Here is a 115,343-nt window from a genome sequence, read left to right as displayed (position 1 = left end):
CTGTAAGCGGATTTACCTTTTCAACTATGGTTTATGGAACGCGGACTTCAGCGCCATCCACAAGGAAGGCGCTACCCCCGGTAATTACCTGATCGACACTATCCAGTCCGCCGGTCAGCAACACCTTATCCTGGTCGAGATACCCGATTTTCACCGGTATTTTCCTGGCTTTGCCGGATCTGGCCACAAAAACGAAACCTTGCTGCCCGTGCCCTTCCAGCAGGGCTTCCACCGGAATCACGCTGTATTCCCGGCGCTGTGAAGGCCATAGCGCAATTTTTGCAAAGAGGCCCGACGCCAACCTGGGCGGCAGGCCCGTCAGTTTTACCTCAACTTCGTAGAGATGCGTCATGGGATCGGCCATCTGGGACAAAAAAGTGACCGTCCCTGGGAAAACCTCTCCCGGATAGGCATCCAACTCCACTTCTGCTTTATCGCCCGGCTTTAACCTTGCCCAATCCCGGTCCGAAACCCCTGCTTTGACCACCCAGTCGCTTTTCCGGCCGGAAACCAGCACCAAAACCGGCGTCCCCGGCCCGGCTACTTCACCTGCGTTCATCAACTTCTTTACAACCGTACCGGACACCGGGCTGGATATCTTTGCAAAATCACGGTTAAAGCGGGCAATGCTAACATTTTGCTGCGCTATATCCAGTGCCGTCCCTGCATTTTGAAACTGTTCAAGCGTGGCCGCAGTATCGCGAAGCATATTTTTCACCCTTTCAAAATCGCGCCCGGACTTTTGAAATGCGAGCTCGGCCTGCCCGACCTGGGCATCAATCTCGGTGGTATTGAGCGTTGCGAGCAACTGCCCGGCCCGGACACTCTCTCCCTCCCTTACATACACCTTTTCTATCACACCACCGATTTTAAAAGCCAGCCTGGCTTCCGAAAGTGAGGCAACGGTACCCGCTGTTTTTACGGGATCGGCGCGCACCGCCTTTTCTATCCGGGCCAGACTGACAGGTAGCGCTGAGCCGGTTTGCTCTTCGACCTGTTTTCTATTTCCCGAGCAATTGCTCAGGCCCCAACCGGCAACGAGTACGAGAAAAAAAATACAATACTTCATATGAATAAAAGTTGAGATGTGAGGTATGAGGTGTGAGGTGTGAGGTTTGGGCTGGAAAGCGTCATCGGCCGGCTTTGCTCACCTTGTAACTCACTAGTGCATTTACTGTTATGGATACCGGTACGATAAGTCTCCCGTCACGCGGCGTAAATGAGCCTGGCGTGTCAGCAGCTGATATACGGTCAGCGACTTCTGTATGGCGGCCGACTCCCAGTCATTCCTTGCTTTCAGCAGCTCTACCATCAGCACATTCTGGTTGCGGTACCGGCTTTCTACAACCGCATAGTAGGCGCGCGCTTTTTCCAACGCTGCATTCGCTACCCTCATACCCTGAACCGCCGCCTGGTAGTTCTGATAGGATTCGGTAACTTCCAACGCAATTTTCCTGCCGGTTTCGGTCTGTTTTATTTGAAGCAAATCTTTCTGGATTCTTGCTTTTTCAATTTTAGCCCGCCTCTCGAAACCTTTAAAGAGGTCCCACTTCAGACCGGCCTGGGTTAGCAGGTACTGTTGCCCGGCAAACCGGTAGCCAAACCCCTGGAAACCGGCGTTTCCCCCGATAAAAACCTGGGGAAGCAGGGCCGATTTCTCCTGAAGCTTCTGCGCATAACCCGCGGCAAGCAGGGTCTGATCGAGCTGCTTCACTTCTGATCGCCCGGAAACGGCCTGCGAGACAAGATTCTGAAGGTCCAAATCGCCGGGAGCCGTAGAAAAATTACCGGTCAACAAAGTATCCACAACAATCTCATGTCCGAAGTCACGATTCAGAAGAAAATTAAAATAGGCCTTGGCTATTCCTGTGTTGCGGGTAGCCTCAACCCGCTGCTGGTCCAGAACGGCCATCTCGTACTCTGTCGAGAGAACGGCATCGCGGGTAAGCACATTGTTGGCAACAAGCCGGTTATTCAAGCGGAGCAATTCCGCCAGGGTTTTATGCGAAACCGCCAGCACTTCATTGGCTTGCAGGGTTTGCAGGTAACGGAAATAAGCTTCGGAAATGGCGAAGACAAGCTCCGAAGTCACCAGTTCCAACCGCGCCTCTTCGGCATGCAGCAAGCTGTTCTGGATCAAGTGATTGTACCTTATTTCCGGGTTATAAACAGCGTATTGGAAAGACACTTTGGTGTCGTGAAAGTTGTGCGGAGCGAGCTGCTCGTTGACATTGGGTATATCGGTGGGGAACCGGTCCGAGCCGGTCAGCTGGTTCAGCGCGGCATATGCGGGGTTTAGCAGGTCTCCGACCGGAAACTGCAGTTTCCGCCCGCCATAGGCCAGAGAGTACGTCGGCGCCAGGCTGAATTGCGGATAAAAAAGTGCCCGCGCTTCCCGCAGCGTCTGAACGGCCTTCGCCACCTCCAGCTGCTGCTGTCGAAGTCCCAGGTTTCCACTCAGCCCCTCTCTTATATAATCCTCCAGAACAACGGACTGAGGCGAAGACGCTACCTGCGCGGTCGAAAACCTCGCAGAAACCGCAAAAACCAGGAGTATCGACAAAAATTTAAATCTGATGTTCATTATATAAACAGTGTTCAAATTGGGAACAAAAAAAGGAAGTCGGAAATCGGAAATCGGAAGTCAGAAATCGGAAGTCGGAAAACCGCAGTCGGGGATCGGAGGTCGGAAACCGGATCGGATAGGTCAGACCACACAAACCGGACCGGTTAAACAGGGCCGATTTCTGATTTCCGACCGCCGATTTCCCTACAAACCATGCTGTACCATTTTGATAAACAATGAATAAGATGCTTTAATACGTTCAATATCGCGGTCGTCGTCGAACAATTTCATCCGGCCGCGGAGGAATATTGTTACCAGGCCATGGATATAGCTCCACACCGTGAGCGCTGCCGATTCCGGATCGTGTTGTTTAAAATATCCGGCGGCCATACAGCCTTCAATGATATGCATGAGAAGTCCGAATGAGTTTTTCCCATGCTCCCAACTTTCATCACGGCAGGCCAGGGCTTCCATCGGCGACTCCATCAGGAAGCAAAGTTCATACAGGCCGGGATTCTCTACAGCCCATTGGATATACAGATGCCCGAGTTCCACGAGTTGAGCAAAAGGATCTTTTATCAGGGAAACCGGCCTGAAATGTTCTGCCAGCGTAAGGAATGCCAGCTCATGCAGTGCATAAAAAATCTCGTTCTTATCCTTAAAATACAGGTAAATCGTTGCCGGACTGTACTCTATGGCATCAGCAATTGCCCTGATGCTGGTTTTCTCCACACCATTTTCCAGAAATAACTTGCGCGCCGCATTTAAAATAAGCCGCTGCATGTCCTCCCGCTCCCTTTCTTTTCTCTCCGAAATACCCATTGAAATACACTTACTATAATTCCGACGTAAATATAATAAACAGTGTTTAGTTTGCAAAAAAAAGAAATCGGAAATCGGAAGTCGGAAATCAGACCCTGGGCCGATTTCCGACTTCCGATTTCCGATTTCTACCCTTCAGCCTTCAGAATATCCTTCAGGAATTCACGGAACGGGGCTGCAAACTCTTTTCGCTTGAGCGCAAACTCGACCGTCGTTTTCAGAAAATCGAGCTTATTCCCGATATCATGACGCTTGCCTTCGATCAGGTGCGCGAAGAAATTTTCACGCTTCAGGAGCAACAACATCGAATCCGTCAGTTGTATCTCGTTATTCTTCCCTTTGGGCGTGTTTTCAATAGCATCGAAAATCTCAGGAGAAAGGATATACCTTCCGGCTATAGCAAGGTCGGAAGGTGCGTTTTCGGGAGCCGGCTTTTCGATCAGCGTATCCAATTGCAGAATGGTATCGCTCAATGCTTTGCCGCCCACAATTCCGTACCGGTTCACTTTATCGTGAGGAACGGTCTCAACGCCTATCACCGACCCGCCGTATTGCTCATAAGTATCCACCAGCTGGCGGGTTACCGGTATTACCGAATCCATGATCGTATCGCCGAGCAGCACTGCAAACGGCTCATCACCCACATGGTGCCGGGCATAATAGATGGCATCTCCCAACCCGTTCGCCTCCTTCTGCCTTACAAAATGCACGTTGGCCATATCTGAAAGCCGGCGCATTTCATTGAACCAGGCCTGGTCCTCTTTCTCCTCGAGCCGGGCTTCCAGCTCAAAATTCCGGTCAAAATGGTCTTCAATAGCTCTCTTGCCCTTGCCCGAAATAATAAGGATATCATCAATACCGGAGTCAACCGCCTCCTGGACCACATACTGGATAGTAGGAATGTCAATTATCGGTAGCATCTCTTTCGGCATACTCTTGGTTGCCGGTAGAAACCTGGTACCAAGACCGGCCGCCGGAATTACTGCTTTACGAATCATATAATGTGATGGTTATTCGAATAAAATACTTGTCGGGAATTGGTGGCTATTTAATCGTACCTTTTACTTCAAACGAGGTTTTTTCCCCCAGCAGCCATTGCTGAAACCCCTTTAGCTCATAGGATAGCAGGCGATTTTTTGCAGAATTGCCGTCCAGCCGGAGGGTAAGCTCCTTATAACTGTCAAACAGCTTGTTTTCTACTTTCATTTCAGCAAATACTTCCGTTGCCGCACCCGCGTTGTAGTGCACTTTCAGACGACGGACCGGCAGCGTGTGCCCTGGTTTCAACCAGTAATCTTCAACCTGTGGAGTAGACCGGTCCACCTCGTAGCTGTCCTGGTAAGAAGCTTTATTAATATCAGCCAGCCTGAAGAGAGCCAATTCATCGTCCCAGTCGACTTCACCCAATACCAATCGCTCGGCCTTTCCATTGAGCCGGAGTTCTTTTTCTACTTCCGGCTGAATGGACGCCAGATATTTCGTCTGCTCGCTTACCAGCTGATCGAGGTCAAAAAAAACTCCGCTATCATCCGATGCACCCTTCTCCGAAAGCGAGGTACAGGCGCCGAATACAATGGTCAGAACCAGGAAAGCGAGGCCTGGGAACAGCCGGAGCAAAAAAAGGCGCAGGCAGGCGCCTGGATTACAAAAGACTTTCCTCATTCATTTCAGCGGGCTTTTCAATGCCCATAAGTTTCAGGATGGTCGGCGCGATATTCGCCAGCCTGCCCGGTTTAACCGCTCCCCTGTAGTCCGAGTCAACCACAATGAGCGGCACGGGGTTCAGCGAATGCTGGGTATTCGGGCTGCCGTCATCGTTGATCATATAGTCCGAATTACCATGATCAGCCAAAATCAACGCGGTGTAGCCGTGTTCGAGCGCGGTATCGACTATGGCATGTACGCAGCTGTCTACTGCTTCGGCCGCCTTCACCGCTGCCTCAAAGACACCGGTATGACCGACCATATCGGTATTGGCGAAATTCAGGCAAATAAAGTCAGCCGTCTCGTGCGCCAGTTCATAAACAATTTTATCCCGGATTTCGAAGGCCGACATTTCCGGTTTCAGATCGTAGGTTGCAACCTTGGGCGAAGGACAAAGCAACCTCGACTCGCCGTCAAAAGGCTCTTCTCTACCACCTGAAAAGAAAAAGGTAACGTGCGGGTATTTTTCAGTCTCCGCAATCCGGATCTGTTTTTTTCCCGCCTTCGAAACGACTTCGCCCAAAGTATTCGCCAGGTTGTCCTTATCAAAAATAACCTTGACGTTCTGATAGGTGTCGTCGTAGTTGGTCAGGGTGACATAATAGAGGTTCAGCCGCGTCATGTTGTAATCCGGGAAGTCACGCTGCGTAAGCACCTCCGTAATTTCGCGACCGCGGTCGGTCCTGAAGTTAAAGCAAACCACCACATCTCCGGCTTCAATCAACGCCACCGGCTGTCCGTCTTCTTTGGTCACAACGATCGGCTTGATAAACTCGTCCGTAACGTCGTTCCGGTAGGATTCCAGGATAGCTGCGCCCAGGTTGTCCTGGTAAACTTTCGTACCCTCGCCGAGTACCATTGCGTCATATGCCAGCTTCACCCGTTCCCACCGCCGGTCACGGTCCATCGCATAATAGCGACCGGTTACCGAGGCGATGCGGCCCGTAGTGGCGGCCATATGGCGGCTGAGATCATCCAGGAAACCGGCGCCGCTTTTTGGATCACAGTCGCGGCCATCGGTAAAAGCATGTACGAAAACATCAGTCAGACCCTTATGGTGGGCAATTGAAATTAACCCTTTCAGGTGATCAATATGGGAATGCACACCGCCGTCAGAGACCAGGCCAATGAAGTGTACCCGTTTGCGATTGGCAAGGGCATAGTTCATTGCGTCGACCAGCACCGGCTCCTGCGCAAGCGTCCCTTCTTCAACGGCTTTATTGATTTTAACCAGGTCCTGGTAAACGATACGCCCGGCACCAAGGTTGGTGTGTCCGACTTCGGAGTTCCCCATTTGCCCCGCGGGCAGGCCCACATCGAGGCCGGAAGTCAACAGGGTAGTATGGGGGTATCTTTCAAGCAGGCTGTCGATATAAGGCGTTTGCGCAGCCACGATGGCGGAACGGCTCTCTTCTCCCGCCTTCGCGATACCCCAGCCATCAAGAATCATCAAAATAACTTTCTTATTCATTTCAGAAATATAGTTGCAAGCTGTCACTAAAAACAAAACGCCCGGCCGGGGCCAGAACGTTCTTAATAACTTTTATTCATCGGCCTCCAGGGAGGCATCGTTTTCATCGACAATGATATAAACATCCTCGTCCGGACGGCTCATCCGATATTTTTCTCTCGCCCATTTTTCGAGCATTTTATCATTTCCGAAGACCTCCTCCCGGTCTTTTTTTGCCTCCGAAATTTTATGATGGAAATAAAGCGTATCGCGCTCCAGCCTAACCCGCTTCCGGTAGCTGTTGATACCGTTCACGATGCTGTTGTTATCAAAGAAGCTGACCCAGATAATCCAGACGAAGAACGTCCCTTTGTAGAAATTACTAAAGATCCCTTTCAACCAACCTAAAATATCCATATCCTGTCAATAAGCGCGTATTAGTTCCTCCTTGCCCGCTTTACCGGAGCGCCATGGTAATATAACAAAACCCTTTTTGCCACCAAAACAAAGGGTGCCTAAAAAAGTAGACACCCCTTATTATAACCTTCCGACCTTTGCCGGCCCGGCAAATCAGAATTTCAACCCCGGGAAATAAGCGCTATCACCCAGTTCCTCTTCGATACGGAGAAGCTGGTTGTATTTCGCCATACGATCCGAACGGGAAGCCGATCCCGTTTTGATCTGGCCGGTATTCAGCGCAACGGCAAGATCGGCAATGGTAGCATCCTCTGTCTCACCCGAACGGTGCGACATGATGTTTTTGTAGCTGTTCCGTTTTGCCAGGTTGACGGTGTCAATGGTCTCGGTCAGTGAACCGATCTGGTTCACTTTCACCAATACCGCGTTGGCGACACCTGCGTCAATACCCTGCTGAAGACGCTTCACATTGGTTACAAAAAGGTCGTCACCCACGAGCTGTACTTTCTTACCGATTGCGTCCGTAATGAGTTTCCAGCCTTCCCAGTCATCTTCACCAAACCCGTCTTCAATTGAGATAATGGGGTACTTATTCACCCATTCCGTCCAGTATCCGGCCAGTTCGGCTGAAGAAAGCTTCTTACCGTCAGATTTTTTGAAATGATATACACCGTTTTCGTAAAACTCGGAGCTGGCGGCATCAAGTGCGATAAAGATCTCCTCTCCAGGCTTGTAACCTGCTTTTTCAATCGCCTGAAGCACCACTTCAATGGCCTCTTCGTTTGACTTGATATTGGGCGCAAAACCACCTTCGTCACCCACGTTGGTAGAATACCCCTTGCTTTTCAATACTTTTTTCAGCGTATGGAATACCTCCACGCCCATTCTCAAAGACTCAGAGAAGGTATCGGCCTTTGCAGGAACGATCATGAACTCCTGGAAATCAATAGAGTTGTCAGCGTGACTTCCTCCGTTCAGAATGTTCATCAGGGGAACGGGAAGCGTATTTGCGTTAGTACCCCCTACGTAACGGTAAAGCGGCAAACCGGCTTCATAGGCAGCAGCTTTCGCCACAGCCAGGGAAACCCCCAAAATAGCGTTGGCGCCCAGCTTGCTTTTATTCGGAGTTCCGTCGAGCTCCAGAAGAATCCTGTCAATCTCATTTTGTTCGAAAGCCGAGATACCGATAAGCTCGGGATAAATGATGTCATTTACATTCTCAACCGCTTTCAACACACCCTTGCCTACATAGACTTTTGGATCGTCATCGCGAAGCTCAACCGCCTCGTGAACGCCCGTAGAAGCCCCAGACGGTACGGCAGCCCGACCTACAAAACCGTTCTCGGTTCTGACGTCCACCTCTACTGTGGGATTCCCCCTTGAATCCAAAATTTGTCTTGCATATACTGACTGTATGGTACTCATTTGCAGGATATATTGTTAATTATGAATATGATTGGAAGATATTTCCGAGGGACAAAATAAGTCAAAAAAAAGGTATGTAACCAGGCTTGTTTGTGATAATTAGCCTAAATTTACCTGTTCCAGTAACCAAACATTCAAAACATGAAATCCTTTCTTGGAATTGCCACTGTTTTTACCCTTCTCCAGACAATTGCTTTCTCCCAGGTTAAATTAAACGGAAACGATTTCCAGGCCCGTCTCGACTCCGGCGCGAACGTCCAGCTTGTTGATGTGAGAACTGCCGAAGAGTACAAACAGGGACACCTGGTGAATGCCAAAAACATCGACTTCAGGAAAGAGGATTTCCTTAAGCAGACCGAAAGCCTGGACAAGAGCAAACCTGTAATGGTCTATTGCCTGGCCGGTTCCAGGAGCGCAGGCGCCGCCAAATTGCTGAGCGAAAACGGTTTCACCGAAATTTACGACCTGGAAGGCGGCTATATGAAGTGGAACGTAGAAAAGAAGCCGGTTGAAGGAGTGGTAAAATCAGAAGAGGCCGTTGTCGGCATGCCGGTAAGCGAATACAACAACATGCTCAACTCCGAGCAGCCTGTTCTTGTCGATTTCACCGCAAAATGGTGTGCTCCCTGTAAAGCCATGTACCCGACCATTAAGAAAATCGAATCGGAGTTTGCCGGCAAGGCGACTGTGAAAGTCATTGATATAGATGCAAACAAAACCGTCACGGAACATTTGGGCATCAAATACCTGCCCCTGATTTATCTCTACAAAGGCGGGCAAATTGTTTGGCAAACGACAGGTGCTGTGAGCGAAAAGACCCTTCGCGACGTGATTACGAAGAATTTGTAAGACAGGACCAAAATTCCCGTCCTCTATTTTAAACCCCCGGGTCCTGTTTCGATCCAAGTAGCAGATTTCACAATCAAAATCGAAACAGCCATGAAAGCATTCAAATATATCGGGATTATAGTGGTGGCGGCACTGCTTGGCCTGGGCGTACCGACAGCTTCCAAAGTGGCGGCGCAGCCGGGTATTTCCATGTCCTTTCAGGTATTTTTCAATTCCCTTTCGCCATTTGGCCGATGGTCGAACCACCCGCAATACGGTTCCATCTGGATCCCTGCGGTCGACCGCAACTTTCATCCCTACTATACCGACGGCCGCTGGGTGATGACCGAATATGGAAACACCTGGGTTTCGGATTATGACTGGGGCTGGGCTCCCTTTCACTATGGGCGTTGGTTTTATGACGACTACATGGGGTGGGCCTGGGTTCCCGATTACACCTGGGGACCAGGGTGGGTAAACTGGCGTACCGGCGGCGGTTACTACGGCTGGGCGCCGCTTATGCCCGGGCTGGATGTCCGGTTCTCGGTTAACCTGCCGGTGAATTTCTGGATATTTGTGCCTCATAACCGGTTTATGAGCAACCGCTGGCATCACTACAGAGTACCCCGGGGCCGGGTAACCAATATTTACAACCAGACCACCATCATCAATAACTATTATACTTACCAAAACCGTGAGTATGCCTACGGCCCGAGATCCTCTGAGATCCAACGCTATACCAAAAACACGGTTCCGGTATATGAGTATTCGAACCGCGGCAACAATGGCCGGTACAAAGAATCAGTTTCGCGGTCTACCAATGTCCGCACCGCGGTAGATGCCCGTGAAAGAAGCTTTGACAATGGTCGCGCCGGAGTCGCCACAGGCTCACCCCGTCGTGCCGAAACAGCCGCACCGGAAAGCAGAGGCAGATCAGCAGCCAGAACCAGCGAAGGTGCAGCGACACCGCGGAGTGAAAACCCGGTGGCTACGCCTAACGGAAGAGGAAACGCTCGCGAAACACCAGCATACCGCGGACGCGACAGCTATGAAGGGACACGGTCATCCCGGCAAGCGGCTGAAGTAGAGCCGGGCCGTTCATCTTCGGAAAGGATTAACAATAGCCGGTCCCGCGAAGCTGTGCCGAACAGCGGACGCAGCGACGCCGGCGAAAGCCCGCAACGAAGCGCCCGCGAACGATCAACGCCCGCTTATTCACGGCCCTCCGGCCCGGAACGGGAATCCCGGACCGCATCTCCGGCTACCCGGGAACGCGCCTCAAGCCCTTCGCAAAGAAGCGCAAACCCCGGCCGGTCTGAAAATCGCGGAAACTCAGAAGGCAGGGGCGGCGGCGGACGCAGCGCTTCACCGGAACGCGGCGGCAGATAATAAGAACATCGCGTAAAACAGGGAACCCGTTCCAGTCCAGGCTGGAACGGGTTCCCTGTTTTACATTATTAACGGTAGCAATGGCTACAGTCCCAAAGCGGTGGCGCCATCATTTAAAAGCGCTTCTCCATTCTGCTTTTTATGTCGAAACATCCAGTTATAAATGTCATACTGGTGAAAAATGCGTTCCACCGAACCATGTGTACCGCCATCGATCAAAGTGAGTGTAAGATTGGCGGAGGTATTGCAGGCGCGAATGGCCCCGGCAATCTTTTTTGACTCCGAAGCGGGGACGATCCGATCGCTGGTGCCGTGCTGCAGCCAAATGGGGATTTTGCTCAGTCCACAGGCATATTGTGCGGCACCGCCACCACAGATCGCTACTGCAGCCGCTATCCTGTCCGGATACTTTCCGGCCAGGTCAAGTGTCCCGTAACCGCCCATGCTCATTCCGCAAACATAGACGCGTTCCGGGTCGGCACAGTAATTCTCTACCACATAGTCGATTACTTCCAACAATTTGTCGGGGTTCCAGCCGCCCTGGCTGTGCGGCGCTACCACTACGGCCGGGAGCGAAACCTTTCCGAGGTCCATGCTGTACATCAGCCCATAACGCTGCACCCGTTCGAGTTTTCCGCCGGAAAGGCTCCGGCCATGCAGGAACAAGACGACCGGCGGTTTGTTATCCAGCACTTCTGCCGCCGGCAGGTCTACCAGAAAAGGATAATAGGTTTGTTTGGAGATGGCAATCCGCTGGGCAGGAAGCCGGATGGCGGCGAGGAGCCCTGCCAGAAACAACACGCAAAAAAATACTTTCCTATACATTTGTAAATATACCCGCCCGGTAAGGATCAGGCGAATGACCGCGGCTCAGGCCTCTGTCATTATTTTTGATTCAGTATTCTTATTACCTTCAGTCAAAATTAACACAAATATCCGAATGAGTTCAGAAGCAAGCAAAATCGTTACAGTAGGTCCAAATCCTAAAATGCTTGAATACAACGGCACATATGGAGCCTATGGCGGAGCCTACGTCCCCCCGGTCCTTGAACCTCAATTGGCCCGACTCGCCGACTTTTTTGACAAATTTTCAAAAGAAGAAGCATTTAACCGGGAGTTCATTTCGATTCTCACGGATTATGTAGGGCGTCCTTCTCCCCTTTACTACGCCAAAAACCTCAGTCAGCATGTGGGTTCAAAAATTTACCTGAAGCGTGAAGATCTGAACCATACCGGCTCGCACAAGATCAACAACACCATCGGCCAGATCCTGCTTGCCAAGCAAATGGGCGCAGAGGAGGTCATCGCCGAAACCGGGGCCGGTCAACACGGTGTGGCTACGGCAACGGCGGCAGCCATTCTGAATATCCCCTGCAAGATTTTCATGGGGAAAGTCGATGCGGAGCGCCAGGCCCTGAATGTAAGGCGTATCAAACAACTGGGCGCAGAGCTGATCACCACCGAAATGGGAACAGCCACCCTTAAAGATGCGGTAGACGCAGCACTCGGCTACTACATAGAGAACCCCGCATCGTTTTACCTGCTGGGTTCGCACGTCGGCCCCCATCCCTACCCCAAAATGGTAGGCTACTTCCAGAGTGTAATCGGCAGCGAAGCACGCCAGCAGATCCTTCTTAAGGAAGGCCGGCTCCCCGATCAGATTTTCGCTGCCGTGGGCGGAGGCTCCAATGCAATTGGCCTGTTTTCCGGTTTCCTCGACGATGCCTCGGTACAAATAGCGGGCGCAGAAGGCGGCGGCAGTGGTCAAATGCCGGAAACAGCCGCTACGCTTACGTTCGGCAAACCGACCGTATTCCAGGGCACGCTGTCCTATTGCCTTGTCGATGAAGCAGGTAACCCGATGCCTTCAAAAAGCATAGCGGCCGGACTGGACTACCCGGGAATTTCGCCGCAGCACGCCAACCTGAAAGACACCGGCAGGGCTTCTTACTTCCCTGTAACCGACTCGGAAGCTGTGGAAGCGTACAAGCTTCTTTCGCGGCTGGAAGGCATTACGCCGGCGATCGAATCCTCGCATGCGGTTGCCCTCGCCAAAAAACTGCTGAAAGATAAAAACGCCCTCGCGGTGGTGAACTTATCAGGAAGGGGAGACAAAGACGTGGAAAGAGAAATGTAGCGGCCCGATCCGCGCAACGGGTACTCCGGCTGACTTCGACTACCGGGGTACCCATTGCCGCACGAAATCAACTTCTTACCTAATTGTTCTTTGGAAAACCATCCGGCACTTATGCATCAACGAACATCTGAAATCACTCCGCACCCCGAATACTTTGACCGTTATATCCTGTTGGTTGATGACTTTACCCTGGGAGAGGCCCTGCTCCGGACCGCCGGAACGTTCAGCGCCATGGCAGAAGAGCTGAAGCGCATCGGCGACCGGGTGTACGCTCCCGGTAAATGGACGGCCAGAGAAGTTTTGCAACACTGTGTGGATACAGAAAGAATTCTGGCCTACCGCGCGTTGCGTTTCTCCCGGAACGACCGGACACCCCTTGCAGGTTTTGATGAGAACCTTTTTGGCCGGAACACCACTGCGGGATCGAGAACAGTAGACAGCCTGCTGCAGGAATTCAGCCTGGTACGCCAATCCACCATCATACTGTTTGAAAGTTTTGACAACAACATGATGGCACGGACCGGGGTTTGTGACCACAAAACGCTGTCTGTTCTCGCCCTCGGATTTGCCATTGCCGGACATGCCGTTCACCACTCCGCCATTTTACGGGAAAAGTATGTTTTGAACCAGGACGGCTACTTAGCCACCCCGCATTTCCCCGTGGGAAACACCATTCCTCCAGAATCAAATTAATTATATTTGTTCCGGGATAATAACTAAATTACCAATCACTATCCGGAGCGGCATGAATACAAAAGACCTTACTGACCATGAATTGACAGAGCTCATGCGGGATGGGGAGGATGCCGCTTTTACAGAAATTTACAATCGATACTGGAAAAGACTATTCACCATCGCCATCAACAAAACCGGTGACAATGTTGAGGAAGCCGAGGAAATCGTACAGGATATTTTTGTTTCGCTTTGGAGCCGGCGCCGACAGCTCAAACTTACATTCAGCCTGGAGCACTACCTGGCCGCATCCGTTAAGTACCGGGTTATCAAATCGTTTGCAAAAAAAGACCTTCACCGCCGTTATACAGCCCATAATCAGTCAGCCGTTAGCCTGTCGGACAACTCGACCCAGGACTGGCTGGATTTTGAGGAACTGCAGTTGCGCCTGGAAGAACTGGTGACAGGTTTGCCCGAAAAGTGCCAGCTGGTATACCGGATGAGCCGCGAAGACGGCTATTCCCAAAAAGAAATTGCCGGAGAGCTGAGCATTTCCGAAAAAACCGTGGAAGCACACCTCGGGAAAGCACTCAAACTGCTTCGGAACGGCTTGTATTCCCTGAAGTTTCTATTCCGTCGTTGGGCACTTTCCTGATCGGTTGAGGTACCGGCTACACAAAAATTCATTCGTTGCTGTTAAATTTTTTCCCAACCGGCTAAGGGATTGCGTTCGTTCGGGGTACTTCAATATAAACAGTACTCTTTATGACATCATCCGACAGACAGCGGCTGGAAGCTCTGGCGAATAAATGGCTGAAAGGTAATATTACCCTGGAAGAGGAGGAAGAATTCTCGGCCTGGTACAACCGGGACCAGGACCTACCGGTCTTTGTTCCGCCGCACGCTGCCGGATCCGAAGAGGAGCACCGCGAAAAAATCCTGACAGAAATAAGGCGCAGAAAGCAACGCATACCGTATACCGGTTGGTGGGGGCGCGGCGCGGCGGCGGCACTTCTCCTGCTGGCACTGGCCTGCGGTGGTTTTCTTTTTACCTACGGGTACAAAAACCGGGCCGGTAGAGTGGAGAGCGCTATCTCCGGCGATGTGGTACCGGGCGGAGAAAAAGCTACGCTTATTTTTGACAACGGCCATTCGGTCAGGCTGGACGAACAGCAAAACGGGGTTTTAATAGATGATCACGGGGTGAGGGTCAGGAAGGAAGACGGCATGGTGGTTTATGAGGCAACTGGTCCCGGACAGGCAAAGACCGGTTACAACATCATTACTACGCCCCGGGGCGGGCAATATTCGCTGCGCCTGCCTGACGGAAGTACGGTTTGGCTCAATGCCGCCTCGTCGCTTCGCTACCCGACACGCTTTACCGGCGGTAACCGGACTGTAGAACTGAAAGGTGAAGCTTTTTTCGATATTGTCCCGTATGAAACTCCGGGCAAGGGGGGGGCCGGCAAAATCCCTTTTGTGGTGAATGTGCACGGAAAGCAGACTGTAACCGTACTCGGCACCCGGTTTAACATCAACGGATACGATGACGAGCTGTCGGTAAAAACCACGCTGGTCGAGGGAAGTATCGAGGTCCTGGCCGGGAAAGGAGAATCAACACGACTGAAGCCCAATCAACAATCGACTCTGGCCAGCAATGGCAGGCTCACCGTCACGGAACGCCCGGATATGGAAGAGGCCATCGCCTGGAAAAACGGTCAGATACTATTCAAAGACACTGATATAAAAGACATTATGCGCCAGATTGAGCGTTGGTACGACGTCGATGTAGTCTACCGCGACGAAATACCGACCAGGCTTTATAACGGCGGAATTTCCAGAAATTCAAAACTGTCAAGCCTGCTGGAGATACTTGAAACCAGCGGGATCCGCTTCAAGGTCGAAGGAAAGCAGATCATTGTTACCCGTTAGGAAACGGTGGGAAACTGCGCGACTTTCCGCAGGGAGGAAAATTGAACTTATTTACTTTTGCAGCTGTCAGGCCACCGGAAAGAGAAGAAAAAACAAATACAATCAACTGGTTTTAAACAAAATAGCATATCGCATGATAAGAACCGTTACCTGACCCCATGCCCATAAAAATGCCGGAAGCGCTTCCAACACTTCCGGCCGTCAGGGCAAATTCCACAAAGCTCTAATTTGTTACATTTTACCTAACTCATACAAAACTATGATTTTTTGTATTAGCAGCGGTTCTTTTTCCCGGGAATTGAACCGCTTCAGCCTCTTTATGAGGATAGTAGGCCGGGCGCATTTCACCAGAGCTGTCCATCGGAAAATCATCATGCAAATTAAGCTCGCCTCCTTCTTAATTTTGCTGGCCTGTGTTCACGTGTTCGGGGAAAGCTATTCTCAAAAAGTCTCGCTTTCAGAGAAAAACGCCTCGCTGGAAAAAGTTTTCAAAGAAATCAGGAAGCAGAGCGGGGTAATTTTCTGGTATGAAAGCGGTCTGCTAAACAATGCCGGGAAAGTAAACATACGCATTAAGAACGCATCGCTGCACGACGTACTGAGCCACGTATTTGAAAATCAGCCTTACAGCTTCAGCATCGTTGAAAACACGGTAGTTATCAAGCCCAAAAAAATCCGGGACGGCATGTCCCAGGCAGGCCCTTCGCACCTCCCGGCCATGCCGGCGCGTGAAACCATCGCTACCGGCCAGGCATGGCAGCGCATTGCTGCCGCATCAAAAATAAAGATGCCCGATGCGCAAGCCATACCGATCCGCGGCAGGGTTACCGACGAAAAAGGGGAAGGCCTTCCGGGCGTAAACATCCTGGTAAAGGGCACGCCCCAGGGCACGGTCACGGACGGGACCGGGGCCTTTGTCCTGGACGTCCCGGGGGAAGATGCGGTGCTGGTTTTTTCGTTCGTGGGGTATCTTCCGGAGGAGCGGACAGTCGGCAGGCAGACATTACTCGACGTTTCAATGAAGGTGGACCAAAAGGCACTGGAGGAGATCGTAGTGGTAGGCTACGGGGAGCAAAAAAAGGTAAATGTAATCGGTTCCGTAGCCCAGATCGGGTCGGAGGCCCTGGAAAACCGGCCTGTCACCCAACTCGCGCACGCCATTACGGGGCAGATGCCGGGTGTTACGGTGACCGTTCGGTCGGGGCGGCCAGGGGCTAACCCCGGCACAGTAAGAGTCCGCGGGGTTGGTTCATTCGGCGCAACTCCCGACGCTCTTATCCTGATCGACGGTATCCCGGGTAATATGAACGATATAAACCCGGAAGACATCCAGAATATCTCAGTTTTGAAAGATGCATCGGCAGCAGCTATATACGGCGCCCGCTCAGCAAACGGAGTCGTTTTGATCACGACCAAAACCGGGACTTCCGGGAAGGTCGCCATTTCCTACAACGGCTACGCCGGCTTCAACCAGGCTACGGAACTACCTGATTTTGTAAATTCCTGGGAGTACGCCGAGATGTATAACATCGCCTCCGGCACCAACAGTTTTACAGCCGATGATATCGAAAAATACCGGAACCAATCGGACCCTGATAATTTTCCGAACACCCGATTCCTGGATCAGCTTTTCTCCCGGAAAGGGATACAGACCGGGCATACCGTCAACCTCAATGGCGGAAATGAAAAAACAAAGTACTTTCTCTCGGCAGGCTATCTTAACCAGAAGGGAATTATCCCCAAAAACTCCTATGAGCGCTATAACTTCAGGCTGAACCTCGAAAACGACCTAGGCAGGAATTTCTATTTCACTACCCGGCTGAGCGGTTCATTTGATGAGCGGAACGAGCCGCAGGCCACTGCCAACAAGGGCGGGGAACTTACCGATCAGCTTATACAGAATGCCATCAGGTATCCCGCCATATTTCTCGGGCAAGGCTCCGGCGGCGACTACGGCATCGGCCCCGAAAGTGGCGGTACGCCCGTATCATGGCTTGCGTCGGCTTCCTATCTGAAAAGTCCGAGAACCAGAATAGGCACCAATTTCAAGCTCGACTGGAAACCTGTCAAAGAACTTGTTTTCTCTGCTATAGGGGGTTACAATTTCGACTTCCTGGAAGAAGTGTCCTACCGGTCGTCACAAAAGCTCAACGACCAGATTAACATCAGGCAGTCTAACCTGAACCAGTTCCGCAACAAGGAAATATTCAGGACGGCCCAGCTGCTGGGAAAATATTCCAAAGACATAGGGCGAGCGAGAGTCGACCTACTTGCAGGATATTCTTTTGAAAATCAAATAATTAACAGAATGTCGGGCTATCGCCAGGACTTCCCCAGCAACGACTACACCTATCCGTCAATGGGAGGCGCCGACAACCAGCAATTTAACGGGATGGCGGAAGAATGGGCGATACAATCCCTGTTTTCAAGGTTAAAGCTGAATATTTCCGACCGGTATCTTTTCGAAGGGACGGTGCGCTATGACGGTTCGTCGAGGTTTCCCGACAACAACAAGTATGCCGTGTTCCCGGCATTTGCCGCAGGGTGGCGCATTTCCGAAGAAAGCTTCCTGAAAAACCTTTACTGGCTCTCCAATTTGAAATTGAAGGCTTCGTGGGGAATACTGGGTAACCAGAATATAGGCAACTACCCCTACCAGACCGTATTGGATTCGGACCGGAATTATCCTTTCGGAAGCGCTATTTCCACAGGTGCGGCCTATTTTACCTACAAAGACGCCAATATCAGATGGGAGTCGACCGAAACAACGGATGTTGGAATCGAAGCCGGCTTTTTTAAGAACAGCCTCGGGGTGAATGTTACGTATTTCAGCAGGAACACAACGGACATCCTGTTCAAACCTTCATCCAGCGTATCGTCTGTACTGGGCGTAGGAATCAGCGAAACCAACACCGGTCAGGCTACCAACAAAGGCTGGGAATTCGATGCCTCTTACAGGAACAGCTACCGTAAGCTGCAGTACTCCGTGAGGGGTAACTTTTCGGTTATCAACAACAAAGTAGTCACGCTCGGCCTGGGCAATGTAACGCAACCCAATGGCCTGGTAGGGAACGGGTCCGATCTGTTCGTAGGATACCCTATGGAAATGTACTACGGTTATCTTTCTGACGGCGTTTTCCTTGATCAGGACGATATCAGCACGTGGCCCAACCAGACGGCCATTACGCCGAGGCCCCAGTCAGGAGACCTCAGGTACCGGGACGTGAGTGGTCCCGATGGCGTGCCCGACGGGAAAGTCGACCCTATCTATGACAGGGTGTTCCTGGGCAGCCGGATCCCGAAGTATACCTACGGTTTTAATCTCGATGTCAAATACCGGGGATTCGACCTGGGTGTATTCCTGCAGGGGGTTGCAGGTGTACAGGGACAGCTGACCGGCTATGCAGACGTTGCTTTTTTCAACCTCGGGAATATCCAGCGGTGGCAGATGGAAGGAAGATTTAATCCCGATCAACCGGTAAGGCACCCGGCATATCCGCGTCTTGAAGTCGTAAGCAACAGCGGTACGCCCAATACCGTGACTTCGGATTTCTGGGTGCTGAATGCTTCCTACCTGCGGCTGAAAAATATTCAACTGGGCTATACGCTGCCGGCCGGGGTGACCAACAAACTTAAAATCAACCATGTCAGGATCTATTCCAGCGTTGAAAACCCGGTTACCTGGAGTAACTACCGGCCCGGCTGGGATCCCGAAATCAATACCGGCGGAGCCTACTATCCCATTCTCTCTACTTATACGTTCGGTCTTAACGTGAGGTTTTAGGGGTGAAGAATGAGGTTCCAAATTGACAAAACCAGTGATAAACAAAAGCCATGAGCCGTGAGGTTTAAGCCCTGAGCGGCACAAAAAAGATGATGAATAAAGCAGCCGGCATCCGCTCACTCTCACAGCTCACAGCGCCCGTCGCTGCGGCTCAAACCTTTCAAACAAATGAAACTCAGGATTAAAAAATACATGATGTCGGGTGTCCTGGCCCTGTCGCTCGCTTCCTGCGACGACCAGCTCAGACAGTTCCCGACAAATTCCTTTGCGAAAGACAATTTCTGGACATCGGAATCTAACGCCCTGATCGCGCTGACAGGTATGTACCGCGGCGGAATTACCTATCCCACCAATACGGTCCCCAATGACTGGTGGTCTTATTTCGGGAGTGTTTTCCTGGAATTCGCTACCGACAACGCCTATGACCGCCGCGGAGACAATTCCACCTTCAACCGCCTGACCAATGGTACCCTGCTCGCCAATAACAACGTAACAGGCGGGTATTGGTCGGGATCCTACAAGCGGATCGCCATTTGCAACGACTTCCTGGAAAACATCGAAAAAGTGGCGATGGATGATTCCAAAATCAAACGTATGGCCGCCGAAGCCAGGTTTATACGCGCCACACAGTACTTCTATCTCTCCCAGTACTGGGGCAGTGTGCCGCTGGTAACCAGCACGCTGACGCCCGACGAAGCCAACAATGTAGACAAAGCCACCAAAGCCGCGGTCGTGGCATTCGTTGTGGAGGAACTTAAGCTCGCCGCCGCCGACCTTCCCCGCTTCAGTGCTTTAAGTGCAGGCGAACACGGAAGGGCCAGCAAACAGGCCGCGCTGGCTTTTTTGGGCAGGATCATGCTGAGTGAGAAAAAATTTGCAGAAGCAGCAGATGCTTTCAAAACAATTATCGACCTGGGCGATAACGCGATAGCTCCCAATTACAAGACTCTTTTCATTCCTTCCGGAGAGGCGAGCAGCGAAAATATCTTTACGCTCAAGTATCTCGGTGGACAGGCCGGAAATGCGCTGCCTCAACACGCTTATCCCGCCATGTCGGGCGGCTGGCATATTTTCAACCCGCTGGGAAGCCTGGCAGACGAATATGGCTTCAGCGACGGAACGGCATTCTCCTACGACAGCCCGAAATTCAACTACAAGGACATGGGAGCCAACCGCGACCCGAGGTTCAGAGATACGTTCCTCTGGGACGGGTGCGCATTTGCCGGGCAGAAGTATGTCTGTCACCCGGATTCCGTGAATTCGCTTGACCAGCTGACCTATTCCAAGCAGGCAACACGAACCGGCTACGGGCTACGTAAATTCTTTGACGAATCGTTTACGGGCGGTCTGATTGCCGACTACGGCGGAGACATACCGGTGGTTCGCTATGCTGAAGTTCTATTAAGCTACCTGGAAGCAAAGCTCGAAGACGGAGCCCCTATTACACGGGAGCTACTCGACGAGACCATCAACCAGGTACGGGGCAGAGCATCGGTCGGTCTGCCGCCGGTGACTGCTACCGATCCCACGGCACTGAGAACAATACTGCGCCGCGAAAGAAGAATCGAGCTGGCTTTCGAAGGCCACAGGCTGTGGGACCTGCTAAGATGGGGAATTGCCGACCAGGCACTGTCGGGAGATTTCTGGGGCGCCGCTTTCCCGGACTCCAAACGTTACCCTACTGCTTCCAAGAAAACCGACCCGCACTTTCGTTGGTTCGTAACGTCGAAAAATTTCAGAAAAGGACAGGATGAAACCTGGCCGATTCCCGAATCCGAAGTGAATGTCAATCCGAAGCTGGGGAAATAAGGCTGTAAAAAACATCTGTCCGTCACCATTTAACGTCTGTTGATTTTGGAAAAAAAACGATTTTATCAATGGGTATTGGGAAGTATTTTGCTGGTATCGGCAGGCTACACCGGTTCGATTATTCCCAGGGTCTTCCAGAATGATGTACCGATTGTGCAACAGGAATACCTGAAAGCTTACGGGAAGCGCGAACCGGTAAAGCCAGGTAAAACGCCGCAGCCCAACATCCTGTTCATCACAAGCGACCAGCATTACTGGATGCGGATGGGTTACAATGATCCTGCAATCAGCACGCCCAACCTCGACCGGCTTGCTAAATCCGGCCTGATTTTCGACAGGGCCTATACCTGCAACCCGGTGTGCACGCCCACGCGGGCCTCGATGATTACCGGCCTTTACCCTTCCCAGCACGGGGCGTACGCGCTGGGGACCAAGCTCCCCGAGACGGTGCCCACTATCGGCAACTACCTCCAGGAACTGGGATACAAGTCCGCAATTATCGGGAAAGCCCATTTCATGCCCCTGGAGGGAAGCGCGGAATACCCGTCCCTGGAAGCTTATCCTGTTCTCCAGGACCTGGATTTCTGGAGAAAATACCACGGCCCTTTTTACGGGTTTGAACGAGCCGAACTGGCCCGGCCCCACGGGGATGAATCGCACGTAGGCCAGCATTATGCCATCTGGATGGAAGAAAAGCTAAAAAAAGAGGGGCGCTCGCCGGTAGAGTGGAAGCAGTGGTTCAGGAAACCCGATCAGTCGAAATTTGCAAATTCGAATCCGGCCATGCGGAAGGCTATGAACGCCAATGCCGCCACGGGTGAAGCGCAATACGGCGCCTGGAACATTCCGGAAGACTACCATCTCAACTCCTGGATCGCCTCCAGGACCATCGCCAACCTCGATATGGCGAAAAAAGAAGGGAAGCCTTTTTTCATCTGGGCAAGCTTTTTTGACCCGCACCCCCCCTACCTGGTATCAGAACCCTGGGCTTCCATGTACAAGCCAGAAAACATGAAACTGCCTGATGTGCCCGAAGGCGATATGGAAGACATGCCCTACCACTACCGCATGACCCAGAAAAACGGAAAGCGCGGCTGGGGGTCGCAGTATTTCGAAGACGGCCAGGGAGTTCATGGCTTCAACATCCAGGCAACCGATAAGGAAAAAGCCCGGAAAGACATGGCAATCTACTACGGCATGATATCCATGATGGACAAATACATCGGCCTTATCATCGATCATCTCGACAGAACCGGGCTAAGGGAAAATACAATTATCGTGTTTACTACCGACCACGGGCATCACATAGGCACCCATAATTTATACGCAAAAGGTGGATTTGCGTTTGAAGAAGACCTGCGGATCCCTTTTATCGTGTCGTGGAAAAATCATGTTCCCGCCAACAAAAGGACAGATGCGCTGGTCTCTGTAGTCGACCTGGCGCCTACTTTTCTTACCCTGGCCGGAAGGGAAAAGCCTATGACAATGGCCGGGCTGGATGTTTCACCGTTATGGCTCGGAAAAACCGAACACATACGGGACTGGGTAATCGCGGAAAATCATTTTCAGCGCACAAAATTTTACCAGAAGAGCTATATTGAAGCCCGGTACAAGGTTACCTGGTACATGCAAAGTGATGAAGGCGAGCTTTTTGACCTGGAAAAAGACCCCGGGGAATTCAATAATTTATGGAATCAAAAAGAATACCAGGAACTCAAGCTACAACTTTTGCAACGGGCTATGAAAGCCGACATGGCGAAAGAAACCTGCTGGATGCCCAGGATCGGCCCGGCCTAACGATTGTCTTAGACCGGCCATTGTTCTCATCTAAAATATTCTCATCAATTTTTACCGACGAAATAGCCATGAGCTTTGAGGTATTAGCTACAAGCGGCACACAAACGGCTGATGAATAAATAGCTCACCCCTCACTGCTCACCGCGGTCCGCCGCTGCGGCTCAAACCTTTTTATACAAATGAAAGCTATCATTAACCTTTCCATGCTGGCATGCCTGGTGGCCTGCCAGGCCAGTCCTAAAGAAAAGGAGGACGCACCGGAAAAGCCCAATATCATTGTTATCAACCTCGACGATCTAGGGTATGGAGATGTGGGTGCCTATGGGGCCACTGCCTTGAAAACTCCCAATTTCGACCGTCTTGCCCGCGGCGGCCTCCGCCTCACAAGCGGCCACGCAACATCGTCGACCTGCACACCCAGCCGGTTTGCCCTGATTACCGGTTCTTATCCATGGCGAAACAGCGAAGCTAAGATTCTCCCCGGAACGGCGCCACTGATCATCGATACCACGCAGGCGACTATCGCCTCGGTATTGAAAGACGCGGGCTATCGAACCGGCGTGGTAGGCAAATGGCACCTGGGATTGGGCAACGGGCATGTCGACTGGAACAAGCCTATCTCACCGGGGCCCAACCAGTTGGGCTTTGACTATGCTTACATTATGGCCGCGACGCAGGATCGTGTACCCACCGTGTATATCGAAAATGGCCTCGTTGCGGGTCTGGAGCCCAACGACCCCATCGAAGTAAGCTACGAAAAAAATTTTGACGGCGAACCGACAGCCCTCACCAATCCTGAAATGCTTACTATGAAATGGCACCACGGCCACAATCAGAGCGTTGTAAACGGTGTACCGAGGATCGGCTATATGAAGGGCGGGAAAAAGGCGCTTTGGAAGGATACAGACATGGCGGACCATTTTTTGACAAAAGCCCGGAATTTTGTGTTGAGCAATAAAAATCAGCCGTTCTTTCTTTACTATGCCATGCAGCAGCCGCATGTACCCCGCACACCGCACCCCCGTTTTGCGGGCACTACCGGCATGGGACCACGGGGCGATGCCATTGCGGAAGCCGACTGGTGTGTAGGGGAATTGCTGAAAACCCTCGAAGAACAAAAGCTGCTTGAAAAAACGCTCATCATCTTCACAAGTGACAACGGACCGGTTGTGAATGACGGGTACTATGACGACGCCGTGGAAAAGCTGGGCAAGCACACCCCTTCCGGGCCGCTGAGAGGAGGAAAGTACAGCCTCTACGAAGCCGGGACCCGCGTTCCCTTTATTACCTACTGGAAAGGTACCATCCAGCCGGGCGTATCGGACGCTCTCGTCTCTCAAGTCGATCTGCCGGCGTCACTGGCCGCACTTGCCGGCACCCGGTTTGAGGGAAAAGACAGCCGTGACCTCCTGGATGTCTTCCTGGGAAAAAGCGACAAAGGCCGGGAAAACCTGGTACTGGAAGCCTCGGGCCGCACAGCGCTGCGCCAGGGGAACTGGGTGTTGATCCCGCCGTATAAAGGTCAGGCACTGAACAGGCACGTGAACATCGAGCTCGGAAACGCACCTGAATACCAACTATTTAACCTGGACGACGATATCGGGCAACGGCAAAACCTGGCTAAAGAAAACCCGGAAAAGGTAAACGAAATGGTTAAGACACTCGAAAGTATACAGGGAAAGCGGGCAGGTGATCTCCCGGAGCTGGAATTAAAATAAGCCGCAGTGCCCGGACTGAATCGGCTCAATCCTTACCCGTTACAACCTTTACATCGCTAAACATAAACGCATTGTCGCTGACCCGAAGCGGCTTGCCGCTTGCTGTCGTCACGTTGTTCAACACGACTTCCTGTGTTTTCATGTAGGGGAATTTTTCCTCGTAACTGCTATCGGTCATAGCCGGATTAAAGTTGGCGAAGATGGTCGGCCCCTGGTAGTTTTCGGGGTGGTTGGTGTCGTCAATACGCAGATTCTCAAAGACAATCCGGCGGGGCATATAGCATTGGTAACCAAAATCATGTTTGCCGGTATAGGTCCCGCCGATCAGGCTGGCCGCCACGGGCCTTCCGCCTGCAGGCACAAAAACACAGTTACGGATTATAAAGTCGCCTTGCCAGGTACTTCCATAGTCCGAACGGAGGTTCACCATCGTTCTTCCCCGAATGGTGCTATTCTCCACAATGAGTGTACCGGTGCCGATGGCGTTGATCCCCATGTGGCCCAGTGTAGAATTTCGGATCGTTGCGTTGGCGACACCCTGATGGGCGTCAAAACGCGAAAATATACATTTGTCATAAAGAATGTTCTTGCAGAAGTTGGAGCTCATGACGCCCCAGTAACGGCTGTCATTGATGTCATTGGTCTGACTGCAATTGATAACTGATACGTTTAGCGCACGGTTCATGGACAAGTCATAGCTTCCCATAGACACCGGCTTGCCGGCAGCCCCGATGGTAGAATACATGCGATGCCCGGTTAGCACTGTGTTCTGTACGGTGACATAAGCACATTCGCCGACCGTGATAAAACCGCCATACGGAGCACCGTGTTCACCTTCCCCGGTAATGCGGTGCTCTAAGCCGTCGACCAGCACGTTGGAACGGCGGACCGCAATATTCCGGGCATAATAGGTATATTTTGATTCCGCCTGGTTGGCAATAGTTGTGAAGCGCCCACCTGTAATTTTCAGGGGTTTTTCGTCGATCGGGAGGACACTTGCATCCGTAATCTGGTCAAAGTCCCAGATAATCGGGGCATCCATGTCCACATTCCCGTCTTTATCAACTACGAAAATATCGGTCTGCGCAGAACCGTTGTTCTGGTTCAAACCGAAGCGGATATAATGCTTGACATTGGAATTGGTAACCGTAACCAGGCTCGGGCCTGAAAGCGGGATATCCACGCGTTTCTGGTTTTTTTTCAGCGTAGACAATGTTTTCACTTTGTAGGACTTCAGGTTGGAGTTTACCTTAAAAACCGGAGCATTGCGGTCTTCAACCCCTGTGTCGTCAATAATAAACGCGGCATTGCCAAAATCTGTATCGGTGCGTACAATTGCGGTCCGGCTTTTTCCCCCGATATAATAGGTAGCGCCCGCCCCGGCTTTTACGGGCAGAGCATTTTCGTTGGCGAAGGCATGGGCCGCGGCGATTGCATCAATATCGTCCGCTTTACCGTCGCCTTTTGCCCCGAAGTCGCGGTAACTGACATAACCGGCTGCCTTTATCCGGGAGAAGTCCTTCGACGAGACCTCGAGGCGCAACGTGTCGCTATCGCCCGAACTTACCTTAGTTTTTTTACTTCCGGTGGTGATAACCACTTCTTCCCGCACTCCCTTTTGCTGGCCGAACAACGCAGCGCAAACTCCCGACAGAAAAAAAACAAGAAAAAAACGCTTCATAAATTTCAGTATTCGATTTAGGAAAAACTTGGTGAATCCGGGGACCATCTCCGTACAAACTGCAAAAATTAATCAGAAAACACAAATCCGGCTTTCAGGGTCTAACCTTGTAATCAGGTGACGATGCGGTCTTTTCTCCTGACAAGGCTGTAAACTTCCAGGTCAACATATTGGCCGTCAGCGAGCAACTCTCCGTCCCGTTCTATCCCCTCCAGAAAAAACCCGGTTTTCCTGGGAATGTTACTGCTCGCTACATTTTCAACCGCGCATTTGATCTGGATGCGGTTCATATCAAGGTCCTCGAAAGCGTAGTCAACCAACGCCCTCACCGCCGCCGTCATCACTCCCCTCCCCCTGAACTTTTCCGACAGCCAATAGCCAATTTCACACCTGTGATTGGAATGATCTATGCCTTTCAAACCGATTAACCCGGCGAACCGGGATTGGCAGTTAATTACAAACACGATTTCCCGTGACCCTTTTTCATAGAGCGACCTTACAAAATCCTCCGAGTCACTTATCCCCCTGGTATAATCTACAAATGGGAGCCATTTGCGGAGCGATCTTCGTTCCCGATCGATCGTCGCGAAAAGTTCGGTCGCGTCAGAAAGCAGGATCTGCTTCAAAAACACCGTCTCGTTAACCTCAATCGTCACCATAAATTGATCGAACAGGCACCTCTTCAGAATGCCATTTGTTATAGGTAGTCAATATCAAACAGCTCCGACATTTGCATCCGGAAAAGGCCGGGCGGGGAAAGGCGCATCATAAAATTCCGCAAGTTGATTGCCGTCCTGTTTTCAAGGTGCGAGATTTTCCCCATAATCCTGCTTCTTTCAACAATTGCATTGACGCGCCTCCTCCTTACTTTCTCGTACCGGGAGAAGGCATCGGCGGGATTCAACCCCCCGGCGAGCAGCTTTCCTAGGGCATAGGCGTCTTCAATGGCCTGGCACGCCCCCTGCCCCAGGTTCGGTGTCATGGCGTGGGCGGCATCGCCGAGCAGGCACACCTGTTGCTTTTGCCATTTCGGGATTGGCTTCAGCTGCTGTATGCTGCTGTAATGCAGCGTCTCCGGCGGTGTCATGCGGATAAGCTGCGCTGTATCCGGGTGAAACTCGGAATAAAGCGTTTCGAGATTCGTCTCCGGCGCGTGCGGAATACCGGCGTTAATTACCGCGTACCAATATACTTTTTGTGTGTCGATGCTCACAAAACCAAACCGCTTGCCTGCGCCCCAGGCCTCCATAGCCTGGTTCAGATACCTGTTGCCGAAAGGATTGTCACATACCCCGCGCCAGCAACGCTGACCGGCATCCAGAACAGGCGCGCTTTCGAAGCATGCCGACCTTACCACCGAATGAATGCCGTCGGCCCCGATTAGTAGGTCTGCATAAACCCGGTCGCCATCTTCAAAAAACAGCTCCCATCCTTTGCCCCTGCCTCGTGTCACCCCGGCCAATTTCCTGGCCAAAACCAGTTCTTCCGTCACCTCGGCCGCCAATAATTCCTGGAGGGCCGCGCGGTGAATAGCAATATTCGAAACCCCGTATCGCTTCTCGAAAGAGGTGAGATCGACCCCGGAAATTTCACGGAACGTATGGTCGGAAATCACCATCCTGGAAATCCGGTGGCCTGCATGGGTAATCTTTCCCGCCAATCCTATACTTTCGTATACCTGCATGGCATTGTTGGCAATGGCGATGCCGGCGCCGACCGGCCTGATTTCGGGAGCACTTTCGTAAATCCGGACCCGGTAACCCAGCCCTTTGAGGATGATTCCCGCAGTAAGGCCGCCAATACCGGCACCAATGATCACAATCGACATCTTTTCCAATATTACTGCTATTTTACAAGACGTTATCCCGTTCTAAATTGTAATTTACACTAATTTTAGCGACTACTAACCATGGAAAAGGCAAAATACACGACTGTAGATGACTATATCGGGAGCTTTCCCGAACAGACCCGGGAGCTGCTGAACCAAATACGGGCTACCATACAGGCAACAGCGCCGGAGGCTACCGAAAGCATTAGCTATGGTATGCCGGCTTACAAGCTGAATGGAAAGCCGCTGGTCTATTTTGGAGGCTATGAACACCATATCGGCTTCTACGCCACACCTACCGGGCACCATGCATTCAAAGAAGCGCTTTCACGGTATAAGCAGGGTAAAGGATCTGTTCAGTTTCCGCTTTCGGAACCTATGCCCCTGCAGCTCATCGCCGACATCGTAAAATTCCGTCTGGCGGAAAAAAAGCCGTAGCGGGAAACTTAATTTTCCTCACGTCTGCCGGTACCCCGGTGTGAAATCAGCCGGTATTTTCTTCACACACCTGCTAACCTAAGGAAAAACACTTATACAGGTATAAGCAGACTCATCCCTGTTCTGCTCGTTCTTGCATTCTGAATGAAGCAAGCAAAACGACGTAGGGATATTGATGCTTACATCACTGCGAAAGTCAAGAAACTTCGTGAAGAAAAAGGAATTTCACAGGAGAAACTGGCTTTCCATATTGGTGTAAGCAATAGCTACGTTGCGCAAATTGAAAGCCCGAAATACAGAGCCAAATACAACTTGTACCATCTGATCGATATCATCGGGCTCCTCGAATGCTCCCCTTCGGAAATCCTTCCGCTGGAACCGCATTAGCCCGTCCCGGCATTACATCCTTCTCCCGTCATGTATTGCCCCCGGGATATTTTTTTCCCGAAAACCCATGAGGCGGTAGCCGCTCCCGAAAAGGCGTTGGTTTTAATCAGACATCTCTTTATTTTGCCGGAATCAGTTATAAAATGCTGCCCGGACTCAACATGCCAGCCACACTTTCACTACGGAACGTACAGAAAAGCTTCGGCGACCACAAGGTACTCCATATTCCTGACTGGCATATCGGCGATGGTATCTATTGGATTCAAGGAGAAAACGGCGCCGGAAAATCCACCTTGTTCCGGGTGATCGCGGGTATGCTCCCCTTTCATGGCGAAATTGTGCTGGACGGTTACTCCGATCTTCGCAAGGCCCCGGTCGAATACCGCCTGCGGGTATGCCTGGGAGAAGCAGAGCCGCTATACCCCGCTTTCCTGACCCCGGCAGACCTGGTCGGCTTTACCGCCTCCGCCAGAAAGAGCCCGCCCGGACAGGCCACGGCCCTGATGGAAAAACTGGGTATCACAGCCTACAAAAACCAGCCGGTAGGGGCCTGTTCAAGCGGCATGTTAAAGAAACTATCGATCGCCCTGGCTTTTTTGGGGAGCCCCCGGCTGATTATCCTGGATGAGCCGCTGATCACGATTGACCGGGAAGCAAGAGATAATTTGTTTGACCTCATCAGAGACTACCGCGAACAGTCCGTCACATTCCTGATATCATCGCACCAGCTCTTCGAGACGGGTAATATAGCGCTTACCGAACGATACCGGCTTCAAAACACAAACCTGGTCAGGGTAGGTAACGAAAAATGAAAACGCTTTACCGATCAACCGTCAGCGAATTTTACAGGCAGCACGCCGGTTTTTTTCTGGCCGTAATCCTGCTCGCGTTCGGCTTTCTGTCCGGGGGAGAACACAAAGCGCTGGCCATGTTTTTTGTCACCGATAAAACCGGTCCGCCGTACCTGGCGGCAATATGGGCTGCTTATTGGGTCCTGGTCAGGGTATTCTGGAGCTCACTCTGGGCCTCACCTCCCTATGTTTTCATTTACCAAACCAGGCTACTGCCTCCGGCCATCCGGTTTTACAGACTGGCAGTACTGGCCGCCGGACTCCTGCTCCCCGCTATTGCCTACGGTATCTGGATCATCGGCAATGCCGCACAAGCGGGTCTTCTCCCGGGTGCTGTAAAGGTTACGGGCATCCTGCTGATCTATTGGGCTTGCCTGGTTTTCAGCGCGGACTGGCAACTCAAACATCAGAATATTGCGGCTAACCGGAAAAGTCTCCCGGTCAGGTTCTGGTTTCGGCGCCCTGCTTCGTGGATATTCTGGACTGCGGAATGGCTTATCAGGGAAAAAGGACTGACACTGCTTCTCTGCAAACTCGGGGTCACACTTTTTACCATATGCACCCTACTTTACTTCGGTACTGACGACTATGACATACGCCTGCCTGCCATCGGCCTGTCAATCGCCACGCTGGCCAACATCGGTATTTCCTACGAAATATGGCATTGGGAAAACGATATCTGGCGCTGGCGCCGTTCTCTTCCAATCCCCCTCCTGACGCGGGCATTTCTGCTCATCGGTATTCATTTGCTTATCCTGGTGCCCGACTTTCTTTTGTCGATCCGCTACGCGAACGGGCTTCTTACTTTCCCGGAGCTCGCGCAGCTTTTCCTTCTGCAACTTGCCATTCTGCTGGCCTATCACGGTCTCCTATATAAAAAAGACGCGCCGCTGGACGAGTCCCTGGGCGCTGTCTTTAAATGGGCTATCGTTTTAACGCTTCTGATACTCTACCGTGTGCCACTACCTGCATTAGCTGCTTCGCTATTGCTCTCCGGCGGCTGGAATTATTACAAATGGGCGCCATAAGAACAACGCTTCAAATCATTCCAAATATCTTACGAAACCTGAGCAATGCTTTTCCAGCCCAGCGTCGCGATGTGTAGTAAGCGGCATAAACAGCGGATTGCAGCCGCACCGACAGACCGAATTTCAAAGGATAATAGTGCTGCTCAAAATAGGCTTTCGCATCCCGCTCCGTTAAATCGTAAAGTTCCCGGTCTGAGTAGGAACTCACACCACTACCGGTGTAATTAAAGGGCGAATGCGTGCCGTGGTCTTCCAGGATTACCTGCTTGAAAGCATACCCTTTGTTGACCATTTGATAGAACCAGACCGTACCTAGATCGGCCCCGTCCCAGACCGCACCGAAACAAACGCTATCGCCTTCGGGGAGACATTCTTTCCGGTAAATCGCCGTATTGATAAGCGCCGCATGTTCATTCATGCGGCACTCAGGCAACGGAAAAACGCGGCCATTTTCCACCAACCTGCGCCCTATATCAAGCCTTCTCAGGTCCGGGTAACGGTTGGCCAGTTCATAATAGGTCTCCGCTGTAACTTTGTGTTCCTGGAAAGTATAGCCGTTGCAGCCCTGTCCATGATGAAGCGGGCAGTTCCAACACTGGCCCAGTGACCCGATGCCCGCATAGGTGTGACCGGTATCATTCATATAGGCCATCCGGCTCCCCACCACATCTCCATGAAAAAGAACGTCGTTATGAAGCACAAGCAAATACTTCTTATCGGTATGCTCCAACGCATACTGAAACGGCAGACTCCACCGATAAGCATCGTCATTTTTTGCCCGCTCGTAGTCAACACCGCCCAGCCCGTAGAAGTACGCGGGTTTGTATACCACTTTCTTATAGTCTCTGAAAACGTCAAGCACCTTAAAAAAGCCGCTTACGTCGTTGTGAGGCTGCATTTTCTCATGAATCAGGTATATCGTGTCGATATACTGACCGGAGTAGTGAAGCAGGCTTTTGATTGTAACAATTGTGTTGTAGGCTTTCCCATAGAACAAGACGCAAACATCCACCTTCTTCTCAGAAGTATTATTCATGACGATATGTGTACGTGTGTGAATACTAACAACCATCAAGGCAGTGCGCAGACTCCGGCCGCGTACTACCCCATCAGATGCTTCCAGATCACCTGGTAAACATCAACCGCTTCCAACTCAGGTTTATCCGGTTGCTGGTCGGTAATACAGATCGGATAATACATTTTGGGCACGAATGCCGAACCGTGGGACCCTTTCACCAGGTTTGCATCAAAGGGAATCACGTCCATCAGGTACCTGAATCCCAGTTTTTTTCTCAGGAGCTTATACCCCGCTCTCAGTTTGATCAGGGGGTTATGGGGGTCCATAAACATCTCTACGGGGTCATAGCCCGGTTTTCTGTGGATGTCCACCAATTTCGCATAGTCCGGCGCCTTCGCATCGTCGGTCCAATAGTAGTAGGTAAACCAGCTATCGGGATCCGCTACCAAAACCAGGTCTCCCGCCCGTTCGTGGTCAATATGGTAATCTTTCTGCTCCTCGCGGTCAAGCACCCGGGCCACACCCGGCACTTTCGATAACAGGGCTTTTACCCCGGGCAGGTCGGCAGAGTTGCGGACATACACGTGAGCGACCTGGTGATCTGCCACCGCGAAGGCGTCGGAGGCGCCGGCGTCCAGCAGTTCATACCAGCGCTCGTTCCGTACCTTGATCCAACCATTCTCCCTGAGAATACGGTTGATATGCACCGGCCTAGAAACAGGATTAATGCCATATTCCGACAGCAGGATAATTTTTGCGCCCGTACTCTCAAAATAACCGATCAGCTCCTTAAGCAACTGATCGATTTCAGATAACTCCTTACTGATTTTTGGCAAATCAGGGCCAAATTTCTGAAGGCAGTAATCAAGATGTGGCAGGTAAATCAAGGTCAGTGTCGCATTGTACTTCCTGTCTACACTGACAGAAGCATCAGCGATCCACTGCGATGACTTAATATTGGCATTGGGTCCCCAGAAATTAAAAAGGGGGAACTGGCCCAGCTCCTGCTGGAGCTCATCTCTCAGGCTGGCAGGATACGCATAACAATCGGGGGCTTTGACGCCGTCTGCGTGGTATTGCGGCCGCGGCGTGACAGAATAGTCCACTGCAGCATACATGTTGTACCACCAAAACATTTTTGAACATGTAAATGACGGATCCGTCTTCCGGGCAGCTTCCCATATTTTTTCAGCACGTACCAAATGGTTGGACTGTTTCCAGAATTTCACCTCCGCATCTTCCCGGTCATACCAGCCATTTCCGACAATGCCGTGCTCTGCCGGCCATTTCCCGGTCACATAGCAGCTTTGGGAACTGGTGGTTAAGGCAGGAAGCACCGGCTTTATGGGTGTTACTGCTTTTTTGGATACATATTCCTTCAAAAAAGGGGTATGCTCACCAATCAGGTTCGCGCTCAGCCCTACAACATCAATTACTACTGTTTTCCGCATTATCAATTCTTTTCCAATTGTTGCTTCACCCATTTCATTTCCCTGATAATGGAATCGGCAATTGGCATTTGTAACTCCCGGGGCAATACTCCCCAGGTATAAGTTTCTATCTCCAGGCAGTTGGTTACCGGATTGGCCTGATGCAACTCAAGCACCTGGTTAATATCCGGCCTTGTTGAACGGAGCAGCCCATAGGCATCCATAAACAGGGGTACGTGAAAATGCACCCGCCATTCTGCATGATCTGCTGAATCGGCCGCCAGCGCCAGGTCCAGGTCCGGATAACGCACCAGTTCGCCGGATTGGGTCCGGGCAACTACCTGGTGCAGATATATGGGCTCCAGAAACGCCCGGAGCGTGTTCAGCTTTTCTTCCCGCTTCTCCCCGAGGTCAACGCGCAGCGCTGAACTCACCTGTATCCGGCCGACCCTGATTCCGCTCGCTGCCAGATGGGCAAAGACTGTCGCGGGATCTTCATAACTGACGGCAAAATGACAAACATCATAACAAAGGCGCAAGTGGGCATATATAGCCTCCCGGGCTTCGTCAGCCGAAAAACCGCGTTCTTCCTGCAGGTACCTGACGCCCATAGGAAGGAGTTTTTGACTGTACCACTCGAAGAAGTCACCGCCGTTATCAAGAATCCCGTCTGGTTCGGGTTCAATATCTATATGTACGAGTTTACCGGTTTCTCGCCTGAGATCGATCAGGAAACCGATCATCTTCAAGAGATTACGCGTTGCCTGGTCCGCAGTGTCGGGTAGGGAGCTTCCCCACCAGTGCCGGTACGAAAGCGGTGGCGTTGAAACCCCGCCCTCCTCCATACCGTCGGGCAGAAGCCGGGCCAGGATATTACAAAGGCGTTTTGTATAGTCCAGCCGTTCCGCTGTAGTCCAGTCCGGCCGGTGCACCCTGTCTTTGACCACCTCCTGGTGGAAATCGGCATAAGGGAAGCCATTGATCGAGATCACGTACAAATGGTTTTCACGTAGCCACTGCCTGAAAACATCAAGCTCTTCCGTCAAAACAAGGGATGCTTCATTTGAACACCGCAGACCGAGGGCCATGGGCGCGTTTCCGGCAACAGCTTGCCGGACGAGGGGAACATTCGTTCTGAGCTCATTGAAATGATGCTCCCAGCTCAGGCCGGGATGAATATTGCTACAATAAGTCAGATGACCGTAACCGGTTTGCATAAGGTCTTCAAAAATTCCGGTAGCCGGCGGTTGCCGGACAGCGGGTTAAACAGATGGGGACAACCTCAGCGAGGTTTCATAGGTTTTTAAATAATTCGCGGCCTTTTCGATCAGGTTTTCGTCCATTTCGTGCACCTCAATGCCCTTTCCGAGCGCTTCCAGGAGCGTGATGGTGAGCCTGCCACCCAAATGCTCCCTGAATTCTGCCAGGCCTGCTTTCAGATGCCGGCTATCATCCTCCCACAGTTTTTCATGTGAAAGCCCGAACCCGAGTACGGTAAAAAGATTCAGAACCCGCAGCACATCGGTTTCGGAAATGAATCCTTTAAGAAAGGAATAGACCGTATCCAGTGCAATTCCTATGGCAACGGCTTCACCGTGCCTGAGTTCAAAATTGGTAAGGTACTCAAGCTTATGTGCAGCCCAGTGGCCGAAGTCAAGCGGTCGGGCCGACCCGAACTCAAAGGGGTCTCCTCCCCGGATATGCTGCAAATGCAGGTCCGCACATTTGATAATGAGATGGGCCATCGGTTCGGCAGCCCGGTTCGCCAGCGCGTCCTTTTGGTTGTCCAGCCATTCAAAGAATGCAATATCTTTGATGAGCGCAACTTTAACGGCTTCAGAAATTCCCGAACGCCAATCACGGTCCTCGAGCGTCTGCAGGAAAGCACTGTCATTGATGACCGCTACCGGAGGCACGAAGGTCCCGAGAAAATTCTTCTTTCCCTTGTAATTAACGCTGTTCTTCACCCCGATTCCGGAGTCATTCTGCGAAAGGACCGTGGTCGGGATCCGGATGTGCCGGACACCACGGTGAGAAATAGCGGCCGCATAACCGGCCATATCCAGGACTGCTCCCCCACCGATTGCAACCAGGTAAGAATGACGGTCGATCCCGTATTCATTGACGGCGTCAACGATCCTTTCAACCTGAAGCCGGTCGTTCTTTACGGCTTCACCACCCGGGACACGGATTATTTCAGGCGCCAATACCACCAGGTCTTTCAGCGTATCAAAGTAGCGGGAAATCTGCTCTCCCAGCACCGGGTGGGCTGTCCATACGCCTTCGTCCACAACAAACAAAGCCCGGGCTACATAGCCCGGCTCAACCAATGACCGAAATACCTGTGCAAGCAACGCGTTCTCAGCGTCAAACAAATGCTCCGTAAAATATACCTGGTATTGATAAGAAACCTTAAAAGACTGCTCTAAAACAAACATGACGTTTATACATTCGCTCCGCCCTTGCGCCGCGATATTAGATTAACGATTAAAACGGGGAAACCTTTTCTTTCCGGTACTTACAAAAATCGGACATTTGGAAGAGAGATTCAAGTGAGGGGGGAAATCGGAAGTCAGAAATCGGAAATCGGAAAAGCGCCGATCTCCGACTTCCGATTTCTCCTCACGTTACCGCAAACTTCTTTCCCAGGAACATCGAAAGCGGCAGGAGAATAAGCACAAAAATACCCAACCCAAAATATCCGAACGCGACGCACCAGGCGGCGTTCATCACGATAAGCGACAGTACACCGGCTTTTACTGCTTTTCCAATCAGGGGGCCGACCGGGGTAACCATGGCTTTGTAAAGCGGCAGCCCGATCAGGAGGGCATGCAGGGCCACGAAAAGACAAGCGTAAAACAAGTTGCCCTCCAGGGAACTGACATATAATTGCACGGTATGTACGGTGACATAAAACGCTGCAGCCAGAAAAAGGTATCCCCTTTTTCCACCGTGGACTTCATCCTGGCTGATCATGGTGATGGCGGCGATATACACCACCGGCACCAGGGCTATCGGCCACCAATGCCAGAGCGCCGGGGTAACCGAACTGATACCTAAAAGCAAATTTCCGCCTCTGCACGATCCCATGACCAAAGGTCCGAAAAAGCGGCTGTGCTTGGCAAACCGGTTGTAAACAAGGGTCAGCAGCGCGACGATCAAACTAATCAGGCCGCTTTCTGCGGAGTACGCAAAACCCGACAAAACCCCGATCAGCAGCAGCGAACCTCCCATGAAGGCGGCCTGTCGCAGCGGGACTTTCCCGCTGGGTATAGGTCTTTCGGGTCGCTCGACGGCATCAAGCGGCGCATCAAAAACGTCGTTCAACACTATTCCGCCACCATACAAACCCAGCGTAGCCAAAATCAGCCAACCGAGCTCCCACGAGGCGAACGGATAGCCGGCGATGGCAATACCCGCCAGGATATCGGCTACAGCGGTAACAAGGTTAGCCGGCCGTGTAAGCTGCAGATAAGGTTTCAGCGACATGAACTTACGGCTACGCTCAGGAGATAAAAATGGAATTTCGGGCTACGCGTGGCTGCTGTCCCCCGCGTAAAATGCTGTTCCCGAAAAATTTCTGGTTTTGATCAATGTCTTTCCCCTGTTCAAAATCAGCCACGTCAATTTGTCCGCTCAAGGCAAAAGCATCGATGGCATTCTGATAGGTCACTTTCCTGATCGCTTCATCAGAGATCCCCCTGGCTTTCATCAGCGCCGCAGTTTTCGGTACGGCAAGCGGATCGGAAATCCCCCAGTCCGCGGCGGAGTTAATCATAATACGCTCGCTACCATATTGTTCCACCACCTTTACCATACGCTCATTTCCCATTTTGGTAAAGGGGTAAATCGTGAATGCCGCCCAAAAACCCTGATCCAGCACACTCTTTACGGTCTCTTCATTGTTGTGGTCTATCACCACCCAACCCGGGTCCACACCATGTTCAAGCGCAATGGACATACTGCGCTCTGTTCCGCGCTTCTTGTCACGGTGCGGCGTATGTACCTGTACCGGGAGACGTGCGCTTTTCGCCAATTCCAGCTGTGCCCGGTAATATTTCTCCTCAAGCGCGGTCTGGTCGTCAAACCCGATTTCACCAATACCCACAACTCCCTCCTTATAGGCATACAGGGGCAATATTTCCATTACCTGTTCGGCCAGCACTTCATTATTGGCTTCCCGGGAATTGAGCCCGATGGTACAATAATGGCGAATTCCGAACTGGCTTGACCGAAATCGTTCCCACCCGATGAGGCTATTGTAATAATCTTTAAAGGTAGACAGGCCGGTCCGGGGCTGCCCTACCCAGAACGAAGGTTCGATCAATGCAACGATTCCAGCGTCATACATGGCCTGGTAATCGTCGGTAGTGCGCGAGACCATATGCACATGCGGATCAAAAAAACGCATCCCGCTGATGGACGAACGATAGTCGTTCCATTGCAGGTCCTGGTGGGTGACTTCCAAAGCCGGGTCTCCGGCCCCCTCAAAATGCGAAGGATTGAGATGAGGGTTTTGCTGACAACTACGACACATAAGTATTCATTTCATCAAATTCCAGATTTTTCCACCGCAATTTCCCTTCCCGCGCCATTTCCGTCAGGTCCGGGTACTGCTCCAGCAACTCCATGGCAGGCGGGTAGTCCGATTGCAGACAAACCAATGCTGCCGCCTGCCTTTCCTCGGGTTTCCCCGAATCCATCAGGAATTTCAGATCCGCCAGCGTGCTGTCTTTTACAAAGCCGGAAATCAACCGCCAAACCTGTGGCGCAACCTGACGGCCCGCGGCCCGGCGTTCGTGTGCGAAATCCAACAGGATCCGGGCCAGGTCGGCATTCGCCCTTTTTTCGAGGCCATATACCCGGTGAATAGGCTTATCATTAAAAATGACTTTCATGATCAGCTGGTTCCACGCGCCTTCGGGAAAATGCAGGGCCGGATAAGGATTTTGCAACGCGATAGCATCCAATACCAAACCGATATTTGACCTGACGGCATCGGTAGCAAGCCCCAGCCACTGATTGGGATAACCCAGGAGCGGCAATGCCGAATAGAGCGCCACCAGCTCGTTCATTTCTGCTGTATCAAAAAGCGTCCGGATGTGGCGCACATATTCTTCCCGGTCATTCTGATCGAGCAGCGTCAGTAACCAAACCCGGCTTAGCCGCGTCAGCGACCACCCGTTTACTGAAAAGCCTTCCGAAAGGCTGCTTAATCCAGCCGCCGCGGGTTCGGGCGTAAACACCTGCAGTTTTGAAACCTGCCGCGGCACCGCCACAAACGCCGTCATAATTTCCATCGGCCTGCGCTGCGCCAGCGGTTTAAGCCATTGCAGCACCTCTTCCTTTTCATTTGCTGCGATTATTTCCCACAGCGCGGATGCTATTTCATTCATGCCATTTCCTATGATGCATTCATTAAATCTTCAATTTCTTCCCGCTCAATAGGAATCCCGCCCATGAGGTCCAGATTCCCGGTTTCCGTAATCAATATATTGTTCTCCAGCCTAATTCCTAATCCCTCTTCTCTTATATAGATACCCGGTTCGCAGGTAAAAACCATTCCCGGTTCAAACCGGCGGTATTTATTACCCACATCATGAACGTCAAGCCCGAGAAAATGAGAGGTACCATGCGGGAAATATTTCTTATAAGCCGGCCAGTCAGGGTTCTGGTTCCTGATATCCTCCAGGGAAAGCAGGCCCAACCCGACCAGTTCCTTTTCCATCACCTCGTTCACACGGGCATGATACTCATCCCAGATATTCCCGGTAACGAGCATATCTTTTGCCGCCCTGAAAACACGAAGCACTGCATCATATACCTCTGCCTGTCTCTTTGTAAAACGGCCGCTCACCGGTATGGAGCGCGTCAGATCGGCATTATAATTGGCATATTCCGCTGCACAATCCAGGAGCAGGACTTCCCCCTCCTTACAAACCTGATCATTCTGAATATAGTGCAGTACGCAGGCATTTTTTCCGGAAGCAATAATCGGGGAATAAGCAAAACCCCTCGAACCGCTCCTCACATACTCATGAAGCATCTCGGCCTCTATTTCGAACTCGGTCACACCCGGCTTTACAAATTTCAGAAGGCGTTCAAAACCGGCCTGTGTGATGTCGCACGCTTTTTGCATCAGCCGGACCTCTTCCGGATGTTTTACCGCGCGTAGCTGATGCATCAGCGGCGCCAGCCTTTCAAGCTGATGAAGCGGGTAGCGCTCCCTGAAGAAGCGGATAAAACGGTCATCCCGCGTTTGCACCAGCGAATCGTTACGGGTATGCTCATTGGAATTCAGGTAGATACGCTCTGCTTCGAAAACAATATTCCTGAAAACCGTGTCGAACTGGTTGGTCCAGTAAATGGTGGCAATACCGCTCAGTTCGCGTGCTTTTTCTTTGGTTAACTTTTCCCCTTCCCAAACGGCAATATGTTCATTGGTTTCACGCAGGAACAATACCTCCCGCAACTTGGGATCAGGATGCCCGGGGAACAAAACCAGAACAGTTTCTTCCTGGTCGATGCCGGTCAGGTAAAACAGATCGGCATTTTGCCGGAACCCCATGGTACCGTCCGCGTTGGTCGGCATCAAGTCGTTGGCATTCAGTATGGCCAGCGATTTAGGCAGGAGAAGCTGTCCCAGCCGGCGACGGTTGGAAACAAACAAAGAAGAATCAATTGAACTGTAACGCATGAGTATCGCGGCTTTGAATTTTAGATGTCGACCGTTGATGACTTCGCAAAATTACACCTATCTTTCGTATTGTTATCCATTTCACAATGGCGGGATGTTGTGTTGCGAATTGCATTCAAAATTACGATCTTTGGCAGCATCGGCGCTTCAGAGCTCCGGGCGCCATAAAAAAATAGCAGACAGTAAAATATGTATCCGTTGTGAAAATCATCTTTCAGATTTCAATCGTTTAAATATCCACGCGCACCACCTTAACAAAAAGCCATGAACCATAGCGTGCCAGGTTTCAGTTGTGACGTTCACTCCTTATGGCGCTCGCACCTTTAGAATACACATGAAATCATTTTTGCTTCTCTGCCTGACGCTATCCTGCGCCCTTGCGGCCAATGCCTCAGGAAAATATTGGATATACCTGAAGGACAAGGACCTGTCCACCCAGCCGGCGGTTTCGGCCCAGACGCTTAAAAACCGCGAGCTACAGGGCCTGCCTCTTTTCGATGTAACGGACCTCCCGGTTAAAACGGATTATGTTTCTATCCTGGCCAACGAAGCGTCGGTACGGGTTATACAGCGGTCCAAATGGCTGAATGCCGTTTCGGCGGAACTTAACCCGGAAGCACTGAGCAAAGTAAAGGACCTGCCCTTCGTCAAGGAAGTGATCAGGATGGACTCCGATTTTTTCATTGCGCGTGCTTCCCAATCGCCGTCTCCGGCCATGCTCGCACCGGTCATGGAGCAGGTGCAATCGGAAGTTTTTACCGACCAGAAGCTGACCGGGAAAGGCGTAACCATCGGGGTAATCGACGCAGGCTTCTATGGCGCCGACTCTTCAGACCTGCTGACGCATTTGTTCAGCAAGAATAAAATCCTTGATATCAGGGATTACGTAAAGCCCCAGATGAAGGGTGAATCGCTCTATTCCATCGCCGAATCCTATTCGGACATGCATGGAACGGAAGTGCTTTCTGCCATTGCCGGTTTAGACAAACGGGAGCGCACCCAATACGGTATGGCGCTCAATTCGAAATTTTACCTGGCAAGGACCGATCACTCACTGCGCGAATGGCGCGGAGAGGAAGACAACTGGATTGCTGCACTGGAATGGATGGATAGCCTCGGGGTCAGGCTGATCAACACCTCGCTGGGCTACGCCAGGGGTTTTACCGACCCGACAGAGAATTATTCGCCCATTCAAATGGACGGCAAGTCTACCGCCATTACCCAGGCGGCCCAGCTTGCTTCGGAAAAAAAAGGTATTCTGCTGGTGATTTCTGCCGGCAATGAGGGAGAAGACAAATCGTGGCGTATCATTACCGCCCCGGCCGATGCGAAAGGAGTTTTGTCAGTGGGCGCCACTAACCAGCAGCAATGGACGCGTATCGGCTACAGCAGCATGGGCCCGGAGTCGATTGATTACCTGAAGCCCAACGTTTCCTGCTATTCCCTATACGGCACGTCGCTTTCAGCGCCGGTAATAACCGGCTTTGCCGCCTGCCTGATGGAGCAAAACCCCAACCTGAACAATAAGCAACTGATCGAAATTATCGAGAAATCAGCCCACCTGTATCCTTTCGGCAACAACTACATCGGTTACGGAGTCCCGCTGGCTTCCCGGGCGGTAGAACTGGCAAAAAGACCTTACCTGCCCAGCCGGAATATCAGAATTGTAGCAAAAGGGAGAAGCATTGACCTGCCTGTAAATACCACCGAGCGACAGCTGCCTATTTACAGGAAAAAGAACCCGAAGGACGTGATCATCCAGCAAACCACCAGTGTAGTAAACGGGAAGATCAGCCTGAGGCGCCAGACCCACGAAAAATATACGACGGTCGACCTGAAAAACTACGCGGTTGAGATCGCGTGGGAGTAATCACTCCAATTTCTTTAGCAAATCGACGCCGCCCAGGTTTCTCATCTGGCGCTCGATCCATAAAGCTCGTTTCTGGACATAAGGCCCGGGCTTGTCGGCGCGGTACACTTTGGGATTAGGTAATATGGCCGCAATCCTGGCCGCCTGCGCGCGGCTTAAACGGGATGCCGGTACCCGGAAATAGCGTTGGGCTGCCGCTTCTACCCCGAAGGTCAGCCTGCCGGTCTCGGCAACGTTCAGGTATACCTCAAGAATTCGTTCTTTGCTCCACAAAAGTTCAATAAGCACCGTAAACCAAACTTCGAGGCCTTTGCGGAGGTAACTTCTTCCGTGCCAGAGAAATACATTTTTAGCCACTTGCTGTGAAATTGTGCTCGCACCGCGTTTTTTCTTCTTCTTGGCGTCCAGCGCCTTTTGCAGCTGGACAAAATCAAAACCCGAGTGATTGAGAAAATTCTGGTCTTCGGAAGCAATTACCGCAAGCGGCATCTGGCGGGAAATATCTTCAAACGGTACCCATTTCTTTTTGAATGACAGATCCGGCGCTCCGCCGACGGACCGGATTCTTTCGGCGACTATGTAGGGTGTCACCCATACCGGTACAAAGCGAAATACCAGGACTCCCAACAAAGAAAATCCAACAAAGAAAAGTACACCCCGTTTCAGCAGCCTGAAAATCGTTTTTCCCATTCGGTTGTCTATCAAAAACAGCAAAATAATCACGTAAAAGCCGCCCCGGCAAAACGCGTGACGAAAATAGAAACTACCGCCCGATTAGAAAAATAAACCGGCGCCGGCTTTAATTTTGAAACAATTATTTAACTGAGTATCCGCCTTCCGAAAGCAGGATACTAACATAAGACCCCGAACCCCCCAAGCTTTGAGGGTGATTAAAAAAATAACAAAAAAACAATACTGAAGAGCTCCTTGATACGGCACCCAGGGTGCATAATGGTATGAACAAGAGGGTTTTGACATCGGATTTACAGACCCTGTGGGCGAACCTGAAGCGGGACGACAGCCATGCGCTGAAAGTTCTGATGGAAGCTACCTATGCGACCATGTTTGGCTACGGCATGAAGTTTTCCGACCGCAAAGAATTTGTTCAGGATTGCATTCAGGATGTTTTTATTGCCATCTGGCAGCACCGGCATACCCTTGTTGTACCCGACTCTCCGAAAGGATACCTGCTCACTTCGCTTCGGCGTAAGATGATCAATAATGGAGTCAGGGGAACCTGGATTTCGCTGGATGCGCTGCACGAATATGACCTTGAACACGACCTGCCTCTTGAAAAAATTGTATTTGGACATGAAGAGCTCGCCTACCAGATGAGCCTTGTTCAGAAGTTATTGGCAAGCCTCCCGGACCGCCAGCGCGAAGCGGTTTACCTGCGATATTTCCAGAACCTGGACCGGCGGGAGATTGCCTTGATTATGAACATTTCGGAACAATCCGTCTCCAATGTCTTGCAAAAAGCGCTCCACTCGCTCAGGAAATCACTCCCTGTCGGAACAGCTCTGCTCCTTTTCCTTACAGCCTATCCCTTTTAATCTGCCACTACACTAACCCTGATTATCGTAATAATTCGCAATGACCAACCAATTATAAACTATTCTAATTTTTTACAATGAAGAAAAATACGCTTTCAGGAAAACGAATAGCGCTTCTGGTTAAAGCCGGATGCCTTTCGCTGAGCCTGTCTTTTCTTTTTATGCCGGACGCATATGCCCGCCCGGAGCTACCGGCTGCCGGTACCAAAGCTTCGACAGGCAACCAGAATGCAGACCGTAGCATAAAAGGCGTGGTCGTGGATGAGAAGGGCGGCGGACTGCCCGGTGTAAACGTGCTCGTTAAAGGCACACAGAGAGGTGTCATTACCGATGTAAACGGAAATTTCGATTTAAATGTAGAGGAGGGCGCCATACTGGTGTTCAGCTTTGTGGGTTATGTCACGCAGGAGGTAACGATCAACAATCAGACTTCCCTGCAAATTGCGATGGCCCCTAACGAGGAGGCCCTGAGTGAAGTGGTTGTAATTGGTTACGGTACCCGTAAAAAGACTTCCGTAACGTCATCGGTTACCAAACTCGAAAACAAAAACCTTGAGCAGGTTCCGTCAGGTAGGATTGAGAACGTACTTGCCGGACGTCTGGCGGGGGTTAACATATCAAATTCGCGGAGCAGACCCGGTGAGGCACCCAGCATCCGTGTGCGGGGCTGGGGTTCGATCAGCGCCGGAAACAACCCGCTGATCGTTATTGACGGCTTTCCGGGTGGTGACCTCTCAACGCTTAACATGAACGACGTGGAGTCCGTAGAAGTGTTGAAAGATGCTTCTTCAACTGCGATCTACGGTTCTCGTGGCGCCAGCGGGGTTATTCTTGTAACCACTAAAAGAGGTACTTCGGGCAAAACAACGCTCAACGTAAACTCTTATTTCGGTATTTCGAAAGCCATGCTTTTCGACGACTGGCTGACCGGAAAAGAGTGGTATGACTATCTGGTGCGGTACCAAAACCGGGAATTTGTCTGGGCAGGCGGAGATCCGACGCTTCCCATGAATGACGACAACGGTAAAACGCCAAGACCGCTTTCCTACCAGGTAAATTCCAAAACCTACACGCTTCCGCAAACTGTCTGGCAAGACGAAGTAATGCAAACCGCGCCGATCCAGAGCTATAACATCTCGGCATCAGGGGGCAGCGAGAAGTCTAAGTACTACGTATCGGCACTTTACCTGGACGAAGGCGGTACACTCAAGACTTCCTGGTACAAGAAATTCGGTGTACGGGCCAATGTTGATATGAAAATCAACAAGTTTATCAACCTGAGTCTCGAATTGAGCCCAACCTATTCCAAAAGAAGACTGGCCGGCTCAAACATGCTGAACCTCTCCAAATACCCGCCATTTGTGGGAACAGAAAGGTTGAACGGGCGATATCCGCGTACTGCTGATTATATCCCGTCAGGGCACTCCGGACAGGCAAGCCCCTACACCTTCCTTTATGGTACTGAAAGTTTTAACAACTATTTCTCCAATATCGGACGCGCCGCACTTGACATCAATATAGCGAACGGTCTTACCTTTAAGACGTCTATCGGGAACACCATCGGCTTCAGCCAGAACAACAACTGGAGCGGAGGGATTGGCGACAATGGCGTAAATAGTAATGGAAGCCTTGGCGACACCAGGACGATTAATTCAGTGAATGAAAATATCCTGAACTATACAAAAACGTTCAACAACGATCATGATTTCGGTGCTTTGCTGGGTAGTTCTTATCAGCGCACGCTTTTACGCTCGTTGTCCATGGCGGCAGTTGCCAATTCGTTCAACAACGACAAGGTAAAAACGCTTAACAACGCGCTCATCAATGCATCGGCCACAACGGCTTCCAACACCGAATGGGGGCTGATCTCGTACTTTGCGCGGGTGAACTATGGCTACAAAGGCAAATATCTGGTGGAAGCGTCCTTCCGTCGCGACGGTAGCTCCCGCTTCGGTCCTGATAACAAATGGGGTAACTTTCCTTCTGTTTCGGCCGCATGGCGCGTTTCTGAAGAAAGCTTCCTGAAGGATATCCCGGCCATCTCGGAATTAAAACTGAAAGCCAGCTACGGGATCACCGGTAACTTTAACATCGGGGATTTCCAATACCTCGGAACCGTCGCCAACTCTCTGTACTCGCCTGGCAACATCACGGTGAACGGAATCGCGCAAACCAGTATGGCCAACAATCAGCTCTCCTGGGAAAAAACCAAGGGAATCAACCTCGGGTTCGAACTCAGCCTGATTCAGAACCGCATTAACCTGGCTGTCGATTTCTACAGAAACCGTACCAATGACATGCTTTACAATGTCAACACACCGGCCATCACGGGTTTTACCAGCACCATCAGCAACATGGGTGAAATCGAAAACAAAGGGATCGATATTGAGCTGAATACCCGGAATATTGCCAGGGGCGATTTCCGCTGGAACACCGCCTTTAACTTCTCGCACAACAAAAACCAGGTACTGGACCTGGGAGGGGTTGACGAGCGTGTTAATGAATACTGGTCAATGGGCTTCCTGTTGAGAAAAGGCGTTCCGATGTTCTCTTATTACGGTTACAAACTGATCGGGGTATTCCAGAACCAGAATGAAATAGATTCCAAGCCGCATCTGGCAGGTACGAAACCAGGCAACCCGATTGTGCTGGACGCAAATAACGACGGCAAAATCGACCCCGCCGACCGTGTAGTCCTCGGAAGCTTCATGCCGAAATCGCTGCTCGGTATGACCAATGATTTTTCCTACAAAAACTTCGACGTGAGCATTTTTATGCAGGCTTCCCTCGGATCGAAAATGTTTAACGTGGAAAGCCAGTCCTACGAAGGAAACACACTGGGCGCTATGAGAAGATCACGTGTTGAAAACCAATGGTGGTCAGAGGCCGAGCCTGGCGACGGTAAGACGCCGGCACTCGCGCTCAGCCAACTATTCCAGTACAATACCAACACAGACTATTACCTTGAGAACGCTTCTTTCCTGAGTGTGAGGACCGTCAACATCGGGTATACGATGCCGAAAGTTGCTCAGAAACTGAAGATGAGCAACTTCAAAATCTACGCTTCACTCAACAACCTGCTGCTGATCAAATCCAAACTGAACGCGTCCTACAACCCCGAAGGTACCACCTTGGGTGAGGTGTCAGGAATCAACAGTACACCCGGGGTGAATATGGGTTCCGAGCCAATTAACCGTACGTACGTGCTGGGCATCAATTTCGGGTTTTGATCGGGGTTAAAAAATTGATTTAAAAACATGAAAAGAAAAAGTTATATCCATATTGCCGGGGCGCTCGCACTGACCCTCTCGCTCACATCCTGCGAGGATCTGCTGCTCAATCCGATCCCGGAATCTGTTCTTACGACGACCAATGCGTTTTCCAACGCACGCGACATTGAACTGGGGGTGTTTGGGGTCTACAGCAGGCTGCAATCACGTGTTCCGACCGACTTCGAACTAATGGAAGTGCCCTCAGACAATATGTTCGGCGAATACTTTGCCGTTTCGCCGGGAATGGACGCGATCAACACACTTGACGTAACGCCGACCAACCAGAAGATCAACTCCTTCTGGCAGGCTACCTACAATGGTATTTTCCGCGCCAACCTGATCCTGTCGAAAATTGACGTGCCGACCGACTATACGGGCAGCAAGAAAGACAATTACATGGGCGAGCTTAAATTCCTGAGGGCGTACCAGTATTTTGACCTCGTACGTATCTTCGGCGGTGTGCCCAAAGTAACCGAGGTGCTCGGCATCACCGATGCGCAGAACATAGGTCGTGCGAGCGAGCAGGAAATCTATGATTTCATTGTTCAGGATCTGACAGAAGCCATCGACCAGCTTCCGGAAACAACTGTACAGGGGCGTGCCAGCAAAGGCGCCGCCATTGCGCTTCTCGCGAAAGTACAGGTGTACCGCGAAAACTGGGCTGCCGCGCGTACCCTCCTGGAAAGGCTAATCGCTATGAACAAATACGAGCTGCTGCCGAACTACAGGGACCTTTTCCAACTGGCAACCGAGACCAACAAGGAAGCTATTTTCTCACTGGCTTACGTAGGTGGCACCAACGGCCATGCACTCAGCCAGTTGCTGCTGCCTAACGGGGGAGTGAAAGGGTATTCCAACGTGGGTAGCCGCGTAGGACGCCCCACCTGGGATCTGCACAAGGCTTTCGAAAAAGGCGATACGCGTTTCGATCAGACCATTACAGACTACGCCCTTATCTGGACCGCTACCTCCGACGCCGACGCTTTCTGGTGGCCATATTTCAGCAAATGGAGAGTACCTGCCGAAGTATCAACTTCATCAGGAATTGATATCCCCTTGCTGCGCTACGCCGATATGCTCCTTCTTTATTCGGAAGTCCTTTTCAAACTAGGCGAAAAAGACAAGGCACTTGTTGAACTGAACAAAGTACGTGCGCGGGCGTTCAAATCAGCTGACAAAAACTACGTAGCGGCCGACGTAGCAACCGACAAAGCGTTCATGGACAAGCTGCTTCTCGAAAGAAGACTCGAACTCGCTGTCGAGAACAACCGTTGGTTCGACCTCGTTCGGACAGGTCGTTTCGTAGAGGTTCTGCAAACCATTGAAGGCGAATACAATCCTTCAACCGGAAAAGCGGTCCCTGTAGTCAGAAATGCACAGCCTTTCATGAAATACTTCCCGATACCGTGGGAACAAATTCAATTGGCTAATAAAAATGTTTTGACGCAAAACGAAGGTTATTGATTTCAGTAGCCGTAGGGCGGGCCCCTTTCCCGGGTCAGACCCTACGGTTCAACCCGAGACAGCAGGAGTTTCAAACTCCTGCTGTTTTTTTTTGAATATATAGGGTATGCCCGGCAATTTTCACATTCTCCTCAATACAACCCTTAATTAACTATGTCAGAAAAGTACCTGCACTTTACTGCCAGTGATTTCGCCCGGGAAGCATATTTCCGGGAGTGGATTCTCGGGAACAACGCGGAAGCGCGTGATTTCTGGATGAGATGGACCGCCGAAAACCCGAGTAAAAAACAGGAAATACTGCAAGGCATTGCATTGCTTGAAGTGATGCGGTCGCAGGAAGCCACCCTTACACAGAAGGAAATCGATAATGCCATACAAAAAACGATCAGCCAGGTACGCGGGGTGACCGAGTCTCAGGATCCGCATATCACCAGGGGTTGGATCAGGTGGATCCGGTATGCAGCCGCCCTGGCAATTCTCCTCTTAAGCTGGTGGGCGACCGAAAAATTTGCAGAAAAACGACCCGTTGAACCGCAGACCGCCGATGCCGGCAACAGCAATTGGTTCAAGGTGGAAAACCGGCAAGCCAACCTCAAAAATGCAGTTCTTCCCGACGGAAGCAAAGTAGTGCTCGACCCGGGCGCTTCTGTATTTTTCCGCTACGCCGAAAAAGGGGAAAGGATGGTTAGGCTATCAGGAAGCGCCTTTTTCGATGTGGTGAAAAACCCCGCACAACCCTTCCGCGTTTCAACGGGGGAGCTATTGACGACCGTTCTGGGTACCAGCTTTAAAATAAGCACGGAAGCCGCCACCCGGAAAACAAAAGTGCGCGTTATGACGGGACGCGTGGAGGTTTCTACCGTTGCTCAGCAAAACAAGGACAATACGGTGCTGTACCCCAACCAGCAGGTAACCTATTCAAAAGAAGACAACCTGCTCACAAAATCACTTGTTGAACAGCCGGTGGAAGTCCGGCAGCCGAAGAAAAGCGAGTATGTCTACGAAAACGTGCCTATCGGCGTCATTTTTGAAGAACTGGAACAGGCCTACGGCGTCACCATCGTCTATGATAAAAAACAACTCGCTAACTGCGAGATCAATGCCTCTTTTGGCGCCGAATCCTTTTGGGATAAGCTTAGGCTCATTTGTCGCCCGGTAAGAGCCACTATCGAAGAAAAAGACGGGATCATTATTGTCTCGAGCCCGGGTTGTAATTTTTAATACCCATCGGGCATATTCCTGCCCGGTACCGAAGTATGTCAACGCAATGTTGAAAAATGTCCGGCCGTGCGGCCACACTGCCGGACGATCATCCTCCCCTTTTCGGGAATCGATCCTTTCGGATGGACAGGATGGTTTTTGCCTGTTAAGTCGAACAACCAAAAACTAACAATGATAATGAAAAAACGGGAATTCCCTCGAAAGAACCTGAGTCTCTTTATGAAAATTGGACTTTTTCCACTTTTTTTAGCCGTTATCCTTATCGGCGTCGTAAAGGCTGAATCCCTGTCAGGTCAGAACCTATTGTCACAGCGTATCACCATTAACCAGGAGAACAGTGATTTGGGAGAAATCCTGAGGGCCATCGAAAAGCAATCCGGAGTCAGGTTCGTTTACAGCCCGCAGGTTATCCCCGTCCGCCATATCATGTCCATCACGATGAAGCATGCCACCTTGTCCGAAGTACTCGACAAGCTCCTGAAGCCTGTTGAGGTAACCTACGAGGTTTCTGGCGGTCACATTGTGCTTGATAAAATAGCCAGGCCCGCTGAAGATCCGGATCCCGGCCAGGCCGTTCCTTTGCCTGAAAGAGTAATAAAAGGAACAGTCAAAGACGAAAAAGGCGAGCCGCTGCCGGGGGTAAACATCATGCTGAAAGGTACACAGCGCGGCGCCGTCTCCGACGTCAGCGGGAATTTTGAGCTGGAAATACCTGACAGCGGCGGCAACCTGGTGTTTTCGTTCGTGGGCTACCTGAACCAGGAGCTGGCGATCGGCAACCAGGCTCAGCTGGATATCAGAATGGAGGTAGATCAAAAAGCCCTTGAAGAGGTAGTCGTGATCGGTTACGGCACCCAGAAGAAGGTAAACCTCACGGGCTCGGTAGATGTCATCAGCGGTGACCGCCTGGCAAACCGCCCGGCAAACAACGTCGCCGACCTGATAAAAGGAGCTTCCCCCAACCTCAATATCACCATGGGCATGCGCGGCGGCGAACCCGGCGCTACCGCTACCTGGAATATACGGGGCGCCGGGTCACTGCACGGCAGCGGCTCACCCCTGGTTTTGGTAGACGGTGTTGAGATGAACATCAACAACGTAGATCCGGAATCAATTGAAAGTATTTCGGTCCTGAAAGACGCATCTGCATCGGCTATCTACGGTTCAAGAGCGCCCTTCGGCGTAATATTGATCACTACAAAAAAGGGCGCCCGCGGCGATAAGGTCAACATTCAATATACAACCAACCTCGCACTTTCCTCACCCGTACGGGTACCGAGCCAGGTCAACTCGCTTACCTGGGCAACCGCCTTCAACCAGGCCAATGCCAATGCGGGCCTAGCACCGGTGTATGGCGACGCCCAGATGGACCGGATCAGAGGCTACCTGGACGGATCATATAAAACCGAATACGACCCCAATAACCCGCCCAATACCATCTGGGCCGGCCGCCAGCAAGGAAACGCCAACAACAACTGGCCGCAACTGCTCATGAAAGATTTTGCTTTTAACCAGAAGCACAATATCAATGTGTCGGGCGGTAACGACAAAACCCAATACTACGTTTCCGGCGGTTTCATTGACCAGGATGGCGTGTACGCATACGGTTACGACTACTACAAACGGTACAATTTCCTGACGAATTTTAATACGACGATTACCAAGTGGTTAAAATTCAACTCCAGCGTCAAGTACGCTACCGGGAAAACCGACTACCCCGTGGGGCAAACTACGGTTACCCGCGACAATTTTTTCGTCGCTGCCCTGCAGTTTGCGCCGGTGATGCCCTTGTACAACGTTAATGGCACCATTCAGCACCCGATCGTACGCTGGTCGCAAGGTACCGGGAGAGACAAAACCGAGGTAAACGATTTTTTCATCACGCTCGGCTCCGAGATTGAGCCTGTAAAAGGCTGGAAAACAAACCTGACCTACAATTACAACGGCATCGGCAGCAGCAATACCGCAAATCCGAAACCGGTGTGGGTGGAGGTCGGAACGGGCGCACAGGGCAACATCGGCAAGCCATCGACCGGTTACAATACCTCATTCAGCAAAAACACCTACCGGCTGATCAATGCCGTTACTTCGTATGAAAAAATCGTAGGCGGCCATTATTTCAAGCCTATGGTCGGGTTTGAACAGGAAGAACGGTACTTTTCGGGGGTGTCTGCTACCGGCGTCAACCTGATTACGGAAGAAGTTCCGTCACTCCGGACGTCGCTGGGAGAAAAAACAGTCAACGACGAAATATACCACTGGGCTACCCGCGGTGTTTTCGGCCGTCTTAACTATAACTATCGCGAAAAGTATCTCCTCGAATTCAGCGCGCGTTACAACGGTTCTTCCCGGTTTGCGAAAGAATCCAGGTGGGGCTTCTTTCCTTCCGCATCAGCCGGATATAATATTTCCCAGGAAGATTTCTGGCAGCCCCTGGAGCGCTACGTAAAAATGCTCAAGCTGAGGGCTTCCTATGGTGCTCTCGGTAACCAGAACGTAAACAACTACCTGTATTTATCGACGATCCCGGTCTACAACGAACTTTCGTGGATCATTGACCAGGAACGCCCGGCCTACGCGACCGCCCCGGCACTAATCAGCGACAACCTCACCTGGGAAACCATTACGACCCTGAACCTGGGTTTTGACGCAGGATTTCTCAACAACCGGCTCACACTTTCATTTGACTGGTTCCGGAGAAAGACGACCAACATGCTCGGACCATCCGTGACGCTGCCCTATCAGCTCGGCGCCGCTACTCCGCAAACCAATAATGCCGAGCTGCTCACCAAAGGCTTTGAACTGCTCGTCGGTTGGGAAGACCGGCTGTCATCTTCCTTTTCTTACGATGTCAAAATCGGCCTGGGAGATAATACGTCGACAATCCTGAAATACAAAAACGATAAAGGATTGATTGACACCTGGTATGCAGGCAAAAAATATGGTGAGATCTGGGGGTATGAAACCGGCGGCCTCATCCAGACTGAAGGCGAACCCATGGCCGACCAGTCGCGCTTTCACCCGAAATGGGGGCCGGGAGATATGAAATATATAGACCTGGACGGCGACAATAAAATCACCGACGGTACCCGCACACTGGACGACCACGGTGACCTCAAAGTGGTAGGCAACTATATGCCCCGTTACAACATTGGGGTCAATGCGGGATTGAGGTGGAAAAACCTTGATTTCAGTATGTTCTGGCAGGGGATCGGTCGTCGCGATTACTCTCCCGACAACAATTCGATGCTGTTCTGGGGCCTGACCGGCGCCTGGGGTAGCTCAGCCGTGTTCGAAGATTCGGAGTCGCTCAATTACTGGCGGCCTGCGGGCGAAACCAACCTTCTCGGGCCCAATACCGATGCCTACTTCGCCAAGCCCTACTTTACCGCAGAAACGCTCAAAAACAGGCAGGTGCAATCGAAATATATCATGAATGCTGCCTATTTACGGCTCAAAAACCTCCAGATCGGTTATTCGGTCCCGGCCAACCTGCTCAAAAAACTGCTGATACAGCAGACAAGGGTATACCTGTCGGGTGAAAACCTGCTGTTAATTTCCGGTATGCCGAAAGTATTCGATCCGGAAACTGCTTTTGCTTCAGACCCCAAATACGGCGGCTACTCCAGCAGCGGGGTAATTTACCCGCTCTTCCGTTCATTGTCTGTCGGCCTTAACCTTACTTTTTAGAACGAAGCACTCATGAAAACGATATATAAACTCCTGCTTTTACTACCGCTCTGTACTTTGCTGGCCTGCAATGACGATTTCCTGCAGCGCCCGCCGCTGGACGAGGTGACGTCGCTGCATTATTTCAAAACACCGAACGATCTGAAAGCCTACGTCAACCAGTTTTACACCAATGCGAATTTCCCGAAATTCAATGATCACGGAAACGATTTCAACAGCGACAACCAGGTAGCGCTCGACCCGGATACCAGGCTCCAGGGAACCCGCACCATTGTGACGTCGGGTACTATCGCTTTCGGGGCTGTCCGGAGCATCAACTATTTTTTCGACCACTATAAAGCCGTTCAGCAGAATTATGCCCTCGACGATTACAAACAATACCTCGGCGAAGCCCACTTTTTCAAAGCGCTTATTTACTTCGACCTTGTAAAAACCTATGGCGATATCCAGTGGCTCTCCACGGAGTTGGGAACCAGCTCACCGGAATTGTACAACCCGCGGGATCCCCGGGAAGTGGTTGCCGACAAAATCCTCGCTTCGCTTGATACCGCCGCCATGTATCTTACGGCGGACAAAACCCGGGGCTCCGGCCGCATCAATAAATGGATGGCCCTGCTGGTGCAAAGCAGGGTGGCGCTATTCGAAGGAACCTGGCAAAAATACCACGCCGGAACTCCTTTCGCCGCCGCAAATCCCCAGCCTGAGAAATATTTCAACATCGCGGCAAAGGCTGCTTCCGACATCATGGCATCCGGCCTCTACAATATTTACACTACCGGGAAGCCCGAAAGCGATTACAAAGACCTTTTCAAATTGAGGACATACGCCAATAATCCGGAAGTAATGTTCTGGCGCGAATACAACAATGACCTTTCCAGGGGTGAGTCTTCGTTTACCAATACCCGGAACTACTACATGATCGCGCCTTATGGGAAAACCATCACCAAATCACTTGCAGACAGCTATTTATGTGCCGATGGCAAGCCCGTTTCGGTAAGCCCGCTTTTTAAGGGTTACCAGGACCTGGAAGCGGAAAAATCCAATCGTGACCCGCGGTTCTCGCAGACCATTGCGACACCCGCAGAGCTATGGACCCTGCAGCCAACCGGCCAGACGCAGCTGTACCGCGATCTGTACGCCATGCTCAACACTTCGGCAAGAGACAATGCGCCAAGCGGTTATGTAATACTGAAAGGTTACAATCCCGACCTGAAATACCACGTTTCACAATATGAAGAAACTCCGTCCATCTTGTTCCGATATGCCGAAGTTTTGCTAAATTATGCCGAAGCCAAGGCAGAATTAGGACAGCTTACGCAAGCCGATATTGACATGTCCGTCAAAAAACTGCGTGACCGCGCCGGCATGCCGAACCTGGTACTCTCCGGTATTACGAAAGACCCTAACTGGGATTTCCCGGCGCTCCCGGACTATATCAATGAAATACGCCGGGAGCGCCGCGTAGAGTTGTCGCTGGAAGGCTTCCGTTGGGACGACATCGCGCGATGGGCTGCCGCCGATGAACTCATCGTCGGAAAAAGGCCCAGGGGATTCAAAGCGGCGCAAGTAAAAATAAACCCGTTCCCAGTAGATGCCAACGGCTTTCTGGATCCTTATAAAAATGCCATGCCGGATGGATACGGGTTCAAGCCCGGGCGTGATTACCTGAATTCGATACCGGTGTCGGAGCTGGTCCTTAATCCCAGCTTAAAACAAAATCCGGGGTGGGAATAAGACCGTTTTTCAGAGCAGTTGAACCATGTACATAAAATTGCTTTTGTGGTTGACAGGATGCTTGCTGGCAATGGGCTTTTTGCCCATTGCTTCAGAGAAAAGCTATGATCTTTTGTCCTACAAGGATTCCGCTGGCAAAAACCACCGGATAAAAAGCAAAAAAGAATGGCTGGCCCGTCGCAAGCAGATACTGGAGAACCTTCAGCTGGGCATGGGAAGCCTCCCTGTGTCAAAGCGGAACGAACCGGTTGAAGCTGTATTCCGGGATAGCCTGGTAACGGACCGGTATACCCGCTATACATTGCAGCTCGCGGTAGCGGAAAATGAAAATGTTCCTGCCTACTACTACGTTCCCAAAGCGGCAGAAAAGCCTTTCGCTGCAATGCTTGCGCTCCACCCGACCGGCGAATTGGGGAAGGACATTACCGACGGGAAGAGCCCCAGGGCCAACCGCGCCTACGCCAAAGAACTGGCTGAGCGCGGATACGCGGTGCTGGCTCCCGATTTCCCGGGGTACGGCGCGCTCCGGGACTATGATTTCGCGTCCGACCGCTACGAGTCGGGAGCTGTAAAAGGTGTTTTCAACCACATCCGGTGCGTTGACTTCCTGCAAAGCCGGAGCGAAATCAACCCCGATGCCATCGGCGTGATCGGTCATTCCCTGGGCGGCTACAATGCGATTTTTCTGGGTGCGTTTGACACCCGTTTAAAAATCGTGGTCGCCAGTTCCGGCTGGACGCTATTCGACTTCTATAAGCCCTGGTCGGAAGAGGCAGTAAAAAGGCATGGCGGGCGCCTGGGTCCCTGGGCACAGGAAGTAAACATGCCGCCTCTTCGTCATCGCTATCACCTCGACGGCAGTCTGTTTCCATTTGATTTCCATGAGGCCGTTGCCGCCATTGCTCCCAGAACTTTTTTCTCCAATTCACCGCTTGAAGATTATTTTTCAGCCGAGGGGGTAAAAACAGGGATGAAACCCATTCAGGAAGTATACAGGCTTATGGGCGCTGTCAACAACGTACACGCCGAATATCCGTCGGGCGGGCATGATTTCCCGACCGCACAAAGAAAGGCGGCATATCATCTGATAGATACCCGGCTCAACCATCAACCCCTCGATCACATGATCGAATAACCCATCACAATTAATCGAAAGCATCATGCAAAATCAGGATTTCAGCAGAAGAAAATTCATCAAAGCAGCAGCCATTACCACCGCCGCCGCAGGACTGGGTGTCACTCCGGGAATGTCTGGCGCAAAGGAGACGCTTGCCGTTTTGGGTGGAAGCGCAGTCAGACAGGGGCGAATCGGACCGTCCTGGCCGTACATCGATGATAAAGTCATTGAATCCGTATTAAAAACGGTAAAAAGCGGGGTATGGAGCCGTATCCAGTCCGCTACGGGTACCGTTCCCACCTTTGAACAACATTTTGCCAAGCTCGTAGGCGCGCCTTACTGTGTCGGAACCGGATCAGGCACCCAGGCCCTGAGCACCTGCGTGGAAGCCATGAACCTAGGGCCGGGTGATGAAGTCATAACCTCTCCCTACACCGACTTCGGAACAATTTCTGCCATTCTGACCAGCCGTGCGCTTCCCGTTTTGGTAGACGTCGACCCGTTGTCCTTCCAGCTTGACCCCGGCGAAGTAGAGAAGCATATCAACGCCAACACCCGCGCCATTATGCCGGTGCACATCATGGGGCTGCCCGCCAACATGGAAAGAATTATGGCGATTGCCAAAAAACATAACCTCAAGGTAATTGAAGATGCCTGCCAGGCGCCATTTTCCAGGTACCAGGGAAAAGCCGTGGGCCTCATCGGCGATCTCGGCACCTTCAGCTTCCAGGCCAGCAAGGCCATTGCCTGCGGCGAAGGAGGAGCAGTAGTAGGCAGCGACGAAAAATTAATGAACGAGTGTTTCACGGTACAGAACCGCGGGGCCTCCAAACAAGGCAAGAACGAACGTATCGGCCCGAAGTACCGCATGAATGAATTCGAAGGGGCGGTGCTGCTCGGCCAGCTTGACGGTGCAAAAGAACGTTTCGAAATCAGGAATGCGAACGCCAACTACCTGGCGTCGAAACTCAAAGATTTCCCGGGGTTAAAACCGCAAAAACAATACGAAGGCACCGAAAGCGGCGCCTACTATAACTTCGCCATGTCGTATGACAAAGAGTTTTTCAACGGGGCCGACCGGGCGAAGTTTTTAAAAGCGATTAACGCAGAAGGAGTACCGTTTACTTCCTACATCAAAAACGGCCTTCATCGCGAGCCCTGGGTTGACAACATCATCCGGTTGAAGGCCTATACGAAGTTCTTTTCCCCGCAGAGACTGAAAAGCTACAAAGAGGGTATGCAGTTGAAAAACACTGACCTGATTACCGATCAGACCATGGTAGTAATGTGGGGCTCGGGAACTTTACTGGCCGAAAGAAGCGAGCTGGATAAAATTGTGGATGCCATTCACAAAGTGCACGAAAACCGGGACAAGCTCAAAACCATTTGAGCTACCCCGGAATAAAATACCGGACTGCGGCCCGAACCTGCGGGCCGCAGCCGCAAAACAGCCTTAACCTGACCCAAACCATGAAAAAAACTGCTTTTATTGTCTGTCTGGCACTTTTCTGCGTAACACATGTGTTTGCTGAAAAACAAATAAAAGTATCTACGATAGGTGCTGCGATCCCCGGTTATTCCAACCGGACCGACATGGAAAACATCGTGAAGGAAATTATCGGCTTTTGGGATCAGCAAATCAAGCAGGTATTACCCGACCAGCCTGACCTTATTTTGCTCCCCGAGTTTTTTGACATGCCAAGCGGGTTTTCCACCCGGGTCCAGGAAGAGTTTATTAAAATAAGAGGCAGTAAAATACAGGATTTCATTGCCGCAACGGCCACCCAAAACAAATGTTACATCGCTTTCGGGACTTTGCTCACCGACGAAGCAGGCAACCTGAGAAATGCTGCGGTATTGGTGGACAGGAAAGGCAAGCAGGCAGGAATCTATTACAAAAACTTCCCGACCATAGGCGAAATCGAAAGCGGCATTGTGTCCGGAACTGAAAGCCCCGTTTTCGAATGCGATTTCGGCAGGGTGGGGATGGCGATCTGCTTTGACCTGAATTTCGAAGAGCTACGCGACAGCTTCGCAGAAAAAAAACCTGACGTGCTCCTGTTTATGTCCATGTACCATGGCGGGCACATGCAGAAGAACTGGGCTTATGCCTGCCGCTCCTATTTTGTGGGAGCGATCAGCGGCCGCGGGACACCTTCTGAAGTGCGCGACCCGCTGGGTGAAGTCGTAGCGAGCACCAGCAACTACAACAACTACGCCACTGCTACCATTAACCTCAACTCAAGGCTTGTGCACCTGGGCTACAATTTTGAAAAGCTTAGCTTACTGAAAGCGCGCTACGGCTCGAATGTGCACATCAAAGACCCCGGGTGCCTGGGCCCTGTTCTGGTCACCGGTCTCGACGAGAAAATACCCATTGACCGGATGCTGAAAGAATTTGAAATTGAAAATATGCATGACTACTACAACCGTTCGCGGGCGGTGAGAGCGAAGCAATTGAAAATTCAATAATAAAAGGCAATTCAGCTCAGTCAAAAGAGTATTCGTTCTTCAAAAACGGATATTCCTTAGCACAAGCAACCTGCTAAATGAACGATCTACCGGACAAGCTTTCGCGGCGGACTTTCGCCACCGGACTACTTTCAACAGCCGTCCTAACCGCATTTGGGAAAAACGAACAAAAAGCGGGATTCGATCTCATGAAAGAAGTTCGCAAGTTCAGAAAACTGGACGCCTACGCAACTTCTGTTTTTACCCGGGAAAGCATAGAGCAGCACCTCGATTTCGCCGACCGGTACGGCATTTCGAAATTGTTTGTAGCCAATCCCATGACACAGATTGAGCTCACTCCCGCCCAGTTCCGCGAGCACAACAACAAAGTGATACAAGCGGTAAAAGCACATCCTGAAAAGCTGAGGGGACATTTCACCGTGAACCCTCGTTTCAAAAAAGAATCTCTCGACGAGGTCGACCGTTGCCTGGACGCCGGGCTGGTCGGAACCCGTCTCTACCAGCAGGTAAAAATCAATGACCCGATATATGCCCCTGTAATCGAAAAGCTTGCATCGCGCAATATCCTTATTTTCATGCATGGTGAATGCCAGATGGGTGTGGGTGGCTATAAAATGAAGTACGACGCCAGGAAAGTCCCCACCATTTCAACCCCTGGAGATTTTGCCGAAGTCGCTGCCAGGTACCCCGAAGCGATGTTCCAGTTTGCACACATGGGCGGCGGAAGCGATTGGGAATGTATGTGCAGGACCTTCGAACCTTATCCCAATATTTTTATCGATACGGGCGGCAGCAACAACGAAGAAAATATGATAGATTTTGCCCTGCAGCACCTGGGGGAAGATCGCTTGTTTTTTGGGTCCGACGCAAGTTTTTATCAGAGCATCGGGAAAATTTTTGCCTCCCGGCTTACCGATTCACAGAAGGAAAAACTGTTCTTCTCCAACTATCAGAAAGTATTAAAAAAAGGAGGTTTCCATGTGGATTGACATCAATGCCTATATCGGCCACTGGCCCTACAAACAACTGCACGACAGTACACTCACAGGATTGATCGCCCGGATGGACCGGTTCGGAATCGACAAAGCCGTGGTAGCCCATCTTGACGGAGTGCATTTCAAAAATTCACAGTCCGCCAATGAAGCGCTTTTTGCACAGCTCAAATCGGAAAAAAGCCTGCAAAAACGCATTATCCCTTTCGCTGTCATTAACCCGGCCTATCCCGGTTGGGAGGCAGATCTCAAAAAATGCATTTCGAATGGGATCGCCGGCGTCCGGTTGTACCCCCAATACCACGACTACCTCCCGGAGGACCCTGCCTGCGTAGCGCTTGTCAGAAAATGCCGGGATGCCAACCTGGTGGTCGGCCTTACTACCCGGATGGTGGACAGCCGGCAACGCTCCTGGCTCGACCTGCCGAACGTAGCAGGGACCGAGATCGGCGAATGGAGCCTCCGTCAGTTCATGCCGCTTGTACGGGAAGTACCCGGGGCCACTTACTTCTTTCTGAACGTTGCAAACGGCCTTGCGGTAGCAAAGGAAGATGCCGCTTTGCTGAAAAGTGATAAAATTATATTTGATACATCGGGCCGGTCGCTGGGATTCATGCCTGACCTGGTCCAACAATATGGCGCCGGGAAATTTGCCTTCGGTTCACATTCTCCCCTGCTGGACTACGTAACCGGCATGCTCCGGATTGAGTCTTTACGTGATTCGGAAGCCACCCGGGCCCAAAAAGATCAAATGCGTTCCGGAAATGCCATACGGCTCCTGGGTACGCATATACGTTAAAAAAATAAAGCGCTTTTCAAAATTCAATAGCATTCTGACATGGCAAAAATAAACCGGAGAGATTTCTGCACTGCGGCAATCGGCTCTGCCTTCGTAGCCGGTGCAGGCCGGCTCAGTGCCTCACCCCTGCCCGCAACGCCGGACAACGAAGCCCAAAAGGCGCCTTTTATCATCGACACCAACGTAAGCCTGGGTCAATGGCCCTTCCGGCATTTAAAGTACCAGGGCGCCGGAGCGCTCGGCGATAAGCTAAAAAAACACCGGATCAAACAGGCATGGGCCGGAAGTTTCGACGCGTTGTTTCACAAGAACATTGACGCCGTCAACGCCGCCCTGACAAAAGAATGCGCCGCCTATGGACGCAACTTTTTCCTCCCGTTCGGGACTATCAACCTGGCCTGGCCGGATTGGGAGGAAGACTTGAGAAGGTGCCATGAGGTATACAAAATGAAAGGCATCAGGATTTACCCATCCTACCAGACCTTTGACCTCACTCACCCGGATTTCGGCAAGTTTTTTGAGCAGGTAGCAAAGAGAAAACTCGTGCTCCAGATTGTAGGTGATATGGATGATTCCAGGAACCACCACCCGATCGTGCTGGCACGTGATTTCAGCTACGCCCCTTTAACCGAACTGGTCGCAAAGACACCGGAAGCCAGAGTTCAGTTGCTGTACTGGAACCACCGCGTCAGCGCGAAACAGATGGACCTCTTCGTCGGAACTCCGAATATTGTTTTTGATACTGCCCGGATCGAAACCGCAGGGGGTATCGATGCCATGCTCGACGGTAACCAGCATCACAAAGACCGCGTCTTTACTTTTGGCGGGATAGAGCGTACCCTGAGCGAGATTCCGTGGGGTAGAAATTCAAAACCGGTACCCGCCGAACGCATTCTTTTCGGATCTCATGCCCCTTACTTCCCGGTAGAAGCCAGTCTTTTCAAGCTGTTTGAATCGGATCTGACACTGGAACAATCCAAATCCATTATGGAGGGCAATGCGGCCGGGCTTCTTCAGGGATGAGCTGCCTTTTTTGTGAGCCGTAAAACACCGCCCACACCTCATCGCTCACCCCTCAAACCTTAAAAAAATGAAAAATATTTTTGTACTCGATCCCAAACTGTATGGGCTTCCTTCACGGGAGGAAATGATTGGTTTCCGAATCTGGGACAGCCACTATCACGGCTTCTTTGCCACGCCGGTTCCTATCAAACAGCATGAAGCCATGCTGCACTATGTGGAGCGAATGGGTGTTGAAAGAATAATCTCGGTAGATATCGGCGGGACGCTTGCCGATCCGCTGACGGTCATGGCACATGATCCCGCACAGCTCGAAATCCTGAAAAAATACCAGTCACGTGTGTCGGGCATTATCCCCATCGATCCGGGCTTTCCCGAAGAAAGCGTGAAGAAGATGGACAAATGGATCAAAGACGGTCCCTGCATTGGCATCAAATACGTGGGCGGGAACAAACTGGGCGTTGTCTGTAGCGAACCGCAAAACGACCTTATCATCAGCCATGCCAAAAAACTGAACGCCGTTATCTATATCCATACCTGGATCAAGGTGGGAGGCGATCCGCGGCGCCCGGGCGGCGCGAACCTTCCGGGTGAATCAGCGCCGTGGCATGTAGTCGAACTGGCGAAACGCTTCCCGGATGTAAAGCTGATCTGCGGCCACGCAGGCGGCGACTGGGAACTCGCGGTCCGTACAGTAAGGCCTTATGAAAACATCATGTTCGAATTCAGCGGTGCCGATCCGCATTCAGGTTCGGTAGACCTGGCAGTAAATGAATTGGGCGCCGACCGGATCGTATGGGGCGGACATGGCCCTTCAAGATCCTTTTCTACTGAATTCTCGAAAGTGCTGGATGCCAGCATCAGCCACGAAGACCGGATGAAAATTTTCGGGCGCAATTACCGGAAACTGTGCAAAGCCATGTTTGACCAAAAAGGCTGGTCCTTAAAAATATGAAGGCATCGTCCGCCCCGTCCCTCAGGCTGTTCATCTGCAGCATGCTCCTGGCAGCCTGTCTTTTGCCCGCTTTTTCTCCGGCTGCGTACGGACAGGAACCCATTGCAATAACCACTTTGCCCGGACTTCAGTTTGACAAGGTACAGGTAGCTGTCAAGCCTGGCGCACGCATAACGCTTACCTTCACCAACCAGGATGATATGAGCCATAACCTGGTGATTACCAAACCCGGCAAACGGACCGCCGTAGTGGAGGCGGCGATGGCCCTGGCGGAAAAGGGGCCGGAGATGCAATACATACCGCGCTCGGACGATGTGCTGTGGCATGTCCCGGTAACGTCACCCGGTGAAAAAAAGAGCATTACGTTCAATGCACCGACCCTCACCGGCGCCTATCCTTTTGTATGTACCTACCCCGGGCACGGGTTTGTGATGTACGGCGTCATACACGTTTCTGCCGATCTGAGCATGCCACCCGCGGCAAAAGATCCCGATGTGCCCGAGTCTCGTAAAAGCAGTGAGCAGGCGCATACACATCACCAGCAGGCGCCTCAACATCCGTTTGAGCAGACTCCACCCTTTCTTTACCGAGCGTTCATGGAAGAGTCCGGGCTTGCCAGTATAGCGGTTCGTTTACCGGGGGAGCTGGCCTTCTGCTGGGACGCTGAAGCCTGCAAGCTCCGATACGCCTGGTCCGGGGAATTCCTGGACATGAAGGATTTTTGGCATGGGCACAAAAACGCGTACGCTAAGGTGCTCGGAACCATATTTTACCGTGACAAAGCCACCCATCCCCTTCGTTTGGGAAACCGGGAAGTAGAGCCGACGGTAAAATTTAAAGGATACCGGCTTGTTCGCCAATACCCCGAATTCCACTACCAGGTAAACGGCACCGACGTCTACGAGCTTATCCGCGAGAAACCGGACGGTTCGGGCCTGGAACGCAGCATCAGGATACCGGACGGTATAGAACCGGTCTGGTTCATTTCCGGTGAAAATGACGGCGTGAATTACAAATTTTCTGCCGGTACCAAAGAACCCGACGGCAGCCTAAAGCTCAGTCCCACACAAGCAAAGGAGTTTACCATTACAATGACACGTTAGGTGTGAGATGTGAGGTATGAGATATGAGGTAAATCCCCTCACCCCCTCAAACCTCACCCCTCATACCTCATACCTACAACCAGATGAAATCAGCTTTTCTTTCGGGACTTTTCCTCTTGTTTGGCGGATGGTCTGCCGCGCAGGAAACTGCCCAAACTTCATACCGTGTAGAAAACATCGAAATGCCGGCCGGGCTTGACGCGGAAACGGGCGGAATGGCTTTTTTCCCGAATGGCCGGTTGGCGGCCTGTTTTACGCGGGGAGAGGTAATGGTATATGACTTCCCGTCAAAACAGTGGTCGGTTTTTGCCTCGGGCTTGCACGAGCCATTGGGGTTACTGGTTGAAAGCCCCTCTCAAATTGTCGTTCTCCAACGCCCGGAGCTTACCCGGATCAGCGATACCGACGGCGACGGGAAAGCAGACCATTACGAGACCATCACCGACGACTTCGGGCTTTCCGGCAACTACCACGAATTCAATTACGGGCCGGTCAGGGACAAAGCCGGTAACCTGTACATCGCCTTAAACACGGCTTCATCCGGAGCGGGCTATCGCAAAAACCCACGTGGTCCCGTCAACCTGGCAGGCAGGGACAGCACTACCGGGCGCAAGCAAATGTACAGCATCGTACCCTACCGCGGTTGGGTACTCCAGGTAAAGCCCAATGGAAAAACCGTACCTTTCGCGTCGGGCTTTCGTTCGCCCAACGGCATTGGCTTCGACACCAAAGGCAATCTTTTTGTAGCGGATAACCAAAGCGACTGGGTAGAGACCAGCAAGCTTTTCCATGTGGAAAAAGGCAAATTTTACGGTCATCCGGCGAGCCTGATCTGGGGGGATGACTGGGACGGCAGGAATCCCTTCCGGATGCCGGTTAAAGAGTTAAATAAAATGCGCACAGAGGCTGCCGTTTTCTTCCCGCATGGCATAATGGCCAACTCTCCCTCCGAGCCGGTAGGTATTCCCGCCGGGACGCAGTTTCCCCAGTTTGAAGGCCAGCTGTTGGTCGGAGAGATGAACCACGACCGGATCATGCGCGTCATGCTGGAAAAAGTTGACGGCATTTTCCAGGGCGCCTGCGTGCCCTTCCTGGACGGAAACGGCCTCAGGATGGGGAACAACAGGATGGTATTCGCCCCGGACGGAAGTCTCCTTACCGGGCAGATTACACACGGGTGGGCAGGTTCAAAGGGAATTCAGCGCATCAGCGCGGGTGAAAAGCCCGCGCTCGACATACAGAATATGCAGGTCATCAACGGAGGGTTTCGCCTTACGTTTACGCAAACACTCGACAAAAAGGCCGCCACCGAGCTGTCCGGATATCATATCAGGCACTATGCCTACCAATACCAGAAGAAACCCATTTCCGAGCCGATCGACCAATCCAACCAATCGGATATCCGGGACGTAAAACCTGCGCGGGTAACACTTTCGGCCGACAAAAAATCGGTCACCGTCTTACTCCCGGAATTAAAGAAAGGTTATGTTTACGAATTTAAGCTGGAGAACATTAAGAGCGAAAGCGGTACACCACTGGTCAACCGGCTGATCTGCTACTCGCTTAACCGCCTCCCGGTAAAGAAAAACTAGCCAAAACCGCTTACACTTACCTCAATTTCAACACTTTCCACGGATAAAGTTTTGTATTTACCGGTTGTCCTTTAATTTTAAGGAACTATCAGTGCTATACATACTACATCCGATGAACGAAGACTTTCTAGCCTATTTGTGGCAACATCAGTATTTTGACCGTATTGCTTTACAGACGGTTTCCGGCAGTAGCCTGACGCCGCTACGGCCAGGGCACCGAAACTCAGATGCCGGCCCCGACTTCCTTGAAGCCAGGATTGAGATAGACGGCATACTCTGGGCCGGAACTGTTGAAATACACGTCCGGACTTCTGATTGGAATCTCCACAAGCATCACAACGACCGGTCATACGGGAGCGTGATCCTCCATGTGGTATGGGAAAATGACCTGGCCCCGGACCATTACCCCAACAACCATGTCCCGGTTCTTTCTTTAAAAGATCGGGTTAGCCCCGATATGCTCGCGCTCTACACCACCATGCTGCAAAATCTGCAGGACATTCCCTGCGAAAGCCAGTTTGAAGGGGTATCAATGCTGCAAAAATATAACATGATCGACAAGACGCTCATTGCCAGGCTGCAACGGAAATCAGTTGCGATTTCGGAAATGCTGACCCGCAACAAGGGTGATTGGGATGAAACAGCCTGGCAACTGATAGCCCGCTACTTCGGCGCACGGATTAATGCAGACGCTTTCCAAAAACTTGCCGAACGGGTTCCGCTCCGGCTTATGCTGCGCCACAGAGCCGATCTGCTCCAGCTTGAGGCGCTCCTGTTCGGAACGGCCCATCTCATTCCCGGGGAAAGCACGGCCGGTTATGTAGCAGACCTGAAGCGGCAGTATTTATTCCTGTCGGGGAAATACGGCCTCCGCGACCGCCTTGACCCCATTGAATGGAAGCTCCTCAGGCTTCGCCCGGCGGGGTTTCCGACTGTGAGAATTGCCCAACTGGCGGCTCTCATCCACAGGAACGGAAACTTGTTTTCCCTGTTAACGTCATTCGGCAGCTTCGGGGAAATTGCCCGCGCCCTGAAAAGTGTACAGTCGCCGTACTGGCATACGCACTACCACTTCGGTAAACCGGCAAAGGGACTGGTTCCGCCTATGGGCGCGGAAGCCGTCTACCTGATCCTTATCAATGCAGCGGCACCCATCCTGGCCGCCTATGGATTCAAAACCGACACCCCTCAATATCTCGACAAAGCGATAGGCCTGCTGGAGGAAACACCGGCAGAAAATAACAAAATTACCCGTAAATGGCGGAAATTAGGGATACGTCTCAATACGTCCGCCGCCTCACAGGGTGCCACCGAGTGGTATCAACAGTACTGCAGTGCAAGGCGTTGTCTGTATTGCAGCGTCGGCAATGCCCTCTTAAGCCGAAACCCAGCTAAGAATTGCTGATCAGGCTCACCCCGGGGATCATAAACAACGCCCCGACTACAAAAGGGACCAAGGTCTCCCATTTGGTGATTTCAAGCCCGAAAACCGGCTTATCAGACAGAAAAGCTACACAGGCAAACAATACGAGCAGAATTCCTATTACCGTGAGAAGTGCACCAAAAAAACGTTTAAACCTGGTATTTTCCATTTCCCTGTCAGATGAATGCGTAGCAGAATCTTTTTCGAGCCACAAATATACGAATACCGTTCACAGAGCGTGCAGACCGGTTACAAGCATCTCTTTTCAGATGTCTAAAGCAAGGCCCAGCGGACAGTGGTCGGAATGAATCGCGTCATTGAAATGCCTGCAATTGATTAACTTGGAAGCCAGTGCTTCCGAAACTGAAAAATAATCAATACGCCACCCCTTGTTGTTGGTACGCGCATTGGCACGGTAAGTCCACCAACTGTACTCGACCAGGTCGGGATGCCTCGTCCTGAACGCATCCGAAAAGCCGGAATTGAACCAGCCGGTCATCCAGGCCCGCTCTTCGGGCAAGAAGCCGGAGCTTTTCTTATTACCGACAGGATCATGAATATCCGTCGGGGTATGTGCAATGTTATAGTCGCCGCAAATAATCAGCTTCGGACGTAACGTCCTGAGTTCAAGAGCAAACTTATAGAAATCGTCCAGGAATTGCATTTTTACAGTTTGCCGCACCTCACCGCTGGTACCTGAAGGGAAATAACAGTTAAGAAGTGTTAGCTCACCGAAATCGGTTCGTAAGACCCGGCCTTCACCGTCAAAAAACGGTACTCCAAACCCTTGCACCATCAGGTCGGGAGATACCCTGGCGAAAGTGGCAACTCCACTATAGCCCTTTTTTTCAGCGGCAAACCAACCCACCAGTTGATATCCCAGTTGTTCGAGGGGGGCAAGGTCGACTTGCTCCTGCAGGGCTTTTACCTCCTGAAAACACAGGACATCAAAGGGTTGCCCTTCAAAAATGGCAGCCTTCAGCCAGTCGGCCAACCCGTTTTTGAGCGCTGCCCGTATTCCGTTAACATTATAAGAGAGAATCCTCATTGTCCGGGAACGGCGGCACTGCCGCTCTTTTTATCTCTGAAGAAAAGAAGGAAAAGAATCAAAACAACAAAAGAAATACCTGCCGGAACCAGCCAGATAGAAGTCCAGTCCTTACTTCCGTCGGCCAGCGTGTAGGTATCGGCGACTATCCCGGAAACCCAGGAACCGATCCCCATTCCGATACCGTAGGTAGCGAGGTAAATAAGCCCTTGCGCCGCCGATTTTACTTTTTCACCTGCCCGGTTATCGGTGTAAATCTGCCCGGTAACGAAGAAGAAATCGTAACATACCCCGTGCAGGATAATAGCGAGATACAGGAGCCATTCGCTGGTATTGGCGTCACCGTAACCAAACCCTACAAACCTAACGATCCAGGCCAGAAGTGCGGAAATTAACATCCACTTCACACCAAACCTGGCGTAGATAAACGGGATCAGCAGCATAAAAATAATCTCGGATGCCTGTCCAAGCGACATCTTGTTTTCAACATTGGTCATGCCCGAATCGGTGAGCGAAGGATTCGCCCAGGCGTAATAGAACGAAAGCGGGATACAGATCAGGATTGAAGAAACAACGAATATGAGGAAGGAACGGTCTTTTAAGAGACGGAAAGCGTCCAGGCCGAGAATCGCTGCAACAGAGGCATTTTTATTGGCTTTGGGCGGCGTATCCGGTAGAAAAAAAGCATAAATGCCCAGAACCAGTGACATCACCATGGAAATCTGGAAAATGGTCACTTTGTCGCCAAACCCGTACAGGCCAATGAAATTCGTCACCACAATCCAGGCCACGGTCCCCATTACGCGAATAGCAGGAAATTCTTTTTCGGAGCTTACCATCTGCTGCATCGCGATAGAGTTGCCCAGGGCAAGCGTAGGCGCGTAGGTAATGCAGTAAAGCAGGATCATCCAGAAGAATGCATCGGGGTCCTTCGTTTGAATCAAAAAGTACAATACCAGTGCGCCCACCAGGTTCAAAACACCCAATACTTTCTGAGCCGCAAAAAAGCGGTCAGCTACCAGTCCGATAAAAAAAGGAGCAATAATCATAGCGATCGAAAAAGCCGCGTATGCGTTTCCAACCTGTATTCCGGTGGCCCCCAGCTGGGTAACCATATACTTGCTCATTTGTCCATACCAGGATCCCCAAATCACAAATTGGAGAAACATCATCAACATTAATTGTATTCTAACGGTAGCTTTCATTTCGGGTTATTCAACTGTTACATGACCAGTCCGGTCACTCAGGAAATTATTTTTTTTAGTTCGTTCAGTTTAAGCAATGCTTCAATGGGTGACATCGTGTTTACATCGAGCGACTCCAGCCTGGATTTCAGTTCTTCGAGCCTCGGGTCGGCGGCTTCAAAAAGGCTTAACTGGAAGTTATTTTTAGGTATTTCCCGGATCCGCTTCTTATGCTGGTCCGCCACATGGTCTTTTTCAAGATGGCGCATGATTTCGTCCGCTCGCAACACAACCGGCTGGGGCATCCCGGCTATTTGCGCTACGTGAATCCCGAAGCTATGTGCGCTGCCGCCCGGTTTCAGCTTGCGGAGAAAAATAACCTTTCCGTCGACCTCTTTTACCGAAACATTAAAATTCCGGATGCGTGGAAAATCCTCCGCCAACTGGTTCAGCTCGTGGTAATGCGTTGCAAAAAGCGTCCTTGCCCGGCACTGTTCGTGCCGGTGCAGATACTCCGTTATCGACCAGGCAATAGCAACTCCGTCATACGTGCTGGTCCCTCTTCCGATCTCATCCAGCAGCACAAGGCTCCGGTCACTGAGATTGTTCAGGATACTTGCTGTTTCGGTCATTTCAACCATAAAGGTACTTTCTCCCCGGCTGAGGTTATCACTGGCCCCTACCCTGGTAAAAACCTTATCTACCAAACCTACCACGGCAGATTTGGCCGGGACAAAGCTGCCCATCTGGGCCATCAGCACAATGAGGGCTGTTTGTCTCAGCAGTGCCGATTTACCCGCCATATTAGGCCCGGTAATGATAATAATCTGTTGGTTCTCTCCGTCGAGATACACGTCATTCGGCACATAAGCCTCGCCAAGAGGTAATTGGTGCTCAATGACCGGGTGCCTTCCGCCTTTAATATCGAGTACGTTTTCCACGGCTATTTCCGGCCTGACATATTTATTCTTCAAGGCGGAAGTAGCAAACGAAAGCAGGGCATCGAGCTCGGAAAGCATGCGGGCATTTTGCTGAATAGCACCTATATATTCGGTTGCGAATGCGGCCAGCTCCTGGAAGAGATTGTGCTCAATGGCGAAAATCCGGTCTTCGGCGTTCAGAATTTTCTCCTCGTAGGTTTTGAGCTCCATGGTAATATACCGCTCGGCATTTACCAGCGTTTGCTTCCGGATCCACTCTGCGGGCACCTTATCCTTGTGGGCATTGCTTACCTCCAGGTAATACCCGAATACCTTGTTATAGGCGATTTTGAGCGAAGGAATCCGGGTAGCCTCGCTTTCCCTGTTCTGCAGTTGCAGCAAATAATCTTTACCCGCGTAGGCAATGGTGTGAAGTTCATCGAGCTCCGCGTCGATCCCGGTGCGGATCATTCCCCCCTGGTTGGTCACCACCGGCACGTCTTCCCTGAGTTCCGCTTCGATCCGGTTCAGCAGCGCTTCACAGGCATTTAACTGGTCCAAAAAGCGCTGGAAAGAACGCTGGGCTGAAGTTTCCTGCTGGTCCCCGGTTTCGATAGCTTTACGTAGCCGTTCTTTAATGGGGCCAATCTGGAGCAGCGCTTTTTTTAGCTGAACCATCTCGCGCGGATTAATCCGCCGTACGGCTACCTTGGAAATCAGCCGCTCCAGGTCGCCGATCGGTTTGAGCAACTGGACCAGTGCTTCGTGCAGCGACTTGTTGCCGACAAAAAGCTCCACGGTTTTGAGGCGCTCCTCGATAGCACTTTTCTCCTTCAGCGGCAGAACCATCCAACGGCGCAGGATTCTCGCCCCCATCGGCGTGACGGTATGGTCCAGCACGTCAATGAGCGGTACTCCGCCCTCCTGCTGGGCATATACCAGCTCGAGGTTGCGGATGGTAAACCGATCCAGCCAAACATGCTGATCTTCTTCCAGCCGCATGATGCGGTTAATATGCGAAATCTCCCGGTGCTCCGTTTCCAGGAGATAGTGTACGATCACCCCGGCCGCAACAATTCCGAGGGGCAGATTTTCTATTCCGAACCCTTTGAGCGTACTGGTCTGAAAATGAGTAGTCAGCTTCTCCTGCGCAAATTCGAAACCGAAACACCACTCATCGAGTTGAAAAGTATGAAACCGTTCCCCGAAACTCTGGAAAAACCGTTCTTTCTCTTTCTTTGAAAAAAGGACCTCGGATGGCGCCAGGCTTTGCAAAAGCTTGTCAATATAAGCCGTATTCCCCTGGGCGGTCATAAACTCACCAGTGGATATATCCAGGAAGGCAATACCGTGCCGATCATCCTTCCCGAAATGGATACTGGCCAGATAGTTGTTCCTTCTTGTGTCCAGAACATTGTCGTTGAGCGACACGCCCGGTGTAACCAGTTCGGTCACTCCCCGTTTAACAATTCCTTTGGCCGTAGCCGGGTCTTCCAGCTGATCACAAATAGCTACCCGCTCACCGGCTCTTACCAGTTTGGGAAGGTAGTTATCGAGTGAATGATGAGGAAAACCTGCAAGCTCCTCGTGCGCTCCCCCGTTGTTCCGCCGCGTCAGGACGATCCCCAAAATCTTGGACGCCTTGACCGCATCTTCCCCGAAGGTCTCGTAAAAATCCCCGACCCGGAACAGTAAGAGTGCTCCCGGGTACCTGGACTTAATCTGGTTGTATTGTTTACTTAAAGGTGTCTCCTTTGGGGCAGAAGGTTTTGCCAAGGCTTATTTTGTTAAATGGTTGGCCAGCGGAATTACTACAGCTGCTATTTACAAAAATAAGCGGTTATTGTCTAAAATAATCGCAATTGCCCGCCTTTTATGAAGCGTGTGGTATCCAGTTGAGGTGCAGTCCGTCCCGCCAGAAACCGGTTACAGGCCAGTTGATGCATCTGTTGAATGGTCTGTGCCAGAACGCCTTCTCCCCGCATTCGCTGATAAAACCGGGAGTCATTCAGACTACCGTTATGACAGGCCCTGATCTGGTTCAATATTTTATCCGCCCGGTCCGGGTAGTGCCTCCGCACCCATTCCGTAAAGATCCCGCCGATGGCGCCATTTAGCCTGACAATGGTGAATCCAGCCCAACAGGCTCCCCTTTCTGATGCAGCTTTGATAATGGCCGGAACTTCATGGTCATTCAGCCCGGGTATCAGCGGTGCGGTCATCACGCCTACGGGGATTCCGGCCCGGTGGAGCTCTCCGAGCGTGTCCAGTCTTTTTTGACCGGTTGCGGTGCGAGGCTCCAACGCTCTCCTGGTGGTTTCGTTGAGCGTCGTGACCGACAACGCCACTGAAGCCAGGTTCATTTGCGCCAATTCCTGAAGAATATCCAAATCCCTGCGCACCAGTGCATTCTTTGTCAGGATAGCCACTGGGTTCCGGTACCGCAGGCACACCTCCAGCAACCTTCGCGTCAAACCAAATTTCTTCTCGGCAGGCTGGTAACAATCCGTATTACCGGAAAGGTGAATCACACGGGGCCGCCATTTTTTTGAATTGAAAGCCTGCTCCAGCAAATCCGGGGCGTTCATTTTGACAATGATCCTGGTCTCGAAGTCCAGGCCGGCCGAAAAGCCCCAATATTCATGCGAATTTCTCGCAAAGCAATAGATACAGCCATGCTCGCACCCCCGATAAGGGTTGACCGAGGTAAAACCCTCCAGGTCGGGACTTTCGGCGTCGGATACGATCGACTTCGGATATTCCGTGATAAATTGAGTAACGGGGTCCGACAGCTCGTCATCCCGATGATCTGCCCATTCCTCATCCTGTTCCACCCTTAACTTCGAAAACCGATTGGGCGTATTGATCCCGGCCCCACGTCCTTTTGGTGCAGTGCTCATAAAGCCAATAAATAGGTAATTATTAAAACAAAGGAAGCTGATTTCCATACCCGGGAGCCGGCGGTGGTTTCGGGTATCCTTCAAACCTGAAATCCCGTAAAAATTTCTTTCCCCGCCCTGATTCCCTCAATAACCGTAACCCTTCCACGGGAAATGCCATTTCAAAATGCTGGCCTTCCCATGCTTTCCTCACTACTCCGCACTGTGCTTGTGTCAACCCCTTTGCAATTGTCACATGAAGGTTCTCTGTGAACTCAACACCCCGTACGCCTCCTACCATTTTAAAATCCCTCCGCCATTTTCCTTTGTCATCGATCACACGGTCAAAACACTGCTTACCTTGCGCTACCATAAAACAAAAGGCCCCGCCATTCAGATCGTCGAACCCCGTTAACTTTACGTTCAGCGGCTTCACTACCCTGCACCTGGCTTCCAGTAAATCAAAAAGCCTCCTCTCACAATGAGGACTCATGGACCAGTTGGAAAAGCTGAGGTGGGGCAGCTTGACCGTCGCATTCCTGAAACCAAACATCTTCACAAACCTGCGTTGCCACTCAGCCACGCAATCAATTACTCCATGAGGCATAATCAGGTAGCTATAGTAGTGAAGCCGATTGAATGCAATACACTGATCCGTCATTTCCCTTTGTTCATTATGGTTTCTTGACAAATATAATATAACAATATTATATAATACAAATAAACCATATATCAATTTTTTCAATGAGTCGCAGCGATATTCCGTAACGTAGAAATGATGGTCCACCGGAAATTTGTTCATAGGTTTGTGCGTTCTCAACCACCTGACACCACATGCAGCCAGACCCCACCTTATTAAGCGATCTGATCAGCTACCAAATGCCTTTCGGCAAACACAAGGGGAAATCGCTTACGGAACTGCCTGTCGCGTACCTCGAATGGATGGCCCGCGAAGGCTTTCCAAAAGGTCGTCTCGGCCAGCTTCTGGCGACACTTTATGAAATCAAAATCAATGGTTTAGAATACCTGCTCGAAGATATCAGGAAAGGGCAACGTTAATGAAGCGCCTTTTTTAATGCTTCAACAGCTGTAGCAGGCGGAACATTTTCATAAATCACCTGGTATACCATTTCGGAAATGGGCATTGGAACGCCATGCCTGAGGTTAATGCGATGGATGCTCCTGGCAGCATAATATCCCTCGGCAATCATTTTCATTTCCAGCTGGGCAGCCGCCACGCTGTAACCCCGCCCGATCATATTCCCGAAAAGGCGGTTCCTGCTGAACTGCGAGTACGCGGTTACCAGCAGGTCCCCGAGATAGGCGGAAGCGCTCAGTTGCCTCGGGCGCGGGTCCACCGCATTGAGAAAGTGCTCTATTTCCGACATGGCATTTGACACCAGCACCGCCTGAAAATTGTCACCGTACCCCAGTCCGTGCGTAATTCCGCAGGCCATGGCGATAATATTTTTCATAACGGCGGCATATTCGACGCCGTACAGATCGTCGGAGGCGCCGGCTGAAACAAACCGGCAGGTCAGTATGGACGCTACCTTCGCGGCAGATTCAAGGGAGTGCGAGGCAATAGTCAGGTAGGACTGCTTTCCCAATGCTACTTCCTCGGCATGGCATGGCCCCCCGATGGCGCTCAGGTTTTCCTTCGAAACCGAAAAATCGCGGGCCAACCAATCGGTAACCAGCAAATGGTCGTCCGGCAACAATCCTTTTACGGCGGAGATCACCTGTTTCTTTTCGAATATTTTGCCGGAAATTCCTGAGAAGGGATCCTTTACAAATGCTGCCGGAATTGCGAGGACCACATACTCCGTTCCTTTAAGCGCACTGGTGAGGCTTTCATAGGGTGTTACACGCTTGGGGTTAATATATACGTCACTAAGGTAGGAAGGGTTATAGTGGTGTCGTTTGATATGTTCAACGTCTTTCTTATCTCTTAACCACCAATTCACCTTGGTCCCTGGGTTTTCCGCCAGGATCTTCACCAGGGCTGTGGCCCAGCTTCCGCCTCCTATGACCGTTACTTTTCTGCTACTGGATAACATCACCGAAATTTGTACCGTCTGATTCTTATTAATTTGTTGCTAAAAATCGTTACTTTTTCACAAATAGAAAGTACTATATAATGATTAGTTTCCGGTCTCCGGTACCTTTTAATTTCTTTGCTCGATTTGTTTCATTCTTTTAACATAACTAATACCGTACCTTATGAGCAAGTTTGATGATGCAATAGCCACCTATATGGGAGAGGCGAAAAAACAAGGATTATCTGTAGATCAGGACCTTCTGGTAAAAATCACCAAAGGCCTGGGCCCTTCTATTTACAACGCCGATTCCTCCAAGGTCTCCTCCAGCGACCCACAGGAGCTTGAAAGAGTGAAGAAAAACTTCCTGATAAAAAAACTAGGTCTCGCGGACGGCCCGCAGCTGGACACGCTCATACAGGGCGCCGTTAAGCAGATCGGTTCATCCAACACCAACAAATACAGAGCTTTGTTCTATTACCTTCTGGTAAAAGACGCCGGAAAAGAATCTGCCTATTAAGCAGTTATCGTAAACAAACAGGCCTGGATGAGACGTCTCATCCAGGCCTGTTTGTTTTTCAAAGCTTTCTACTTTTTCGGTTTGGCATTCTTTTCGCCCTTTTTGGCCTCTCCTTTGGCGACTACCGCTTTGCCTGCCTGCAATTTCTTCGACACCGCAATATATGGTCCCGAGATTACCTCCTCGCCTTCCTGTAGTCCCGAGAGGATCTCGATACGTTCAAAGTCACTGATACCGGTTTTAACTTCTTTGATCGCCGCCTTGCCTCCCTCATTAACAAATACGATCTCTTTTACCACTTTTTTTCTTTCCTGGTTGTCCTGATCGCCGCTTTCGGAAGATTCATCGCCTGTAATGACCGTATCCCTGGTTGTGACCGCCGATACCGGTACCGACAATGCACGATTTTTCTTATCGGTAATAATCTCAACCGAAGCTGTCATACCGGGCTTGAACGGGTAGCGCACATTTCCGCGGTTGTTCAGTACGGCGGCATAAGACGCGTTTAGTATTTTTACGCGGACTTCAAACTCAGTCACTGCGTCAAGCGAAGTAGTGGTGGTAGTAGTCGTATTGATAAGGCCGTTTGCCGTATTGGCTATTTCACGAACCACGCCCATAAACTTCTTGCCCGTGCTGAGATAGGCGTCCACTTCGATTTCCACTGTATCGCCAAGGGCTACCCGGACAATATCGTTTTCGTTTACGTTTACCCGCACCTCCATGTTGTCCATATTGGCAATCCGCATCATTTCGGTACCGGCCATCTGGCTGGTGCCCACCACCCTTTCTCCCACTTCAACCTTAAGCAATGAGATGATACCGCTTACGGGTGCAAAAATGGTAGTTTTCCGAAGGTTTTCGGCAGCGTCCCGAAGGTTGGCTTCCGCGCCTTTGATATTGAACCTGGCGGCCTGGATGTTCGCCTTCGCCGCTTCAATATCGCGCTGGGCAACCAGGTAATCGGAGCTGGCCTGCTCAAATTCGGAAGCGGGTATTACCTTGTCTTCATACAATTTTTTGCTCCGGTCATAATTCGCTTTCAGCCGGATAAGCCGGGCTTCGTTCTGGGCAAGCGCCGCATTGGCCTGCTCCATACTGGCCTTGTTGGCATCGACGGTAGCCCGGGCGCGGGCCATCTGCGACTCATAATTATCGGGGCGAATTTTCAGCAGGATCTGCCCTTTTTCCACAGAATCTCCTTCAGCGACATACAATTCTGTAATTTCCCCGGATACGTCAGGGCTGAGCTTTACTTCGACTTCCGGCTGTATCTTCCCCGAGGCACTCACCTTTTCTACGATGCCGGCCCTCGACACTTTTGATATTTCGACCTCTTCCGGTTTTTCCTTGCCGATCCATCCAGCCTGCTTGGCTACGAACAAGCCTCCGATCAACAGAACCAGGCTGCCGCCGAGTATCCACCAGATATTGTTAGAAGATTTACGTGCCATATTATTTTGTAGGAATTAAATACATAAAAAAGCTTGTTTTTCGCCAGGACTATTGGTCCAGGTTCAGGGGTTTTGCCATGTAGAAATCAAGGACTTTCACTCTGAAAATATAATCGTATTTGGTTTGAACCAGGTTGGCTTTGCCCCGGTCGAGGTTGGCTTTTGCTATGTTAAACTCCGCCGAACTGAGCGCCCCGGCATTAAACCGGCTCTCTGCCGCGCGGAATGCCTCGGTAAACGCGTCTACCTGGTTCACGGTGGCACTGTACCGCTTGGCCGCGTTGGTCATGTTGACGTAGGCCTGCTCAATATTCTGGCGTACCGTATTGGTAGCCAGTTGCTGATCATATTCGGCACTCAGCTTCTGCAGCTTTGCATTGGCAACTCCATATTTCGCCTGGAAATTATTGAAAATAGGCACTCTCAGATTGAGGCTTACAGAGGAGTTGCGGTTAAAATCCAGTATCCCGAAATAATTATATTGTTTGTACGCGCCCCCCGGGATAGTGACGATGTCTGTAATGTATTGCCTGCTCCCGTCGATGTCGATAAACTGTGTTTTTGAAAGTACTTCTGCCTTTGTAGCCGGGGTTCCGTTGGCAATAAACAACTGTTTGGGCGCATTGCTGGAATAGGCCGTACTCAGCCCCGCCGACATGGTCAGAGTAGGAAGGAATTTCCCCCTGGCCACGCTGATACCCCGTTCGGCGGCTTCAATTTTGAACCTGGCGGCCTCAAACTGCGGGAGATGGCTCAGCGCAGCTTCAAATACCTCGTTAACCGTGGCATCGTAGGCCAGTAATTCCGGATCTTTAAGCGGTACCGACTTGACCTCAAGCACAAACGCTCCCGGAATATTCATGAGCTGTTTCAGCGAGAGCCTGGATGTTTCAAGGTTATTCTGGGCATTCAGCAAGTTAAGCTCCTCATTTGCCAGCTGCGCCTTGAGGTCGAGCAGCTTGGATTGCGCTTCGGCGCCGGCATCAACCAGTTTTTCCATACGGACTACCTGTTGGCGGGTCGCTTCCATCTGGCGGTCGGCAACCGTTACCAGCTCCTGGTTATTCAGAATCTGGAGATACCCCAAAGCGACGTTAAGCATCAGGTCATTCCGGGCCGCCTCATAATCCTTTTGACTGGCTTTTGCAGAGAGTTCGTTACGTGCTATCGTATGATGCTGCTGCCCACCGTTATAGAGCGTAACGCCGGCGCCCAGCTGGTAGTTGTTGTAGCTGATATTCTGCTGTACGAACTGGTTGGTAAACGGGTCGATATTCCGTCCGAAACTGAATCCCTGGGAAGCATTGAAGTTCAGGCTCGGCCAGCGCATCCATTTCGATTGTTCCAGGCTCACGATGCTTCCTTCCACCTGCAACCCCGCCTGGTTCAGCTGGGGGTTGTTCCGAAGCGCTATTCCGATCGCTTCTTCCATATCCACCGGCCCCGTCGGGGTAACCGGGCCTGTTACCTTCTGACCAAAACCGGAAAGTGACAGTAATTGAAAAAAAAACAGGCAAATGAGGGCGTAAGTCCTATTCGAAAACCGCATGAGAATTGACTTTTAGCTTGTACTATGACGCAACAATATTACGTTTTCTCTCAAAATCCGCTCCTTTTTTTGGGACAGGCGGTTGAGGAACAATTTAAAAGGGCAATATAGGCCTACGGTTATTTCGGGCTGACACCAACCCCCTAAACGGGGATCAGCGCTTGTAATCTGCCATCTTAACCAGAGACTTACAAAACGTATATTCTTCCGGCTGGTTGGATCCCACCACGACCAATTGGCCTGTATCCATCAGACGGAGCACATTTTCCTGGTACCACCGGATGCCGTTATGATCCAGGTTGGAGGTAGGTTCGTCCAGAAAAACGAGCGGCACATCGGTTTGAAACGCTACGGCAAGCTTCAGTCGCTGCTTCATTCCGGATGAAAAATGCCGGATAAGCTTCCCGGCAGCGTGTGAAAGCTGGGCGAAATCAATAAACTCCTCCACTGAAAGCGCGCCTTTGAACGGCTTGAACCGGCTTTGAAATGCAACAAATTCCAATAGTGTAAACTCTTCGATCAACTCCAGGTAGGGTGCTGCCATGACCAGGTAGCGGTGCCAGTCGTCTACGTGAATGAGAGCCGCGTCCCGTCGATAGGTAATAAGTCCTTCATTAACGGGCAATTGGCCCATAATCAGCTTAATCAGCGTAGACTTCCCGCTCCCGTTAGCCCCCACAAAAGCGTAGCCGTTTCCCGTCGTCAGGCGTAAATCCACCCTCCGCAGGATCCATTCCGTGCTAAACTTCTTGCCAGCGTTTTCGAGTATAATTTCCAAACTTCAAATGCCGATTTCCAAACATGGGAATTCTGCCTCATACACGAACCAGCGGACCACTATTCGGACTCGTTGCCCTCCTGGCTCGATGTCTGTAACGGGCTCTTAATAATTCCCCGCTCGGAGGTACGGATAAAATTGACAATTTCATCCCGCTCCTTCGAAGCCGGCAATTCTATTTCTATGAGGCTGAGCGCGTCCGCATTGTTCAATCCTTTCACAAAGACATACCGGTATACATTCTGTATTTCGGCAATCTGCTCGTTGGTATAGCCACGGCGCCGCAGCCCCACTGAATTGATTCCGGCATAGGATATTGGCTCGCGGGCGGCTTTGGTAAAGGGCGGAACATCCTTCCTTACCAGCGACGCACCCGAGATAAAGGCATGAATACCGATTCTTGTAAACTGGTGTACAGCGCTTAATGCGCTCACGATAGACCAGTCGCCGACGTGTACGTGTCCGGCCATCTGTACATTATTACCAATAATGCAATTGTCACCTACACGGCAATCGTGCGCAATATGCGCATAGGCCATGATCAGGCAACCCTTGCCGACTTCGGTCTTCCAGTGTTCCTCCGTACCTCTGCTGATGGTCGCATATTCCCTGACGGTAGTATTATCGCCGATATAGGTAAGCGTATATTCTCCGTGGTATTTTAAATCCTGCGGAATCGAGGAAATCACCGCACCGGAAAAGATCCGGCAGTTTTTTCCTATTCTGGCGCCCTCATTAATTACAACATGAGAACCGATCCAGGTGCCTTCAGCGATTTCCACGTCTTTATGGATCATCGCAAACGGCTCTATCACAACGTTGTGGGCAATTTTCGCCTCGGGGTGTATGTAGGCTAGTGGCTGTATCATTTTTTTCTAACTAAGCTGGCAATCATGTCTGCTTCGCACACCAGTTGATCGTTCACATACCCTCTTCCCGTCATCTTAACGATTCCCCGTTTCATAGGTGAAATAAACACGCACTTGAATATTACGGTATCTCCGGGGAAAACGTTCTTCCTGAAACGGCAGTTTTCGATACCGATCAGGTAAGGCCAGTAGTTCTCCGGGTCCGGAACAGAGCTGAGGACAAGGATACCGCCGGTCTGCGCCATTGCCTCAAGCTGTAACACACCGGGCATGACGGGATTACCGTCAAAATGGCCGACAAAGAATTCCTCGTTGATGGTGACATTCTTGATTCCCACCACACTGTTTTCATCCAGAGCGATAATTTTATCGATCATTCTGAAAGGATAGCCGTGCGGCAGCAACTGGGCAATCTGGTTAATATCGAAAATCGGCGGTTTGCTCGGGTTGTAGCTTGGAACGTCGCCTTTCTTTTGTTTGATGAGTTTCTTGATTTTTTTTGCAAAGGCAATATTGGCGGCATGTCCGGGTCTGGCGGCCAGGATCTGCGCCTTTAGCGGACGACCCACCAACGCCAGGTCTCCGATCAGGTCAAGCAGCTTGTGCCTGGCCATTTCGTTTGGATAATGCAGTTCTATATTATTCAGGATCCCCTTTGCCTTATCGATACTGATTTTGGGTTTTTTCAAGAGATCGGCAAGGTGGTCCAGCTCTCCTTCTCCTACCTCACGGTCCGCAATTACGATCGCATTGGCAAGGTCTCCCCCTTTAATCAGGTTCTGTTTGAACAACATTTCCAGTTCATGCAGGAACACGAACGTACGGCAACTTGCGATTTGCGTGGAAAACTGGGCGATATCATTAAGAAAAGCGTGCTGGCTGTTGATAACGGAAGAATTATAATCCACCATTACCGTAAGGCGGTAGTCGGGAAGCGGAAGGGCTGCTATCTCGATGTCCTTTTCCTCATTTTTGTAGTGTACATACTCCGGAATTTCGAAATAATCCCGGTAAGCGTTTTGCTCTACAAAACCCACACTCTCCAGGGCTTCCACAAATTTAATGGAGCTGCCGTCCATAATGGGCGGTTCCGGACCATCCAACTGGATCAGCACATTGTCCAGCTGAAGTCCGACGAGCGCAGCCAGGGTATGTTCTACGGTATGTACGCGCGCACCATTTTCCTCAATCGTCGTACCCCGAGACAGGTCCACGACATTATCGACATCGGCCGTAACCGTGGGTTGCCCGGGTAAATCGACCCGCTGAAATTTGTAGCCATGGTTGGCCGGGGCGGGAACAAAAGTCATGTTCACCGCTACTCCTGTATGAAGCCCTACGCCGGAAACTGATACCGACGCCTTAATGGTCTGTTGCTTCTCGTTCATTTTGTTTTTTTAGCTGAAGAAAGGACCCGGTTAAACCACCCCACCTCCAGAACCACTTCAATACTATTTTCCCTCGTGAGATTTTATTCCCGCACTAACTTCTACATTTTCAAGTCGCTGAACAATTTCGGGCAACCTCCTTACCAGAGATTGGGCCCGCAAATGCGCTTTCAACTCGGTAGCAGGTGATCCAGACAGAGACAGGTTTTCCTTTTTTACCGATTTGGAAACCCCCGACTGTGCACCCACCTTGGTACCGTTGGCCAGCGTAATATGCCCTACCAACCCTACCTGACCTGCTATTACGCACTGGGCCCCCACTCTTGTTGAGCCCGAGATTCCCGACTGGGCCGCTATTACGGTATTTTCTCCGATCTCCACATTATGGCCCACCTGGATCAGATTATCCAGTTTGACCCCCTTCCGTATAATAGTAGACCCCATCGTAGCGCGGTCAATGGTTGTATTGGACCCGATGCTGACGTTGTCTTCTATCACCACATTGCCCAGTTGCGGGATACGGCGATAAGATCCGTCTGCCTCGGGAGCAAAGCCGAACCCGTCACCGCCAATCACTGCGTTGGCAAATATAGAACAATTGTTTCCAATCACTGTTTTGTCATAAATCTTTACGCCGGGATGAATTACGGCGTTGTCACCGATTATGACATTTTCCCCCACGTAGGCCCCTGAAAAAAGCTGCAGATTTTTACCGATCCTGCTGTTTTTCCCTATATAGGTAAAGGGGCCGATATATTCGTTTTCTCCTATGACGACATTTTCACTAATAAAGTACGGCTGCTCTCTCCCGGCCGAACGCTGCTCGGTAATCTTCTGGTACTCCTCCAGCAATTGTGTGAAAGCGAGGTACGGATTGGCTACGCGAATAAGTGCGGCGGTATAGGGTTGTGATGGTTTAAAGGACTGATCAACAATAACCGCGGAAGCGCGCGTTGTATACAGGAACTGTTCATATTTGGTATTGGCGAGAAACGAAATATCGCCATCCGACCCTTCTTCTATTTTGGATGCGGAACGGATAATACCTGTTGAATCCCCCTCTACTGTCCCATTTAGTAACTGGGCTATTTGGCTTATTGTGAACTCCATAAAAACTTTTGGGAGTTGTATTAAATGCGGTTAATAATTAAAGCGTCGTCCACAGATGATTCATTCCAGCCTTTTCTTCAAGACTTGGGCCTCAAAGATACGTTTTTAGCCCAAGAAACGAAGTGTTTGCTGACAATCTTACTCAACGCGCGAATGGCCGGCAATTCCGACGCTTCCGATATGTCAATTACGCCTCCATTTTTCATTTTCACCTTAATCTGTTCGCTTTCTGTAAGATAGGCGGCGTTCGATATCTTCCCTTCCACCGCGAAGTAATGCAGGTATTCGGCGGGCACGCCGTTGGCCGATAACGAAATTCTGGCTTTTTCAAACGTTTCCCCACTTTGTTCGGGCGTAACAAACTGTAATTTAAACAGGCTGCGGCTTAACAACATTCTGCACAGGGTCGACAAAACGAAGTCGTCGTGCAGCATCCAGACTTTGATCGATGCCCACAGATCGGTATCGTCCAGGTTGGTAAAAAGGGCGGAGAACCCCGGTTCGAAAAGTGCTTTCGGTTCCTGGAAACGTGATCTCAAAAAAGCGCTCAGCACAGGTGTGGCAAAGACGTCGGTTCCCTGACCGGCGAGCTCACGGGCCCGGCCGACAATCTGTGAAAGCATGGTTTCCGCGCACAACGAGGTTTTATGAAGGTAAACCTGCCAGTACATGGTCCGCCGGGCGTTCAGAAAATGCTCGATACTAAGCAATCCCTTCTCCTCCACCACCAGCTGGTCGTCTACGATATCGAGCATTTTGATGATGCGGTCCGTACCGATTGACCCCTCGATGACGCCTGTATAGTAGCAATCGCGGTTGAGGTAGTCGAGCCGGTCCATGTCCAGCTGGCTGGAAATGAGCTGGTGAAAAAACTTCCGTTTATAGACGCCTTCGAACATCTCGATCGCCAGGTCAAGCCGGCCATGAAACTGCACGTTAAGTTCTTTCATGAGCAGCAACGAAATCTGCTCGTGCGGGATATGGGGAAGCAGCGTATTTTCGAGCACATGGGAAAAGGGACCGTGCCCGAGGTCGTGGAGCAGGATGGCGGCCTGGGCGGCCGTAGCCTCCTCTTCGGAAATGGCATGTCCTTTCCCTTTAAGGGTCTGCAGGGCCTGGTCCATCAGGTACATGGCCCCTATCGCGTGGTGAAACCGGGTATGCAGCGCACCGGGATATACCAATTCGGTCAACCCCAGCTGCCGGATTCTCCGCAGGCGCTGAAACCAGGGATGCTCGATCAGGTCGAACAAAAAATCCGACGGGATGCTGATAAACCCGTAAACCGGGTCGTTGATAATTTTACGTTTATTCAATAGGTCTGACTTTTCACAAAAATAACAATCGCAATAAATCTCGAACTATTCTGGCGTACATATTTGCTTAAAAGAAATCAGTAAGTATTTTTGCACTCCCAATCGCAATGCGCGTGGGAGACGGAGCGAAAAATCCGTAAATTAGCGCATCGGGCCTATAGCTCAGTCGGTTAGAGCACCTGACTCATAATCAGGTGGTCCCAGGTTCGAGCCCTGGTGGGCCCACTTCAGAATCAAGCACTTAGCAACAAAAGCTAAGTGCTTTTTTGTTGAAAGAGGCTATTTTCACAGTAGTTTTTGGATATAATCATTCAATTTAGTCTGTTGACTTTTTTGCGGGAAAGGCCTGCTTTATCACATAAGTATAATAGGTATAGTAAAACACCTGGCCGCCGTTTGGAAACCAGGTGCTTTACTACGCATACCATATTTTAGGTTGAAGTCACAGATTATCTCAGGGTTAAACAATAGGCACCAATAAAGGATTCTACAAGGGAAAAGGTTTTTAATGGCGAAAAGCTCCAACCAGACCTTTTCGAATATTTTAACAAAAAATCGACTTTACAGCATCCAAATTATCAAATACTAGGATTAATCAAGAACGGCATATAGTCTCCATCCCAGAAATTGTAAGATGATGGGATATTTGCCGGGAAATTCATCTTAGCAGTAACCGATCCCTCAATACACGATCCTGAGATTCCATGCGGGCTCCTTGCGGTAAAAACGAATGTTGCAGTTGTACCTATCGGACTTGAATTCATGGTACTAACAGGAATTTTCCATTCATACCCCTTATACTCATAGTAAAATCCACTATGGTGTTCACCCCATGTCTTGTATGTGGCTGTTCCCATGGAAGCTGAAACCGAGGACAGTATTATGCAGGAGTGCAATGGTTCATAGACATGGAATTTAAGAGAATCTGGAGTTGTCGCAGATGTTTTCGTAACTTTTAGTGTAATAGTCCTGGTGTACGACTGCGAACCTTTCAAATAATATTGACGGGATGTACCCGTGTCGTTATATTCAGCAGGGACATTGTGATTTGTCGTTTCCAATTCCCAAGAAAATCCGGGTCCCATCCGTGCCTCTCTATTTTTTTTGTTGGTAAGTTTATCCCCCTCAACTGAGGCTTTGGGAGATTCCAATTGATCTTTTTCGCAACCGAGAAACATCAATGAAGTTGAGAGAAGCAGAAGTACTAGAATGTGTTTCATGATATAAAGTTAGATATTGAGAAATAATACAGTATGCGTAATCGTTCAAATGTAGGATCCTTAATTATAATCTCAAAAAAATATTTATGAAATGTTACTAACCGGTAGTCAACTACTTCGATAGGAAAGTCAAAATACTATTAACATTTAGATAATCAAGATGAAGATAATTTACCAAATATCAACACTTATTGTGCTTTTCTTTTTCTCTTGTAAAGATGATCCTGTGGAGCCAATAAGTATTTCAGATCGTCGAAAAGCACTGGCTGCGATTGGATATAACGTCATTACACCTAGTTACGTTGACTTTCAAAATTCAGTCAACGGCCTCATTGCTGAAACCGCCGCGTTTGCCGATAATACCACTGATCATCGCAAGCTCAATAGGCTAAAAGAAGTGTGGCTTCAGTGCGCAATCTCCTGGAAAAGAATATCGTTGTTCGAGTCAAATCCCGCCAATTCTCAATTCATTTTCGACGGAATATACGGGACACCCGATACGCTAGAGGTAAAAAAAATCTTAAACAATATCGAGCAAAATATAGATAGCAGCTATATACAGGGCTTAAATCCAAATTGCAAGGGGATTCAGACATATGAATATCTCCTGTTTGGACAGTCAAAGGGCGACAATGCCACAATACTAGAGTTATTTGCCGATGAAATACATGGGAGGAGAAGGAGCGATTATCTTCTATCACTATCCAAGTCTCTGAAATATTATGCTGATAGAGGTATTTATAAATGGAGTGCTGGTGGTGAAGATTATGTAAATAAATTTATCCAAGCAGATGGGGCGGGCAGCGATGGGTCTATCAGTGTGCTCGTAAATCAGATGGAAAGACACATTTCGTTAATTAAGTCGGAAAGGGTCGGAAGACCTCTTGGAATTAACAATGGCGGCCAGCCGCAAGTAAATGCATTGGACGGTAAATGGAGCAACAAGTGTGCCGAACTTTTGCTCGGAGAGATGGATGCAATCCTTGCTGTGTATTTGGGGCATAAGGTCGGCTCAGTAAATTATACCGGCTTAAATTTATTAGTAAATATCGTAAGCGCGAATTCAAACAACCCTTCGTTATCTTCGGAAATAGAAAATCACATTGATAGCGTTTACTCAAAAACCCTATCGATTTCCACTCCTTTTGATCGGGCTTTATTTTCTGATCGTGAATCGGTGAATGAGCTTTATCAAGAACTAGAAACCCTGGAAGGCTTGATAAAGAATGATATGAAACAAGCGCTTGGGCTTTAATTTACTTATTCCCGGGTGACCCGACCTGTTCAATATTAAGCCAACAGTCATACCGAGCACAGCGTTGATGCACTTATTAAAATCCGGTCCAAACTCTGCCTGGAGCATAAGGAGGTTGGGACATGAACTTGATAACCTATCAAGCCCCAAAGAGATCGACAAGCAAACACTAGGTGTTTCTACAAAAGGAAATCTAAATTGTCTTTGAAATATGAGAACTTAAAAAGTGAGCCAAATGAGAAAGAGAAACCTGTATATATTTTTCTTCGTATTGTTCATTATATTCTCGAATACTACAGCAGTCGGTAACGTTTTTAAGATCTTTTTCGGAGGCATGTTTCCACCGACGTATGTGTTTGCAACCCAAGACTATAAGTTTTGTACTATGCAGTCGTCAATAGAATATGTAGTTCGTTCCGATGAATATAAATTTTTTAAGTTTAACAATTCGGATGCTAGTCACAAGCTCTATAGGTTATATCCAAAAAGAAACGTCTTACGATTTTGGATGTGGGGAGATTATTTATTCGACAGAAATTGGAGAACACCCTCGATAAAAGAACCGGAAAGACCGTACAAATGTGGTTCGGAAACCATTAAACAATAAATAATGAAGGCACACGGTAGCATATTACACCTGTGCTTTCATCTTTGTTTTGATAATAATCTCAGAGAGCCCCAAAAATCCCTTATACGAAAAAACGCTACCCTCTCCCCCTCCTCGTGGCCTACGCGCTACTCTCCGCTACCATGGTGCCGGCACAAAACGAAAAGCCCTTGAAGAGATCGAAAAAAGACCTGGAATTCATGCAACACATGGAAGGGGTTAGCGATAACGATCTATGGGTAATGCGGAAACGGATCAGTGAGAAGCGATAATCTCAGCTTGATACCGGATCCATATTTATTGGAGTGGGACTCTCTTCAGCGGTTGTTGGACTACTTTGAGACCTTGCAATACAATGAAGTAAAGCAGTTGCCGATAACTAACAAAAATACCTAACTACCTTATTACCAGGAATCTTTATATTCCACTACTCAAATCGGCTATGAATCCAATCACTCTGCTCTTGCTCCTTGTTGGCTTAGGAAAAAATACCGAATTGATTCCGCCTAAAGCCCCTGATCCGTATCCATGCGTCAAATTAGTAAAAGACATTAATCCGAACGGCGACGGTCTGCACTTCACGACAAGCTTCGGTACGGATTTCGATCTGCCGTTTCGATCGACCATAGAATTCAATGGGTCCATGTATTTTGGTGCCGCGAATGGATTGACCTCGGGTGTGCAACTTTGGAAAACCGATGGCACTGAAGCGGGAACCGTTAAAGTAAAAACACTTTACCCGCCCGCCAAACCCGGTCTCCCAGGCAGAGACGCCAATCAAAACGGGTTTCTTATTGTGGGTCAAACATTGTATTTCGTTGCGTCGAATTATACCAATGGGAGGGAACTCTGGAAAACCGATGGCACAACTGCCGGAACAGTACTCGTTAAAGATATTCAGCCAGACAATGCCGTACATGACCCGCCTACTTTTTGAGGAATGTCAATGGTACAATTCTGTTTGTATCTAATGACCAATCAGGCAACTATCACGAACTCTGGAAATCCGACGGCACGACGGCCGGGACGGTCATGATTAAAGAACTGATAGGGTTCATGGTCGGGAACTCTGGGTGACTGACGGTACAGCGGCTGGAACGAATTTGGTAAAAGACCTGAACCCGAACGGAGATGCGTTGCCGGTTCGATTGACTGTACTGGGCGATAAGCTTCTCTTTGGGGCTTTTGATGGAACACACGGCTGGGATTTTTTTTCCTATGGAATGTGCAACTATCATCCTGCAACACCTCCGGCAAGGCTGGCAGCCAATGAACCGGGAGCGTCAAACAGTTTTCAACTAAAGGTCCTGGGGAACCCCGCCCGACATACCCTTACTGCCGAAGTAAGTAACGCAACAGGACAATCCGTAATATTTCTACTGACCGATATTGAGGGCAGAATTCTTCATAAACGAACTGTTTATGTAAATCAGTCTTCTGAACGACAGGTGTTTGATGTGAGTCAGTCAGGTGTCTCCGTCCTAATTTTACGGGCGATGACTGACCGTGAAACGAGATCCGTCCGCATTGTCACGTCAAACTGATAGTTTCGAATTTGGCAACTGTAGTCATAGCGACTCGGAAGGAAGGCTTCGACCGATATTTTCTTAATAACCGCTGCTGGCGTGCTATTCGCATCAACGCGTCTATATTGAACAAGATCAAATACTTAGCAGCGTATCGGGTAGCGCCAGTTTCAGCAATTGCTCACTATACCAAGGTGGCAGGGAGAGTTTGACACAGTCTCAATTTAAAAAAAAACCCCATCAGCTTGTAACTCCTTTTTCCCTATTTTGCAACGCTACCTGCAATCCCAACGTGATGATTACTTTTACCTTCTAAGCTGACTCTATGAAACGCAGGAATATTTACTCTTCAATCGTTTTGACTTGTCTGCTGTTAGCTGCCTGCGATAAAGGCAGGGACATTGCGCCAGGCAACTATAATCGGGGCGATCTGGTTGAAACGCAAGAGCGGGGCACACTAACCAAAGATGAAATTGTCAGCCGCGTAACGGAGCTCTCTGCGGGCGATTTCGCGCAATATGGTGTGAGCTTTGAGACAGTGACCTATCGAACAGTTTACCTCGGCAGGCCTGTCGATAGCCGGGGCCTGCTGATACTGCCCCAGGGTGCCGAGAAAACCCGCCTGATCATGTATTGCCATGGTACGGAACTGCCTTCAGTCAGGCTGAACGTGGAAAAAATAACACCCTCTCTCTATGACGGCGGTACGAGTGATTTCCGGGATGTCCGCAATATGGGTCTCGCCTGGGCTACCGCAGGATATGCCGTCTTTATACCGGATTACATCGGCTTCGGGATTACACTTGGCAAGGATCATCCCTATGTGTACTACCCGGAAATGTTCCTGTCAAACATTGATGGGTTACTGGCCGTAAAAAAAGTTTTGCAGCAGAAACACCTGGATTATGACAATCGCCTGTTCCTGACCGGATGGTCGCAGGGAGCCGGCGCGGCCCTTTCAACACACAAGTACATACAGGAAAGTTATGCCGGCGACTTTTCAGTAATCGCTACTTCCGGGCTTTCCGGCCCCTACAATTTCAGCCGGTTTGCCGAAACGGTATTAAAAAAAAGGGATGAAAAGGTCGAAGCGTTACCCATATTCTCCTGGGGACTGTATGCTTTGAACAAATTCTCCGCATTGAAGCGTCCCACCGATCAGATTTATACTTACCAGGTGTACGACCAGTTTGCCTCCATCCTGACCCCTTCAAAAAAACCCGGCGAAGTGTTTAGCGAATACTTCTTAAACCGTTGGACAGACGGCTCCGATGTTGAATTGAAAAAGGCGCTGGCAGACAATTCTTTTCACCAGGGCTGGAAACCGACCGGGAAAATATTCCTGCACCACGGAGATGCCGACGAACTGGTACCTTCCTACAACACCGAAGACGCGTACCAAGGGCTGGCTGCTGCCGGGGGAAACGTAAAAAAGTATATCTATCCCGGCGGGGGGCACATAAGCGAGCTGGGCAAATTCATATCCAACACCTTAAATGAATTTAACCTCCTGAATTGATGCGGATATTTACCCTGCTCCTGTCGGCTATCCTGTTTCCACTCGCAATCAGCGCCCAGAATTCGATCCGGCCCAATATTTATCTGCAGGATATGCAGTACTACAATCCGGCTTCAGTAGCCATAGACAGTATGCAGTTCATGCGGGCTGCAATTTACACCAAGTACAAAGCCGTCGACAATGAAGCCGATATATGGAAAAAACCGGCAAATTTCTGGCTGAGCCATGCCGGGAGAATAGGAAAAAGCAATTCATTCTATACCCTGTCCTACGTAAGTGACGCCTACTCGTTTTTCAACCGGAATTCCGTTTATCTCGGGTACCTGCGCCGGAGCAGAATTGGCAAATCCTCGTTTGTGAGTTTCGGCGGACGCCTGGTGGGTAATTTTGACGCTATTCGCTGGGATAAGTTCAAGCTCCCGCACCGTCAAACCGGGACGACAAAGCAGTTTAATCCCGACCTGGATTTGGGTGTTACCTATGAACGCAAGGGGTTGAGGGCCGGCCTCGGGGTAAAAAACGTATTTGCCAATACCGGAGAAGCAGATGGCGCCACCCTGCTTAAAAACCACAGGGAATTCAATATCAATTTAAGCTACCAGCAGTATATAGGCAGACAGTTTTCGGTGACTCCGTTCGTGTTGCTGGCCAATGAGCGCAGGACTTTGATCGATACCGGACTTTCGTTTGCACTGGCCGACAAAATAAGGGCCTCTTACGCGCTGCGGGTCAATGAGTTGAAAAGCGTGATAACATTAGATGCCGAACTATACAAAGGATTTGGCGTTGGCGCTTCTTACGACAGGTCCTCCCTCGTATCCGACAAAAATTTTGACCTGATTATCTGGTACAGAAGGTAAGCGGCTTGCCGTTAAGGGTTCACGGAAGAGCCCTTCCATTTTTGCCAATAAAAAACCCGGGCGTTTTTCGCCCGGGTGCTTACAAGATTTCCAGGATCGTTAAGCCTTTTCAGTAGCTTCCTGAATGGCGTCTTTGGCGTCCTGCTTCGCCCGATAGGCGGTATCTTTCAGCCTTTGGGCAGCCTCAACTACCTTTTTCTTGCTGCTGTCAAGGGTATCCAACGCGTCATGCGACCAGCCTTCCGCTGTTTTCCTGATTTTTCTACGGGTCTTTACGCCCTCGTCAGGAGCGAATAAAAGGCCAATTACTGCTCCGGCTGCCGCCGCTGTTACAATCCCCCAAAAAACTCTGGTATTGATCATGATTCTAGTAAGTTTTATGTGCGTTTCGATAGTTAGTGCCGCGACATATTCGGTATTCTGCCGATTTCACGCGTATGCTTTTCTACATACTGTGGAAATGGCATCCCGCATGCCACTTGGATATACTCATACGTAATATACGAATAACGTGGCAAGATTATTTTAATGAATTGATGAATAATCTTAGCTACTCAATGAGAATTGTAATTATTGAAGATGAGGAGGAATTAGGTATTTTGATGGGTAACTATCTTAAAAAGAGAGTTTTGAACCATAATTCGGGGAGCGTCACAATCGCCAGGAATCTCAAAGACGGACTGAACTATATCAAAGACATCAAGCCGGAATGGGTAATTCTTGACAACAACCTTCCCGACGGGAAAGGCATACAGGCACTAGGCAATATCCGCCGCATCGCCCAAAAAGCCCAGATCCTGGTCATGAGCGCCATGACCAACCTGAAAGAAGAGGCGTTGCGAAACGGCGCCAACTACTTTCTTGATAAACCCATCAGTCTCACCGAGATCAGTAAAATCATCGGCAAAAGCCCCGAGAAGCAGTCCGCTCCATCTGACCACTCGTACTAAGTCCGAAGGAGTTGTCGTTTTTTGCCGCCCAGTTTCCCGGGAGACTACTACAAATAAGTTGGTAGACGAAGGCGCCGAACAATTATTTTTACAAAACAGTGACAAAGTTTACGGGATCGTCACCAGCCAAGTCTATTGTCAATCCTGCAACCAACCGCCCGAAGCGAGCGAAAATCTGCGAAATACCCGTAAAAAAGCCTTTTTCGAGGGTTGGAAATTACCTTTCCGGGAGAAACTTTCTCCAAATATTTTTTGTTCCTACATTGTCTTGAAAGATTAACTTGTTTTAAGCCTTTTTTTTATTGAATTTTACAGCCGGAAAACAAATCGTGACTTGATTTGCTTTCGATTCACCAAGAAGATACCGGCGACTCGCTGTCGCCGCACCGATAAAGTATAGTATGTATAGTTGGAGTCCGCCATGTGGTTTTACCGTATGGCGGCTTTGTTTTTCTCATACCCCCTGGCCTGGCCGTTTCGTACGCTACCATTGACAACAACAGATTTGGCACCGCTCCAACCGGAGGGTCATCCCGACCGTAGTGGAGGGATCTCCCGCTCCCAGTACCTAATCCCTTTCAGAGGACTTTTTATAGCAACAGGAGATCCTTCAGTTCCACTGCGTTCCATTCAGGATGACCATCCGGCAGATGGCGTTACCATCGAGTACAACAGGTTTGGCGCCGCTCCAACCTCCGGGTCATCCCGCAGTGGAGGGATCTCCCGGTCCCCGGACCAATCCCTTTCAGAGGACTTTTTTACAGCAACAGGAGATCCTTCGACTCCGCTGCGCTCCGCTCAGGATGACCGTCCGGGTGGTAGCCTCCGGCTACCATTGACTTCCATTGACAACATCTATTTGTCATCTCCGCTACAAGGTGTTTTCGCAAAAAACTTTTTCTCAGGAAGACGCCCTTACAATCAACCGGTGGGACAACACAACGGTATCCGTTTCTGCCCCTCCCTGACCGTTGAGTTGACGGATTAAAGCCGTAAGCGCGGTTTCGCCCATTAATTCACCCTGGTATTGGATGGTCGTCAGTTGCGGTTCCACGAAACCCGCAATCGGATCGTCGTTGAATCCCACCACCCGGGCGGTAGCAGGCATCGGGTGTCCCCTTTCCTTCATAGACTGGATAAACCCGATCGCACAAAGGTCGTTCGCGATAAAAAGCCCTTCAGGCATATCCGCCATTCCGATGATCCGGTCGGCAACCGCCGCGCCCGCCTGCACGCTGAGATCGTTGCTGAGAAGCAGCTCTTCCGAAAATACAAGGCCTGCTTCCCCAAGCGCGCATAAGTAACCCCTGAACCGCTCGGCATATACATTTCGTTTCAAGTTTCCCGTCACATGCATGACGCGCGAACAAGTCGCCAGCAAATGCCGCGTCGCCTCCCGGCCAGCCTCAAAATTATCTATTATCACCCGGGCAGCCCCGAATTGAGGTTCGGGAACCCGGTCAAAAAACACCAGCGGAATATTGTACCGCCGGAATTTTTCAAGATGCCCCAGGTCGTCCGTGTCGTAGGCCAATGAAACCAGGAGGCCGTCTACCCGGCTGTTGAACATGGTCGCAGCCGCCGCAATCTCTTTTTGTGACGACTCGAGCGACTGCGCAATCAACAGGTTATACCCTGCATCATTCGCAACCCTTTCCATTCCCGCCAGAACCGCCGACATGAAGCTGCTGTTGAGCCTGGGCACAATAACGCCCAGGATATTGGTACGTTTCCGCCTGAGGTTGCTCGCGAAAGCATTTCTCCGGTACCCCATTTCCTCAGCCTTCAACCTGACCAGCCCCTTTGTCGCGGAATGAATAGCGGGATGGTCTTTTAACGCGCGGCTAACGGTTGCCGCGGACAAACCGAGTGCCGCCGCGATGTCATAAATGGTAACGTCTTTCTCCATGTAGTGAACAGTACCACCAAAACTAGTAAACCCCCACCATATAATAATGGTATTTTTGATAGAAAAAACTTTAATGCAATCGGTTGCAATTTCAAAATCGTCTGTCAATATTTGTGCAAATGATTATTACTGCTTTTCGTCAATGAAACACACCATGCGCTGGTTCGGACCGAATGACCCGGTATCGCTGATGAACATCCGGCAAGCCGGATGCACTGGCGTGGTAACCGCATTGCACCAGATCCCGGTCGGCGACGTCTGGGACCTGCCCGCTATACGGGCACGGAAGGCAGCCGTGGAAGCTGATAATTCCGGCGTGCGCCCCCTCACCTGGGAAGTGGTGGAAAGTCTTCCCGTCCACGAAGCGATCAAAAAAGGACTGCCCGAAAAGGGAAAGCTGATCGGGCAATACATCCGGTCAATGCAGAACCTGGCCCATTCCGGAATCCGGACCGTCTGCTATAATTTTATGCCGGTCCTGGACTGGTCAAGGACAGACCTCAACTATCCGCTGCCTGACGGAGCCACTACCCTCCGGTATGTCTGGGAGGATTTTGCATGCTTTGACCTTTTTATCCTGAAACGGGAAGGAGCCGAAACTGCCTATTCCGAAGCCGTCCGAGCGGGCGCCTATCAGAAATGGAAACACGCCACACAACACGAAATCAGCCGGCTCACTGACACCGTGCTTCTTGGATTACCTGGTTCCGGAGAAAAATTTGAGCTCGGACAGTTCAAAGAAATGCTCGCAGAATATGCCGATATCGGGGAAGAGGGCCTGAGCGCAAACCTGGAAGCGTTCCTGCGCGAGATAGGCCCCGCCGCCGAGGAAGCGGGGATCAACCTGTGTATCCATCCTGACGACCCGCCCCGTCCGTTACTCGGGCTTCCCAGGATAGTGAGCACAGCTGCTGACATCTGCCGGCTTCTGGCGGCATACCCGGCCGATAACAATGGCCTGACCTTCTGTACGGGTTCGCTGGGCGTAAGGGAGGATAATGCGCTTCCTGACATCTTCAGGAGCTTTGCTGACCGTATTCACTTTATTCACCTCCGAAGCACACGCAGGGAAAACAATTCTTTCGACTTTCATGAAGCTCCTCACCTCGAAGGCGATGTGGACATGTACGCCGTGATACAGGCGATCAGGACAGAAGAAAGGAGACGCCATGCAACCGGCCATGAATGTCCTGAAATACCCATGCGCCCGGACCACGGCTTCCGGATGCTGGACGATCTGGACAAAGATACTTACCCCGGTTATTCCGCTATTGGCAGGCTCAAAGGCCTCGCCGAGCTACGCGGTCTTGAGCATGCCATTGAACGAAATTTCTTATCTCACCCATAACCTTCAGATAATGCCCGGGAACAGTCCTCTTGACGTATTTTCGCTAACAGGCCGGATTGCGCTGATAACCGGTGGCGGAAGCGGTATCGGCTTCCATATCGCACAATGTATGGCATCCTCCGGCGCGACGGTGATCATTACCGGCAGACGGGAAGAAGTGCTGAAGGAAGCGGTTGCTAAAATCGGCGACCGGGCCGCGTATGTCGTAAATGACATCACCCGCACCGGCGAACTATCCGACCTTGTAAGCGGGATAGAATCTTCAGTGGGCCCGATTGATATTCTGGTAAACAACGCCGGTATCAATATGAAAAAACCTACTCTCCTGGTCACCGACGAGGAGTTTTCAAAAATTTTGCAAACCAACCTCCAGGCTGTCTTCTCGCTAACCCGCGAGTGTGCGAAGCGAATGGTAGAAAGGAAACGGGGCTCCATTATCATGATCTCGTCGATGGCTTCTCTCTATGGAATTGACCGCGTCATTGCCTATTCCGCCTCCAAAGCAGCGGTAGACGGAATGGTACGGGCGCTCGCTACCGAACTTTCTCCGTCGCAGGTACGCGTAAATGCGGTTGCCCCGGGGTTCATCGAAACGCCCATGATGCTGAAAGCGATGAATGACGACCCCTCCAGGCGGGACAAAGCAATGGACCGTACGCCCATGGGTTCCTGGGGAAAGGCCGAAAATATCGGCTGGGCCGCTGTTTTCCTGGCTTCGGAAGCCGCCGGCTTCATCACCGGAGTGACCCTGCCTGTCGACGGGGGAAACTCCATCGGCTTTTAATCTTTCTTTCCTTTTTAATATGATTTTCATGAAAGCGTCTCCGCCCGCATTACTGATACGCCGCGCCGCCCTGATCATCCTGGTGCTTTCGGGGATTTTCCCGGCCAAAAGCTTTGCCCGGAAAAAAACAAACTGGAAAAACATCAGCATTCTTTTTTATACCAAAAACGGGAAAGGCTATGTGCACGACAATATTCCGAACTCTATCCTGGCCATCCGGGCGTTAAGCGCCGAATACGGCTTTAAAGTCGATGCCACGGAAGATCCGTCCGTTTTTTCGGATGACAACCTGAAACAATACGATGCGATCGTATTTTCCAACACCAACAACGACGTTTTCGATACGGAAGCCCAGCGGGTCGCCTTCATGCGCTACATCCAGGCCGGCGGCGGGTTTGTCGGTATTCATTCCGCCTCCGGGACCGAGCGCAAATGGAGGTGGTTCAAACAGCTGTTGGGTGCTACTTTTTACTGGCACGACAAATTTCAGCCTTTCGACGTAATTGTGCTGGACGAAGCACATCCGTCGCTAAAGCATCTTCCCAACCGATGGAACCGCGCCAAAGGCGATGAATTTTACTTCCTCAAGGAAATGGGCGTCAATTTGCGCATCCTGGCGGTCAACGACGTCTCAACGCTGAAAGGTGAAGACCCGAAGCGCCTGGACACCTTCGGCGAGGTATTCCCGTCGGTATGGTGCCAGGAATTTGACGGGGGAAGGTCGTGGTACACCTCTCTCGGGCATGATAAGAACGATTATTTCGACCCCGACTTCAGGATACACATTCTCGGTGGAATTGAATGGGTGGTTGGCGGCGCCCGGGATCGAGATTATAAAAAAGCCTATGCAAAGACTTCCCGCGACGGGGCAAAAAATACCACCGGTAAGTAAACAGAAACCAATGCTAAAGAAATGGAAACTAACCAGGAAACCAGGCGATCTTTTTTAAAGAAAACGGCGGCTGCCACCATGGTAGCGGCTTTCCCCACCATCGTACCGGCATCGGTATTCGGAAAAAGCGCACCCAGCAACCGGATCAACATCGGCCAGATCGGCTTCGGCCGTATCGGCAGATCCCATGACCTGCCGGAGATTCTGAAGGTGGATTTCGCTCAGGTAATCGCCGTTGCCGATGTCGACCGGAAACGCGCCGCCATGGGAAAGGAATGGATTGAGTCCCAATACGCCCAAAAAACCGGCAAAAAGAATTACGTTGACGTTAAAACCTACGCAGACTACCACGAACTGATCGGTAGCAAGGAGATTGACGCAGTGGTAATCAGCACTCCTGATCACTGGCATGCGCAACCCGCAATGGAAGCTGCTATCGCCGGAAAACATATCTACCTGCAGAAACCCACCTCGCTCACCATACGTGAAGGCCGCCAGATGAGCGATGCCGTGCAGAAATCCGGTGTTGTTTTTCAGCTTGGGAGCCAGCAAAGGTCAGCTCACCCGTGGCCACAATTTAAGAGGACCTGCGAACTGGTCAGGAATGGCCGCATCGGCGTCCTGAAAAGCGTTAAGGTAGGGCTTCCCGGAGACCCCGCCGGAGGAAATCCTGCCCAAATGCAGGTTCCTGAAAACCTGGACTACGATTTCTGGCTCGGCTCAACGCCGGAGGTTTATTATACGCTCGATCGCGTACATTCGCACGTTAACCTTGACGACCGTCCCGGGTGGCTGCGTTGCGAACAATTTGGCGCGGGGATGATCACCGGCTGGGGTTCGCACCATATTGACATCGCTCATTGGGGAATGAACACCGAACTCACCGGCCCGATCGAAGTTGAAGGCAGGGCTTCGTTTCCGACCTCGGGGCTATGGAATGTCCACGGCGACTTCAATGTCTCTGCCCGCTATGCCAACGGGGTTGTAATGGAGATTGGCGGCGACAATCCCAACGGGGTTCGTTTTGAAGGAAGCGAAGGATGGATTTTTGTTTCCCGCGGGAATGTAGGCGTGACGGCCTCCGACCCCACTGCTGCTGCAAAGAGCGGCGAAAAAAACGAAGCCTTCTACGCCAGCGACCCGAAAATTCTGGGTTCTGTCATAGGCAAGAATGAAACCCGTTTATACGAGAGTCCCGAACAGCACCGCAACTGGCTTGAATCCATCCGCGACAAAAAGGACACGATCAGCCCGGCGGAAATCGCGCATCGTTCGTGTTCAGCTTGCCTGATAGCGCATACGGCCATGAAACTGCAGCGCAAGCTGCGATGGGACCCGGACAAAGAAGAGTTTATCAACGACCCCGAAGCCAACACTACTCTGTCCCGACCGCAAAGAGGCAGGTATGGTACGGAAAAGGTCCGGTCGTGACCGAAGCTCCGGTGAATGATCCGGCACAGCTGCAGAGTCGGTCAATTTGATTATCTTGTCCGGGAGAAAGCCGGCATTTCCCGTCTTTTTTTAACCGTTTATGCCGGGGACTCGCTCCTTGAAAATCTGGTCAGGGAACCGGCGGGGCGGTAAACCGACTGTCCCCTAACGCTCAAACAAAATGATGGTTACCAACAATAGCATAAAAGTACTGAAGGCGCTCTTCACCTGGGTGGGGAGTGCTTTTTTTTGTATTTCGCCCGGCATGCTCTTTGCCCAGGCGAAAACGGGCCGGCCCAATATTGTCGTTTTCCTGGTTGACGATATGGGGTGGCAGGACACCTCGGTTCCCTTCTGGTCTCGGAAAACCGAACTCAACAAACGCTACCGTACGCCTCATATGGAGCAGTTGGCCAGAGAAGGCCTGAAATTTACCAACGGTTATGCCTTTCCGGTGTGTACCCCTTCCCGCGTCAGCCTGATCACCGGCGTAAACCCGGCACGGCACCACATTACGCACTGGACTTCTCCCAACCCGGACACCAATACCGATTATGCTGACACCACGCTCAATTTCGTTCCCTGGAATATACAGGGAATGAGCCCGGTCGCCGACATCCCCAATACCTACCATGCTACCGCCCTACCCGCTTTACTAAAAAATGAAGGGTATTTTACCGTGCTGAGTGGCAAAGCCCATTTCGGTTCCGGCGGTACACCGGGGGCCGACCCAATCAACCTTGGGTTCGACGTCAACATCGCAGGCAGCTCCATTGGGCATCCGGCAAGTTACTATGGCGAACAGAACTATGATAAGCCGGTGAATGGCAAGCCGAACCGGAACGCAGTACCCGGTCTGGAAGCCTATCATGGAACCTCAACTTTCCTGACGGATGCCATTACCACAGAGGCGCTGAAAGCACTGGAAGCTCCCATTCAAAAAAAGCAGCCTTTTTTCCTGTATCTTTCACACTATGCCGTTCACACGCCAATCACGCCGGATCCCAGGTATGTAGACCGCTATCTCAAAGCCGGGCTCGACACCATAGAGGCCAATTACGCATCGCTGGTAGAGGGAATGGACAAAAGCCTGGGCGACCTGATGACATTTCTCAAAACAAAAAAAATAAGCGGAGAAACGGTCATTTTCTTCGTTTCGGACAACGGAGGTCTCAGCACTCCGCCACTCAGGGGGGGGAAAGGCTACACCCACAACCTACCGCTAAGAGCCGGTAAAGGGTCGGTTTATGAGGGTGGAATCAGGGTTCCGTTGCTTGTCAAATGGCCGGGTATTGCGCCCGCAGGAAAGGAAACCTCCACGCCCGTTATTATTGAAGACCTGTTCCCGACCATTCTCGAAATAGCTCAGGTCAGGAACCCCAAATTTATCCAGCCGCTCGACGGCCGTTCTTTTACCGCTACCCTGCGTAAACCTGACGTGCATGATGGTTCCAGGGAATTCCTGTGGCACCATCCGCACCGTTGGATCCCGGCCGAAGGACCGAATATTCACTGGTCAAGCGCTTTCAGAAAAGGCGACTGGAAACTGGTCTACGACTACCGCGCCAGGAAGCTTGAACTGTATAACCTGAGAGAGGACATTGGAGAAAATCATAACCTCGCCGCCAGGCACCCCGAAAAAACCAGGGAGCTCGCCGTTCAGTTTACGCGCCGTCTGAAGGAAATGGGAGCGCAAAGACCAGTCTGGAAATCCACCGGCCAACCTGTCTCCTGGCCGGACGAGCTTCCCGGTGGTGCTGCCGGGAAATAAGCGTTCTGCAGGCTGGCCGGCACTGACCGGAAACGGTAAACCTTCTGCGAGTATATTTATCCTTCGTTCCGGATAATTAGTTGACAATACTTCCGGTACACGATTTTGTCTAAACCTATCACCGATTCTCATGGAAGAGACGAAAGAGCAACTCAATAGAAGAACCTTTATCCAGACACTATCCGCCGCTACAATTGGCGCCGGACTTTCAGCTCCGACCATCCTCACGGCAGGCGCTGACACCGCGAAACCTGCTTTATTAGGTGGGCCCAAAGCCCATCCCGGGCAATTTCCGCAATGGCCCATTTTCGATAAAAGTGAACACAGCGCCCTTTCGGAAACCCTGGAAAGCCGGCATTGGGGACGTCTTAACAACAACAGCACGGTAAAAAAATTCGAAGCCGAATACAGCAGGCTAACCGGCGCTGAACGCACCCTGGCTGTTTCCAGCGGGACCAGCGCCCTTTATACCATCCTGGGAGCACTCGATATCGGGCCGGGTGACGAAGTAGTTATTCCGGTCTATACCTTTATCGCTACCTATAATGTGGTGGCGCTTAACTACGCATTGCCGGTATTTGTCGACACCGACCCGGAAAGCTTCCAGATTGACGCCTCCAAGATTGAGGGCGCTCTTACAAAAAATACAAAAGTGATCATGCCGGTCCACATCGGCGGATCGCCGGCTGATCTTGACCGCATCATACCGATCGGTCAACGCGCCGGTATCCCGGTAGTCGAAGACGCCTGCCAGGCACACCTCGCCGAATGGAAAGGGAAAAAGGTAGGAACGATCGGACTGGCCGGAGCATTCAGCTTTCAATCCAGCAAAAATCTCAACTCCGGCGAAGGCGGCGCCATTATCACCAATAACAGCAAGTTTGCGGACGCATGCTACGACTTTCATAACCAGGGGCGCGGCGGCAATACATCAGGATTTCTGGCAGGTTCCACCGGCACCCGCGGAACCAACCTCAGAATGACCGAATTCCAGGGCAGCCTTCTGCGTGCCCAGATGGCCCGCGTCAATGCCCAGACAAAGCATCGTTGGGAAAATGCGCAGTACCTGAATAAAATGCTGGCCGAAATTCCCGGCATTACCCCTGCCAAGCTTCATGCCGGCACCACCATGAGCGCCTATCATCTCTACATGTTCCGGTATAACAAGGCTCATTTCGCCGGTCTCAGCCGCGAAAAATTCCTCGAGGCACTCACGGCAGAAGGTATTCCCAATTCTCCAGGATATGGCCGGATGAATAGCGAAACCTATGTAACTGCCCTTGCCGGCAATCGCCACTACCTGAGTGTCTACGGGGAGAAAAGAATGAAAGAATGGCTCGAGCAAAACCAATGCCCGCAAAACGATCACCTCACGAAAAATGAATCTGTGTGGCTTTTCCAAACCATGCTCCTCGGCAGCCGCCAGGAAATGGAGCAAATTGTGGAAGCCGTCAGAAAAATACAGAAATACGCAAAAGAGCTTGCTTAGGGGGGTGAGGTTTGAGGGATGAGGTGTGAGGTTTAAACTCAGGCCCGTACCTTAAACCTCGCAACCCAAACCTTTACTCCTATGAAACAACTTCTTATAATTGCTTTCGCGTGTGTGTTCAGTTTCGGCAATGCCCAAACAGCCTTCAAAGCAGGTATGGCAAGCGAAAGCATTGAACCGGGCGACGAGTCGTTTTCAGTGGCATTGTCCGGATATGCGGGCCCCTGGGCCGGTCGGTTTGCGGTACAGTGGCTTCCGGAAGGAACTTTGAACCAGCACCCCGGAATATTGGCTGAACAGAAAAAAACAACCGGAAAACCTGTAAAAGCCGAGGGTGTTTCTTACCGGATTTCAGCCGGCGACCATATTAGCTTTCAGCGCGGAAAAGGTAAAGATACCGGCGCGACACCGGCACTCCCGGGCCTGAAAAGCTTCGTTGTTCAACATCCCTATGTGTATGCCTGTAATGGTACCGATACCTTGTACCGGTTTCATATCGACAACCCCGATAACGGCTGGAACCGCGCCTTGTATGCCAACGGAGCGATCCGCAAAGTAACGCTCCAAAAGCTGTTCAAACACGAAGGAAGGCTTTTCGCGGCAAATGACGCCGACTCCCTTTTTTCAGCATCACTGATTCACGGCTCAAAGGAGGAACATCTTTACGCCCGCGCGCTGGCGATTGAAGAAAATAAGGAAAAAGTGGTGATACTCTGTATGGACCTGTGCGGGTTCAACAGCGATTTCATCCAGGATGTGAAGCGCGTCATTTCCAAAAAGACGGGTACAAACGAGAACGCAATTCTTATCAACGCGTCGCATACCCATTTTGTGCCGGGCACACAAAAGTGGCTCCCCTGGGCGCCCCATAACCGGTATCCTGACGTCAATTACCTGTACAAAGTAGTCAAACCGGCCATGGTTCGCGCGGCGGTAGAAGCCACTTCCAAAATGTTCCCGGCCGATATTTCGTTCGGCCGCGGCACGACAGACATCGGCGCCAACCGCAGCAACGGCACTTCGAAAGAGCCGTATGACAACGCCGTCGACGTGCTCAAAGTAGAAAGCCAGGACAAGAAAAAACAGGCTGTCATGGTGTTGACCGGCTGCCACCCGGTCTTCGGAACAAAGGGAATCCGGCATTTTACTATCAGCAGTAACTACCCGGGTTTCATGCGCAGCGCGGTAGAAAAGGCAGCCTCCACCCCGACACTCGCCCTTTTTATGCAGGGGTGTGCCGGCGATATTAACCCGAAAGACGAACCGGAGATCAGCGGGCAGAAACTCGCCGATGACGTTCAGGAAGTTTTGCAAAGCCAAATGACCCCGCTTTCTGGTAAGATCAGCTTCCGCATGGACTCTTTACTCGCCCCTACCGATCCCTGGGACAAGAAAAAAACAGAAGCATTTAAAGCCGAAAATGCTGCGCTCGGGGGAGACATGGTCGGTGAACGAAACGTAGCCTGGGCCAATTTGATGCTTAAGCATTATGAGAAGAACACAATGCCTGCCTCCATGCCGATTTACATCCAGACGCTCAACATCGGGCAGTGGAAACTGATTGGCCTTTCGCGGGAAGTCGTTACAGAATACGGGCTCGCCATTAAGAAAATCTGGCCTGACCAAATGGTCTCGGTAGCAGGCTATTGCAATGATGTTTCCAGCTACCTTCCTACCGAACGGCATATCCGGACCAAGGTATATGAAGGCGACGGATCTTATTTCTGGTATGGGCAGCCTTCGGCTTTCCCGCTTGACATCCTTGACAGGGTCGTTAACCGGATCCGCGCAAAAGGGTATTAAAATCCGCCTGATATGTAACAAATGGTCAGCTTCCACCGTTGATCATTAACCGCAGGAGGAGGTGTGTGCTTGAGGTAGGTGAGCTGCTTTCTCACTTCAAGGCTCACACCTTCTCCCTGCAACCCACATCGTTTAATGATATGAAAAAGTTATTTACTACCCTGTTTTGCCTGACAACGCTTCAGGGGTTTGCTCAATTTGGTGTGAGCTACCACCAATCCAACATGCCATTTGTCGGGTTTAATTATGAAATCGCAGACAGGTTCATGCCGGAGCTGCGTTTTGGTATGGACACCCACGCGCATGATATGTCTGTTGAAGCTGTAGCCACTTACCAGTTTCTGGACAAGGAAGAAGTTGAGGTATATGCGGGTTTGGGCGGAAGAGCCAACCGGCATGCAGGGCTGGTAGCGCCGATAGGCATTCACGTTTTTCCTTTTCCTTCCCGGAACTTCGGGTTTCACATCGAAGTTGCCCCGATTTTTACCGAGCACGATGACGCGATTGTCCGCGGGAGCTGGGGCATACGGTACCGGTTCAAAAAAAGGTAAAATTCATTACGTCAGGTCTTTTAGCCGCTCCAACCGGATCTGTTCTATTACCTGTTCAAGGCGGCCCAGTAACAGGGCGATGTCCTTTTGCGCGGGTTCCGCTTCCATGGTGGGTACGCTGCCGAGCAGCTCCTCGGGGCGTAGCTCCAGGACCTCTGCAATCAAAACCAACTGCGAAATCCTGAGTATCTGCCGGCCACACTCCAGGCGGCTGTAAGATTGCTGGCTAATTCCAAGCCGGTAAGCCATATATTCCTGTGAATATCCTTTTACCAATCTCGTCTGCCGGATACGGGCTGTAATTCGGGAATCTATCGTTTGCATGTCTGGTAAAGTAATAGCGTATAGTATGATGAAAGATCAAAAATAAACAAAACTGCGATCTGAATCAATTACGGTATTTCAAAGCCGGCAAAAACTCAACCCACTCACTATCAGCACATACTCATTCATGAAGTAACCTACCAACTTGGTTGGTTGGAGTTTTTCATCCTGGCGAAGAATCTTTGGCTATCAAATCAGTCATACTAAACTTCGATAGAATGAAAGCCAGGATTCACCTCTTATTCATGCTGTACTTAATTGCCAGTTGCAGCCGACCGTCCACTGATGTATCCGTAATAGCGCCACCGCTTACAATCCCGGCGGGTAAAGCGTGGCTTGAGCGCCACCCTTCCCATCCTTTAGCGGATTACCGGCTCCTCTGGCAATCTGCCGAGCTCCAAAACTTTAATGGCCAACCCATGGTCTGGATACCGATGCATCGCACCAAAGGAGCATTGCTTATTTCGGAAAACGAGCAGGGAAGCGAAAACCTGCAACGGCTGACGCAGCACGGATTGGCGGTCTACAAAGATGAAACCGGAAACACGACTGCCAGCATCGTAGCTCGATCCGAAAAACCGCAGGAAGCGCCAACTTACTTTTTTGACTACAAAACCGGTGCACTTGAAAGTATCTGGCAATTAAAAAATAATCGGCTGGCAGGTATAACGCCCGCAGATCCCAGGAATACCGCTGCAAAAACCAAAGAATGTCAAGCCATTTACAAGTGGGTTAATACCTGCGACAATACGTCAGTGCTGCGTAACACGGAATGCTGGGATTACCTGGCCCTTATTTACATTTGCTTACCTGACTTCCAGCATCATCTGCCGGGCACAAGCGGCGGCGGAAGCGGTGGCGGATCCGGTACCGGCGGCGGCGGCGGACTCCTTCCAGGCGGAGGAGGGGGATTAAGCCCGTTTATTAAGAGCCCCTTTGTGATTGCTCCTGAGCTGGTTAATTTTTCACTTTCCTTCAATACACTAACGTCCTGGAAAACCACATTTTTTCTATCGGAAGCAGAATCACTGCTCAACATGAAGTTTACACAGGAAGAAGTAAATTACCTGGAAACTTTCCCCCAATCCGACCTGGAGGCAATACTTACCTGGATCAAGGAGTTTGGGTCTATTGATGTGGGATTTGTGGAAAGAAAAAAAAGAGAGCTAAGTGATAGATTTATTCCGGAGGAAAAGGCTGTATTATGGCAATATTCTCAAAATAATACGACAAAATACCGTCTCAATATTTTACGTTATGGAGCCAATGCCCTCATCGCGGGAAAAGCAACAGCAGCCTACTTCAATAATTCAGTTGCGTCAACCTGCAGTTCCTGTAAAGGGAACGCCTACAAGCATGCCTTGTTCAGGATATTGGACGCAAATTCATTTGGTCGGGAAACTTCCAGATTACTTGGCGAGGCGCATGAGGCAGATCAGCAGCAAAACGCCCCGGAAACTATTATGGACAGAAAGAACAACACCGAGGGGCTTCGTATATACGATTCCTACCGAAACAGCATAAACAATTTATTTTCATGGGGATCCCATGTCGGTCAGGCCATGACGGATGGCAGGCTGGTATTTTTGATCGAAAAATCAGAGCGCCCCTCAAACGTTGCTGATCCCCTCCTTCCAGATCCGTTTTAAGCGATGGCATATCTTTGGAACAGATTTATTGTATCAAACTATTAAACATCAACAACGCCTCTGAATGTACCGTAATATGAAACTTGTCCTTTATTTCCTGGTAGTTGGTTTGGGAGTAATTTCAGCCGTCTTTCTCCTGCTGCCTCGCACTCCATCATTTCAACCGTGTGATACTTTTCACACTATGTTTGGCAGCGATTCGGTCACGTTTCCGCTCGAAGGTCGGGATGCAAAGCATAAATTTGGAGGTCTTGGGTTTGATACTGTTACCCCATTTTTCTGGTTCAAAGAAAAGGGCGATACAACAATTCGGCTAAGGATACATAAGGGTCACGAAGCTGACAGGTTCACCTACCTTGGAAAAGACAGTTCATTTTTCCGGGAAAACGGCAAGTGGCTGGAAAACTACGATCTAAAAGGAATCTATTCCTACCTTTTCTACTTCCCGGCGGCAAGGTACGAGGCGACTTGCTCGGATGCAGAAAAGAAGTATGGGCGGGATTGGAAAGAAAAAACTTCCTTTAACAGCAAAATTCCCTATCGGATCTGGAAAATCGGTCCCTGCCATCACCTGTTGGTGTACAGGAAGAAACGTTACCAAATGGTAGATGAAACACCCGATGACAAGGAGTATACTTATGTGATGTTTATCTATAACCTCGCGGCGGAAGAAGCGGACGACGCCGTAGAGCTGGACGGGGGCATAAGAAACGACTTTCGCTCGCTTTCAGAAATCCGGTGATTCGCATCCAAATCAGCAAATAGGGCGACCGGAGCCGGTCGCCCTATAAAGCGGCCCAGACTTCTGCCATAATCGCGTTCCACTGCTTCATCCCGGCATCAATGCTGAAGTCTCTATAGCGTAATTTTGAAACGGCGGGGTTGCAACTAACTTCACCTGTCATTACCTTTCTCATTCCGGATACCAATTGCTTTACGCTGATGTCTTCCGTCACCAACCCCATGCCTTCCACCAGTAACTCGGAAACTCCTCCGGACGGGAAAGAAACAATAGGCTTCCCCAATGCGGCTACTTCCATCATCACCAGGGGAAAAGGATCCTGCCTGGAGGTCAGGATAAACCCGTCGGCAGCCTGCAAAAAAGCCAGGTACCGGTCTTTTTGTTTGCCGGGCAAATGAATTCTCGTGCGCGAACCGGAATGGGCAATACGGTTTTCAACCCAGCTGATATAGCCATCCTGCGGACCGCCGCCGCCCACCCACATCAGATGAACACGTTCATCATCCAGCAAATCTGCTATATCCGGGAAGAAATCAAACCCCTTTCGTTCCGATGGGACACCGGACATAGCCCATACAAAATGATCTTCCGCGATACCCAGCTCTTCCCGCACCTGTTTGGCAGGTGTCTGATCCGCGGGCTCAGCAATGTCTTCGATAAATTCATAACAAAGCGATACGTTCTCAGCCCCGGCCTGTTTTATGCCGGCATAGGTAGCCTCGGAACACCCGATCAAACGAACCGCCTTCCCTATCATCAGCTCAAACTCCTCCCGGTTAACATAGGCATATGACAGGGGCATCTCATGAAAATGAACAACAAAAGGCACATTCAGTTCTTCGGCCACCAAAGCGGCCTTGGGAAGCACTATCGTATTTAAATACCATAGATCCGCCTTGAAATCTTTCTGAATTTCTTTCAGCGCGGTAACAATCGGGTGCCGCCCAAGATGGTAATTAATCCTGTCGATTGTCTTGAAAGTTCCCGGTACTTTGTAAGCCCGGACGCCGGGCGGCAGATGATCCAGCAGCTCTCCTTCCGCGTAGGAGGCTACTGCCACCTCGTATTCATTTTTGTCGATCCGGTTAATAACATTCCATAACATCATCTCCGATCCCGTACGCGAAGCCAATGGCGTCAGGAACAATATTCTTTTCTTCCCGGTACTAGGTGTCTGCATATAACTTATCGACGTTTTCTTCAGGCTTTATTTTGAAGAAGTGTGCTTTATAGTTCAAAGTTTTCCAAAAATAGCTTACCAAAATCAGCGTTTTGCGCCGGAATATATGTTGTGTGGCATACTGTCCGCCTACTTTGCCGGTTTCCTTCAGGTTCATGACCAACCGCCAGCCATACACTACCGGGATCATGGAGAGGTAATGGACGAGCATCAGCAAATAATAAGGGATTCCATATTGCTTCCGCAGCCAGACCATATTTGCTACCTGCATCTGCACACTAAAACGATTGATCCACGAAATTCGTGAGCGGCGATACGGATTTTGATTCTCCAGGTGTAAAAAAATACAATCCTTGAACAGCTTAAGCTTACCCAGCCTGCCCAGTCTGCCCGACCATTCCACATCTTCGCCATACATGAAAAAACTTTCCTCAAAGCCCCCGGTCTTTTCAAAGGCTTCTTTCCTGACCATCATAAAGGCGCCTACAAGCCAGTCCCTTTGTTCCGGGTCGGCATATACCGGCTCGGGTAGTAGCCGGTCCAGGAGATTGGCGAAAAACCTCCCCGGCGGCACGATAAAAAAAGACTTTCGAAAGTCGTTAAAGCTCTGGTAAAACGGCATTGGCTGACGGTTCCCGTCATATTGATAAGCCGCTGCGGCTACTATTTCAGGATCGGCATCCATTCGGCCCGCACAACGCGCTATAACATTGTCGATCAACAGCGTATCCGCGTTAAGCAACAGGAAATAACGGCCTTTGGCGTGGCGCATGCCCAGGTTATTCGCCCGTCCAAAACCGGCGTTGTACCCCATCTCAATCCAGTTTACTTCCGGGAAGCGCTCCAGTATCCGTCTTTTCCCCTTTTCATCCGTTTCATTGTTCACCACAATTACTTCAAACCGTATACCCTTCGTATGTTCATAAACGGTTTCAAGTGCGTCAATGATCAAGTCTGACGTTCGGTAATTAACAATGATAATCGATACCTCCATAAAATGCGGAAAACAAATAAACCCCAAACTTACGGCATAATAGCCAGTCTGATGCCGCGTTTATCGCCCGTTTAATCAATAGTAAACTCAAAGGCATCATAGGGTTCTGTCCGCCAGGCGAGATGCCTGGTGGCGGGCGATATGGCAAAAAGCGGCGAAAAGGTCTTTACACGAACCTTGCGCTCGCCGGGTAAAAATTCGAGAATTCTGAGCCAGCCGTCTCCGCCGTTACCGTGCCATCCGCCCCCGAGCGCCTGTGCATTGAACACCATCTGATTTACCGTTTTGCCCGCAGCGTTTTTGTCAGAACGAAACCCGATGTGACCTAACACATCGTCCGGCGCGCCGATATGCCCCGAAAAAACCATCCGTATGTTCCGCGAAGGCTTTACCAGCTTTTCCCAGACCGCCCGTCCATAGTTCCTGTCGGTAAGCGGATAGCCCTCCTTCTCAATCGTTTCACTTTTAGAATTCAGATAGGAATGCGTAAGAAGAATCACGAAATGATCCCGGTACTTTTCCTGGCTTAAAACTCTGCCGGCCCATTCCAATACGGCATCCCGCGGTGCAAATTCCAGCACCATAAAAAGCATCCGGGTGCCTTTCGGCGAATTCATTTCATAAACGGCATTGGTAAGCGTAGGAACTCCTTTTTCATCGGTTCCGACTTCGCGGAGCATCTCAAGGCTCAGGAAATTTTTATCCGACGGAAAGTAGCGGTCATAATGGGTTAGCCTGTTTTCCGCGCTTTTATAACCAAAATCGTGGTTACCTGTGGCCGCCACATAAGGTACCTTTCCGTCCAGCCGGGTAAAAGCACGGGCGGCTGCCTCCCATTGCAACTTACTGGGCTGGTCGCCATTGATTCCGTCCGGGTTGGGCATTTCATTTTGTTCCACCAGGTCGCCGGTACACAATACCATCCTTACGTTCAGCTTTTTGGCATTATCGGCAACCCAGGCGGTCATCAAGTCAAAAATCGGTTGGTTTCTGGCGAATTTCACGTAAGTCTGCGGATCAGGTAATAAAACCATCGACCAGGAATCAGCAGTTTCCAAACTCGGAGCCTGATAGGCCTGCTGCCCATTCAGTTCTGCATGAACCAGGCCGGTTAACAGCGCAATGGCAAAAAAAAGTTTTGTACGCATGAGGTGTGAGGTTTGAGGTTTGAGATGTTAGGTTTGGGGGGATGGGATGAAACGGGTGCTTCCCCTCAAAAAAAACGAGGCCTTAGCGGTAAGGCCTCGTTTGTATAAAAAGTACTTGAAATCAATCCTCGTCTCCTTCCAGTTCGCGATACGCGAGAATTCCACCGAGTACGTTACGCACGTTCGAAAAGCCCTGGCTTATCAGAAATTGCTTAGCCCTTTCACTTCTTGCGCCCGAACGGCAATGTACCAGAAGCTCCTCATCCCTGAGCGCTTCGATTTCATCCAGCCTGGACGGAAGTTCTCCCAGCGGAATCAGATGCGCGCCCAGGTTATCTTCTTCGTATTCATGTTCTTCCCTGACATCAATGAGGTTAACGGCTTCCCCGCTATCCAGTCGTTTTTTTAGTTCTTCTACGGTAATATCCATGATGCTTTTGAGTTTATTGGTTACAGGCGTGAGGTGTGAGATATGAGGGGTGAGCTATAACATTCCGTTCACCCCTCATATCTCACACCTAAAAGCTAATTCTGCGGTTCGGCAGTTCCGGGGTCTGCAATCCAGAGATCAACAACCTCTCCGACGCGGATGTTACTGCCGGCCGAAGGATTCTGCTTCGTAATGCTTCCGGGAGCGACGTCTCCTTCAACGGGAACAACAATCCGCTGCCCTACTTTTAAACCGGCGCCCACGATCTGAAACTCAGCTTCGTCCTCAAGCATTCCCACAACAGACGGCGTGGGGAAGGAGGTATTTCCGAGGCCGTTTCCTACCTCCAGGTCTATTTTTGATCCTTTGGGCACATCCTGCCCGGGCGCTATTTCCTGCCCGTTGTAAAACTGCTTAAGCACGGATCCGTGCGCCAGATCGGGCACATAACGCAAGGCACCCAACACAAGGCCGTTGCTTTTCAACAACAATTCGGCACTCTTGTGCGACATGTCAGTTACTTTCGGCATTTTGATAACCGGGACTGTCTGCATCACCACCGTGACATAGATTTTACGCCCTTCCTTCACTTTCGATCCCGGTTTCGGATATTGGCTGATCACCGCAAGGGGCGGCAGGCTCGTCACAAACGTGCAATCGCTGACTTCGTAATTCAGGTCGCGCTCGTCGAGAAAACTCCCGATCTTCCTTACGTCCATTTTCTGAACGTCCGGGACCGTGACCGATTGACCATGATTGGTGGTAAAAGGCAAGTAAACAAAGAAGAAACCCAGGAAAAAGACCAATATCAGGGCAACAATAATACCGATATGGATCAAGAGGTCTTTAGGAGAATTCGTACTGATCTTGGCCATTAACTTGTTAGCTACTTGCAATTTTCAACGGTAAAAATAACAGGAATATTTTATCAGCCAACAAAAGGAATTTCCCGACGGGCCAGTAAACGCGATACATACTTCCCCAGTACGTCGAACTCCAGATTGACCTGTTGCCCTACGGAAAGCGTGTGAAAATTGGTATGCTCAAAAGTGTAGGGAATGATAGCTACCTGAAATGAGCGGTCGGTCGTGTTGAACACCGTCAGGCTCACGCCGTTGATACAAATGGAACCTTTTTCCACGACAATATTGCCCTGCTCACCGGGATCAAAAGAAAAATCGAACAACCAGCTTCCCTCTTTGTCCTCAATGCCGGTACATACCCCGGTCTGGTCCACGTGCCCCTGCACAATATGCCCGTCGAACCGGCCGTTTGCAGGCATACATCTTTCCAGGTTGACGGGATCTCCGGGCCTGAGGCTCCCGAGATTTGTCTTACTCAGGGTTTCCTCCACTGCGGTGACGGAATAGCCGTCATCCGTCACGCCGGTAACCGTGAGACAGACCCCGTTGTGGCTTACACTCTGATCCACCCTGAGCTCATGCGCTACCGGCGCCTTAAGCCTGAAATTAATGTTGGTTCCCTGGCGCTCCAGCGAAATAACCTCCGCCATGGTTTCAACGATCCCTGTAAACATATTCAATGTCTTTAATCCGTCACAAAAATACGAAAATCCGGTCATAAACCCTTCCTGCTACTTCGCCGTACGATTCGGCCGGTGATCCCGTTGGTATCGCTTATATTTGCACTTCAAATGGCTTTTCGTCTCACTTCAGTTCCCGATCCATGTTTAAAAACAAAGTCTTCCGATACAGCACCCTCGCCATGCTGCTGGCAATCGTAGCCTATTTTCTCATCGAAACATTCTCCCCCCCCAAAAAAGCGCCGGGCATTGTTTCGAACGAGGAGCTCAATCCCGCAACATACGCCGAGCTGATTCAGGACGACCGGAAAGACCTGGAAAAATGGTTCAGGACCTCCGATGAATCGCCTATTGAAGACCAGGCGGCGTTTAAGGGCCTTGATTATTATGCTCCGGATATTGATTTCCGCGTCGTAGCAAAGCTGGTACCTTACCAGGGGGAAGACAAAATTCTCGAAATTCATAATACCGACGGCTCGGTTGACCCATACGAACGTTATGCATTTCTGCATTTTGAACTGGGAGGTTCTCCCCAGAAATTATTGCTTCTTAAACACGAAGGCGTATTTTCACTCATGTGGAAGGACGGTACCAGCGGGAAAACCACCTACGGCGGCGGCCGCTACCTGGACTTTACCGCCGCAGACATCAAGAGCAACCAGCTGGTGGTAGATTTTAACAAAGCTTACAGCCCGTACTGCGCCTACAACCACCAATATGCCTGCCCGTTGCCGCCCGCCGAAAATACTTTGACGGTATCCGTCGCTGCCGGGGAAAAATTTACGGCAGAAAAATAGTATTTTCGCACTTATTAGCCCTTTAGCGGGCGCCAACAGGTAAGCCGGTACCCGGAAAATGGCGGACGGCCATATATTTATTATTATTTACAAAAAGTGAAAATATCATACAATTGGTTGCAGGAGCTCGTCAAATTTGACGAATCGCCCGAAGAATTAGGCCGTATCCTGACCGGTACGGGCCTTGAAGTTGAAGGAATCGAAGAACATGAACTTATTAAGGGCGGCCTCAAAGAGGTGGTAATCGGCAAGGTGCTCACCTGCGAGAAACACCCGAATGCGGATAAACTGTCGGTCACTACCGTCGACGTAGGCGAGGCAGCACCGCTGCAGATCGTTTGCGGCGCCCCCAATGTCGCGGCGGGCCAGACCGTACTGGTGGCTAAAGTAGGCGCCGAACTCTATCCCACCGGAGCAAGCGAGCCGCTGAAAATCAAAAGAGCCAAAATAAGAGGAGTGGAATCTGAGGGAATGATCTGCGCCGAAGATGAGCTCGGAATCGGTTCCTCGCACGCGGGCATTATGGTCCTGGAAACGGAGCTGCCCGTCGGTACACCCGCTGCGCGCTACCTCGACATCCGGTCCGATCATACCATCGAAATCGGACTTACCCCTAATCGTGCCGACGCTGCCTCCCATTATGGCGTTGCCCGTGACCTGAAAGCAGCGCTGAACAAACCGGTTGCGCTGCCTTCGGTTGAGGCGTTCAGAGTAGACAACCATGACGCCCCCATCCATGTGGAGGTGCATGTGCCCGAAGCCGCTCCACGATATAGCGGCATTACCATGACCGGGCTCCGGGTAGGCGAATCTCCCGATTGGCTGAAACATCGCCTGGAGGTTATAGGTGTCCGCCCGATCAACAATATCGTTGACATTACCAATTACGTTTGCCACGAGCTGGGCCAGCCACTGCATGCGTTCGACTATCAGAAAATAGCCGGGCAAAGAATAGTGGTCCGGACTTTTGAAGAAGGTACCGGCTTCAAAACCCTGGACGGAGTATCCCGTAAGCTCCGCCATTTTGACCTGATGATTGCCGACGCAGAAGCGCCCATGTGTATTGCAGGCGTCTTTGGCGGCGAAGATTCGGGGGTTAGCGACGCCACTACTTCTATCTTCCTGGAGTCGGCCTACTTCTCGCCGGAGTGGGTCCGTCGGACTGCTCAGCACCACGGTTTAAAAACCGACGCTTCCTTCCGGTTCGAGCGGGGCACAGATCCTAACCTACCCGTAGTAGCGTTGAAACGTGCAGCACTTCTGATCGCGGAAATAGCCGGCGGAAAAGTCTCATCGGAAATAATCGACTTGTACCCGAATCCTGTCGAAAATTTCAGAGTGGCCGTCAAATACAAAAACATCGACCGGCTCATCGGCAAAAAACTGGACCGGTATGCGATCCAGAAAATCCTCTTCAACCTGGATATCCGTTACGAGATCGAAAATGAAGAGGGCTTCGTGGCAATAGTCCCGCCGTATCGTGTCGACGTTCAGCGTGAAGCCGACATCATCGAAGAGGTTCTCCGGATATACGGCTTCGACAACGTAGAACTTTCCGAGGACCTGAAGAGCGATTACCTTTCGCCCTTCCCTTCGAAGGACCCCGATGAACTTCTCCTCCGAACCGGCGGCATGCTGGCCGCCAACGGTTTTAATGAGATCATCAACAATTCGCTAGTAAAACCAACGCTTGAAGCAGCGCTGGCGGACGATCTTCCCGGGGAAGAAGTTAAAATTCTGAATTACCTGAGCGAAGATCTATCAATTCTCCGTCGGACACTTCTGTTCTCGGCACTCGAAACGGTAGCGCACAACCTGAACCGCCGGCAAAAAAATCTGAAGTTTTTTGAGTTCGGGAAAATCTATTTCAAAGAAGAGGCTGCTTACCGTGAAAAGAACCGGCTTTCAATTGTCATGACCGGCAATCAGATCCAGGAAAGCTGGGTAGCCCCGGCCAAAGCGCTGGCTTTTCACGACCTGGCGTTGGTGGTCAGCAACGTACTTTCGCTGATGCGCACCGGGACCGTCACGGCGCAAAAGTATGAAGGGAAGATATTTGCACAGGGCATTATCTGGAACAGCGGTAACCGGGAAGTAGCCCGCCTCGGACTGGTATCACCCGAGGTCGCCAGAACAGCCGGCGTCAAGTCAGAAGTATACTTCGCCGAGCTGGATTGGGACTACCTGCTAAAAAAATACAGCAGCGCCGTGGACTACCGTGAGGTGTCACGCTTCCCGGAAGTACGCAGGGACCTTTCCCTCGTAGTAGACAAAAATGTTCAGTTTGACGCGCTGGAAGCGCTGGCTTACCGTACAGAAAAAAAACTGATCAAAGAGGTCAACGTCTTTGATGTATACGAAGGAAAGAACCTGGAGGGCAAAAAGGCCTATGCCATCAGCTTCACTTTACTGGACGACGCGCGCACATTGACAGACCAGGAGATTGACCGGGTGATGCAAAAACTGATGGGCGCTTATGAAAAGGAATTCGGGGCAATCATCAGGAAGTAAACACTGAGGCGCTATGGCCAGCCATTCTTCGTCAAAAGACCTGAAAATAAGCATTGCTGCATTTGATGAGAAGCTTCAGATTATGCTCAATGCGCAGGCGCGGCTGAAGTGGGAACTGGATGACCTCAGACAAGAAAACAAGAAATTACGTGAGGAAAGCACGAAATTCAAGGCGGAGTACCAAGAAATAAAGAAAAAACACAGACAGCTAGAGAAGGATTTTAAAAAATCCAGATATTTTGCTAAAATTGTAACCAATAAACTGACGCCAACAGGTGGTATTTCAGAATTGAAAGAAGTCATTGATCATTATATAGAAAGCATTGATGCTGTCATTGCGAAGTTAAGGCAAACGCTGTAAAGCTTGAAGTTGTGGATGAGCACGTAACGGTCTTTTTCAAGGTAATGGACAGGGGGTTTCACCTGCATGTCCCTGCTGATCAGGAGCAATATTATATTCGCGCAAAGGATTCATTCCGGCGAATGGTTGAAAAGTACAAAGGGAAAGGACACGATGAGATGGAGGCGATGGCACTTACTTCTATAGACAGCATTGTTAGTTTGCAGCGTAACTACGATCAATTGGAAAAGCAAAAGCAACAGCTTGCGAATATGATAGCAACATGGGACACGAAAGTGGAAAAATCCTTAAAAAACTAGCATTTGAAGCGAATTGAAAGCGTTCTTCCTTCTTCTTTAAAAATACCTACCTGTTGAAATCGGTGTTTTTCATAAACACATTTCATTATATCAGGTAAAAATATGTCAGAGTACGTACTGTTAACGCTCGCCATCCCCATAGCGCTTGTAGCGGGGCTGTTTATCGGAAAAATGGTTTTTAAGCGTTCATTCCAGCATAAGGAAGCTGAAGCTGAAAAAAGAGCCGAGGAAATCATCAAAAATGCCGAACTGACGGCCGAGAATACCAAAAAGGACCGTATCCTGGAAGCCAAGGAGAAGTTCCTTAAATT

Annotated in this window: 98 protein-coding genes and 1 tRNA gene (1 of these 99 cut by a window edge); 54 read left to right on the top strand and 45 right to left on the bottom strand. The window is 50.7% G+C overall.

The annotated features are described in order from the left end of the window. Positions 1–31: 31 nt before the first annotated feature. The 8 genes from ABD852_RS13160 to eno form a co-directional block, all read right to left on the bottom strand. Positions 32–1,069 (bottom strand): efflux RND transporter periplasmic adaptor subunit, encoded by a 1,038-nt coding sequence (locus ABD852_RS13160; RefSeq protein ID WP_345029621.1) that lies wholly within the window; start codon positions 1,067–1,069, stop codon positions 32–34. Between the two features lie 108 nt (positions 1,070–1,177). Further along, positions 1,178–2,584 (bottom strand): TolC family protein, encoded by a 1,407-nt coding sequence (locus ABD852_RS13155; RefSeq protein ID WP_345029620.1) that lies wholly within the window; start codon positions 2,582–2,584, stop codon positions 1,178–1,180. A gap of 186 nt (positions 2,585–2,770) precedes the next feature. After that, positions 2,771–3,388, bottom strand: a complete 618-nt coding sequence (locus tag ABD852_RS13150) for a TetR/AcrR family transcriptional regulator (protein ID WP_345029618.1) — start codon at positions 3,386–3,388, stop codon at positions 2,771–2,773. 128 nt (positions 3,389–3,516) lie between these two features. Next, positions 3,517–4,386 carry a UTP--glucose-1-phosphate uridylyltransferase GalU gene (gene galU, locus ABD852_RS13145; RefSeq protein ID WP_345029616.1) on the bottom strand — a complete coding sequence of 290 codons (870 nt, stop codon included), beginning with the start codon at positions 4,384–4,386 and terminating at the stop codon, positions 3,517–3,519. Between the two features lie 46 nt (positions 4,387–4,432). Continuing rightward, positions 4,433–5,050 (bottom strand): hypothetical protein, encoded by a 618-nt coding sequence (locus ABD852_RS13140; protein WP_345029615.1) that lies wholly within the window; start codon positions 5,048–5,050, stop codon positions 4,433–4,435. Beyond that, a complete protein-coding gene (gene gpmI / locus ABD852_RS13135; RefSeq protein WP_345029613.1) occupies positions 5,031–6,563 on the bottom strand; it encodes a 2,3-bisphosphoglycerate-independent phosphoglycerate mutase in 1,533 nt (510 codons plus the stop codon). Before gpmI ends, ABD852_RS13140 begins: the two co-directional genes overlap by 20 nt. Before the next feature lie 72 nt (positions 6,564–6,635). Then, on the bottom strand, positions 6,636–6,959 hold the full coding sequence (locus tag ABD852_RS13130) for an FtsB family cell division protein (protein ID WP_345029611.1): 324 nt from the start codon (positions 6,957–6,959) through the stop codon (positions 6,636–6,638). Between the two features lie 153 nt (positions 6,960–7,112). Continuing rightward, a complete protein-coding gene (eno, locus tag ABD852_RS13125) occupies positions 7,113–8,384 on the bottom strand; it encodes a phosphopyruvate hydratase (RefSeq protein ID WP_345029609.1) in 1,272 nt (423 codons plus the stop codon). Positions 8,385–8,525: 141 nt separating this feature from the next. Between eno and ABD852_RS13120 the strand changes: the two genes are divergently transcribed. Both ABD852_RS13120 and ABD852_RS13115 read left to right on the top strand, forming a co-directional pair. Then, positions 8,526–9,233 (top strand): thioredoxin domain-containing protein, encoded by a 708-nt coding sequence (locus tag ABD852_RS13120; protein ID WP_345029607.1) that lies wholly within the window; start codon positions 8,526–8,528, stop codon positions 9,231–9,233. A gap of 90 nt (positions 9,234–9,323) precedes the next feature. After that, positions 9,324–10,601 (top strand): DUF6600 domain-containing protein, encoded by a 1,278-nt coding sequence (locus tag ABD852_RS13115; protein ID WP_345029606.1) that lies wholly within the window; start codon positions 9,324–9,326, stop codon positions 10,599–10,601. A gap of 84 nt (positions 10,602–10,685) precedes the next feature. Here the strand turns inward: ABD852_RS13115 and ABD852_RS13110 are convergent, their stop codons facing one another. After that, a complete protein-coding gene (locus tag ABD852_RS13110) occupies positions 10,686–11,426 on the bottom strand; it encodes a carboxylesterase family protein (RefSeq protein WP_345029605.1) in 741 nt (246 codons plus the stop codon). 115 nt (positions 11,427–11,541) lie between these two features. Here ABD852_RS13110 and trpB point away from each other — a divergent pair, with 115 nt between their 5' ends. The 8 genes from trpB to ABD852_RS13070 all read left to right on the top strand — a co-directional run bounded on the left by trpB (position 11,542) and on the right by ABD852_RS13070 (position 24,450). Then, positions 11,542–12,738 carry a tryptophan synthase subunit beta gene (gene trpB / locus ABD852_RS13105; RefSeq protein WP_345029604.1) on the top strand — a complete coding sequence of 399 codons (1,197 nt, stop codon included), beginning with the start codon at positions 11,542–11,544 and terminating at the stop codon, positions 12,736–12,738. A 111-nt stretch (positions 12,739–12,849) separates the two neighbouring features. Beyond that, complete coding sequence (locus tag ABD852_RS13100; protein WP_345029602.1) at positions 12,850–13,431, top strand: DinB family protein; 582 nt, start codon at positions 12,850–12,852, stop codon at positions 13,429–13,431. A gap of 52 nt (positions 13,432–13,483) precedes the next feature. Next, positions 13,484–14,065: an RNA polymerase sigma-70 factor gene (locus tag ABD852_RS13095; RefSeq protein WP_345029600.1), complete on the top strand. Its 582-nt coding sequence runs from the start codon at positions 13,484–13,486 to the stop codon at positions 14,063–14,065. A 110-nt stretch (positions 14,066–14,175) separates the two neighbouring features. Further along, the gene (locus tag ABD852_RS13090) at positions 14,176–15,342 is read left to right on the top strand and encodes a FecR family protein (RefSeq protein WP_345029598.1); all 1,167 of its coding nucleotides are present in this window, start codon (positions 14,176–14,178) and stop codon (positions 15,340–15,342) included. Between the two features lie 319 nt (positions 15,343–15,661). Next, a complete protein-coding gene (locus ABD852_RS13085) occupies positions 15,662–19,126 on the top strand; it encodes a TonB-dependent receptor (RefSeq protein WP_345029597.1) in 3,465 nt (1,154 codons plus the stop codon). Positions 19,127–19,294: 168 nt separating this feature from the next. After that, a complete protein-coding gene (locus ABD852_RS13080; RefSeq protein WP_345029595.1) occupies positions 19,295–20,935 on the top strand; it encodes a RagB/SusD family nutrient uptake outer membrane protein in 1,641 nt (546 codons plus the stop codon). A 45-nt stretch (positions 20,936–20,980) separates the two neighbouring features. Next, complete coding sequence (locus ABD852_RS13075) at positions 20,981–22,732, top strand: sulfatase family protein (RefSeq protein ID WP_345029593.1); 1,752 nt, start codon at positions 20,981–20,983, stop codon at positions 22,730–22,732. A gap of 179 nt (positions 22,733–22,911) precedes the next feature. After that, a complete protein-coding gene (locus tag ABD852_RS13070; protein WP_345029592.1) occupies positions 22,912–24,450 on the top strand; it encodes a sulfatase family protein in 1,539 nt (512 codons plus the stop codon). 25 nt (positions 24,451–24,475) lie between these two features. On the opposite strand, the gene ABD852_RS13065 is transcribed toward ABD852_RS13070, so the two are convergent. From ABD852_RS13065 to ABD852_RS13055, 3 genes are all read right to left on the bottom strand, one after another. Then, positions 24,476–26,131: a hypothetical protein gene (locus ABD852_RS13065; RefSeq protein ID WP_345029590.1), complete on the bottom strand. Its 1,656-nt coding sequence runs from the start codon at positions 26,129–26,131 to the stop codon at positions 24,476–24,478. 113 nt (positions 26,132–26,244) lie between these two features. Beyond that, the gene (locus tag ABD852_RS13060) at positions 26,245–26,790 is read right to left on the bottom strand and encodes a GNAT family N-acetyltransferase (protein WP_345029589.1); all 546 of its coding nucleotides are present in this window, start codon (positions 26,788–26,790) and stop codon (positions 26,245–26,247) included. Positions 26,791–26,828: 38 nt separating this feature from the next. Beyond that, positions 26,829–27,959: an FAD-dependent monooxygenase gene (locus ABD852_RS13055; RefSeq protein WP_345029657.1), complete on the bottom strand. Its 1,131-nt coding sequence runs from the start codon at positions 27,957–27,959 to the stop codon at positions 26,829–26,831. An 81-nt stretch (positions 27,960–28,040) separates the two neighbouring features. Here ABD852_RS13055 and ABD852_RS13050 point away from each other — a divergent pair, with 81 nt between their 5' ends. The 4 genes from ABD852_RS13050 to ABD852_RS13035 all read left to right on the top strand — a co-directional run bounded on the left by ABD852_RS13050 (position 28,041) and on the right by ABD852_RS13035 (position 30,663). After that, positions 28,041–28,397 carry an iron chaperone gene (locus ABD852_RS13050; RefSeq protein WP_345029587.1) on the top strand — a complete coding sequence of 119 codons (357 nt, stop codon included), beginning with the start codon at positions 28,041–28,043 and terminating at the stop codon, positions 28,395–28,397. A gap of 144 nt (positions 28,398–28,541) precedes the next feature. Next, positions 28,542–28,784, top strand: a complete 243-nt coding sequence (locus ABD852_RS13045) for a helix-turn-helix domain-containing protein (RefSeq protein ID WP_345029585.1) — start codon at positions 28,542–28,544, stop codon at positions 28,782–28,784. A 161-nt stretch (positions 28,785–28,945) separates the two neighbouring features. Then, the gene (locus ABD852_RS13040) at positions 28,946–29,596 is read left to right on the top strand and encodes an ABC transporter ATP-binding protein (RefSeq protein ID WP_345029583.1); all 651 of its coding nucleotides are present in this window, start codon (positions 28,946–28,948) and stop codon (positions 29,594–29,596) included. Further along, positions 29,593–30,663: a hypothetical protein gene (locus tag ABD852_RS13035; RefSeq protein WP_345029580.1), complete on the top strand. Its 1,071-nt coding sequence runs from the start codon at positions 29,593–29,595 to the stop codon at positions 30,661–30,663. The genes ABD852_RS13040 and ABD852_RS13035 overlap by 4 nt, the downstream gene beginning before the upstream one ends. 10 nt (positions 30,664–30,673) lie before the next feature. On the opposite strand, the gene ABD852_RS13030 is transcribed toward ABD852_RS13035, so the two are convergent. The 8 genes from ABD852_RS13030 to ABD852_RS12995 all read right to left on the bottom strand — a co-directional run bounded on the left by ABD852_RS13030 (position 30,674) and on the right by ABD852_RS12995 (position 39,808). Continuing rightward, the gene (locus ABD852_RS13030; RefSeq protein ID WP_345029579.1) at positions 30,674–31,699 is read right to left on the bottom strand and encodes a hypothetical protein; all 1,026 of its coding nucleotides are present in this window, start codon (positions 31,697–31,699) and stop codon (positions 30,674–30,676) included. Positions 31,700–31,764: 65 nt separating this feature from the next. Further along, positions 31,765–33,132: an alkaline phosphatase family protein gene (locus ABD852_RS13025; RefSeq protein ID WP_345029577.1), complete on the bottom strand. Its 1,368-nt coding sequence runs from the start codon at positions 33,130–33,132 to the stop codon at positions 31,765–31,767. Between the two features lie 2 nt (positions 33,133–33,134). After that, the gene (eboE, locus tag ABD852_RS13020; RefSeq protein ID WP_345029575.1) at positions 33,135–34,328 is read right to left on the bottom strand and encodes a metabolite traffic protein EboE; all 1,194 of its coding nucleotides are present in this window, start codon (positions 34,326–34,328) and stop codon (positions 33,135–33,137) included. Positions 34,329–34,373: 45 nt separating this feature from the next. Then, on the bottom strand, positions 34,374–35,549 hold the full coding sequence (locus ABD852_RS13015) for a 3-dehydroquinate synthase (protein WP_345029574.1): 1,176 nt from the start codon (positions 35,547–35,549) through the stop codon (positions 34,374–34,376). Between the two features lie 184 nt (positions 35,550–35,733). Further along, positions 35,734–36,600 (bottom strand): UbiA-like protein EboC, encoded by an 867-nt coding sequence (gene eboC, locus ABD852_RS13010; protein ID WP_345029572.1) that lies wholly within the window; start codon positions 36,598–36,600, stop codon positions 35,734–35,736. Positions 36,601–36,616: 16 nt separating this feature from the next. Beyond that, complete coding sequence (locus ABD852_RS13005) at positions 36,617–37,648, bottom strand: TatD family hydrolase (protein WP_345029571.1); 1,032 nt, start codon at positions 37,646–37,648, stop codon at positions 36,617–36,619. Continuing rightward, positions 37,638–38,507 (bottom strand): EboA domain-containing protein, encoded by an 870-nt coding sequence (locus tag ABD852_RS13000; protein WP_345029570.1) that lies wholly within the window; start codon positions 38,505–38,507, stop codon positions 37,638–37,640. Before ABD852_RS13000 ends, ABD852_RS13005 begins: the two co-directional genes overlap by 11 nt. Before the next feature lie 8 nt (positions 38,508–38,515). Then, positions 38,516–39,808 carry an aminopeptidase P family protein gene (locus ABD852_RS12995; protein WP_345029569.1) on the bottom strand — a complete coding sequence of 431 codons (1,293 nt, stop codon included), beginning with the start codon at positions 39,806–39,808 and terminating at the stop codon, positions 38,516–38,518. A gap of 334 nt (positions 39,809–40,142) precedes the next feature. On the opposite strand from ABD852_RS12995, the gene ABD852_RS12990 reads away from it, so the two are divergent. Beyond that, positions 40,143–41,678: a S8 family serine peptidase gene (locus ABD852_RS12990; RefSeq protein ID WP_345029566.1), complete on the top strand. Its 1,536-nt coding sequence runs from the start codon at positions 40,143–40,145 to the stop codon at positions 41,676–41,678. On the opposite strand, the gene mtgA is transcribed toward ABD852_RS12990, so the two are convergent. Continuing rightward, on the bottom strand, positions 41,679–42,368 hold the full coding sequence (mtgA, locus tag ABD852_RS12985; RefSeq protein ID WP_345029563.1) for a monofunctional biosynthetic peptidoglycan transglycosylase: 690 nt from the start codon (positions 42,366–42,368) through the stop codon (positions 41,679–41,681). A 266-nt stretch (positions 42,369–42,634) separates the two neighbouring features. On the opposite strand from mtgA, the gene ABD852_RS12980 reads away from it, so the two are divergent. The 16 genes from ABD852_RS12980 (at position 42,635) to ABD852_RS12905 (ending at position 66,067) form a co-directional block, all read left to right on the top strand. Next, positions 42,635–43,231: an RNA polymerase sigma factor gene (locus ABD852_RS12980; protein WP_345029561.1), complete on the top strand. Its 597-nt coding sequence runs from the start codon at positions 42,635–42,637 to the stop codon at positions 43,229–43,231. 77 nt (positions 43,232–43,308) lie between these two features. Further along, entirely contained in the window at positions 43,309–46,461 is a 3,153-nt protein-coding gene (locus ABD852_RS12975; protein ID WP_345029558.1) for a SusC/RagA family TonB-linked outer membrane protein, read from the top strand. 27 nt (positions 46,462–46,488) lie between these two features. Continuing rightward, the gene (locus ABD852_RS12970; protein WP_345029555.1) at positions 46,489–47,967 is read left to right on the top strand and encodes a RagB/SusD family nutrient uptake outer membrane protein; all 1,479 of its coding nucleotides are present in this window, start codon (positions 46,489–46,491) and stop codon (positions 47,965–47,967) included. Between the two features lie 153 nt (positions 47,968–48,120). Next, complete coding sequence (locus ABD852_RS12965; protein WP_345029553.1) at positions 48,121–49,188, top strand: FecR family protein; 1,068 nt, start codon at positions 48,121–48,123, stop codon at positions 49,186–49,188. Positions 49,189–49,407: 219 nt separating this feature from the next. Beyond that, positions 49,408–52,878, top strand: a complete 3,471-nt coding sequence (locus ABD852_RS12960; protein WP_345029551.1) for a TonB-dependent receptor — start codon at positions 49,408–49,410, stop codon at positions 52,876–52,878. Positions 52,879–52,890: 12 nt separating this feature from the next. After that, a complete protein-coding gene (locus ABD852_RS12955; RefSeq protein ID WP_345029549.1) occupies positions 52,891–54,612 on the top strand; it encodes a RagB/SusD family nutrient uptake outer membrane protein in 1,722 nt (573 codons plus the stop codon). A gap of 25 nt (positions 54,613–54,637) precedes the next feature. Next, a complete protein-coding gene (locus ABD852_RS12950; protein ID WP_345029547.1) occupies positions 54,638–55,747 on the top strand; it encodes an alpha/beta hydrolase in 1,110 nt (369 codons plus the stop codon). Between the two features lie 25 nt (positions 55,748–55,772). Then, complete coding sequence (locus ABD852_RS12945) at positions 55,773–57,119, top strand: DegT/DnrJ/EryC1/StrS family aminotransferase (protein ID WP_345029545.1); 1,347 nt, start codon at positions 55,773–55,775, stop codon at positions 57,117–57,119. Positions 57,120–57,199: 80 nt separating this feature from the next. Then, a complete protein-coding gene (locus tag ABD852_RS12940) occupies positions 57,200–58,201 on the top strand; it encodes a carbon-nitrogen hydrolase family protein (protein WP_345029543.1) in 1,002 nt (333 codons plus the stop codon). Positions 58,202–58,278: 77 nt separating this feature from the next. After that, a complete protein-coding gene (locus tag ABD852_RS12935; protein ID WP_345029540.1) occupies positions 58,279–59,190 on the top strand; it encodes an amidohydrolase family protein in 912 nt (303 codons plus the stop codon). Continuing rightward, the gene (locus tag ABD852_RS12930) at positions 59,180–59,992 is read left to right on the top strand and encodes an amidohydrolase family protein (protein WP_345029538.1); all 813 of its coding nucleotides are present in this window, start codon (positions 59,180–59,182) and stop codon (positions 59,990–59,992) included. Before ABD852_RS12935 ends, ABD852_RS12930 begins: the two co-directional genes overlap by 11 nt. Before the next feature lie 39 nt (positions 59,993–60,031). Continuing rightward, positions 60,032–61,015 (top strand): amidohydrolase family protein, encoded by a 984-nt coding sequence (locus ABD852_RS12925; protein ID WP_345029535.1) that lies wholly within the window; start codon positions 60,032–60,034, stop codon positions 61,013–61,015. Between the two features lie 67 nt (positions 61,016–61,082). Further along, a complete protein-coding gene (locus ABD852_RS12920; RefSeq protein WP_345029532.1) occupies positions 61,083–61,967 on the top strand; it encodes an amidohydrolase family protein in 885 nt (294 codons plus the stop codon). Beyond that, the gene (locus tag ABD852_RS12915; protein WP_345029530.1) at positions 61,964–63,070 is read left to right on the top strand and encodes a plastocyanin/azurin family copper-binding protein; all 1,107 of its coding nucleotides are present in this window, start codon (positions 61,964–61,966) and stop codon (positions 63,068–63,070) included. Before ABD852_RS12920 ends, ABD852_RS12915 begins: the two co-directional genes overlap by 4 nt. A gap of 83 nt (positions 63,071–63,153) precedes the next feature. After that, a complete protein-coding gene (locus ABD852_RS12910) occupies positions 63,154–64,662 on the top strand; it encodes a PQQ-dependent sugar dehydrogenase (protein WP_345029528.1) in 1,509 nt (502 codons plus the stop codon). Positions 64,663–64,774: 112 nt separating this feature from the next. Then, a complete protein-coding gene (locus tag ABD852_RS12905; protein WP_345029526.1) occupies positions 64,775–66,067 on the top strand; it encodes a DUF2851 family protein in 1,293 nt (430 codons plus the stop codon). Here the strand turns inward: ABD852_RS12905 and ABD852_RS12900 are convergent. The 6 genes from ABD852_RS12900 to ABD852_RS12875 form a co-directional block, all read right to left on the bottom strand. Further along, complete coding sequence (locus ABD852_RS12900) at positions 66,054–66,254, bottom strand: hypothetical protein (RefSeq protein WP_345029524.1); 201 nt, start codon at positions 66,252–66,254, stop codon at positions 66,054–66,056. The genes ABD852_RS12905 and ABD852_RS12900 overlap by 14 nt on opposite strands. 96 nt (positions 66,255–66,350) lie before the next feature. Then, complete coding sequence (locus ABD852_RS12895) at positions 66,351–67,133, bottom strand: exodeoxyribonuclease III (RefSeq protein WP_345029522.1); 783 nt, start codon at positions 67,131–67,133, stop codon at positions 66,351–66,353. Beyond that, entirely contained in the window at positions 67,130–68,338 is a 1,209-nt protein-coding gene (locus tag ABD852_RS12890; protein ID WP_345029519.1) for a nucleoside permease, read from the bottom strand. The genes ABD852_RS12895 and ABD852_RS12890 overlap by 4 nt, the downstream gene beginning before the upstream one ends. Before the next feature lie 38 nt (positions 68,339–68,376). After that, positions 68,377–71,013: a DNA mismatch repair protein MutS gene (gene mutS, locus ABD852_RS12885; protein WP_345029517.1), complete on the bottom strand. Its 2,637-nt coding sequence runs from the start codon at positions 71,011–71,013 to the stop codon at positions 68,377–68,379. Positions 71,014–71,084: 71 nt separating this feature from the next. Next, the gene (locus ABD852_RS12880; RefSeq protein WP_345029513.1) at positions 71,085–72,137 is read right to left on the bottom strand and encodes a PA0069 family radical SAM protein; all 1,053 of its coding nucleotides are present in this window, start codon (positions 72,135–72,137) and stop codon (positions 71,085–71,087) included. 22 nt (positions 72,138–72,159) lie between these two features. Then, positions 72,160–72,777, bottom strand: a complete 618-nt coding sequence (locus ABD852_RS12875; protein WP_345029512.1) for a hypothetical protein — start codon at positions 72,775–72,777, stop codon at positions 72,160–72,162. Between the two features lie 173 nt (positions 72,778–72,950). Here ABD852_RS12875 and ABD852_RS12870 point away from each other — a divergent pair, with 173 nt between their 5' ends. Continuing rightward, entirely contained in the window at positions 72,951–73,175 is a 225-nt protein-coding gene (locus ABD852_RS12870) for a DUF3820 family protein (protein WP_345029509.1), read from the top strand. Here the strand turns inward: ABD852_RS12870 and ABD852_RS12865 are convergent. Beyond that, a complete protein-coding gene (locus ABD852_RS12865; protein WP_345029506.1) occupies positions 73,172–74,176 on the bottom strand; it encodes an NAD(P)H-dependent glycerol-3-phosphate dehydrogenase in 1,005 nt (334 codons plus the stop codon). The two genes, ABD852_RS12870 and ABD852_RS12865, sit on opposite strands and share 4 nt — an antisense overlap. 163 nt (positions 74,177–74,339) lie before the next feature. Here ABD852_RS12865 and ABD852_RS12860 point away from each other — a divergent pair, with 163 nt between their 5' ends. After that, positions 74,340–74,675 carry a DUF2853 family protein gene (locus tag ABD852_RS12860; protein WP_345029503.1) on the top strand — a complete coding sequence of 112 codons (336 nt, stop codon included), beginning with the start codon at positions 74,340–74,342 and terminating at the stop codon, positions 74,673–74,675. 68 nt (positions 74,676–74,743) lie between these two features. On the opposite strand, the gene ABD852_RS12855 is transcribed toward ABD852_RS12860, so the two are convergent. The 7 genes from ABD852_RS12855 to ABD852_RS12825 all read right to left on the bottom strand — a co-directional run bounded on the left by ABD852_RS12855 (position 74,744) and on the right by ABD852_RS12825 (position 83,139). Next, entirely contained in the window at positions 74,744–76,129 is a 1,386-nt protein-coding gene (locus tag ABD852_RS12855) for an efflux RND transporter periplasmic adaptor subunit (RefSeq protein WP_345029501.1), read from the bottom strand. 49 nt (positions 76,130–76,178) lie between these two features. After that, on the bottom strand, positions 76,179–77,678 hold the full coding sequence (locus ABD852_RS12850; RefSeq protein WP_345029499.1) for a TolC family protein: 1,500 nt from the start codon (positions 77,676–77,678) through the stop codon (positions 76,179–76,181). Positions 77,679–77,832: 154 nt separating this feature from the next. Then, positions 77,833–78,456, bottom strand: a complete 624-nt coding sequence (locus ABD852_RS12845; protein ID WP_345029497.1) for an ABC transporter ATP-binding protein — start codon at positions 78,454–78,456, stop codon at positions 77,833–77,835. Between the two features lie 59 nt (positions 78,457–78,515). Next, positions 78,516–79,325, bottom strand: a complete 810-nt coding sequence (gene lpxA, locus ABD852_RS12840) for an acyl-ACP--UDP-N-acetylglucosamine O-acyltransferase (RefSeq protein ID WP_345029495.1) — start codon at positions 79,323–79,325, stop codon at positions 78,516–78,518. Then, positions 79,322–80,713, bottom strand: coding sequence for a bifunctional UDP-3-O-[3-hydroxymyristoyl] N-acetylglucosamine deacetylase/3-hydroxyacyl-ACP dehydratase (locus tag ABD852_RS12835; RefSeq protein WP_345029492.1), 1,392 nt, complete (start codon positions 80,711–80,713; stop codon positions 79,322–79,324). Before ABD852_RS12835 ends, lpxA begins: the two co-directional genes overlap by 4 nt. Positions 80,714–80,776: 63 nt before the next feature. Beyond that, entirely contained in the window at positions 80,777–81,823 is a 1,047-nt protein-coding gene (gene lpxD / locus ABD852_RS12830; RefSeq protein ID WP_345029490.1) for a UDP-3-O-(3-hydroxymyristoyl)glucosamine N-acyltransferase, read from the bottom strand. Positions 81,824–81,900: 77 nt separating this feature from the next. After that, positions 81,901–83,139: an HD domain-containing protein gene (locus ABD852_RS12825; protein ID WP_345029487.1), complete on the bottom strand. Its 1,239-nt coding sequence runs from the start codon at positions 83,137–83,139 to the stop codon at positions 81,901–81,903. A 151-nt stretch (positions 83,140–83,290) separates the two neighbouring features. On the opposite strand from ABD852_RS12825, the gene ABD852_RS12820 reads away from it, so the two are divergent. Beyond that, positions 83,291–83,364, top strand: a tRNA-Ile gene (locus ABD852_RS12820). Between the two features lie 353 nt (positions 83,365–83,717). Here the strand turns inward: ABD852_RS12820 and ABD852_RS12815 are convergent. Then, a complete protein-coding gene (locus tag ABD852_RS12815; RefSeq protein ID WP_345029484.1) occupies positions 83,718–84,359 on the bottom strand; it encodes a hypothetical protein in 642 nt (213 codons plus the stop codon). A gap of 160 nt (positions 84,360–84,519) precedes the next feature. On the opposite strand from ABD852_RS12815, the gene ABD852_RS12810 reads away from it, so the two are divergent. From ABD852_RS12810 to ABD852_RS12795, 4 genes are all read left to right on the top strand, one after another. Next, positions 84,520–85,614 carry an imelysin family protein gene (locus ABD852_RS12810; protein WP_345029481.1) on the top strand — a complete coding sequence of 365 codons (1,095 nt, stop codon included), beginning with the start codon at positions 84,520–84,522 and terminating at the stop codon, positions 85,612–85,614. Between the two features lie 1,049 nt (positions 85,615–86,663). After that, positions 86,664–87,158: an ELWxxDGT repeat protein gene (locus ABD852_RS12805; RefSeq protein WP_345029479.1), complete on the top strand. Its 495-nt coding sequence runs from the start codon at positions 86,664–86,666 to the stop codon at positions 87,156–87,158. A 914-nt stretch (positions 87,159–88,072) separates the two neighbouring features. After that, entirely contained in the window at positions 88,073–89,266 is a 1,194-nt protein-coding gene (locus ABD852_RS12800; RefSeq protein WP_345029477.1) for an alpha/beta hydrolase family protein, read from the top strand. Then, positions 89,266–90,126, top strand: a complete 861-nt coding sequence (locus ABD852_RS12795; protein ID WP_345029475.1) for a type IX secretion system membrane protein PorP/SprF — start codon at positions 89,266–89,268, stop codon at positions 90,124–90,126. The genes ABD852_RS12800 and ABD852_RS12795 overlap by 1 nt, the downstream gene beginning before the upstream one ends. A 99-nt stretch (positions 90,127–90,225) precedes the next feature. Here ABD852_RS12795 and ABD852_RS12790 read toward each other — a convergent pair whose 3' ends face one another. Beyond that, entirely contained in the window at positions 90,226–90,489 is a 264-nt protein-coding gene (locus ABD852_RS12790) for a YtxH domain-containing protein (RefSeq protein ID WP_345029473.1), read from the bottom strand. Between the two features lie 194 nt (positions 90,490–90,683). Between ABD852_RS12790 and ABD852_RS12785 the strand changes: the two genes are divergently transcribed. Then, positions 90,684–91,076 (top strand): response regulator, encoded by a 393-nt coding sequence (locus ABD852_RS12785; RefSeq protein WP_345029472.1) that lies wholly within the window; start codon positions 90,684–90,686, stop codon positions 91,074–91,076. A 901-nt stretch (positions 91,077–91,977) separates the two neighbouring features. On the opposite strand, the gene ABD852_RS12780 is transcribed toward ABD852_RS12785, so the two are convergent. Next, positions 91,978–92,985, bottom strand: coding sequence for a LacI family DNA-binding transcriptional regulator (locus ABD852_RS12780; protein ID WP_345029471.1), 1,008 nt, complete (start codon positions 92,983–92,985; stop codon positions 91,978–91,980). Between the two features lie 142 nt (positions 92,986–93,127). Here ABD852_RS12780 and uxuA point away from each other — a divergent pair, with 142 nt between their 5' ends. The 8 genes from uxuA (at position 93,128) to ABD852_RS12740 (ending at position 103,054) form a co-directional block, all read left to right on the top strand. Then, on the top strand, positions 93,128–94,333 hold the full coding sequence (uxuA, locus tag ABD852_RS12775; RefSeq protein ID WP_345029470.1) for a mannonate dehydratase: 1,206 nt from the start codon (positions 93,128–93,130) through the stop codon (positions 94,331–94,333). 10 nt (positions 94,334–94,343) lie between these two features. Then, the gene (locus ABD852_RS12770; protein WP_345029467.1) at positions 94,344–95,117 is read left to right on the top strand and encodes an SDR family NAD(P)-dependent oxidoreductase; all 774 of its coding nucleotides are present in this window, start codon (positions 94,344–94,346) and stop codon (positions 95,115–95,117) included. 28 nt (positions 95,118–95,145) lie between these two features. Then, positions 95,146–96,009: a ThuA domain-containing protein gene (locus ABD852_RS12765; protein WP_345029464.1), complete on the top strand. Its 864-nt coding sequence runs from the start codon at positions 95,146–95,148 to the stop codon at positions 96,007–96,009. Positions 96,010–96,030: 21 nt separating this feature from the next. Next, positions 96,031–97,440, top strand: coding sequence for a Gfo/Idh/MocA family protein (locus tag ABD852_RS12760; RefSeq protein ID WP_345029462.1), 1,410 nt, complete (start codon positions 96,031–96,033; stop codon positions 97,438–97,440). 181 nt (positions 97,441–97,621) lie between these two features. After that, positions 97,622–99,211 (top strand): sulfatase, encoded by a 1,590-nt coding sequence (locus ABD852_RS12755; RefSeq protein WP_345029460.1) that lies wholly within the window; start codon positions 97,622–97,624, stop codon positions 99,209–99,211. Between the two features lie 130 nt (positions 99,212–99,341). Beyond that, positions 99,342–100,700 (top strand): DegT/DnrJ/EryC1/StrS family aminotransferase, encoded by a 1,359-nt coding sequence (locus ABD852_RS12750; protein WP_345029458.1) that lies wholly within the window; start codon positions 99,342–99,344, stop codon positions 100,698–100,700. 81 nt (positions 100,701–100,781) lie between these two features. Next, positions 100,782–102,503: a neutral/alkaline non-lysosomal ceramidase N-terminal domain-containing protein gene (locus tag ABD852_RS12745; RefSeq protein WP_345029456.1), complete on the top strand. Its 1,722-nt coding sequence runs from the start codon at positions 100,782–100,784 to the stop codon at positions 102,501–102,503. Positions 102,504–102,643: 140 nt separating this feature from the next. Then, on the top strand, positions 102,644–103,054 hold the full coding sequence (locus ABD852_RS12740; RefSeq protein ID WP_345029454.1) for a hypothetical protein: 411 nt from the start codon (positions 102,644–102,646) through the stop codon (positions 103,052–103,054). A 6-nt stretch (positions 103,055–103,060) separates the two neighbouring features. Here ABD852_RS12740 and ABD852_RS12735 read toward each other — a convergent pair whose 3' ends face one another. Further along, complete coding sequence (locus ABD852_RS12735; protein ID WP_345029452.1) at positions 103,061–103,378, bottom strand: helix-turn-helix domain-containing protein; 318 nt, start codon at positions 103,376–103,378, stop codon at positions 103,061–103,063. Positions 103,379–103,596: 218 nt separating this feature from the next. On the opposite strand from ABD852_RS12735, the gene ABD852_RS12730 reads away from it, so the two are divergent. Both ABD852_RS12730 and ABD852_RS12725 read left to right on the top strand, forming a co-directional pair. Further along, complete coding sequence (locus ABD852_RS12730; RefSeq protein WP_345029450.1) at positions 103,597–105,027, top strand: DUF6973 domain-containing protein; 1,431 nt, start codon at positions 103,597–103,599, stop codon at positions 105,025–105,027. A 184-nt stretch (positions 105,028–105,211) separates the two neighbouring features. After that, on the top strand, positions 105,212–105,769 hold the full coding sequence (locus tag ABD852_RS12725; RefSeq protein WP_345029448.1) for a hypothetical protein: 558 nt from the start codon (positions 105,212–105,214) through the stop codon (positions 105,767–105,769). A gap of 43 nt (positions 105,770–105,812) precedes the next feature. Here ABD852_RS12725 and ABD852_RS12720 read toward each other — a convergent pair whose 3' ends face one another. The 6 genes from ABD852_RS12720 to ABD852_RS12695 form a co-directional block, all read right to left on the bottom strand. Further along, positions 105,813–106,949 (bottom strand): glycosyltransferase, encoded by a 1,137-nt coding sequence (locus ABD852_RS12720; RefSeq protein WP_345029447.1) that lies wholly within the window; start codon positions 106,947–106,949, stop codon positions 105,813–105,815. Continuing rightward, positions 106,936–107,943: a glycosyltransferase family 2 protein gene (locus ABD852_RS12715; protein WP_345029445.1), complete on the bottom strand. Its 1,008-nt coding sequence runs from the start codon at positions 107,941–107,943 to the stop codon at positions 106,936–106,938. Before ABD852_RS12715 ends, ABD852_RS12720 begins: the two co-directional genes overlap by 14 nt. Positions 107,944–108,014: 71 nt before the next feature. Continuing rightward, on the bottom strand, positions 108,015–109,091 hold the full coding sequence (locus tag ABD852_RS12710; protein ID WP_345029443.1) for a metallophosphoesterase: 1,077 nt from the start codon (positions 109,089–109,091) through the stop codon (positions 108,015–108,017). Positions 109,092–109,212: 121 nt separating this feature from the next. Then, entirely contained in the window at positions 109,213–109,521 is a 309-nt protein-coding gene (locus ABD852_RS12705; protein ID WP_345029442.1) for a rhodanese-like domain-containing protein, read from the bottom strand. Between the two features lie 95 nt (positions 109,522–109,616). Then, the gene (locus ABD852_RS12700; protein WP_345029440.1) at positions 109,617–110,396 is read right to left on the bottom strand and encodes a PASTA domain-containing protein; all 780 of its coding nucleotides are present in this window, start codon (positions 110,394–110,396) and stop codon (positions 109,617–109,619) included. 53 nt (positions 110,397–110,449) lie between these two features. Next, positions 110,450–111,058 (bottom strand): riboflavin synthase, encoded by a 609-nt coding sequence (locus ABD852_RS12695; protein WP_345029439.1) that lies wholly within the window; start codon positions 111,056–111,058, stop codon positions 110,450–110,452. Positions 111,059–111,207: 149 nt separating this feature from the next. On the opposite strand from ABD852_RS12695, the gene ABD852_RS12690 reads away from it, so the two are divergent. The 5 genes from ABD852_RS12690 to rny form a co-directional block, all read left to right on the top strand. Then, positions 111,208–111,861, top strand: a complete 654-nt coding sequence (locus ABD852_RS12690; RefSeq protein ID WP_345029438.1) for a DUF1684 domain-containing protein — start codon at positions 111,208–111,210, stop codon at positions 111,859–111,861. A gap of 96 nt (positions 111,862–111,957) precedes the next feature. Continuing rightward, positions 111,958–114,372, top strand: coding sequence for a phenylalanine--tRNA ligase subunit beta (gene pheT, locus ABD852_RS12685; RefSeq protein ID WP_345029435.1), 2,415 nt, complete (start codon positions 111,958–111,960; stop codon positions 114,370–114,372). A 13-nt stretch (positions 114,373–114,385) separates the two neighbouring features. After that, the gene (locus ABD852_RS12680) at positions 114,386–114,733 is read left to right on the top strand and encodes a hypothetical protein (protein ID WP_345029433.1); all 348 of its coding nucleotides are present in this window, start codon (positions 114,386–114,388) and stop codon (positions 114,731–114,733) included. A gap of 11 nt (positions 114,734–114,744) precedes the next feature. After that, positions 114,745–115,032, top strand: a complete 288-nt coding sequence (gene zapA / locus ABD852_RS12675) for a cell division protein ZapA (RefSeq protein ID WP_345029431.1) — start codon at positions 114,745–114,747, stop codon at positions 115,030–115,032. 102 nt (positions 115,033–115,134) lie between these two features. Continuing rightward, positions 115,135–115,343, top strand: partial view of a ribonuclease Y gene (gene rny, locus ABD852_RS12670; protein WP_345029428.1) — the start only. The gene runs 1,357 nt beyond the window's last position; only the first 209 of its 1,566 coding nucleotides appear in the window; its start codon is at positions 115,135–115,137; the stop codon falls past the right edge of the window.

This window comes from Ravibacter arvi, from assembly GCF_039540405.1.
In the GTDB taxonomy this organism is placed as follows: Bacteria; Bacteroidota; Bacteroidia; order Cytophagales; family Spirosomataceae; genus Ravibacter; species Ravibacter arvi.
Note: the sequence above shows the minus strand (reverse complement) of the source record. Positions and strands in the feature narration are given on the sequence as shown.

What these genes read in the sequence shown, in the direction of transcription:
- ABD852_RS13085 (WP_345029597.1), top strand. Translation starts at nt 15,662, where the DNA reads ATGAGGATAGTAGGCCGGGCGCATTTCACCAGAGCTGTCCATCGGAAA.
- ABD852_RS12725 (WP_345029448.1), top strand. Translation starts at nt 105,212, where the DNA reads ATGTTTGGCAGCGATTCGGTCACGTTTCCGCTCGAAGGTCGGGATGCA.
- ABD852_RS12715 (WP_345029445.1), bottom strand. Translation starts at nt 107,943, where the DNA reads ATGGAGGTATCGATTATCATTGTTAATTACCGAACGTCAGACTTGATC.
- ABD852_RS12920 (WP_345029532.1), top strand. Translation starts at nt 61,083, where the DNA reads ATGAAAAATATTTTTGTACTCGATCCCAAACTGTATGGGCTTCCTTCA.
- ABD852_RS12870 (WP_345029509.1), top strand. Translation starts at nt 72,951, where the DNA reads ATGCAGCCAGACCCCACCTTATTAAGCGATCTGATCAGCTACCAAATG.
- ABD852_RS12740 (WP_345029454.1), top strand. Translation starts at nt 102,644, where the DNA reads ATGAAAAAGTTATTTACTACCCTGTTTTGCCTGACAACGCTTCAGGGG.
- ABD852_RS13040 (WP_345029583.1), top strand. Translation starts at nt 28,946, where the DNA reads ATGCCAGCCACACTTTCACTACGGAACGTACAGAAAAGCTTCGGCGAC.
- ABD852_RS12770 (WP_345029467.1), top strand. Translation starts at nt 94,344, where the DNA reads ATGCCCGGGAACAGTCCTCTTGACGTATTTTCGCTAACAGGCCGGATT.
- ABD852_RS12975 (WP_345029558.1), top strand. Translation starts at nt 43,309, where the DNA reads ATGAAGAAAAATACGCTTTCAGGAAAACGAATAGCGCTTCTGGTTAAA.
- ABD852_RS13120 (WP_345029607.1), top strand. Translation starts at nt 8,526, where the DNA reads ATGAAATCCTTTCTTGGAATTGCCACTGTTTTTACCCTTCTCCAGACA.
- ABD852_RS13050 (WP_345029587.1), top strand. Translation starts at nt 28,041, where the DNA reads ATGGAAAAGGCAAAATACACGACTGTAGATGACTATATCGGGAGCTTT.
- ABD852_RS13080 (WP_345029595.1), top strand. Translation starts at nt 19,295, where the DNA reads ATGAAACTCAGGATTAAAAAATACATGATGTCGGGTGTCCTGGCCCTG.
- ABD852_RS12950 (WP_345029547.1), top strand. Translation starts at nt 54,638, where the DNA reads ATGTACATAAAATTGCTTTTGTGGTTGACAGGATGCTTGCTGGCAATG.
- ABD852_RS12800 (WP_345029477.1), top strand. Translation starts at nt 88,073, where the DNA reads ATGAAACGCAGGAATATTTACTCTTCAATCGTTTTGACTTGTCTGCTG.
- ABD852_RS13130 (WP_345029611.1), bottom strand. Translation starts at nt 6,959, where the DNA reads ATGGATATTTTAGGTTGGTTGAAAGGGATCTTTAGTAATTTCTACAAA.
- ABD852_RS12730 (WP_345029450.1), top strand. Translation starts at nt 103,597, where the DNA reads ATGAAAGCCAGGATTCACCTCTTATTCATGCTGTACTTAATTGCCAGT.
- ABD852_RS13070 (WP_345029592.1), top strand. Translation starts at nt 22,912, where the DNA reads ATGAAAGCTATCATTAACCTTTCCATGCTGGCATGCCTGGTGGCCTGC.
- ABD852_RS12910 (WP_345029528.1), top strand. Translation starts at nt 63,154, where the DNA reads ATGAAATCAGCTTTTCTTTCGGGACTTTTCCTCTTGTTTGGCGGATGG.
- ABD852_RS12750 (WP_345029458.1), top strand. Translation starts at nt 99,342, where the DNA reads ATGGAAGAGACGAAAGAGCAACTCAATAGAAGAACCTTTATCCAGACA.
- ABD852_RS12995 (WP_345029569.1), bottom strand. Translation starts at nt 39,808, where the DNA reads ATGCGTTACAGTTCAATTGATTCTTCTTTGTTTGTTTCCAACCGTCGC.
- ABD852_RS12925 (WP_345029535.1), top strand. Translation starts at nt 60,032, where the DNA reads ATGGCAAAAATAAACCGGAGAGATTTCTGCACTGCGGCAATCGGCTCT.
- ABD852_RS12935 (WP_345029540.1), top strand. Translation starts at nt 58,279, where the DNA reads ATGAACGATCTACCGGACAAGCTTTCGCGGCGGACTTTCGCCACCGGA.
- ABD852_RS12945 (WP_345029545.1), top strand. Translation starts at nt 55,773, where the DNA reads ATGCAAAATCAGGATTTCAGCAGAAGAAAATTCATCAAAGCAGCAGCC.
- ABD852_RS12990 (WP_345029566.1), top strand. Translation starts at nt 40,143, where the DNA reads ATGAAATCATTTTTGCTTCTCTGCCTGACGCTATCCTGCGCCCTTGCG.
- ABD852_RS12765 (WP_345029464.1), top strand. Translation starts at nt 95,146, where the DNA reads ATGAAAGCGTCTCCGCCCGCATTACTGATACGCCGCGCCGCCCTGATC.
- ABD852_RS12780 (WP_345029471.1), bottom strand. Translation starts at nt 92,985, where the DNA reads ATGGAGAAAGACGTTACCATTTATGACATCGCGGCGGCACTCGGTTTG.
- ABD852_RS12795 (WP_345029475.1), top strand. Translation starts at nt 89,266, where the DNA reads ATGCGGATATTTACCCTGCTCCTGTCGGCTATCCTGTTTCCACTCGCA.
- ABD852_RS12895 (WP_345029522.1), bottom strand. Translation starts at nt 67,133, where the DNA reads ATGAGGATTCTCTCTTATAATGTTAACGGAATACGGGCAGCGCTCAAA.
- ABD852_RS12850 (WP_345029499.1), bottom strand. Translation starts at nt 77,678, where the DNA reads ATGCGGTTTTCGAATAGGACTTACGCCCTCATTTGCCTGTTTTTTTTT.
- trpB (WP_345029604.1), top strand. Translation starts at nt 11,542, where the DNA reads ATGAGTTCAGAAGCAAGCAAAATCGTTACAGTAGGTCCAAATCCTAAA.
- ABD852_RS12700 (WP_345029440.1), bottom strand. Translation starts at nt 110,396, where the DNA reads ATGGCCAAGATCAGTACGAATTCTCCTAAAGACCTCTTGATCCATATC.
- ABD852_RS13115 (WP_345029606.1), top strand. Translation starts at nt 9,324, where the DNA reads ATGAAAGCATTCAAATATATCGGGATTATAGTGGTGGCGGCACTGCTT.
- ABD852_RS12880 (WP_345029513.1), bottom strand. Translation starts at nt 72,137, where the DNA reads ATGAGCACTGCACCAAAAGGACGTGGGGCCGGGATCAATACGCCCAAT.
- ABD852_RS12875 (WP_345029512.1), bottom strand. Translation starts at nt 72,777, where the DNA reads ATGACGGATCAGTGTATTGCATTCAATCGGCTTCACTACTATAGCTAC.
- gpmI (WP_345029613.1), bottom strand. Translation starts at nt 6,563, where the DNA reads ATGAATAAGAAAGTTATTTTGATGATTCTTGATGGCTGGGGTATCGCG.
- ABD852_RS12760 (WP_345029462.1), top strand. Translation starts at nt 96,031, where the DNA reads ATGGAAACTAACCAGGAAACCAGGCGATCTTTTTTAAAGAAAACGGCG.
- ABD852_RS13055 (WP_345029657.1), bottom strand. Translation starts at nt 27,959, where the DNA reads ATGTCGATTGTGATCATTGGTGCCGGTATTGGCGGCCTTACTGCGGGA.
- ABD852_RS12695 (WP_345029439.1), bottom strand. Translation starts at nt 111,058, where the DNA reads ATGTTTACAGGGATCGTTGAAACCATGGCGGAGGTTATTTCGCTGGAG.
- ABD852_RS12865 (WP_345029506.1), bottom strand. Translation starts at nt 74,176, where the DNA reads ATGTTATCCAGTAGCAGAAAAGTAACGGTCATAGGAGGCGGAAGCTGG.
- ABD852_RS13150 (WP_345029618.1), bottom strand. Translation starts at nt 3,388, where the DNA reads ATGGGTATTTCGGAGAGAAAAGAAAGGGAGCGGGAGGACATGCAGCGG.
- ABD852_RS13140 (WP_345029615.1), bottom strand. Translation starts at nt 5,050, where the DNA reads ATGAGGAAAGTCTTTTGTAATCCAGGCGCCTGCCTGCGCCTTTTTTTG.
- ABD852_RS12735 (WP_345029452.1), bottom strand. Translation starts at nt 103,378, where the DNA reads ATGCAAACGATAGATTCCCGAATTACAGCCCGTATCCGGCAGACGAGA.
- ABD852_RS12710 (WP_345029443.1), bottom strand. Translation starts at nt 109,091, where the DNA reads ATGCGTACAAAACTTTTTTTTGCCATTGCGCTGTTAACCGGCCTGGTT.
- ABD852_RS13030 (WP_345029579.1), bottom strand. Translation starts at nt 31,699, where the DNA reads ATGAATAATACTTCTGAGAAGAAGGTGGATGTTTGCGTCTTGTTCTAT.
- ABD852_RS13100 (WP_345029602.1), top strand. Translation starts at nt 12,850, where the DNA reads ATGCATCAACGAACATCTGAAATCACTCCGCACCCCGAATACTTTGAC.
- mtgA (WP_345029563.1), bottom strand. Translation starts at nt 42,368, where the DNA reads ATGGGAAAAACGATTTTCAGGCTGCTGAAACGGGGTGTACTTTTCTTT.
- galU (WP_345029616.1), bottom strand. Translation starts at nt 4,386, where the DNA reads ATGATTCGTAAAGCAGTAATTCCGGCGGCCGGTCTTGGTACCAGGTTT.
- ABD852_RS13090 (WP_345029598.1), top strand. Translation starts at nt 14,176, where the DNA reads ATGACATCATCCGACAGACAGCGGCTGGAAGCTCTGGCGAATAAATGG.
- ABD852_RS12810 (WP_345029481.1), top strand. Translation starts at nt 84,520, where the DNA reads ATGAAGATAATTTACCAAATATCAACACTTATTGTGCTTTTCTTTTTC.
- ABD852_RS12890 (WP_345029519.1), bottom strand. Translation starts at nt 68,338, where the DNA reads ATGAAAGCTACCGTTAGAATACAATTAATGTTGATGATGTTTCTCCAA.
- ABD852_RS12940 (WP_345029543.1), top strand. Translation starts at nt 57,200, where the DNA reads ATGAAAAAAACTGCTTTTATTGTCTGTCTGGCACTTTTCTGCGTAACA.
- ABD852_RS13155 (WP_345029620.1), bottom strand. Translation starts at nt 2,584, where the DNA reads ATGAACATCAGATTTAAATTTTTGTCGATACTCCTGGTTTTTGCGGTT.
- ABD852_RS12905 (WP_345029526.1), top strand. Translation starts at nt 64,775, where the DNA reads ATGAACGAAGACTTTCTAGCCTATTTGTGGCAACATCAGTATTTTGAC.
- ABD852_RS13060 (WP_345029589.1), bottom strand. Translation starts at nt 26,790, where the DNA reads ATGGTGACGATTGAGGTTAACGAGACGGTGTTTTTGAAGCAGATCCTG.
- ABD852_RS13160 (WP_345029621.1), bottom strand. Translation starts at nt 1,069, where the DNA reads ATGAAGTATTGTATTTTTTTTCTCGTACTCGTTGCCGGTTGGGGCCTG.
- lpxA (WP_345029495.1), bottom strand. Translation starts at nt 79,325, where the DNA reads ATGATACAGCCACTAGCCTACATACACCCCGAGGCGAAAATTGCCCAC.
- lpxD (WP_345029490.1), bottom strand. Translation starts at nt 81,823, where the DNA reads ATGGAGTTCACAATAAGCCAAATAGCCCAGTTACTAAATGGGACAGTA.
- ABD852_RS13065 (WP_345029590.1), bottom strand. Translation starts at nt 26,131, where the DNA reads ATGAAGCGTTTTTTTCTTGTTTTTTTTCTGTCGGGAGTTTGCGCTGCG.
- ABD852_RS12785 (WP_345029472.1), top strand. Translation starts at nt 90,684, where the DNA reads ATGAGAATTGTAATTATTGAAGATGAGGAGGAATTAGGTATTTTGATG.
- ABD852_RS12805 (WP_345029479.1), top strand. Translation starts at nt 86,664, where the DNA reads ATGAATCCAATCACTCTGCTCTTGCTCCTTGTTGGCTTAGGAAAAAAT.
- ABD852_RS12815 (WP_345029484.1), bottom strand. Translation starts at nt 84,359, where the DNA reads ATGAAACACATTCTAGTACTTCTGCTTCTCTCAACTTCATTGATGTTT.
- eboE (WP_345029575.1), bottom strand. Translation starts at nt 34,328, where the DNA reads ATGCAAACCGGTTACGGTCATCTGACTTATTGTAGCAATATTCATCCC.
- ABD852_RS12965 (WP_345029553.1), top strand. Translation starts at nt 48,121, where the DNA reads ATGTCAGAAAAGTACCTGCACTTTACTGCCAGTGATTTCGCCCGGGAA.
- ABD852_RS12855 (WP_345029501.1), bottom strand. Translation starts at nt 76,129, where the DNA reads ATGGCACGTAAATCTTCTAACAATATCTGGTGGATACTCGGCGGCAGC.
- eno (WP_345029609.1), bottom strand. Translation starts at nt 8,384, where the DNA reads ATGAGTACCATACAGTCAGTATATGCAAGACAAATTTTGGATTCAAGG.
- ABD852_RS13015 (WP_345029574.1), bottom strand. Translation starts at nt 35,549, where the DNA reads ATGTTTGTTTTAGAGCAGTCTTTTAAGGTTTCTTATCAATACCAGGTA.
- ABD852_RS12960 (WP_345029551.1), top strand. Translation starts at nt 49,408, where the DNA reads ATGAAAATTGGACTTTTTCCACTTTTTTTAGCCGTTATCCTTATCGGC.
- ABD852_RS13035 (WP_345029580.1), top strand. Translation starts at nt 29,593, where the DNA reads ATGAAAACGCTTTACCGATCAACCGTCAGCGAATTTTACAGGCAGCAC.
- ABD852_RS13025 (WP_345029577.1), bottom strand. Translation starts at nt 33,132, where the DNA reads ATGCGGAAAACAGTAGTAATTGATGTTGTAGGGCTGAGCGCGAACCTG.
- ABD852_RS13045 (WP_345029585.1), top strand. Translation starts at nt 28,542, where the DNA reads ATGAAGCAAGCAAAACGACGTAGGGATATTGATGCTTACATCACTGCG.
- eboC (WP_345029572.1), bottom strand. Translation starts at nt 36,600, where the DNA reads ATGTCGCTGAAACCTTATCTGCAGCTTACACGGCCGGCTAACCTTGTT.
- ABD852_RS13005 (WP_345029571.1), bottom strand. Translation starts at nt 37,648, where the DNA reads ATGTGTCGTAGTTGTCAGCAAAACCCTCATCTCAATCCTTCGCATTTT.
- ABD852_RS12745 (WP_345029456.1), top strand. Translation starts at nt 100,782, where the DNA reads ATGAAACAACTTCTTATAATTGCTTTCGCGTGTGTGTTCAGTTTCGGC.
- ABD852_RS12705 (WP_345029442.1), bottom strand. Translation starts at nt 109,521, where the DNA reads ATGGATATTACCGTAGAAGAACTAAAAAAACGACTGGATAGCGGGGAA.
- ABD852_RS12970 (WP_345029555.1), top strand. Translation starts at nt 46,489, where the DNA reads ATGAAAAGAAAAAGTTATATCCATATTGCCGGGGCGCTCGCACTGACC.
- ABD852_RS12930 (WP_345029538.1), top strand. Translation starts at nt 59,180, where the DNA reads ATGTGGATTGACATCAATGCCTATATCGGCCACTGGCCCTACAAACAA.
- ABD852_RS12680 (WP_345029433.1), top strand. Translation starts at nt 114,386, where the DNA reads ATGGCCAGCCATTCTTCGTCAAAAGACCTGAAAATAAGCATTGCTGCA.
- ABD852_RS12915 (WP_345029530.1), top strand. Translation starts at nt 61,964, where the DNA reads ATGAAGGCATCGTCCGCCCCGTCCCTCAGGCTGTTCATCTGCAGCATG.
- ABD852_RS12835 (WP_345029492.1), bottom strand. Translation starts at nt 80,713, where the DNA reads ATGAACGAGAAGCAACAGACCATTAAGGCGTCGGTATCAGTTTCCGGC.
- ABD852_RS12755 (WP_345029460.1), top strand. Translation starts at nt 97,622, where the DNA reads ATGATGGTTACCAACAATAGCATAAAAGTACTGAAGGCGCTCTTCACC.
- ABD852_RS12900 (WP_345029524.1), bottom strand. Translation starts at nt 66,254, where the DNA reads ATGGAAAATACCAGGTTTAAACGTTTTTTTGGTGCACTTCTCACGGTA.
- ABD852_RS13000 (WP_345029570.1), bottom strand. Translation starts at nt 38,507, where the DNA reads ATGAATGAAATAGCATCCGCGCTGTGGGAAATAATCGCAGCAAATGAA.
- ABD852_RS12790 (WP_345029473.1), bottom strand. Translation starts at nt 90,489, where the DNA reads ATGATCAATACCAGAGTTTTTTGGGGGATTGTAACAGCGGCGGCAGCC.
- ABD852_RS12980 (WP_345029561.1), top strand. Translation starts at nt 42,635, where the DNA reads ATGAACAAGAGGGTTTTGACATCGGATTTACAGACCCTGTGGGCGAAC.
- uxuA (WP_345029470.1), top strand. Translation starts at nt 93,128, where the DNA reads ATGAAACACACCATGCGCTGGTTCGGACCGAATGACCCGGTATCGCTG.
- ABD852_RS12720 (WP_345029447.1), bottom strand. Translation starts at nt 106,949, where the DNA reads ATGCAGACACCTAGTACCGGGAAGAAAAGAATATTGTTCCTGACGCCA.
- ABD852_RS13110 (WP_345029605.1), bottom strand. Translation starts at nt 11,426, where the DNA reads ATGTATAGGAAAGTATTTTTTTGCGTGTTGTTTCTGGCAGGGCTCCTC.
- ABD852_RS13095 (WP_345029600.1), top strand. Translation starts at nt 13,484, where the DNA reads ATGAATACAAAAGACCTTACTGACCATGAATTGACAGAGCTCATGCGG.
- ABD852_RS12955 (WP_345029549.1), top strand. Translation starts at nt 52,891, where the DNA reads ATGAAAACGATATATAAACTCCTGCTTTTACTACCGCTCTGTACTTTG.
- ABD852_RS12690 (WP_345029438.1), top strand. Translation starts at nt 111,208, where the DNA reads ATGTTTAAAAACAAAGTCTTCCGATACAGCACCCTCGCCATGCTGCTG.
- ABD852_RS12860 (WP_345029503.1), top strand. Translation starts at nt 74,340, where the DNA reads ATGAGCAAGTTTGATGATGCAATAGCCACCTATATGGGAGAGGCGAAA.